Genomic DNA, 110,401 nt, shown 5'->3' on the forward strand with positions numbered 1-110,401 from the left:
ACCGCAAGCCAGAGGGAGCAGAGGGCGGCGCCCAGGCCGACCGTAAAAGCACGGGAAGGTGACCGGCTCTTCATATGAAGTGGCATTGTCCCCCAAATCGGAACAAGTCTCAAGAGACGCACCGGAAAATAAAACGGGCGAGGCTTGCGCCTCGCCCGCATGGTTGTCACGACCCTGCCCGCCGCACTCACTTGATGGCGGCGAACATCTCCTTGATCTCCGGCGTCTTCAGTTTTTTGATCGCCTTGGCCTCGATCTGGCGAATCCGCTCGCGGGTGACCGACAGGCTTTGCCCGACTTGTTCCAGCGTACAGGGCTCGTCCTGCCCGATCCCGAAGCGCAGCCGAATCACCGTCTGCTCGCGGGGCGTGAGCGTGCCCAGGATGCGATCCAATTCCCGCGTGAGCTCGGTGCGGTGGACGTGCGCATCGGGCGCCACCGACTGCCGATCCGCGATCAGCTCTCCCAGCAGCGTTTCCCCGTCCCCGACCGGATTGTCCAGCGAGACCGGCTCCTGGAACACTTGCATCGTTTCCTGGATCTTGTCCGGGCGCTGATGCATGGCTTTCCCGATCTCCTCCAGCCGGGCCTCGCGGCCGAGCTGCTGCACCAACCGGCGCGCGGTCCGCACGATCCGGTGCGAGGCCTCGGTCATGTGCACCGGAATCCTGATGGTTCTGGATTGGTCGGCCAACGCACGGGTGATGCCCTGACGAATCCACCAGGTGGCATAGGTGCTGAACTTGAACCCCTTGCGATATTGATACCGTTCCGCCGCTTTCATCAGGCCCATGTTCCCTTCCTGGACGAGGTCCAGCAGCGTCAGGCCGCGGCCGTTGTAGTGCTTGGCGATGTCCACGACCAGGCGCAGGTTGCAGCGGACCATCTCATCCTTCGCCTTCTCGAGCATGGCGCGGGATTCGCGCAGCTGCTTTCGGATGGCCGACAGGCGCTTCACGCGGAAGGCGGCAGTCTTGCCGGACGTCCGCGACTCGGCCACGAGCGCCTCCAGAGCTTTGTCGGCCTGTTCCAAGACAATGGCCGAAAATCCGCTCAGCCCCCGGACTTCGTTCAGGACCGCAAGCGCCGCCTCGCGCTTGTCGGTCTTGCGCATCCGCGCCGCAAAGACCACCGCTTCGCGCAACGCCGCCCGGATGCCCCTCGTGCCTCGATCGAGACCCTTGGCCAGGGTGATTTCTTCGTCCCGATTCAGCAACTTCCGCTCCCCGAACGAACGGAAGTACAGAGACTCCAGCGCCATGGACTGGTCTTCGATCCGACCGGCGGGCCCCTTCACAACCGGTCCCGGCTCTTCCGTCGGCTCCGCCTCGCCCGGCTCGCGGCCGATGACCCCCAGCATCGTGCTGGCCTCCGGATCATCTGTCTCCACGTCGAGAGCCTCAGCCGGCTCGATGTCTTCTTGCTGCTCTTCTATCAGCTGGTCTTTTCTCATCTCTCCACCCCTGCTCCCGGCCTTGCGGAAGTCTTCGTGATGATCGTCACAAGGATCTACGGCGATTCCTCTTGTATAGATGTGAGAGCCTCCCGCCCCCCAAAGGATTCGCCCGCCATGGCAATCTCAGCGAATGCCCAAACCTTACCGATACTTACACGAATATCCAAGGTTCAGACACCCCTCCATCCGTGAAGGCCTGGAGAGGAATAGTGCAGTAGGTAAGGCGTGCCCTGCGGAAATCAATGGCAATTCGGCAGAAAGAGGAAATTTAGCCGGCGGCCCCTTCGTCTTTTTTGATCAGGCCCTTGAGGAGGGGGGAAATGATGTCGATGGGAACCGGGAAGATCGTGGTCGAGTTCTTCTCCGCCGCGATTTCGACCAGGGTCTGCAGGTACCGCAACTGGAGGGCGATGGGATTCTGGCTCATGACCTGGGCCGCATCGGTCAGACGCTGGGCCGCCTGGAATTCCCCCTCGGCATGGATCACCTTGGAGCGTCGTTCGCGCTCCGCCTCGGCCTGCTTCGCGATGGCCCGCTGCATCTCCTGGGGCAGGTCCACGTTCTTGACCTCCACGGCGGACACTTTCACGCCCCAGGGTTCCGTCTGTTGGTCGATGATCCGCTGCAGCTCTGCGTTGATTTCTTCCCGCTTCGACAGGAGATCGTCCAGCTGGCTCTGGCCCAACACGCTGCGGAGCGTGGTCTGGGCCATCATCGAGGTGGCGTAGAGATAATCTTCCACCTCGACGATCGCCCGTTGCGGGTCCACGACCCGGAAATAGATGACCGCGTTCACCTTGACCGACACGTTGTCCTTGGTGATCACATCTTGGGGCGGCACGTCCATCGTGACCGTCCGCAGGCTCACCCGTACCAGCTTGTCGATCACGGGAATGATGACGACCACCCCGGGGCCGTTCCCGCCGATGAGGCCGCGCGCCAGCCGGCCCCAGCGAAAGATGACCGCTCGCTCATATTCGCGCAGCACGTGGAAACCCATGCCCACCAGCAGGCCGAACAAGACCAGGAACGCGAGAGGGCTCAAGAGTAGGTTCATCTCAGATGGCTCCCTTCTTGACCGCAGGCTTGACGTAAAGCGTCAACCCCACCAGTTTCATGACCTCCGCCTGGTCGCCCGGCTGGAGCGGCTGTTCGCTGATCGCCTCCCACAGTTCTCCGTGCACCAGAATCTTGCCGTGCGGAGCCACCGGCGTCTTCGCCACGCCGACCAGCCCCACCATACCTTCGCGGCCCGTCGTGGGCTGCCGGCGCATGACGCGCACCCCCATCCCGACCATCAGCAGGGTCAGCCCGGCCGCCAGGGCCACGACGGGCAGGATCACCGACCAGGAGATCTGCAGGAACGGGGCGTCGGTCTTCAGCAGCATGAGCGAGCCCAGGATCATCGCGGTCACGCCGCCGAGCGCCAGCAACCCGTAACTGGTGACCGACACTTCCAGGATGAACAGCACGATGCCCAGGAGCATCAGCAGGACGCCCGCATAGTTCACCGGCAGGGATTGAAACGAATAGAAGGCGAGAATCAAGCTGATCGCGCCCACGATGCCGGGCAGGATCGCGCCGGGATTGTACAGCTCCGCCAGGATGCCGATCGTGCCGACCGTCATCAGGACATAGGCAATGTTGGGATCGCTGAGGGCTTTCAACAGCTCCAGCCGCCAACTCATGGGAAAAAAGTCGAACGGCGCGCCCTTGGTATGGAGCACCGCCGGACCGGCGGCGAGCGCGACCGTGCGGCCGTCCAATCGGTCCCGGAGCGTCGGGAGATCCTCGGCGACCACGTCGATGATCTTCAGGCTCAACGCTTCCTTCTCCGTCACCGACACGCTCTTGCGCACCGCATCTTCGGCCCAGGCGACGTTCCGCCCGCGCTGCTCCGCGATGGACTTGATGTAGGCGACCGAATCGTTCTCGACCTTCTCCTTCATCGTCTTGTCCATCTCGCCTCCGCCCATCGCGACCGGATGGGCCGCCCCGATGTTCGTGCCGGGCGCCATGGCGGCGACATGGGCGGCGATCGTCAGGAACACGCCGGCCGAGGCCGCGCGTCCGCCGGAGGGCGCGACGTAGACGATGACCGGGATCTTCGCGGCGATAAAGTCCTTGATGATGATCCGCATCGAGGTATCGAGCCCGCCCGGCGTATCCAGCTGCACGATCAGCGCCCGGGCCCCGGTGGCTTCTGCATGGGCCAAGGCATCGTGGAGATACTCGGCGGTCACGGGATTGATGACCCCTTCATAGGTGGCTACGAGAAGGGGTGTTTCCGCTCGAGCCGTGTCGGCCACGACACAAGAGAACGCGCTTACAACCAGGGCTGACAGGGTCAGAAGAAGAGGAGATGATTTGCGCAACGGCGACTGCATCGAGCTGTCCTTGTTCGACATCGGGCCGAGAGGGAGGCCCCGCATCGATGGCGCACGGCGTGGGACTGACTGATGGGCATCATACGACCCACCCCCAACCCTGTCAAGAAAACCACGGAGCGTGCGAGGTGCCGAAACTACGTTGGTTGAAATGCCATCCCCGTTCTCCTAGAATGAGCCCACTATGCGATTATTGCAAAACGGCGAACGCCTGCACCTGGTGGACAAGAAGGGCCGGCAGTACGCCCTGACGCTCAAGGCCGGCGAGACCTTCCAATACAGCGGCGAGACGATCCTCCACGACGACTTGATCGGCAAGCCGGACGGGTCGTTGGTCACCCTGTCCCGGGGCAAGCGAATGCTGGCGCTCCTGCCCACGCTCGGCGACTACGTGCTCAAGATGCCGCGCGGCGCGCAGGTCATCTACCCCAAAGATCTCGCGATGATCACGGTCTGGGCCGATGTGTACCCGGGCGCCCGCGTCTTCGAAGCGGGGACCGGTTCCGGAGCCCTCACCATGGCGCTGCTGCGCGCGGTGGGAAACCGTGGTGCGGTCGTGAGCTACGAAGCGCGCGAAGATTTCGCCCGGACGGCGATGAAGAACATTGAGCGATACTTGGGACCGGTCCCCAATTTCACGCCGCGCATCCGTAATGTCTACGAAGGAATCGAGGCCGGCGACGGGCCCTTCGACCGGCTGGTGCTGGACCTGCCGGAGCCCTGGCAGGTGGTACCGCACGCGGCCCAGGCGCTCCGGTCCGGCGGGGTGTATTTGAGCTATGTCCCCACGGTGCCGCAAATCATGCAGACGGTGGAGGCGCTGGAGCGGGCCAACGTGTTTACGATGATCGAAACCTTCGAGACTCTGCTGCGGACCTGGAACATCCAGGGGCGAAGCGTGAGGCCGGACCATCGGATGGTGGCCCATTCCGGCTTCATCACGGTGGCGCGGAAAGTCGAGCCGGGACTCCTGGGGCCCGGCCCGGTCAGGGCCGAAACGGAGGACGAAGCCGATGGGCCCCAGTCCGACGAGGAGAACCAGGCATGAGCCGCTTGCAGGGGAAGGTCGCGCTGATCACCGGCTGCAGCGTCGGCATAGGGGAGGCGATCGCCCGGCGGTTCGCCCGCGAGGGGGCCTCGGTCGTCATCACCGGCCGGCGTAAGAATCTGCTCGACACGATCGTCGCCGACCTCGCACACGAGGGAGGCCGGGCGATCGCGGTCGCCGGCTCCGTCACCGACAAGGAGCACGCGCGGACAGCCGTGGACCAGGCGGTGCGGACGTTCGGCAAGCTCAATGTGCTGGTCAACAACGCGGGGATCGGCGCTTTCGGAAAGCAACTGCACGAGACAGACGATGCGACCTGGGACGAGGTCCTGGCCGTGAACCTCACCGGCGCCTTCCGTATGACCAGAGCGTCGGTTCCCGCCATGCTCGCGGCCGGCGGCGGCTCGATCATCAACATCTCCTCGATCGCCTCGCTGGTCGGCATTCCCATGCTGGCTGCCTATTCGGCCAGCAAGGGAGGCATGGATTCGCTCACCCGCTGCACCGCGATCGACTATGCCAAGCAGGGCATCCGCTGCAACGCGGTGAACGCGGGGCTCGTGGATACGCCCATGGCCGCCGGCTTGATCAACGACCCGGAGAAGCTGGCCTGGGTGATGACCATGTATCCGCTCGGCCGGCCGGGCAAGCCGGAGGAAGTGGCGAGCCTGGTGCTCTATCTGGCTTCGGACGAATCGGCCTGGGTAACGGGCGGCCTGTTTCCGATCGACGGCGGCATGACCGCCCAGTAAACGGAGGGCACGATGGATAGGATTAGGCATAGACAGGGACTCTCGCGCCATCCGGTCGGCGCCATGCTGCTCGTCGGCCTCCTGTTGCTCGCGGCCGGAACCGCCTGGGCCCAGGCCGGTGTGGAATTTCCCGGAACCGTCCTGCTGGTTGACCCGGCGGCGGGCAAGCTGGCGGTGAAGAAGGACGGCGGGGGCACGCGCTTCACCTTCGTAGTGAACGAAAAGACCCAGTTCGAAGGGACGATCAAGAGTCTGAAGGACGTGAAGAAAGACGACAAGGTCACCGTCCTCTATGCCGTGACGGGAAGCCAGTATCTGGCTCAGAAAGTGACGAAAGGAAAATGAGGTTGTCCGTCGTCAGTCTTCAGTTCTCAGTTTATGACCGAAAACTGATCACTGCTTACTGATCACTGTTTACCTCCCCATCATGGAGATCAACGCCAGGACCCAGCTCTGCGGACTGCTCGGCAATCCGGTCGAGCATTCCCTCTCACCGGCCATCCACAATGCAGCCTTCCAAAAACTGGGTCTGAACTTCGTCTACCTCGCCTTCAAGGTCGAGGACCTCGACGGCGCCGTCCGCGGCATCCGGGCACTGGGCAACCTGCGTGGATTCAGCGTGACGATTCCCCACAAGGTGGCGGTCATGCCGTTCCTCGACGAGGTGGAGCAGACGGCCAAGCACATCGGCTCGGTCAATACGATCCTGGTGGAGCAGGGAAAACTGACCGGCTACAACACGGACGCCTCGGGCGCGTTGCGGGCCTTGCAGAGCGGGGGCGTTTCGCTCAAGGGCAACCAGGTCCTGCTGGTCGGCACGGGGGGTGCCGCCCGCGCCATCGCCTTCGCACTGGCGGCCACCAAGGAAGTCGGCGGGTTGATCCTGCTGGGCATCGACGAGAAGGAGCGGCTCAAGCTGGCGGAGGATTTGCGGGACCGGACCAAGCTGAATGTCGAATCTGTCCCCCTCACGGACCAGACGCTCCGCAGCGGCATCAAGAACTCGCAGGTCCTCATCCACAGCACGCCGATCGGCATGCATCCGAAGGTGGATGAGACCTGCATTCCCGCCTCCTTGCTCGCTCCGCACCTCACGGTCATGGACATCGTCTACAACCCGTTGGAGACCAGGCTGCTGCGCGAAGCGAAGGCCGCCGGTTGCCGGACGATCAGAGGCCTGGAGATGTTCCTGCACCAGGCGGTGGCCCAGTTCGAACTCTGGACCGGACAGGCGGCCCCCGTAGAGGTCATGCGGTCGGTCCTCGAGTCCCGGTTCTCCTGATGCAACGCGCGCTCCCGATCTTGTCGCTTCAGGCCGCACGCTTCACGTTTCACGCTGTCTTATGAATATCGTTCTGATCGGCTACCGTGGCACCGGCAAAAGCAGCGTGGGGAGGCTCCTGGCGGAACGATTGGGCCGGCGGGTGATCTCCACCGACGCGGAAGTGGTCCGGCGGGCCGGTCTGCCCATCCCTGAAATCGTCAGGCAGTCGGGCTGGGAACATTTCCGGGACCTGGAGTCGGACGTCTGCAGGGACTTGGCCGGCCAGGACGGGTTGATCATCGACACCGGCGGGGGCGCCGTCTTGAGACCGCAGAATGTGGCCCGGCTCAAAACCCATGGGACGCTCGTCTGGCTGACGGCCGAGGTGGCGACGATCGTCGCGCGCATCGGCGGGGATAATCAGCGCCCGTCGCTGACCGGCACCAAGTCCTTCACCGAGGAGGTCGAGGAGGTGCTGCGCGAACGGAAGCCGATCTACGAAGCCGCCGCCGACCATGTCGTCGGCACGGACGGGCGATCGCCCACCGACATTGCGGACGCCATCCTCGCCCGGCTCTGAGCCGCCGAAACCCCGCCCGGAGTTGAACTCGTGTTTTCTCCATGCTATGCTTTTTTTGCAATTCATCGCTGCGGGGCCGAGTGATGGAAAGCCAGGCAGAGTGGCCCTGACCCGACGTTGGCTTGCGAGCGGAAGCCGGCCGGAATGCTGAGTGACCTGATGGTGCAGATCGTCGCGCCCCTTGTCGCCTCTCCCTCTTCCCTCCGAACCCTCTCGACGAGACAATGTCACCAGCCGTGGAGGTAGCCGTGGGTACAAAATTGTATGTCGGCAGTCTTCCTTATTCCACCACCGAACAGGAACTGAGCCAGCTCTTTTCCCAGCACGGGACCGTGCAATCGGCCAAGGTCATCACGGACCGCTATACGGGCCAGTCTCGGGGATTCGGGTTCGTGGAGATGGCCACGGGCGAAGAAGCGCAGAAAGCCATCACCGCATTGAACGGCACCGAGCTCGGCGGGCGGACGCTGGTCGTCAATGAGGCCCGGCCGCAAGAGAAGCGCTCCTTCGGCGGAGGAGGCGGGGGCGGGGGCGGCGAGAGCCGGGATCGCTGGTAAGCCTCACAGGCTGCAGCGACATTGCTGATGGTGGTGATCTTATGGAGGGGCCGCCCGATCCTTCGCGGCCCTTCCTGTTCCATCCGAGAATAAGGTAGTCCCCGAGCACACGAAACCTGCTATCCTGCCCACCTGTGCGCCACTAGCTCAATTGGATAGAGCATCGGACTTCGGATCCGAGGGTTGGGGGTTCAAGTCCCTCGTGGCGCACCAATACGTTCCTGCAGGTCGTTCCGCGCAGGCCCTCGCAGGCCCATCCGATTTTGATGCTTGCCCCGGCTGTCCTTCCATCCTAAATCACTGCTCGCTCTGCCCGTCCCGCTGATGGCCCCCGGTTTGCAGCTGGGCGGACAGGCGACGGGGTTTGGCTTGTTTCGGTCACTATGCTATTCTGCATCTGCGCGCCTGGCGCAGGGAGCGCAGGGATGGTGTGCGTCGCCGGGAGTTATAAATCGGCAGGTTCAAGTCGGTCCGGGCATGCATGGCTGATGGAACGAGAAGGGGCGTCACGTTGATCGGTGGGTTCATTACCAGAGGCGGCGGCGCGTTGCTGGGACTGGCCTTGGCCGTTCTCTGCACAGGCTGCGGTTACCAGTACCGCTGGGCGGCCGTGGACGGAGACACGCCGGCGCTGGTCGCGCAACTGGACGCCGGATTGGACGTCAACACCCGCACCACCCTGTTGGGCACGCGCCTGCTTACCCTCGCCGCCGCTCACGGCCACATGGACACGGTGCAAGCCCTGCTGGAGAGAAAGGCCGACGTGAATGCCGCGGATATCACCGGCTGGGCGCCCATCCACGCCGCCGCCTACGGGGGCAAGCCGGAGATCGTGCAATTGCTCCTGGACCATGGCGCAGCGATCCCGCCGTCCAATTGGTATACGCCGAGCCCCTTGGCGCTGGCGGAAATGCTCGGGCACACGGAAACCATCGACCTGTTGAAGAAGGTCTCTCCGGCCAAGGACAAGCGATAGCCTTGGCAACGGCCGGCGCAGGGCCGTGCGAACGGCGCGGAGAATCCCGAAGGGCTTGGCGAAGGACGTGGCCATGGGGTGTGAACCAGGGAGGCAGCTATGATGAGCGTGGTGGTGCTGGCCGCAACCTTATGGGTCTGCCCCGGGAACGTCTATTCGAACGAGCCGAAGGAAGGCTGCAAGCCCTTCCAGGAATCGAACAAGGAAGGCTTCAGCACGGTGCCGGAGCCTCGCTTCGAGACGGCACCGGCCGACGCGAATCCACCGGCGCCCAACCAGCCCCAGGTCCAACCGGAACCGTCCCGCACGCAGCCGGCCCCGTCCACCAATTCGGAGCTGTGCGCGCTCTACGCCGAATACCTGCAGCTGACCATGAAAGTCTCCGGAGGCCAGCTCGGCAACGAGTCGGAAGACCTGAACCGGTATGAACAGCTGCGCAATATCTTCGGGATGAATACCCGGCCCAACTGTCCGTGAGGGGAATCGCCATGACGACACGTATCGGCCTGGTTGCGTTGCTCTTCGCCTGGTTGGCTCTGGCCGTGCCCGCCCAGGCAGCCCTCGACCGGGAGAAGCTGCTGAGCGACCCCGGCGTCTATGGAACGTTTGCCGTCTTCAAAGTGGACGAAGACTGGTGGAAGTTGGACAAAGCGGCGCGGGCTTCGGCGACGGCGGAGGTGAAGGCCGTGTTTCAGAAGCACGGCGACCATGTCGCAGCCGACACCTATTTGCTCCGGGGGCTGTCGGAACGGGCGGATTTTTTCGTCCGCCTCCATTCCACCGAGCTGCTGCACAACCAGAATTTTCTCGTGGACCTGATGGGGACGGGGCTCGGCAAGTATCTGGCGAACACCGCCACGTTCAACGGCCTGACCAAGAAGGCCAACTATGTGCCGGCGTTGCCCGACGATCTCAAGGCCACGTTGAAAACCCCGCCCGATCCCGGTCCCAAGCCCTATGCGATCGTCGTGCCGATCCGCAAGGACGCAGACTGGTGGCAGGCCTCCCAGGATGAGCGCAACGCGATGATGAAGGAGCACACCGAGGCCTCGATCGCCTACCTGAAAACCGTCAAACGCAAGCTCTATCACGCCAGCGGGCTGGACGACCTCGACTTCATCACCTACTTCGAAACCGCCAGGCTGGACGACTTCAACAACCTGATCATTGCGCTGGAGCGGGTGAAGGAGAACCGCCACAATCGACAATTCGGGCATCCCACGCTGCTCGGTACCGTCCGCCCGCTGGATGAGATCCTGGACATTCTGACCCGGTAGACCGGGCGCTTTCCTCGTTACGCCGGACGGGGATTGTTCTCGGCCCGCCCCTTGCGCTATCCTGCCTCAGATTTTTCGCGCCCCATTCAGCACGCACAGCACGGAGTTGTTCCACGATGCCACAGACCGCGCAACAAGCAGCCGAATCGGTGTTCACCCTGTTTTCCCCCACCCTCTCACCGGCCGCGCTGGAGGAGTACGGAGTCGAAGCGACCGCCGACCAGCGGCCTCAGATCACCCGAGAAATCCTCTCCCTGAACCTCTTCTGGGCCCACCATGCCTTGCTGAGCGTGTTGTCCAAGGTCGAGGGGGAACGGGTCTTCGACGAACTGTGCCGGTACGTCCGCGCCGCCTGGGAAACGATGCTCGGCTTGGAACAGTCGGCATTGGCGGGATACTTCGAGGAAGCGGCGGAGCGCCGTTCCCTGTACGATCAGATCGTCCAGGAGGGCGGCAGTCCGATCGCGGTCTTCACGGAAACGGCGGCGATGGCGGAATCGGACGGCACGATCCAACCGGAAGATCGCCAGAAGTTTCTCGCGTTCCTGATCGATCTGATTCCGGTGGAGGCGATCGGGGAGACGGTGGAGGGGCTCGACCTGACGCACAAATAGCCGGGCACCGCTATAAGTACCGATGCTCGCGGACGGCGCCGGTCGCGTCGAACTCGTAGAGCAGGGGCGCGCCGGTCGGAATATTCAGCTCCAGGACTTGCTCCTTCGTCAGCCGATCCAGGTGCATGACCAGGGCCCGCAAGCTGTTCCCATGGGCGGTGACGATGACGGTGCGCCCGGCGAGAATCTGCGGCCAGATCTGTTTTTCATAGTAGGGAAGGGCCCGCTCCGCCGTGTCCTTCAAGCTTTCTCCGCCCGGCGGACGCACGTCGTAGCTGCGCCGCCAGATCTTCACCTGCTGCTCGCCATATTTCTGCGCCGTCTCGGCCTTGTTCAGCCCCTGCAAATCCCCATACATCCGTTCGTTCAGCGCCTGGGCCTGCTCGGTCGGCACGTTCGTCTGGCCGGTGATCTCCAACACGATGCGCAATGTGTCGATCGCCCGTTTCAGGACCGACGTGTAGGCCCGGTCGAACCGAAAGCCTTTCAGCTTCTCCCCCGCTGCGCGGGCCTCCTGCTCGCCCTTGGGCGAGAGGGGTACATCCACCCAGCCCGTAAAGCGGTTTTCCAGATTCCACTGCGATTCTCCATGCCGCAACAAGACCAATCGGGCCATCTGCATACCTCCACGTTGAGCGAGCTAGAGAATACGAAATCGACGAGCCATGTCAAGCGGCCTGCTTAATATCAGTTCTAGTGAGGAAGCCCAAAACTCCCAAAGACATTATATTTACTCTATCTGCATTCGAAAAAGTGCCAAAACCATTTCATTTATCGACACTTGTGCAACTCAATTATGAATAATGTCAACTGAGTACCTTCCACCAATATTAGAGTTTAATATTCCATTTGACATGTTGATTGAGAAGCCTATACTTAGGCGCAAAAGAGCTTAACTTAAGAGGGTTATTATGTTACGTAAAATGAGAGTTTCGAGTTGTGTTATCGTTCTGTTTTCAATTAGTGCTAGTGGTTGCTGGCCGTGGTTTAGCGGTGGGGAGAACCAACAAGGAATTTGTGGTGACGGTCGACAGCCAGTTGATATTGAACAAGTAGCCCTTAAATACGATCGGATGGGGTTCAGCATTACGGGGAGCTGGCAAGGAATTGCGGTTACTGTTGGGGTCAAGCCTGAACAAGTTCAAAAAATACAAGAAACCACCCAGAACTGGAATGAATATATCAAGGGAGCCGCATTAGCCCATAATGGTTGCTCAGGCGCTAGAGATAGATTTGGAAAACTCTTAGAGCGGTATGACGCCCTGAAGAAATCGAAAGAGCTTCTCGTTGAGCTGATCAAGTCGATTCCCGCCAATGAAAATGCGTCACCTGAATTGCAAACTAGGCTCAAGGAAGGATTTGACAACTATTTCAAGCTGGTAAATCAACCTGTATAAGACAGCCAGACTCTAACGAGGCAGGCTATGAAACAGAGAATCGCACCTTTAGGGCTAATGGGTGTCCTTATATTGTTGTGTATAACCACGGTCGAAGACCAGGCTGAAGCGGCACTCTTTGGATCAAATCAAATTTGCGGCGACAGGCTCGAGATCGATACAAGCTATCTCGTTATTAACTACAGCTCCACGAATGTGGCAGTAGAATTACCGTTTTTCCTTCAGGTAAAAATAGGCCCTCAAAAGCTTCAAATATTGCATGAATCAACTCAGAATTTTAATCAGTACGTGTTAGCCAAGGCGCTTGCTCACAATAGCTGCTCTTCTCTGAAAGATGAGTTTTCCCATGCAATTGACAGGTACAACAATATCAAAACCACCCACGGTATTTTAACTTCGTTAATTGCACAACTCCACAAAGATGGCTTAAGTGGTAGTGAAGAAGTTCAACTTGTCGAGGCTTTTAATAAATACTTCGAGAGCTTAATCCGATTAGTTTATGAAAAAATGCCTGAGCCTGTTCTGTCTAGGTCAGTATTAGAATTCAAAGGCGGGCGCTTGGTAGATGTATTCACACTGACGAACTTAGGCAATGAAGACCTGTCCTGTGCCCCCAGCTTCCCTCGGTCTTTCTTAGTTTATAGCCCCGACGGGCGTAAAGTTTCCGCTGCAATTCCACCGAGAGACGAGCGGAGTCTCGTAGCACAACTAGCAGATCTTACAGAATTGCCAAAGGACTCTGGCCCTATAGTTGTTCAAAAAGCCAACTTCACCTGTAACAGCAAATTAAATCCGCAGATAAGCTTGGACCTTAAGGTGATGAAAGATGACATCAAAAGCTACGTCATAAACGTTGGATTACGTAGCAATTCATCAAATCCATCGGATATCAAGAACTTCATGGTCGAAGGAGTCTTTGACGCTGAGCGTTCCGCTATAGCTTCAAAGGTCTCAGATGCGGGAGCGCAACTTGGGTGGGGCCAACTGCAATTGTCAGTTGGCAATACGCAAGCTGCCCTTGCATCGTTTGATGGGATTAGTTCAGATGCTGGCAAACTCCTGGCAACTACGGTTAATTCTCAGAAAGCCATAGGTAATTGGGGGACCCTGGCACAGGAGAAGGTAGGAATAAGCGAGTCCGCCAAGCCTTTCAAATTTTTAAACCAAATATCTTCTGAGGCTAAAAAATGAACTGCTGACTAACTTCTCCCCCCGCGCCTTGCAATCATCCCCCTCCCTCGCTACCATGCCGCCATGGAATCCCCACAAGCAACGCCGGAGCCGCCCTGGCAGGACATCGAGCGCTGGTGGGTCGGCATGGCGCAGCGCCTGGGTGTCGCCGAGCGGGGGCAGGTCTTTTTCAAGAACGCCCTGGGTCCCGGCAAAGTGCTGGCGCGGGCGGACACAGTCGGCGGCGATGTCCACTACGTTCTCTTTGTGCTGCTGCGCTACTGGATTCCGCCGGTCCTGCCGCCTCCGGGCCGCGAGCGGACGGCCAAACACGATCAGGACTACTGGCTGGAATCGCAGGAGATTCTCAAGACCGCCGTGGTCCGTCTGCGCGAGCTCAAACCGCTGATCGAGCTGTTGACCGCGGGCAATCCGCTGGCAGAAGCAGCCTCACCCGATACGCATGCGACCAAGCCGGTCGTGGAGGTGGAGCTGGCGAGCATGCTGGAAGGGATCGCGGAAGTGGCGGGGAGCTACGGAGGGCCGGACTATACCTCGGTCATCAAGAACTTCGACCCGATCCCGTTGCGGCAGACGCAGCCCTTCAAACACAATAAGAAAAACAGCGCGGAGCTCTGGGTCCTGTTCCTGCTGCGGGAGCATTTCCGGGAACGGGGGCTGGGCAAGGACCGCTACTGGCCGCTGATCGCCGAGGTGGCCGCTGCGGCCGGCATCCACCAGCCATCCGGCATTCCCTACCAGGCGGACGAACTCAAATCCTGGTGGCAGAAAAACTGGCCCCGCACCTACACGATGCTGGAGCAGAAAAGCACCGCGGCCGAACCCTCCGGCACAGCCTACAAGCACGATTTCGAATGGTTTCGGGCTTGGTTTCAGTGGCAGCTATCCCACCCGTCCCAGCTATAGCCGAGCGTCGGCATCGCACATCAGGATTCCAGCGACGCGCGGCTCCGTGGAACCGGCTTCAGCGGCGGGAGCTTGGTTCCCTCCGACGGTCCTTCCTGATAGGCCTTGATCAACAGGGCGAACATGAGGATGTGCAAGGCCACCCCGACCCACACGACGTAGGGCTGGACGCCGCCCAAGTCCTTCAACGACTGCTCCTGCGCCCGGCCGCCCAGGCTGGCCTTCTCCTTGATGATCGCCACATGCTCCCGCACATGCCAGTAATAGATGTAGTTGGCGCTCGCGCCGGCCATGACACGCCAGACGACGCCGACCGTCAGATCGCCGGTGAAGTAGGCCGAGAGGACGGGGCCGATCGCGTAGACCGCCGCATACAGGTACATCTTCCGGTAGAGAAACCAGAGGAACGGATCGAAGAGGAAGGCCGGCCAATGCCAGGTCAGGGTGAACCGCGGTTCGCCGCTGCCGGTGAACTTGCGGAACTGCTCCAGGTACCGGTCGGCGTTCTGTCCGATGAAGGAGCGCCAGAGTTGCTGCTCGTCCAGGATCGGCGGAGCAGGTTTCTCCGCCGGCTGGTCCGTCGATGGCGCCGGTTCTTCCGCGAACAACGCACCGCATTGCGAGCAAAAGCGCGCGTCATCGGGGTTCTGTTGCTCGCATTGTGCGCAGGGTTTCATCCCCTGAGCTTATAACACTCTTGCTCAAAGCTCACAAGGGTGTCGCCGGCTCGTCTCGGTGAAATTCCTCAATAGGGAGAAGGAGATACGGCATTCCGGCAGGGAGTTTCATATTGCGTTCGGCGCCATCGATATGCTACGTTCTTTGAATTCTCTCGAGCTTGGAACGACATGCCGACCGACCTACTGCAAGAGGATGAAGCCCGCTACCTGATGCACACCTATGCCCGCTGGCCGGTCTCCATCGTCCGCGGCCGCGGGTGCAAGGTGTACGACCTGGAAGGACGCGAATATCTCGACTTCGTCGGCGGCATCGCCGTCAATCTGCTGGGGTATTCGCACCCGGATCTGGTCGCGGCCATCCAGAAGCAGGCGCAGCAACTCCTGCATGCCTCCAACCTCTATTACACCGAGCCGCAAGTAAAGCTGGCCAAGACGCTGGTGGACCATTCCTTCGCCGACAAGGTGTTTTTCGGCAACAGCGGCGCCGAGGCGAACGAGGCGGCGATCAAGCTGGCGCGCCGCTATGCCCATCTGAAGTATGGCCCCGACCGGTTCGAGATCGTGACGATGCAGCAGTCTTTTCACGGCCGCACCATGGCGACGCTGACCGCCACCGGCCAGGAGAAAGTGCAAAAGGGGTTCGAGCCGCTGCTGCCCGGCTTCACCTACGTACCCTTCAACGATCTGGCGGCGGTCGAACGGGCGCTGAGCCCTGCCACGGCGGCGGTGCTGCTGGAGCCGGTGCAAGGGGAGGGCGGGGTCCGCGTGGCCGACCGGGCCTACTTGCAGAGACTGCGCGAGTTGTGTCGCCAGCGGGACATCCTGCTGATCTTCGACGAGATCCAGACCGGCATGGGCCGCACCGGAACCCTGTTCGCCTACGAACAATTGGGCGTCGCGCCGGACATCATGACCCTCGCCAAGGGGCTGGGCGGCGGCGTGCCGATCGGCGCCTGCCTGGCGACGGACCCGGTGGCCGCAGCCTTCACGCCCGGGACCCATGCTTCCACCTTCGGCGGGAACCCCCTGGCCTGCGCCGCCGCCCTGGCGGTCTTCGAGGTTTTGCTGGAAGGCAAGGTGTTGGAGCAGGGGCGACGCATGGGGGAGTATTTGGCCAAGGGGCTGAAGGACATCGAAGAGCGGCTCCCCGTCGTGAAGGAGGCGCGCGGGCTCGGACTGCTGCAGGGCCTGGAACTCACGATCGACGGCAAGCCCGTCGCCGCGGACTGTCTGGCGCGCGGCCTCCTGATCAACTGCACGGCGGAACGGGTGCTGCGGTTCATTCCGCCCCTCATCATCGCCCAACGCGAGATCGACCGGTTGCTGGAGACCCTGTCCACGGTCCTCAGCAAGCGGGTCTAGCCGGCGGCACGATACTCACTTTCGCGCAAGACCGTTACAATCGATAACCATGGAGAGCGGGTCGGTGTTTTCACGAAGAGCACAGACAGGAAAGCGGAGGGGGCCCCGTGGGCTTCGATCGGCTCTGTCGAACGGAAGCGGGCCGTCGGAAGGCAAGGACCTGTTGACGGTGGCGGCGATCCCGGCCGCAGGCGTCACCCGCCTGCTCGCGCTGGCCGCCAGGCTCAAAACCCTGCGGCGGCGACGCGCTTTGCATCAGCCCCTGCGCGGGATGACGCTGGGCCTCCTGTTCGAGAAACCCTCCACGCGCACGCGGGTCTCCTTCGAAGCCGGGATGAGCCAGCTCGGCGGGCAATCGCTGTTTCTCTCCGCGGCGGACATCCAGCTGTGCCGCGGCGAAAGCATCGCGGATACGGCCCGCGTGCTCTCCCGCTATCTGGACGGGCTCGTGATCCGGACCTATGACCATGCGATCGTCGAGGAGTGGGCGCGCGAAGCCACCATCCCCGTCATCAACGGGCTGACGGACCTCTGCCACCCCTGCCAGGCGCTGGCGGACCTGCTGACGATCAAGGAACGGAAGGGCCGGTTGCGCGGCATCAAGCTCGCCTACGTCGGGGACGGGAATAACGTGGCCAATTCGCTGATCGAAGCCGCGGCCCAAACCGGGATGGCGATCAGCCTGGCCTGTCCGAGCGGCTACGAGCCGGATCCGCGGATCGTCAAGGAGGCGCGCGCCGCGGCCGCCGGCACCGGCGCCTCGATCGAGCTCGTCCGAGACCCCCTGCTGGCGGTCAAGGAGGCCGACGTGCTGTACACCGACGTGTGGATCAGCATGGGACAGGAACGGGAACAAAACCGGCGCGTGAAGGAGCTGGCCCCGTACCAACTCAACGAACGCCTGGCCAAAGAGGCCAAGCCGGACGCCATCGTCATGCACTGCCTGCCGGCGCACCGCGGGCAGGAGATCACGGCCGGCCTGCTCGACGGCCCCCAATCCGTCGTGCTGGACCAGGCGGAAAACCGGCTGCACATGCAGAAAGCCATTTTGGTCGAATTGCTTTCCGGGCGCGGAGCCATGGACTCGGGACACTAGGCATTGCCGTTTCGCGCCTCGCGCCCCACGGAGAAAGAAAAAGACATGAAGCATCGCAAGATCAACAAAGTCGTTTTGGCCTATTCTGGCGGTTTGGACACGTCCGTGATCCTCCGATGGCTGCTGGAAACCTACGACTGTACGGTCGTGGCCTTCTGCGCCGATCTGGGGCAGGGGGAAGACCTCAAAGCCGTGAAGGCCAAGGCCCTCGCAGTCGGCGCCTCGAAAGTCTACGTCGAAGACCTGCGCGAGACCTTCGTCAAAGACCATGTCTTCCCGATGCTGCGGGGCAACGCGGTCTACGAAGGCACCTATCTGTTGGGGACGTCGATCGCCAGGCCTTTGATCGCCAAGCGGCAGATCGAGCTGGCGCACAAGGAAGGGGCCGATGCGGTGTCGCACGGCGCGACCGGCAAGGGCAACGACCAGGTCCGGTTCGAGCTCACCTACATGGCCCTGGACCCGCGGGTGCGGATCATCGCCCCCTGGCGCGAATGGACGATGAAGTCGCGGCGCGAGTTGATTGAGTACGCGGAAAAATACGGGATTCCGGTCACCGCCACCAAAGCCAAGCCGTACAGTACGGACCCGAACCTGTTTCACATCAGCTACGAAGGCGGCATTCTGGAGGACCCCTGGGCGGCGCCGCCAGATGAAATCTTCCAGTTGACGGTCTCGCCGGAGAAGGCGCCGAACAAGCCCCGCTTCGTCGAGATCGAGTACAAGCAGGGGGACCCGGTGGCGGTGGACGGGAAGCGCATGAGCCCGGCCACGCTCCTGGCCCATTTGAATCGCCTGGGCGGCGAGCACGGGGTCGGACGGGTGGACTTGGTGGAGAATCGCTACGTGGGCATGAAGTCCCGCGGCGTGTACGAAACGCCGGGCGGCACGATCCTGCATGCGGCGCACCGGGGCTTGGAATCCTTGACGCTGGACCGGGAAGTCTTGCACCTGCGGGACAGCTTGATCCCCCGTTACGCCGAGCTGATCTACTACGGCTACTGGTATGCCCCGGAGCGGACGATGTTGCAGACCGCCTTCGACGAGGCGCAGAAAGACGTGAGCGGCACGGTTCGCGTGAAGCTCTACAAAGGCTCCTGCACGGTGGTGGGTCGGAAGTCGGACCGGTCGCTCTACCGGCTGGACCTGGCCACGTTCGAAGAAGACGAGGCCTATCGCCAGAAGGACGCGGAAGGATTCATCCGCCTCAGCGCCCTGCGTCTGGCGATCCGGGCCCAGCGGCGAACGAAGCAACGATAAGCAAGGCTAAGCGTGAGAAAGAAGAAACTCGCGGCTAAAGCAGGAAAGCTCTGGGCCGGCCGTTTCACGGAGCGGACCCACAAGTTGGTGGAGACCTTTACCTCCTCGCTGGCCTTCGATCGCCGCCTCTTTGCCCACGACATCGAGGGCAGCATCGCTCATGCGAAGACGCTGGGGAAAGCCGGGGTCCTGACGGGCCGGGAAGTCTCGGCCATCCTGCGCGGCCTGGCAGCCGTGCGGACGGAATTGGAGAAAAGCCGTTTTCCTTTCGTCCCCCAGGACGAGGACATTCACATGGCCATCGAACGCCGGCTCACGGAACTGATCGGGCCGGTAGGCGGCAAGCTGCATACGGGCCGGAGCCGGAACGACCAGGTGGCTTTGGATCTGCGGCTCTACCTGCGGCAGGAACTCGGCCGGCTGCTCGAAGGCGTGACGCAACTCCAACGGTCGCTCGTCGGGCAGGCGCGCGCCCACCAGGACGTGGTCATGCCCGGCTACACGCACTTGCAACGCGCCCAACCGGTGCTGCTCGCCCATCACCTGCTGGCCTACGTGGAGATGCTGGAGCGGGACAAGGGACGCCTGCGCGATGCGCTGGCGCGAGCCAACGTCATGCCGCTGGGATCCGGCGCGCTGGCCGGCAGCAATTATCCGGTGGACCGGGCCTACACGGCCAAGCTCCTGGGGTTCCCCCGTGTCACGGAAAACAGCCTGGATGCGGTCTCCGACCGGGATTTTGCGATCGAAGCCCTGGCGGCCCTGGCGCTGGTCATGATGCACCTGTCGCGGCTGAGCGAAGAATTGGTCCTCTGGTCCTCGCAGGAATTCCGGTTCGTGGACCTGCCGGACGCCTTCTGCACCGGCAGCAGCATGATGCCGCAGAAGAAGAACCCGGATGTGCCTGAATTGGTCCGCGGCAAGACCGGCCGCGTGTACGGACACTTGCTGGCGTTGCTGACGACGATGAAAGGGCTGCCGCTCAGCTACAACCGCGACCTGCAGGAAGACAAGGAAGCCCTGTTCGACGCCCTGGATACGGTCGCCGCCTCGGTCGAGGTCCTGGCCGCCCTGCTCAAGGGACTCACCGTGAACCGCAAGATCCTGGCCGGGTCGGTCAACTCCGGCTACTTGCTGGCGACCGAGTTGGCCGATTATCTGGTGACGAAAGGCCTGCCGTTTCGCCAGGCCCATGCCGTGACCGGCCGCGTCGTCCGGGCTTGCCTCGATCGCAACCGGGACTTGCGCGACCTGACGCTGGCCGACTTGCGGTCCTTCTCGGACCGGTTCGGGAAGGACGCGCTCGCCGTGCTGACGGTCACAGGCGCCATCGAACGGAAAGCCCAGGTCGGCGGCACCGCGCACAAGCGGGTCGCGGCCCGGATCAAGCAGTGGGAGCAGTCCTTGCGATGAGGCGCGCGTTCCTGATCGGCGCCCTGTGGCTCGCAATCCTGTCGGGCTGCGGGACGGTCGGACCGCCGATTCCCCCGGAGGACATCGGCGTGGCCGCCAAGCTGGAGAAGGAAAAGGCCAGGGCCAAGCTGCAACCGCCGCCGGAGAAGGACAAAGACGAGGATCGCCCGGAGGATGAAGAGCAGCAGTTGTCGCTCCCGAGGTGAGACGGTGCGTCGGGAGCCAGGATCGGGGAATGAGGATCGAGCATGACCGACTTTCACTACAAGAACGGGGAACTCCACTGCGAGGACGTGGCGCTCAGCCGGATCGCCAAGGAGCTGGGCACGCCTTGCTATATCTACAGCCACGCCGCGCTGATCCGGCACTTTCGGGCCTTCGACAACGCGTTCCAGAGCGTGCCGCACATCGTGGCCTTTGCCATGAAATCCAATTCCAACATCGGTCTCCTGCGGCTCATGGCCAAAGAGGGGAGCGGCGCGGACATCGTGTCGGGCGGGGAACTGTACCGGGCGCTGAAGGCCGGGGTGTCGCCGGCCAAGATTGTCTTTGCCGGCGTGGGAAAGAACCGGGAGGAGATCCGCTATGCCCTCTCGACGGACATCCTGATGTTCAACGTCGAGTCGTCGGCCGAACTGCGCGCCATCGACGAGGTGGCGGCCGAGATGGGGTGCAAGGCCCGCGTGGCGTTGCGGATCAACCCGGACATCGATCCCAAGACCCATCCCTATATTTCCACCGGCCTCAAGAAGAGCAAGTTCGGCATCAGCGCGGACCGGGCGCTGGAAGAGTTCAAGTTGGCCTCCTCGCTCAAGCACATCGAGGTCGTCGGGGTCCACAAGCACATCGGCTCGCAGTTGACGGACATCACGCCCTTCGTGGACGCGCTGAAGAAAGTGCTGGGGCTGGTGGAAGCGCTGAAGGCGCAGGGCTCGAACATCCGCTATATCAACATCGGCGGCGGCCTGGGCATTACCTATTCGGACGAGGTGCCGCCCCAGCCCCACCATCTGGCTGAAGCCATTGCGCCGCTGGTGCGGGATCTCAAGTGCATGCTCATCATGGAGCCGGGCCGCGTTATCGTCGGCAACGCCGGGATTCTGATGACGCGCGTCCTGTACAACAAAGAAGGCGAGGCCAAGCATTTCGTGATCGTGGACGCGGCCATGAACGACCTGATCCGCCCCAGCCTGTACGGGGCCTACCACGAGATCAAGCCGGTGCGCGAAGCGACGGGCGCCAAAAAGCATCAGGTCGACGTGGTGGGGCCGGTCTGCGAATCGGGAGACTTCCTGGCCAAGGACCGGGCCATGCCGGACGTCAAGCCGGGCGACCTGCTGGCGGTGATGAGCGCCGGCGCCTATGGATTCGTGATGTCGTCGAATTACAATTCCCGGCCCCGCGTCCCGGAGGTGATGGTCAAGGGCGGGGAGATCCACGTGATCCGGTCGCGGGAAACTTACGAGGACCTGATCCGCGGCGAAGCCATTCCGGAGTTTTTGCGATGAGCAGCTGGCGAAGGAGGGCGGCGGGGGTGAGCGCATCCAGAAAGACCGAACAACCGATTCCGTTCATGAAATTGTCCGGCAGCGGCAACGACTTCATTCTGGTGGACAACCGGAAGAAGGTGGTGCATCCGCGCCGCGCCAGTGCGCTCGCCGCCAAGGTCTGCGCCCACCGCATGTCCGTGGGCGGCGACGGATTGATCCTGATCGAGCCGTCCAAGCGGGCGGATTTCCGTTGGCGTCTGTTCAATGCGGACGGGAGCGAGGCGGAATTCAGCGGCAACGGCGCGCGCTGCGCCGCCCGGTTCGCGTTCCTCAAGCGGATCGCCCCCAAGAAGATGCGGTTCGAGACCCTGGCCGGGATGATCGAAGCAGAGATGGTCGCGGCCGCCCCCGGGCGCAAACCCGAGGCCGTCAAGGTTCGCTTCCCGGACCCGCAGGGGCTTCGGCTCAACCTCCGGGTGCCGATCGAAGGGACCGAGCGCGAGGCGCACTTTCTCGATTCGGGCGTCCCCCATTGCGTATACCTCGTGGACGATCCGGACCAGGTCAATGTGGTAGGCATCGGCCGGCCCACCCGCTACCATGCGCTGTTTCAGCCGGCCGGCGCCAACGTGAACTTCGTCAAGGTCCTGGACCCGCACCGCATCCGCATCCGGACGTACGAGCGGGGCGTGGAGGACGAGACCCTGGCCTGCGGGACCGGCTCCATCGCCTCGGCCCTGATCGCCAGCCTGGTGGCGAAGGTGGAGTCGCCGGTGACGTTGATCCCCCAGAGCGGGTTGGAGCTGACGGTGTATTTCTCGCGGCGCAACGGGTCGTTTACGGATGTCTACTTGCAAGGAGACGCCAGGGCGGTGTATGAAGGGCGCATTCTTCCGGACGCTTGGCAGTGACACGCCATCAGATATCAGCCCTCAGCTGTCAGCACAGGATCAAGCGCTGATCGCTGAAAGCTGACAGCTTCTTTTGCGAGGTTGTTATGTTTACCGGCTCACATGTAGCCATCGTCACCCCGTTCCGCAAGGGGCGGGTGGATGAGAAAGCCCTGGGCGACCTGATCGAGTTTCAGATCGCCAATGGGACGAACGGGATCGTGCCCTGCGGCACCACCGGCGAATCGGCCACCCTGTCCCACGAAGAGCATGACCGGGTTGTGGCGTTGACGGTCGAGGTGGTCCGCCGGCGCGTCCCGGTGATCGCCGGCACCGGTTCCAACAGCACCGACGAAGCCATCATGCTGACCAAGCACGCCAAGGCGGCCGGAGCCGACGGGGCCCTGCTGATCACGCCCTACTACAACAAGCCGACGCAAGAGGGACTGTTCCTCCATTACAAAGCCGTGGCCGAGGCGGTGGACATTCCCATCATCCTCTACAACATCCCGGGAAGGACCGGCGTGAACATGGCGCCGGCCACCGTGGCGCGGCTCGCCAAGATCCGCAACATCGTCGCGACCAAGGAAGGGGCCGGGTCGCTCCCGCAGGTCTCCGAGATCATCCAGGCGTGCGGGGGCCGGATGACGGTGCTGTCGGGCGACGACGCGCTCACGCTCCCCATGATGGCGGTAGGCGCCAAGGGCGTCATCACGGTGACCGCCAACATCGCCCCGGCCGACATGTCGGCGATGGTGGCCGCCTTCCTGGCCGGCAGGCAGGAAGAAGCCAGGTCGTTGCACTACAAGCTGTATCCCCTGTTTACGGCGCTGTTCTTCGAGACCAATCCGATTCCCGTGAAAACCGCGCTGGCCATGATGGGGAAGATCGACGGCGAACTCCGCCTGCCCTTGTGTCCGATGTCGGCGGAACCGCGCGAGAAGCTGGCCCAGGCCATGAAAGATTACGGGCTGATCTGACGATCGACGAAACGAGGCGAGAGATGATCAAAGTCATTGTGGCGGGAGCGGCGGGCCGGATGGGCGGGCGGCTGGTCTGCCTGCTGAAGGAATCCGCGGCGCTCACGCTGGCCGGCGCCATCGAGAGCAAGGGCCATGTGTCCATCGGGGAGGATGCCGGCGAGGTGGCCGGCTGCGGCCACAGCGGCGTGACGATCCGCGACGACTTCGCGGCCGTCATGGAACGGGGCGAGGTCGTGATCGACTTTTCGGCCCCCGCCGCCACGCTGGAACACTTGCGGGCGGCGGCCCAGTCCCGCCGGGCCATGGTGATCGGAACCACGGGGTTTTCCTCCCAGGAACTCGCCGAGCTCCGCAACCTGGCCAAATCCATCCCCTGCGTCTTCTCGCCGAACATGAGCGTGGGCGTGAACATCATTTTCAAAGCCATCGCGGAGATGGCCAAGACCTTTGGCGAGGATTACGACATTGAGGTCATCGAGGCCCATCATCGCTTGAAGAAAGACGCCCCCAGCGGGACCGCCCTCAAGATGGCCGAGGTCCTGGCCAAGGCCGTGAACCGGGACCTGGAGCAGGTCGGCGTCTATGCCCGCAAGGGGCTGATCGGCGAGCGTAAAAAAGGGGAGATCGGCATCCAGACGATCCGGGCCGGAGACATCGTGGGGGACCACACGGTCTTGTTCGGCGGCATGGGCGAGCGGGTGGAAGTGACCCATCGGGTGCAGAGCCGCGACACGTTTGCGCGGGGCGCGCTCCGCGCGGCCCGCTGGGTGGTCAAGCAGCCGCCCGGGCTCTATGACATGATGGATGTGTTGGGGCTGCGGTAAGGTTCTTGCTCGCCATGAAAAAGAAACGGGAGGAGCTGCACGCAGCCCCTCCCGTAGATCCCATCTCGAATTGACCCCATTCAACCCTTCGGAAGCAGCATATACATCCCGAACACAATGATCGGGGCTGCCACGTACATGGTTTTCTTGCCGAAGACGTCGTAGACCCCGTACATCAGGATCACCGTGATGAATGTGAAATAAATTTGGGCGATCCCTTTATAGCTGCCTCCGGCCCCTTCCGCCAACGCCAACGTGGGCGTCCCCACCAGCGCCATGCCCGCCACCCATCCGAGTAGTCGCCTCATGTCCCTGCCTCCTTTGTGAGAAGGTTGCGCCGCAGAAACAACAACGCCTTCACAGGTCGCAGAAACCCGCGAAGGCGCACCAACATGGCCGCGATTTGTCTATGAGTGCGGAATGAGAACGGCTGTCGGCCTACCCCGGTTCCATACGGGCCCTCCGACTGTGTGAGTGCCACACAGCTTGCGCTTGACTGGAATAAATGTCAACCGGATCATCGAGGCAAGGAGTGGCATCGATGATGCGGGCCGGAAACCCCTCCTTTGCTTGACACCTCTTCAGGCCTGACCTAGGCTAACCTGCGACTGCATCGTCAATGGGCGCCCGCGTTCCCGTCGTATCAACGAGAAGGAGGACTCCATGACCCGGGCTCGACGGATACTCGTTCTTCCCTTCGCCCTTCTCGCCTCATTGGCGATGGCTCAACCCTCCGAAGCTCAGGAGGCCAACCCCGCTCATGATCTGGACGCCATGCAGAAACGGCTCGGCGAGGTGCAAGGTAAAAACACCATGCCGGCCAAGGAGGGGCTCAAGCGGCGGGACCTCAAAGGACAGGCCCTGTCCCAGCAAGCCGAGCCGGAGGGGCTGACGCCCGAGCAGAAGAAAATGTACGAAGACCTCCAGCAGCAACTGCAGCAGATCAAAGAAAACCGCGCGAAAAGCGATGCGGCGCTGGAGGAGCTGATGAAAGGGGAGGCGGGACGATGACCGGGGGGCGCAGGGCGTTCACAGCCGGAGTCCTGCTGATCCTGGCGGGGTTCATGACGTTGACGGACGTCCGGGGAGCCTCGCTGGCCGGGCTGGCCAAGGAACAGGGAAACGGGTCCCGCTTCACGATGCACTCGCAGGGGAGCACCTTCGACCTGAACGTCGGGCTGGTGAAGGTGGACCCCGCCGCCTCGCGCGCGGTGATCGAGGTCTATGCCGCAGCCCAGTTGTCCGATCCGCTTTGGCAACAATTCACGCTCGATGTCAAAGGCGATCGTCCGGCCGTCGAGTCCGGGTACATCCAAGTCGGCGACAAGGCCCCCATGACCCTTCCCAAGCAGTACCTCTCCGGCGTCGGTAGCCTGGATGTCAGCCTCTTTCTCCTTTCGGAATCGGACCTCCGAACCGGAACGACCCGCGACCTGAAGAACATTGGGCAGGAGACCATCACCACCCCGGCGGGCGCGGTGCAATGCAGCCACTACCGGGTGGAGAAGGCCGGTCAAAAACTGGATGTCTGGGTCAGCGACGAGGCCAGGCCGGTCGGATTGGTTCGGATGCAGTCCACGGGCAAGCAGAAAGAGGAGAACTATGATCTCGAGCTGCAGGAGCTGCTGTCCGGAGTGGCGCCCAAGATTGATCCGGCCAAGGCGAGGCCCCTCAGCGAGGAGATGAAGAAGCTCCTCGCCAAGCGTTGAATCGGTGAATCAGGCGGCAATCAGCCCGGCGTGACGGATTGGTCCAGCGATGGGGGCAGGGTCTGCCCCGACACCGTAGTGCCGCAGGCATGACACTGGACCAGGGACCGGAGTGGGTCATAGCTGATGAGCTGATAGCACTCGGGGCAGCAGACAAGCCGGGTCCGCGGCACGGTCGCGACTTTTGTAATGACGGGTTTCATCGAGTTCTCATCCTACCGCTTCTATCGTAACCCTGCCTGATTTTCAGACAATTTCCGGACGCCCTGCTTGAAGACAGAGCCATCCCCCGGCAGACAGAGATACCTCTGCCCTACGAGGGAGGGAACGAGTAAGTCTGGCCTGGGTCAGTGCCGAGCCGTTAAGGGCCGGGGTTCGTTATCCACGGCTTTCCGACGCCCACAGTTCAGGCAGGCAAAAACCGTGATGGCGAGGCCGGCATCCATGTCCACCGCTCGTTCCAGCAGCATGGCGCCATTGCATTTATCGCAGGTTCTCATGTCCACAAGGTAACATTGGTCAAGCAGGCTGTCTATCGGTCGGAAGCCCCCACAAGAAAGGGCAAAGGGCCTCCTGTCCCAAGCCGGCCATGGGTCCTTCGGGCCCTGGGCGCATAGGCTAAAATCGGGCTGGCTTCAAGCCCCTGTCGTTTCGGCTGTCTTGACAGGCTGCAGGGGGTTCCATAGGATGGACGCGCTGCAGACGTTCAGGCCCTTGGTCGGCGCCATTTGCCGGCCCGTGAGAATCGAGGCAAGAAGGCTGTATGTACCGACTGTTGCTCGTTGTAGGACTGCTGGTGGTCTTGTACTTCCTCTTGCGCAGCGCGATCCGGGAGCTGAAGGGAAAGAACGGACAGGAGCCGGCGCTACCGGGCAACAACGAGATGCTCCAGGATCCCGTGTGCCGGACCTATGTGCCCCGCGGCAACGCCGTTTCCGCCAGCATCGGGGGCCAGACCTATTACTTTTGCAGCCAGGACTGCGCGCAGACCTTTCGGAAACAACTGGCCGGGTAAATCCGGACCCTGTCCTGCTAACAACCAGAATAGCTGTACGAACTCAGCTTCTCGTCTTTTCCGAACTTCAGGGTAATCTGACACTGGTTGGGGGAAACGCTGAAGAGGCCGCTCTGGCTGCCCGCGATGCGAAAATAGGTCCAGGTTTCTCCGCCAAAAAACCGCGGCGCCTTCCCGCTGGGGTCGCCCCAATTCTTCTCGAACCAAGCCTTGTCCTTGCCTTCGAACTCGGCCGGCTTCAGAGTGGCATCCAGGTACGGATTCCCTCCGCCGCACCCGATCAACAACGCGAATGCCAGCAGCAACCCGATCGTTCCCCGCATGGTGCCCCGTCCTCCTTAACCCCGTGAATCACGCCGAGGTGATTGTACCGGCCGGCCGGGACCCTGTCAAAAGACCCGACGAACCCGCCCTCGTTGCTTTCGGCTTCAGTTGTTCATAGAATAGCCGATACAGGGAAGTGGATGGGAGCGGCTTGCCCCGCGCACGAAAGGATGTCGTTATGAAAATCTATCTCGATACCGCCAGCGTCAAGGAAATCCACGAAGCGGCCAGCTTCGGACTCATCGACGGAGTGACGACGAATCCCTCGTTGGTGGCCAAAGAAGGCCGCAGCTTTAAAGACGTGATCCACGAAATTTGCAGCCTCGTGGACGGCCCCATCAGCGCCGAAGTCGTGAGCGTCGAGGCCGACGCCATGATCAAAGAAGGGCGCGAGCTGGCCAAGATTCACAAAAACATCGTGGTCAAGATTCCGCTCATTCCCGAAGGGCTCAAGGCGACGAAGAAGCTGGCCTCGGAAGGCATCCGGGTGAATGTTACGCTCTGCTTCTCGCCCACCCAGGCCCTGCTGGCCGCCAAGGCCGGCGCCTGGTGCGTTTCTCCGTTCATCGGCCGGCTGGACGACATCAGCTCGGACGGCATGGCGCTCATTCGGCAGATTCTCGCAATCTATCGCAACTACGATTTCAAAACCCAGGTACTCGTCGCCAGCGTGCGGCATCCGCAGCACGTCGTCGAGGCGGCCCTGGCCGGCGGGCATATCGCCACGATGCCCTACAGCGTATTCCAGGCGCTCTACAAGCACCCGCTCACCGACAGCGGGCTGAAGAAGTTCTTGGCGGATTGGAACGCCAGCCCGGCGGGCAAATAACGAGTCCCTCAGTGGCCGGGCAGGCAGGCGCGGGCCTGCTTGAACACCGAGTGGAACATCGGTCTCGTCAGCTTGCCGGTGAAGGTATTCTGCTGGCTCGGATGATAGGATCCGATGAGGGTCACACCCCAAGGCAGGGGGTAGCGGACCCCGTGGCCGAAGCGAAGCGCGGGGGACGGGATCTGATCCCCGAGCTCGCGGCAGGCCTTCAGATACTGGTCGAACGCGATTTTTCCCAACGCCACGACCACGCGTAGCTGCGTCAGCAGGCGCAACTCCTCCAACAGATAGGGCCGGCAAGCCTCAAACTCGTCGGGAGTCGGCTTGTTGCCGGGCGGGGCGCAGCGCACCGCCGCCGCGATGTAGCAATCCGCCAGCGCCAGCCCGTCCCCCTTGTGCGTCGACTCAGGCTGATTGGCGAACCCGAACCGGTGCAACGCCTCATAGAGCCAGTCGCCGCTGCGATCGCCGGTGAAGACCCGACCGGTGCGGTTGCCCCCGTGGGCGGCGGGGGCCAGACCGACCACGAAGAGGCGTGCCTTGGGATCGCCGAATCCAGGGATCGGGCGGCCCCAATAGGTCCAGTCCCGGAACTGTCGGCGTTTCTCGCGAGCCATGGCTTCCCGATGCGCCACCAGTCGCGGACAGCGTCGACAGCCCACAATCTGCTCGTTGAGAAGCGTCAGGTTGCGCATGGGCGGGCAGTCTAGCATAGGCACGGGAATAGCGCTTGCCGCTCCTAGGGCTTCCTGTTAGCATGAGCCGCCTGCAGGGGGAACCTTGAACGAGGAGGAGGGCTGGATGGGACTTCGACTGATGGCGCTGTTCCTGGCCTGCCTCTCCCTCACCCTTGCGCTGGGCCGGCAACCGGCACAAGCGCAGCAGACAAGCGCGCCGTCTGACCCGGCTCCCCGCGACACCGTGTCTCCTGCCCCCTCGACGAACAAACCACCAGCGGCCGAACCGGACAATGTTCCGGCCGAGACCCTGTATCCCAGCCCCGACGCGGAAGACCGGCTCGTGATCCTGCCGGAAATCAAGCGCGAGGGAGAACGGCGCTTCTTGAGCTCGTTCAAACTCCCGGACAAACTGGTGTTTGCCGGTGAAACCGTGCCGCTGGACAACTGGCAGGTGCGCGAACGGCTCGAATACGAGTTCTACCAGTTCCTGGAAGACGAGGGCGACAGTATCATCCTGGCCAAACGCACCGGCCGTTGCTTTCCCCCCGTGGAGAAACAGCTCGCCGAGTCCGGCCTCCCCGACGACCTGAAGTTCATGCTGCTCGTGGAGAGCAAATGCGTCGCCGCGGCCTATTCCAAGGCCAAGGCGTCGGGTCCCTGGCAGTTCATCGGGTCCACCGGCAAACGCTACAAACTGAACAGCAATCAGTGGCGGGACGATCGGCGGAACCTGGAAATGTCCACCGAGGCGGCGATCAAGTACTTGCGCTTCCTCAAACAGGATCTGGGCGACTGGTTCCTCGCCATGGCCGCCTACAACGCGGGCGAGGACCGAATCAGGAAGCTGCTCAAGGAACAGCGCGTGGACGACTATTGGAAACTCCACTACGTGCGGGAGACGATGCGCTACGTGCCCCGGATCATCGTCGCCAAGGAGATTTACAGCCAGCCGGAGAAATATCTCGGCCTGACCAAGAAGGACCTCTATGCGCCGCTGGAACTGGAAACGGTCACCGTCACGATCAAGGAGCCGCAGCGGCATCTGGCCCTGATTGCGAAGGAATTCGGCTCGTACTTCCTGGAGGTCAAGATGCTCAACCCGGAGATCCGCAAAGAATACCTGCCCAAAGGCACCCATCAGCTCAAAGTCCCCAAGCAAGACTGCCCCAACCGCTGCTTCAAGCAAGACAAAACTCCCTAAACGCATGCGCTCGGCCACCAGGCAGTCGCCTCTCCCGTGGACGGTGAACCGTCTGTTGGACCGTCTGATCCGCGCCGCCCTGGCCGCAGCGGACCCGAAACTCGCCGTGCGCCGGACCGTGAAGCGGAGCGGCCCTGTAGTGCACGTCGATGGACGGTCGTACGACCTGCGCGCCTATGATCGTGTCGTGGCGGTGGGCGCCGGCAAGGCCTCGGCTCAGATGGCGGTGGCATTGGAACGCTGTTTGGGCGGTCGCTTGGAAGGCGGCCTGGTCGTCGTCAAAAACGGGTACGCCGCGGGCACTAAAACCATCCGGGTGCTGGAAGCGGGCCATCCGGTCCCGAATCGGGCCGGGCAGCAAAGCGCGGCCCGCTTGATGGCACTCGTTCACAACTGTTCCGATCGGGACCTGGTCTTTGTGTTGCTGTCGGGCGGAGCCTCCAGCTTGTTGCCCGCTCCGGCCGCCGGCCTGACTCTTGCGGACCTTCAACGGACAACCTCGCTGTTGCTCGCCTGCGGGGCCTCGATCCAGGATATCAATACGGTCCGTAAGCACCTCTCGGCGCTCCAAGGAGGCAGATTGGCGGCGGCGACCAAGGCACGTGTCGTGAGCCTGATCCTGTCCGACGTGCCGGGGGACGACCTGGGCGCCATCGGCTCGGGACCGACCGCCCCGGATGCGACAACCTACGAGGACGCGAGCGAGATCTTGCGGCGGCACGAGATTTGGCGGTCCATCCCTGCCAAGGTTCGGACCCATTTGCTGGCCGGATGCAGAGGAGACCGGAACGAAACGCCGAAGCCCGGCGCGCCGCTGTTCCGCCGCGTGCAGAATCGGATCATCGGGAACAATGCTGGAGCCGTGCACGCAGCGGCGCAGGCAGCCAGGCAGGCAGGGCTCAATCCGTTGATCCTCACCACCAGACTGGTCGGAGAGGCGAAGGAGGCGGCCAAGCTGTTCGGCGCCATCGCGAAAGAGATCGCGGCCACCGGCAGGCCGATCCGGCGTCCGGCCTGTGTCATCGCCGGGGGCGAGTTGACCGTGACACGCAAAGGAACCGGCCGAGGCGGCCGCGCCCAGGAGTTTTCGCTGGCGGCGGCGATGGAGATCGCCGGGTTGCCCAACGTCTGGATAGCCGCCTTCGGAACCGACGGTACGGATGGGCCCACCGATGCGGCTGGAGCCTGCGCGAATGGTTTCACGGCTGCCCGAGCCACGCGACTCGGCGTCGATCCGGCAACCATGCTTGCCCGCAACGATTCTTACGGCTTCTTCAAGAAAATCGGCGGGCACCTGCGAACCGGCCCCACCGGCACGAATGTGAACGACCTCTATCTGTTGCTCGCCCTCTAGCCATGGCTGCGCGCCTCGTTCTCCCACTAGAAGCCTGTGACGATCCAACTCTCGTTGGGGGCAAAGGAGCCGGCCTTTGCCGCCTAATCCGACGCGGGTTCCAGGTCCCGCCCGGCCTCTGCGTCACGATCCAAGCCTATCGCGAGAGCCTGCGGTCGGGAGTCTTCGACGATGCCGCCCGCTGGGCGCTTTTGCGCCAAGCATCGGATGAGCACAGGCAGGCGATGCTGGAAGAAGATCGCCGTCTCGTCACGTCTTTGTCTTTATCCCAGTCCCTCCTTGACCTCATCGATGAAGAATTGCATCGCCTGGGGCTTGGGCGCGAGGCGACATTCGCTGTCCGCTCCTCCGCCTCCGATGAAGATGGAGCCAAGGCCACGTTTGCCGGCCTGTACCGCACCCAGTTGGGAGTGTCCCGCGAGGGACTCGCCCAGGCCATCCTCGCCTGCTGGGCCTCCCTCCGGACCGACGCAGCTTTGGCCTATCGCCTCCGGGTCGGCGGAAGAAGCGCCATGCCGGCCATGGCGGTCATTATCCAAGCCATGTTGGCGCCGCGTACAGCCGGTGTCGCCTATTCCCGCCACCCGATCACGGGCGAACCACAACAGGTGTTGATCAATGCGGTCTTCGGCCTGGCTGAACCGCTCGTGTCCGGCACCGTGACGCCGGATCAGTACGTCGTGGACGTCGGGGACGGGACCGGCTCAAGAACTGTCATCGAACGGCGACTCGCCGAACCGGATCAAGCGGCGCCGGCCCTGGACGAACGAGAGATCCTGGCCCTGGCCGGCTTGGTCAAAGACGTCGAAAGGCGGATGGGCTTTCCCGCAGACATCGAATGGGCCACGGACGACCAAGGCACCTGGTTGCTCCAGGCCCGGCCGATCCCCGAGCCCCGCCTGCCGGTGGCCGAACGCCGCATCGTCTGGTCCCGCGCCAACTTCAAGGAGACGATGCCCGATGTGCCCAGCCCCCTCGGTATCTCATTCCTGGAAGCGTTCATGGCAACCAACATCGTCAACCATTACCGAGAGCTAGGCTGCCATATTCCGCCCGGTTGGCCAACGGTTCGGATCATGCGGGGACGTCCCTACATCAACGTGTCCCTCTTCCAATCCTTCACCGTTCAATTAGGTGGCGACCCCAGGCTGGTCGTCGAACAAATGGGCGGCGAGGACCGGCCGCCGATCGAAGGCCCCCCGCGCCTGCCTTGGTGGAACATCCTCCGAGCCGGACTCTTGATGGAAAGAAAAATCCGCCGCGCGGCCAAGCAGGCGCCGGCTTGGTTCGCGGAAATGCAACGGATGGCGACGGACCCGTCCGACGAGCAGATGATTCGAGACAAGCCGGTCGATCTGTTGGCCCGGCTGGATCGGCTGAACAAGCGGCTGCGAGACGCAGATCTGACGTTTGCGATTGTGGCCGGAGTCTCCCAAGGATTGTATGCGCTCGGATTGCTACTGCCGCGACGGATCGGTCCGAACTGGCGGCCGCTGCTGAACGAAGCGCTCCAAGGGGTGGGGACGATCATCAGCGCCAAGCAAATCCTCTGGCTGACCGAACTGGCGGACCGGGCCCGGCAAGAACCGGTTGCACGGGAGTTCCTGCTGGCCGAGCCCTGGGCGCCGTTTTCATTCCGGAGCAAGCTGGCCGGGACCAACTTCTTGCACGGCTTCGAGGCGTATCTTGCTGAGTACGGGCACCGGGCCGTGGGCGAATCCGACCCCATGGCCACCCGTTTCGCGGAGATGCCGGACTATCTACTCGGCGTCATCAGGGGCCACCTGCAAGCGCCCAGCGCCAGGCCAAGCAGATCTGCCGACGCCGTTCGCCGAGAGCAAGAAGCAGCCCGTATCAAAGCTTTGGAGCGCATTCGCAAGGCCTTCGGTCGGCGGTGGCTTGCATGGGGCTTGTTCCGTTACATCTACAACCGACTCTGTCGCTTCCTCGCCCTGCGTGAGGCCAACCGCCATCACCTGATGCACTTCACGGCCGCCGCGCGCCAAGGCGAGTTGCAACTAGGGGACACGTTCGTCGCGCTGGACTTGTTACAGTCGAAGGAAGATATTTTCTTCCTGACGCCGGACGAAATTCGAGCCGCCGTAATCGATCCGACCAAGGATTGGAGAGCCTTGGTGGCCGCCCGCCAAACGGAACGGGCGCAGCATAGGCGGCTCGACGCGCCGGACACGGTGATCGAAGGGGCGGACGAAATGCCTCGGGAAGCCGTTGCCCATGGCGAAACGCTCACCGGCATTCCTATCAGCTCCGGCTATGCGGCAGGGCCGGCCCGCATCGTCTGCTCGCCGGAAGACCTGAAGAGAGTTCGGCGGGGGGATATTCTGGTGGTCCCGGTGATCGATCCGGGGATGGCGCCGGTGCTGGGGCTGGCGGCAGGTCTGGTGGTGGAGATGGGCGGGACGCTCTCACACGGCGCGATCATCGCCCGCGAATACGGGCTCCCCGCAGTGGCCAACGTGCAGGGGGCCTGTCGATGCTTGCAGGATGGAGACTGGGTGGCGGTGGACGCGTCGCGCGGAGAGGTCAACATCCTGGGACGATCGAAAGACCAGACCGGATAAGTGGCCCGGCGTTACTGCACCCGGACGTGCGCCCGACGGTTCTTTTGCCAGCAGGCTTTGCTGTGGTCGGTACAGACCGGCCGTTCTTTGCCGAAGCTGGTGGTCTGGATCTGGGCCGCCAAGACGCCCTGACTTTCCAGATATTGCTTCGCCGCCTTGGCCCGTCTCTCGCCGAGCGCCAGATTGTAGGCGCTGGTGCCTCGTTCATCGCAATGGCCCTCGATGGCCACCGCCTGTTCGGCGTTCTTCTTGAGCCGTTCCGAAATCTCGCTCAGTGCGACTTTATCCGCGTCGCTCAGCTTGAGCGCGTCGCGGTCATAGTCAAAGTAGAGGTCCAACGGCTCCGGCAGCTGCACGACAGGTGGAGACGGGGGAGGGGGCGGAGGCGGCGGCGGGGGTGCCTCAGGTTCAGCCACACGCGTTTCCTCAACCGGCGCCGGCGGCGCCTGGGCTTCCATCTGCTTCTCCTGCACCTTGGGCGCTTCGACGGGTGGTGCGGCGACGGACACATCGGCTTGGTTTTCGCTTGTGGCGCAGCCGGCGATCAGAAACGAGAGCAGGCAGACGGGCAGGCTCAGACGCATGAAACCGACCAGGGGGATTCTCGCTTTCGGCATCGTACACCTCAACATCAAGCCGGCCGTGGAGGACAAGCGTTGCTGCGAGCCGCGATATGGGAACCATATCTACCACAGGCATCCGTTGCCTGCTAGTGGAAAGTCCCCCTGCCCGTCGGGCCGGTTGACGGGAGTCGGTTCCTTGACGCGCCTGGGCGATTCCCGTACCCTTGCCTCCAGCTTCGGTGAGTGCCCGGGGAGCAGGGGATGACGGACTTTTCGATGATCGCGACAGCCGCAGCAGGACTCGTGACCGGCCTGATTCTGGGCGGGCTGCTGGCCTGGCTCTGGAGCAGCGCGCGCCTCCGGGCCGAATCTCACGCGACACTGATCGAAGCAGCCGAGCGGACACAACGGGCCGAAGCCTCCGCCGAGGAACTCCGAAAGCAGACGGAAGAGGAGCGGGCGGAACTGACCCGGCTGCGTGACCAGCTTGCCAGCGCCCAGCAGGCGCGCACGGCGGCGGACACCCGCAGCGAAGAGGCGCTCAAGAGCTTGCAGGAGCAGAAGGCGCTGCTCTCCCAGGCCCGCGGCGAAATGGCCGAAGCCTTCAAGGCCCTGTCGGGCGAGGCCCTGAAGACCAACAACGAAGCCTTCCTCTCCCTCGCCCGGACGTCGTTCGAACGGCTCCATGCCGAAGCGAAGGGCGACCTGTCGCAGCGCCAGCAAGCCATCGATGAGATGGTGAAACCGCTGCAAGAAGCCCTGTTGCGTTACGAGTCCCAGATTCATCTCCTGGAACAATCACGTCAGTCGGCCTACGGCGGACTGGACCAGCACCTCAAAAGCCTGGCGGACTCCCATCAGAAGCTCCAGCAGGAAACCGGCAACCTGGTCAAGGCCCTGCGCGCCCCGACGGTCAGGGGCCGCTGGGGCGAGATCACACTCAAGCGCGTGGCTGAGCTCGCCGGGATGGTCGAACATTGCGACTTCACCGAGCAAGTGAGCGTCGAGGGAGACGACGGGCGTCTCCGCCCGGACATGGTGGTGCACCTTCCGGGCGATCGCCAGATCATCGTGGACGCCAAGGCGGTCTTGTCCGCGTATTTGGAAGCCCACGCCGCGCAAGACGAGACGCAACGGCTGGCTTTTCTGCGGCAGCACGCGGCGCAAGTGCGGTCGCGCATGGAAGACTTGAGCGCCAAAGCGTACTGGTCGCAATTTCCCCAGACCCCGAAATATGTCGTCCTCTTCCTGCCGGGCGAACAGTACCTGGGGGCGGCGCTCGAACAGGATCCCAAGCTGATCGAGGACGGGCTGTCCCGCAGCGTCCTGATCGCCACCCCCACCACGCTGATCGCGCTGCTGCACGCCGGCGCCTACGGCTGGCGGCAGGAACAACTGAGCGAGCACGCGCAGCAGGCGGGCCGATTGGGCAAAGACTTGTACGACCGGATGGCGGTCCTGACCGAACATTTGGACGATATCGGGCAATCGCTCGCCAAGAGCGTGCAGGCGTACAACAAGGCTGTGGGCTCGATCGAGACCCGCGTCCTGCCGGCGGCCCGCAAGTTCAAGGAGCTGGGAATCGCCTCCGACAAAGACCTGCCCCGGCTCGAGCCGATCGATTCAGTCCCGAGATCCGCACCACCTTCAGAATGACAGGCACCTTATGAATGGAAAGGATCGCGCATGACCGAGGCGCAACGAATGGTCGAGGAGTTTCATCGCCGGTTCGAGATCATGATCGGAGCAGCCCCGGCCTTGCCCGACGAGGGCACGCGCTCGCTCCGACTCCGGTTGATCCAGGAAGAGTTCGACGAGCTGCGCGAAGCGCTGAGCCGGCCGGATGTCCCCGCCGTGGCCAAGGAGCTGGCGGACCTGCTGTACGTGGTATACGGCACGGCGGTGTCCTGCGGCATCGACATGGAGCCGGTCTTCCGGGAAGTCCATCGGTCGAACATGAGCAAAGTCGGGGGCCACAAGCGGGCGGACGGCAAGTGGGTCAAGCCTCCCGGCTATTCGCCCGCCGACTTGCAGCCCATCCTGGCCGCGCAAGAGCCGGCCGTCCGACCCATGCAGCAGGCTAGACGGACAGAGGCCTGATGGAGCCGCGGTGCCCCAACTGCAAGCAACGCTATACGCAGCGAATCCATCGGCAGGGGTGGTTCGAGCATGTCTTGAGCGTTATCTGCGTCTATCCCTTCCGCTGCCAGCTCTGCACCTGCCGCTTTCGTGCTCTGGCCTGGGGACACCGTTACACAAAAGAACACGTTGACCAGCGCCAGCTCGAGCGGTTCCCGGTCAACTGCCCGGCTCGGTTTTCCGTCAGTCAGACTCGGGGACCGGACCTGGAAGGAGACGCCACCGTGACGGATCTGTCGATGGGAGGCTGTGGGCTTGAAACCCGGTCCATGCTTGAGCCCGGCATGCTGCTGCGGTTGCAGATTCAGACCTGGGAGGATCAGCAGGCGGTCCACGTGACGCCCGCCGTGGTCCGAGCCGTCCGTCCACGGGTCATCGGAGTAGAGTTTCTGGAATTCCAGCCGCCAGAGAAGCAGCGCCTCGGCCAGTTCGTGCAAAGTCTCTTCCTCATCAACCGAGGCCGACGCTAACGAGCAGCCCCGTCCATCCGATGAAGCACGGGGGCTCTGGATTGACCCCGATCCGAGTACAGGGGCACGTACACCTCGATTACCCGCTGCGTATCGCCTGGTTCCTCATTTTCTTGGCCCTCCAACGCCAGTTCGTTCGTCCAAAGACCTGCCGGCTCAAGGACCTCGGGATCGCGACCGATACACAAAGAGGCAACCCCGACCCGTCCGACAGGGCTACGTGCCGGCCGGACAAATCCAATCGGTCTCCGGCACCGTATTTGGAGAAGGAGCGCCGTTACTCAACCCTGGCGTACGGGAGGCCTCGAGAAGGGTAGTGGGAATGACTATGGGCTTACACTGTCCAGAGTGCGACGCAACGGCCGTGCGGCGCACGCCGCGCAGGGGGTTGCTCGAGAATCTGTTGAGCACCGCCTATATCTACCCCTACCGGTGCGAGGTCTGCAGTTCCCGCTTCCGCAGCCTGGAATGGGGACGTCGCTATCGGAAGGAGACTCCGTCCGGCGACCGCCGGCAGCATGAACGATTTGAGATCCGCTGCCCGGCCTGGTTCTCGACGGACGAGGGGGGGCCGCCCAGTCAACAGGGCGAAGCCGTCCTCACGGACCTGTCGTTGGGCGGATGCGGACTGGAAACCGACGTGCCGCTGGAGGCGGGGACGGTCCTGCGGCTACAGATGCAGACCTGGGAAGATCAATTGCCGATCCGGGTGGATCGCGCCGTGGTGCGTTCGATCCGTCCGCGCATCGTGGGGTTGGAATTTCTGCAGTTTCAGCCGAGAGAAAAACACCGCCTTGGGCTGTTCGTGAAAGGCCTCCTCGCCGTGGGCCGCTGCTGAGCTCCGCACTCACCCCGCCTATCGGCGGTTACAATGTCACCAACAGATTGTCGATCAACCGGACGCGGCCGAGGCGGATGGCGCCGAGGAGCACGGCCGTCTTGGTGATGCGCGGGAGCGGTTCCAGGGTCCGCGGGTCGCAGCAGGCCAGATAGTCCACCCGGACGCCCGGTTCCTGCTCCACGACGTGCTGCATCGCGCGCGCGACCTGCGCGCCGAACCTGATGCCCCGCAGGATGGCCGTCCGCCCTGCCTGGAGCGCGTCGTGGAGCACCGGCGCGACTTGTCGCTGCGCCCGGGTGAGGTACTGGTTCCGCGAGCTCATCGCCAGCCCGTCGGCTTCGCGCACCGTCGGGCAGACGAGGATCTTCACCCCGAGGTTCAGGTCTTCCGCCAACCGCTGCACGATCACCGATTGCTGAAAATCCTTCTGTCCGAAAAAAGCCCGGTCCGGCCGGACGATCGAGAAGAGCTTCGTGACGATCGTCGCCACGCCGTCAAAATGGCCGGGCCGGACGACCCCCTCCCATCGTCGCCCCGCAGCACCGGCGACCACCTCGGTTTCAAAACCGGTCGGATACATGGCGGCGGCGGAAGGCGCGAACAGCACGTCTACCCCTTCGCGGCGACAGAGCGCCGCATCGTCCTTGAACATCCGCGGATATCTGGCGTAATCCTCGCCGGGGCCGAACTGGCTCGGGTTTACGAAGAGACTGACGACGAGAGCTTCGCAGGACAAGCGCGCCTTGCGAATCAGCGACCGGTGCCCCTCATGCAACGCCCCCATGGTGGGGACCATCCCGACGCCGACCCCTTCACGCCGGAGGCCGAGACTCCACATGGTCATGGCCGGGACCGATCGGATGATGCGCATCAGGCGGAATCCTTCGCCGCGGCTGCGGAGCTGCAGGAAGGACGGCTCCCATAGCGCAAACTGGGTTGCGGGTCGAGTCTGCGCACGACCGAGCGATCGTCGAGCGAAGCCAGTAACTCCGCCACGGTCTCGTTCAGCACGGGGTGCCGCAAGTCCGGCGTCAATTCCACCAGTGGCTCCAGAACAAACCGCCGGAGGTGCAACCGGGGATGAGGCACGATCAAGCCAGGCTCGTTGATGACGCGGGCGCCATAGAGCAGGATGTCCAGGTCCAATGTGCGGGGTCCGCTTCGATCGTCCTGGTCCCGCCCCAATGACTTCTCCACTTCACGGCAGACCTCCAGCAAGCTCCGCGGCGCGAGGTCTGTTTCGAGGCGGACGATGCCGTTCAGAAACCACTGGGGACCCGGGTTATTCTCCGGCAGGGGCTCCGTTTCGTAGAGCGACGAGACTCCCGTCACAAGGGAGTGCGGCAGGAGGTTCAGAAGCGTGACCGCGCGATCACAAAAATCCAGCCTGTTCCCCAGGTTCGATCCGAAACCGATGTAGACGATCTCGCGTGACATCGTTTGTCAGAGCCTATGACTGATGGCTAAGGCTGATAGCTAAAATCCGGCTTTCTTAATCCGTTCCACCGCCTCCGCCAGCCGTTCCTTCGTCGTGCAGACGGTCATACGGATGTAACCCTCGCCCGGCGCGCCGAACCCGTTGCCCGGTGTCGTCACGATCCCGGCCTTTTCCAGCAAGTGCGCGGTGAACGAGGCGGAGGTATAGCCCTTGGGCACCGTCACCCAGACGTAGAAGGCGGCTGGAGGCGGGTCCACGTCCAAGCCGAGCTTCTTGAGCCCCGGCACCAGCACGTCCCGGCGCTCCTGATACACCTTGCGCAGCCCGTCGGTCACGTTGTCATCCAACTGCAGCGCCGCGATGCCCGCTTCCTGCACGGCCTGGAACACGCCCGAATCCAGGTTGCTCTTCACCTTCCCCAGCCCGGTCAGGACCTGTTTGTGGCCCACCGCGAAGCCGAGGCGCCAACCGGTCATGTTGTAGGTCTTGGAGAGGGAGTGGAACTCGATGCCGACGTCCTTGGCTCCGTCAACCTCCAGGAAGCTGGCCGGCCGCTTGCCGTCGTAGAAAATCTCCGAATAGGCCGCATCGTGACAGACGATCACCTGATGTTCCTGCGCGAAGGCCACCACCTTTTTGAAATAGTCCTTGCTCATGACTACGGAGGTCGGATTGTTCGGAGAGTTCAGGAACATGAGCTTGGCTTTTTTGGCCACGTCCTTGGGAACTGCGTTCAGATCGGGGAGAAACCCGTTTTTCTTTTCCAGGGGCATGAGGTGCGAGATCCCGCCGGCAAAGCCGGTCCCCACCGGATAGACCGGGTAGCCGGGGCTCGGCACTAGGACAATGTCGCCCGGATCCACGAAAGCCAGGGGAATATGGCCGATGCCTTCCTTGGACCCGATCAACGTGAGGACCTCGGAGGCCGGGTCCAGCGCGACATTGAACCGCCGCTTGTACCAGTCCGCCACTTCCTTGCGGAACGCGAGCATTCCCTCATAGGACGGATATTGATGGTTCTTGGGATCGGCGGCGGCGCGGCTGAGCGCATCAATAATCGGCTTCGGTGTCGGCAGGTCCGGGTCGCCGATGCCCAGGTTGATGATATCCACGCCCCGCGCGATCGCCTTCTGCTTCATTTCGTCGATGGCGGCAAACAAGTAGGGCGGCAGGGTCTTGATCCGGCCCGCGAACTCAATCGGAAATCCGGCCATTCTTGCTCCTTTTGTTAGCTTGCTATCTGCCATCAGCCATCAGCTCTTGGCTGCTGGAGCGTCTAGGTTACTTCAGGAGGAGGGCCGCAATCAATGGACGGGCGCTGTGAGGTGGGCGATAAGCCGCTCGGCGATCGAATGCAAGCGGGGCAGATGCGGCTCGGCGCGGCTGAGCAGGGAGGAAGGGTCCTGGCCGGCCTTGGTCACGTCCTCCGGACATTCCTGGCACAGGGCTTCGATGCCGTCCCGCTGCATTTCCAGGTGGAACAGGACTCCGTAGGCTTGCAGCCCGAACCGGAAGGCCTGCAAGGGGAACAAGTAGGAGGAGGCCAGGGGCACCGCCCCGTCGGGCAGGTCGAAGGCCTCGCCATGCCATTGGAACACCTCGAACGGATCGGGCAACGTCCCGAAGACCGGATCCTCACGGCCCTGGTCGGTCACGTGTATCGGCGTCATGCCGATCTCTACCCCGGGCCCCGGTGCGACTTGTGCGCCAAGCGCCTTGGCCAGCAACTGCGCCCCCAGACAGACCCCAAGCACCGGCGTTCCGCTCTCCACCGCTTCCCGGATGAAGGCCGTCTCCGTCTCAATCCACGGTTCCGGATCGTTGACCGACATGGGGCCGCCCATCACGAGCAGCACATCCCCCGCATCGGGCGGCAAGCCGACCTTGGGGACCAGGTGGTTGGAAATGATGAAGTCCTTGCCGACCAGGAGATCGGCAAAGGCCCCGGGCCCTTCGAAGGCGACATGTTGAAGGCAGATCGCGCGCTTCATGGTTCCCTCAAAAATGAATGAGGGATTACAAGAACACAGGGGATGATGGGCCGTCAATAGCACACGACGTTGTATGAGGTGGACATCTTGACCTATTCCACCAGGCAACTAATTGACAGTTCGGTGTAACGGAGCTACCTTCGGTCCAAGTTTTCTAGAAACGCCCCCCTTATCAACTCATCTATCTCAGGTTCATGTGTATTAGAAATGAGTGACAAAATCGCCGACTACAAGGCCTTGCTTGATTTATACATGCGAGCCGTCCAGACGATGGCTGGGAAGCAGCCCTCCGTCGAAGAAACCTGGATGGTCGAAGCAGAGCACCTCGCCCAGAAGCTGTTCATGCATCTTGCATCCCTCCTCTATCTTCGTTCTGGAACCCGAATAGATGAATTTACTGGTCAAAGAATCCATTTCTTCGACTTCGCTTCATCCGCCGTACTCGCACGGACTGCTTACGAGACCTATTTAACGTTCTATTTCATCTTCGCTGTTCCCAAAGCTGCGCAGGAACGCTGCTTTCGATGTCAAGTATGGAAGCTTGGTGGACTTTTGGATAGGCAACGCTTTCCTCCGATTTCTCAAGAAGGAAAGCAACGTCTCGAACAAGAAACGATCCAAATCCAAGAACTTCGCAGCCGAATCGAACAGAGTCCAGCCTTCATTGGACTGCCAGTGAAGCGGCAGAAAGATGTACTTAAAGGTAGATGGAAGCTCGGGAAAACCTGGAAAGAGATCGCCATGGTCACAGGTTCAAGTAAACGCTATTTTGTCGGGCTCTACGCCTATCTGTCATCGTATACACACTCAGGTTATCTTAGCGCACTTCAAGTTGGGCAGGCCGAAGGCAAAGATGTACAGTACAAACTAGGCGAGTTACATGTTGGGGTCGGCCTCTCTCTCATGAGTCATTTTCTCGACGCCTACAGCTCGCTGTTCCCACCGGTTAAGCACCTCATTGATGCTGATTCTGCGAGTAAGAAGTTACTCGAGAAGTGGCTCATTACCGGGCAAGATATGGATCGCTTATACGACTCTCCTAGTACAATTCGTTGACAGAGTCTGGGCTAGAGGACTACCCTGGTTCTCAAATAATATATCCTGGGCTGGCAAGCATCCCTTATATAAGAATACCCATTTCAAGTTCGTCACTTTTTTATGCCTCTTGATCCATTACGCCTTTATCGCCTTGTGCTGGATGTGGCTCTTCGCGAGAACATTGCTCTTCTCAACGTAGGCGAAGGTATTTTTTTCTTGCCAGAGCGCGCATTTGTCTACAATGTAGGTAAAGCGATTGCTGTAAATGCAACGTCTCTATTTGGCTCAGACAGGGTCAGGTGGCTGCCTGAAACGAAAGTTGGATCGGGAGGTCCATCGGATTTGGTTTATGAGGTCGAAGGACAAAAGGGCTTGGTCATTGAATTTAAACGGAGGGGAAATATTGACAGGAATCTACAAGACCTCACTAAATTAGCTGATCTCGACGGTAATAAATATCACCGCTTTTTCTGTGTTCTCGTTGATGCTTGGCCAGAAAAATTGCACGAAGATCCGCGTATTACCAATATCGAATCTTGCCTTTCACCGCCTAAAAAAGTTGCTCGCGTCAAAAGTCAATTCGACTTTTTTTCAACGCTAGATCGTGATTTTGTCAACCAAGTGTGCTGTGTTGTGTGCTTATGGGAGATCACATAGCACGCTTGCGGCATGTCTTTTAATCACTGCTTCTGTCGAAATGCTCCGCAAGCTGCACGCTGGTTAACCTAGGATTTAGGCACACCCGCGGAGACACCGTGAAGTGCAAGCATCGCTTCAAGATCTACGGTCGAGTTCGGCCTCAGGCGCTACTTCCAATTCAATCCCGTTTCTATCTATGGGAATTTGAGGCCCATGATGGACTGCTAACGCACCTTACGGCGACTGTCAACATTCCCAACCGAGACGACTGGCCAATGACAACCATGAGCCCCAAGCCAGGTGTTGCAGCACTTGTTAACCTGAAAGCACCTCACTTACCGTTCATTCAGTTCGAGCTCTATACGATTCAGGGGCTCTTGTCTCTATTCGGTGTGCGCTCGATCGATGTCCAGAAACCCGAACTTGAATGGATAGCCGAGAACGAAGAAGAGCGAGCAGCTCTCCATATTCATTCCTTCAAAAGTGGATATACTGAACCCGATCCACGTTCCATGCCCCTATTACCATTCGATCTACTTGCACGCTCCGTCCTCGCAGCCGAAAAAGCTCATGAAATTGAGATCCCCCTCAACTTCTTCCGCCGTTCTCTGGTCGACATTTTCGAGAAGCAGTATATCGAGGCTATTTATGACCTTTACTTTGTGCTCGAGACGGCATTCGGAAATGGCCAAACAAAGAAGGGTGCAATTCTCAATGAATTCAAAACTTCTCCTGGCTTGCGCGAAGCAGTGGATAGGGCACTCCGAGACCCTGGTCCCGCCGTCGTCCATGAGCAGCGGGTACGACACGATTACGAGTTGAAGTACCGCTGCAAATCCCCCGATGATTACCTACGGCACATTGTGGAACTCCGCGGATTTCTCCATCACCACACCCAGCGTCGCAAGGGCATCTGGCACCCTGAGCGCCAAGAGAAATATGAGACGGAAGCACTTGTGCTTCAAGCCGTCGCATTCAACGTAATCTTTCCACTTGCATTGAAATACCTTGATGATCAGGAGGTGGTTGCCCTCTATCACCAGAATATCGACCGATTCCAATCTGGCCCGAGTTAGATCCACATCTAACAAGACGCCAGCCCCACTCGAGTCCGAGCAGGGGTTTCGTCATACCTATCAGGCTGCTACGGAATCAACACGATCTTGCCGTATGCTCCCGCCTCCATCACCGCCTTGTGGGCCTGCGGAGCCTCGGCCAGCGGCAACTCCCGTCCCGTGACCGGCCGCAAGGTGTCGTTCTCCAGCCCGGCCACCAGAGCCGCATGGATGCTCGCGGTTTCCGAAGGCGTCGCATTGAAGAGGACCATGCCGAGGACGGTGGCATCACGCACCATGAGTTCCCGCGGGCTGACCTCGACCGAGCCCCGGCTCCCGATCACGACCACACGGCCGCCCGGCGCCATGATGGTCAGGTCCTTCCCCAGATTGACGTTGGCCAACATCTCCAGGACGACGTCCACCCCACGCCCATCCGAGAGTCCGATCACCTGGGCCAGGTAGTCCGGCTTCCGATGGTCCAACACATGGTGGGCGCCCTGCTCCTTAACGAGCGCCAGCCCCCGGTCGGACCCGGCGGTGCCGATCACGATCAGGCCCGCGGCCCGCGCAATCTGCACGGCGGCCACTCCGACCCCGCCGCTCGCGCCGTGGACGAGGACGACCTCTCCGCCTTTGGCCCGCGCTTTCTGAAACAACGAGCGGTAGGCCGTCGCATAGGGCACATTCATCCCGGCCCCTTGCGCGAAGGTCACCTTGTCCGGGAGCCGATGTACCTGCTCGACCTTGCAGAGGGTTTTATCCGCATAGGCGCCGGTGAGGGTGCCCGACGTATAGACACGATCGCCCGCCTTGAAGACCTTTACGCCCACGCCGACCGATTCCACCGTCCCCGCCGCGTCCAGGCCCGGCGTATAGGGCATCGGCAGCTTCCCGTAGGAGCCGGCCCGGATGTAGGTGTCTACGGGATTCACGCCGGCGGCCTTGACCCGTACGAGCACTTCGCCGGGACCCGGCGATGGATCCGGCACGGTTTCCAGCTTCATGACGTCCGGTTCGCCGAATTGATGGACTCTGATCGCCTTCATGCGTTCCTCCTCGGGCTTCGGTCGGGGGCGTTTCCGATGATTATTCCCTGGCCCAGTCGGCCGAAGCAATCACTTCCGTGAATTTCGTCAGCGGGATGCCGTACCTCCGCTCAAGTTCCTCGATGTCCCCCTGATAGCCTTGTTCGTTGAACCACCGGAACATCGCGGCCAAATCGTCCCCGAAGGCGGCCGGAGCCTGGTCGTCCGGGACTTGTTGGAACCGGATGGGGCGCCCCATGGTGCGCGACAGGTACGTCACCACCTCGATCATGGTCAGTTCGTCTCCCGCCAGTTCGATCGCCTGGCCGAGAAAGTCATCGGGCCGCATGAAGGCGGCCGCCCCGAACTCGCCGATGTCCTGGAGCGCAATCATCTGCAGCTTCCGGTCGGGTCTCATCGGGAGCGCCAGCGTGCCTTGCAGGATGAAGGGGCGGCAAAAGGTGCCGAAGTTTTCCATGAACCAGACGGGCCGGAGAATCGTGGCGGGGAGATCGATCCTTTGGATGTGCTGCTCCACCTGCCACTTGGTGTCGAAATGAGGAATGCCGGTGTTGCGCTCGGCCCCGCCGACCGAGGTATAGACATAGTGTCGCACCCCGGCCTGCTTGGCCAGATCGGCCAGCATCGTGCCTTGCGCAACCTCTTCGTCCATCCCGGCTTCGAAGGGCGTGGACATGGCGAACACGCCCTGCACCCCCTGCAGCGCCGCCCGGAGCGAAGCCGAATCGGTGAGATCGCCCTGCGCCACCTCGGCGCCTTCCTGCACCAGCCAGGCCGCTTTGGCCGGATTGCGGGTGAGGGCGCGGATCTTCTGGCCTCGGCGCAACAGGCTCCTGGCCACCGCCCCTCCCTGTTGTCCCGTGGCACCCGTGACCAAAATGATCTGCGTTTCGCTCATGGGCTTCCTCCTGTATGCATTCGCGACGGCCTGGTCATCAGCCGCGTATCGCCACCGTGGGGGCGGTCGTCGCCGCCGGCCTGGCTTCGACCGGATAGTTGCGCTCGCGCCACGCGTCGATGCCGCCTTCCAGGGGCCGGACCCGCGTGATGCCTTTCCGTTTCAACATGAGCGCCGTCCTGGCGCTGGTCACTTCGTTGGGGCAGGCGCAATAGAGCACGATGTCCCGATCGCGGGGAATCTCATGGTGGCGCTGCTCGAGTTCCTCCATCGGCATGTGCCGGGCGCCGGGGATCATGTGCGGATCGACCTCCAGGTCCATGGGGTGCCGCAAATCCACAATGGTCACCTCGTCGCCTGCCTCCAGCCGTTCCCGGAGTTCGTCCACCGTAATCCGCGCCATCCGCAGTTCCCGCAAGAACAGCTGCCGCTGAAACACCTTGTAGCCCAGGTACGCGACAAAGGCGCCGACGAGCACTTGCAGGAAGGCGGCCCCCGCCTGGGCCAGGAGCAGGGCGAGCCGCTCCAACTGGCTGCTGAACAGATACCCGAGGCCCACGCAGACACCCGCCCAGAGGAACGCGCCCAGGCCGTCGTAGAGGAGGAAGCGCCGCAGACTCATGTGGAACATGCCGGCCAGCGGCGGTGTGACCGTGCTCAAACCCGGCACGAACTTGGCCATGATGAGAGTGCGGACACCGTGCAGAAAGAACATCTGCTCCGTCCGGCGCACGCAGGAATCCGGCTCCAGCGAGATGCGGCAGAGGAAGCTCAGGACCCGACCGCCTCGGTGGCGGCCCAGGTAATACCAAAACAGATCGGGCCCGAGCGACGCGAGGATCGGGAGACCGACGGCGGCCCAGGCGCTCATGGTGCCGGCGCCGGCCAACGCGCCGGCCGCGATAAGCAGGGGAATAGCGGGGATCGGCAGCCCGATCTGCTCGGCAAAGACCACCCAGAAGAGGACGGACTCGCCATGGTGGAGCAGGAATTCACTGGCTTCATTCATGGAACATTCCCCAGAGCAAGAGGATCGGCCGCATCATCCCATAGGCGCGGGCCGAGGGCAAACCGACGAACAACCCCACGTCTTTCTTAAAGTCGGAGCGGTTTGATCGGCGACAACACGGCTCCCGGATTATTCCTCCACACCGATGCGTCGGCGTCCACATAAAGCTCCACCTCGTTGCCGTCCGGATCGTGGAGATAGAGACTCTGGCTGACCGTGTGGTCGCTCATGCCGCCGATCGTGATGCCGGCCGCTTCCAGCTCGCGCTTGGCCGCGCGTAATTCGTCCAAGCTGTCGCCGACCTTGATGCCGATATGATAGAGCCCCCGACGCCTTCCGGCCGGAGGACCCGGTGCGTCTCCGACCTGGATCAGGAGCAGCTCGTGGTGCGTGCGTCCCGACGTCAATGCCGCCGCCGCGCCGTTGAAGATCCGTCCCACTTCTTGGAATCCCAACACATCGCGATAGAACGACAGCGACCGTTCGAGATCCCTGACATAGAACACCACATGACCGAGATAATGGACCTTCATGTTCGACCTCCCGCTAATTCTCTGCCTGAATATCGGCGGCGACGGATATCGCGAATCCTGTAGAATGTGCGCATGACAGACTGGCTGCTACGATCCACATCGATTCGGGACGGGGTGGCAGTATCCCCGTTGCCGCCGACCGGCTTGGCGACGCTTCCAACCAGGAAACGGATGCTCCGCGCCTTTCTTACCGGTGATCCGGCTGCGGAAGGCCTGTTCTTTGCGGCGGTGACCACCACCGGCATCTTCTGTCGTCCGACCTGCACTGCGCGAAAACCCGATCCCCGCAACGTCGAGTTCTTCGCCACCGTAAGTGACGCGCTCCACAGCGGCTACCGACCGTGCAAACGATGCCGCCCCATGGACGTTGCGCGACGCCCTCCCGCCCTTGTCGAACGCTTGCGCGACGCCATTGAGCGGAACCCGACCGGACGGTTGACCGACAAGGACCTGGCCGCGATGGGCATCGAGCCATCGACGGCCCGTCGGCAATTTAAAACATACACTGGGGCAACGTTTCATGCCTACCATCGCGCCCGTCGAATGGGTCTTGCTTTGCACGACATACGCAACGGGCGCGGTCTCCTCGACATCCAGCTGGACCGGGGATTCGAGTCGGCCAGCGCATTCCGCGGCGCATTCACCAAAATGTTCGGCGTGCCCCCCAGCAAGGCCAAGGACAGGGACTGTCTCCTCGTTCGCCGGTTCGAGACTCCGCTCGGCACGATGCTGGCCCTCGCAAACGATCAGGGCCTGCACCTGCTCGATTTTGTCGAGCGGCGAGGCCTCGAGCGCAAACTGCTGACGCTCCGCGAGCGCCTGCACGCGGCGATTGTGCCGGGCAACCACGAGCATCTCGACGCCATAGCGATTCAGCTTCGTCGATATTTCGCGGGTGAGCAGCTCACCTTTGATGTGCCGCTCGTCCTCACCGGGTCGCCTTGGGAGCAACGTGTGTGGCGCCGCTTGCTCACCATCCCGCCCGGACGGACGAAATCGTACTCCCAGATGGCCAAAGAATTGAGGCGCCCCGAAGCCCGTCGCGCCGTCGGCCGCGCGAACGGCATGAACTACCTGGCGCTTGTCATCCCCTGCCACCGCGTCATCCGCGCCGACGGCTCGCTCTGCGGCTACGGCGGCGGCCTCTGGCGCAAGCACTGGCTGCTCGAGCATGAGCGTCGCAGCCTCGCGCCATCTTCCCGGTGATGCGGCGGAAGCCTTACGAGACGAACGTGATCCCGGCCTTCTGGACCTCCTGATAGGGGAGCAGCCACACCAACGATTCGTCGCTGAGATCGCCCACCTGAATCCGGTTGCCCCAGGGATCACGGAAGTCGCAGCGGAAATCCGGGTGCAGTTTCAGTTTATATTTCTTGGTGAGCTTGCGCCGCACTTCCCGGATCTGTTGTTCATCCCGCACCATCAGTCCGAAGTGCTTGACGCGATCCGGTTGGAGCTGCTCCACCTCGAAGATCGCCATGAACTGATGCTCGCCCAGCTTGCACCAGGCCGCGCCTTCGCCGCCCCGGAGCATCTTCAACCCGAAGACGTCCGCATAGAACTTCACGGCTTTTTGGGCGTCGGTGACTTCGATCACGATATGGTTGCACCCGTAGACGTGAACCGCCATCAGCGCACCTCCTTCACCGCTTCCGTCAAATTGCCAGATGTCCCATCTTGCCCGCCTGATAGTCCCGCACCGCCTGCACCAGTTCCTCTTTCGTGTTCATCACAAACGGGCCATACCGGGCGATCGGCTCGTGGATCGGCTCCCCCGCCATCACCAGTATCGTCGCATCCTGTTGCGCCTCCACGAGGATCGGCGCGCCGGAGCTTCCGATCACCGCCAACTGCGCCTCGGTCGCCGGCTCCGATCCGTTCACCGTCACCTGTCCATCGAGCAGGAATAGGGCCACATTCCACCCGGTCGCAAATCTGAGCGTCGTTCCATGCCGAGCCTTCACGCGCAGGTCATAGAGCTGTACCGGCGTGAACGTCGTGGCCGGCCCCTTCGTTCCGTTGAACTCGCCCGCGATCACTCGAACCGACCCCGCATCTCCGTTCAGTGAAACGACGGGAATCCGCTCCTTCACCAGCGTCTGGTATCGCGGGGCCGTCATCTTGAACGCGGCGGGCAAGTTGACCCAGAGTTGGATCGCCTGCAACGTGCCTCCTCGTTTCGCCCACTCCCGCTCGTGCAGTTCCTCGTGGACGACCCCGGAAGCCGCCGTCATCCACTGCACGTCGCCGGGACCGATGACGCCAGCATTCCCCGCCGAATCTCGATGCGCCACCATCCCTTGATAGACAATGGTCACCGTCTCGAATCCGCGGTGGGGATGTTCTCCCACGCCGCGCGGCTGACCGGTCGGGGGATAGTGCGTCGGACCCGCATAATCCAACATCAAGAAGGGGCTCACGTCTCGGTCGAGGTCGTGGCTCGGGAACAGATTGCGGACGTGGAAGCCGTCTCCGACGACATGGGTCGAGCCCGGCGAATAGATCCGGGGCCGACCGCCGATCGTTGGTTCTTTCGCTGCCGCCTGCCTGGTTGGTTGAGTCATGACCCACCTGCCTTCCTTTTCGCACCGCCTACGGCCGACGATCACGAGAACTTATGATAGTCCTAGCTAGAACTAAAGTCAAGGGCCTGGCCCGCCCGGGCCGAACCGGTACGTTTTCATTGCTTTGTGGCTCTTGGGGCCGCGATTCCGCTAGAATGCATCCATGAAGTACCGGATCAAGACCGGCGAGGAGCTGGCCTGGCTGCTGGACCATACCCACGCCTTTCAGGGCGGCCAGGTGACCGATTTGCACGTCCGCAAGCAGCGGCTCTATGACGAGTCCACGGGACTGCACATCACGGCGGGCACCACCATCACCGCCATCATCCGCTACGACCTGGCGGTCCGGGGCGATGCCGGACTCTATCCCCTCACCCGCGTGGCCAAGCTGACGATGGCCGGGGCCACGGACTTCTCGATTTTCGAGCAGGAAGGGGCGGACTGTTCCGAGATCGGAACCATCCATGCCGAAACGTCCGGGGGCCGGCTCCGGTTTTGGTTCGATCCGCACGGAGAGCTCTACGTCATTTGCGATGAGGCGATGCTGGAAGAAGTCTCCGTGCCGGGAGCCGGCCGTCCCAGCCGCACCGGGATGACCGAATGGACCTTTCAGGCCCCAACCGGCAACCTGCCGACCGTGAAATGGCTGTTGGACCAGTTGGACCGTGCCGGGGTCCCCTGCACCTGGCAGGCGGGAAAACGCTCGTCCGGGGCACACCAGACGTTGCGGTGGGAAGGCCGCCTGGTGCCGGCGCCGTACCGGCCCCGCGGAAGCCAGGGCCAGCCTCGGAGCGGCGGCGTGCTCGTTCAGGCTTACGGGCCTCTCGACGGCTGCGCCTTTGTGATCGCGCTCCGCGCCGCCTCTCCCCAGGACGGTGCGACCGGCCGGCTGTTCATCGCCCTGGCCGACCTCATCGCCCGCAGCTTTCCGGGCATGTGCCTCACCGGCGATCAGGTGATGGGCGGGGAGGAATGGCTGGGGCACGGGTTGGAGGGACAACCGGCTCCGCGGGGCGCGCCGGATCAGGCCGGAGAAGTCATTCGTCGGATGCAACCGGCAGAGTAACGCGCCGCGCTAGTGTTGCGTCCCGGAAATACATTCGTGGTGAGCCCTTCGAGAAACCAACCGTTCGGCCTGAGGCTCTCGAAGGAGACGGTTGGTTTCCTCAGGGCGGGCCTGTCGAACCATGAACGGATTGCGTGAGAGCTCGCGCCCTTCGACAAGCTCAGGGCAAACGGATTATCATTGGAACTTATGGGACGCAACACTAGTGGGAAGCGTGGCCGTTTCCGTTTCCAGATCCGTTGCCCTTCCCATGGCCGTTCCCGGATCCGTTCCCGTTCTTCCGATTCACGCACTCCACAAGATGCCAGAACCGCAGCGGGTTGACCTTCTCCTTCCGCGCCACCAGCAACGACGTGCCCTCCAGCACATGATTCAGCGAGAGGTCGGTCCGGAACCCGATGTGCTTGCAGAGCGGGGAGATCACTTTTTCCACCGCGGCGATCAGCTTGTTCCCGTTGCTGAAGTGGTTCAGCATGATGATCCGTCCCCCCGGCCGGCAGACCCGGATCATCTCGGTCACCACCTTGCGATAGTCGGGAACCGCCGTCACCACGTAGGCGGCCATGACGGTGTCGAAGCTGTCGTCCGGAAATTCCATCTGCCCCGCGTCCATGCGGGACAGCTCGACGTGCTCCAGCCCATACATCCGCACCCGTTCCCTCGCCTTCTCCAGCATGCCGGTGGAGAGATCAATGCCCACCAGGCGGCAATGTCTGGGGTAGAGCGGCAGCGACAGGCCGGTGCCGACCCCGACTTCGAGGATTCGCTCCCCCTGTGCGACGGGCAGCCGGCGGACCGTGGATTCGCGCGACTCGTGGAAAATCCTGCCGAAAATCTGGTCGTAGACCCCTGCGTAGTTCGAGTAGACCCGTTCAACTTTTTCCAGATCCATGCATCCTCCGTCCCCGTTTAATCTTGTCCCAGGACTCGACTCCCGGACGAAGCTCGCCGGGACAGGCCCCGGGGCCTTGAGCTGAGACAGCGCGGGGGTGTAACCGAGGCGGGAAACCGAGTTCGTAACACTGAACGATAAGGCCCGCCTGAACAAGAAAACGGGGCTACTCTATCCAAGTTGAGGAGAAGAGTCAACCGCGCCACAGGCGCAGCCTGCGGCACATCGCTGCGGTCGGCCTACGGTCGGATAGGCGAAAATCTTGCCCCGCCCTTGCGCTCGCCCCCCACGCCTTCCGATCTCCTGATCGGTGTGATATCGTGCGCGACTTGGCGGCTAAATGGATGAGGTGAGTCCATGGTCCTGGCGGGATTCTTCGGCGCACTGCTGTTCCTGGCCCTGGTGATCGGGGACTGGTTCTACTTCTCCGGCAAATCGGCGGAGGCCGGCACCTACGGATGCCGGATTGCGGGAGCGCCGGACCAGGCTCCCTGGCCGTCCATGGCGGATATCGGCTCGCGCTTCGACGCCAATGGCCGGCTCAGGCTGCCGAACGGCTTCGCCCATTGCTTCCCGACCGAACGACGGATCGTCCTGCGCTCGCAGCAGGGCTTCCTCCCCAGCCGGTTCCGGACCGCCTGGCCCCTGAAGGCCTCGTTGGAATTCGCGCCCGAGGGACGGACCACCAGGGTCACCTGCATCAAGCGGATTCCCTGGTGCTCCGCGATCCTGACCTCCTTGTGGTTCCTTACCGTGGGAGCCGGCACGCTGACCTTCGTCGTTCTGTACCTGGCCGACGGAGGCCTGGCGTCGCTCCAAGGTATTTTGATGGGGCTCGGCATCCTGGGCATCGGCCTGTTGGTGCTGGCCTTCGGCCTCGTCACGATCGCCTTTGCCTATCGGCTGGAGAATCACCGGCTGACCCTGGTTTATCAGGACTTGCGGGCCGCCCTCGAGAAGCCGTCAGACCATCAGGACAAATAGGCGTCCAGGAAGACCTGGTGTTCGGCGGGGAGACCGGTCTTGCCGGAACGGGCAAGGCCGGCGATGATGCCTCGATGTTTCTGGCTCAAGCCGGATTCGACGAAGGCCGTCTTGTACTGAGCCCATTTCAAGGCCGGCTCCGAGGCCACGCGCGCCCGCTCCTCCGGAGCCATCGCCTTGAGCGAAGCGGTCAGGTGCGCGATGGCTTTTTCCACGCTGTGGTAGGGCGGCGCCAGCTTCAGTTGCGCATAGAACTGCTCCAGGTGCCCCCGGAACTCGTCGCGGATCGCTTGGGTCTGCCGGTCGTCGGCCATCGTCGTGTGCCTCGCTCGCTACCCAGCAAGATAGCGGATCGCCGGCGGCTGAGCAAGACGGCGAATATGGTATGATCCGCGCATGTCGACTCCTGTCCTCCCTTCACCGTCTCTGCGTGCGCAACTCAAGGCCACGGCCCTGGAAGCGGCCCGGGTGGCCGGTTCCATCCTGACCGACGCGGCCAGCAACGGATTCCAAGTCGAATATAAAGACACGGTCAATCTGGTCACGGACGCGGACCGGCGCTCGGAGCAGGCCGTGATCGAGGTGATCCGCAAGAGCTTCCCCGCGCACCGGATTCTGGCGGAGGAGGGAGGCGCGCAAGCGGGCAGCGACCTGGAATACCAGTGGGTGATCGATCCGCTGGACGGCACGACCAACTTCGCCCATGGCTATCCGGCCTACTGCATCTCCATCGGTGTAGAGTATCGGGGCGACTGCATCTTCGGCGTCGTATTGGACCCGACACGGCAAGAACTCTTCACGGCGGAGGCGGGGAGCGGGGCCTTCCTGAACGGGGTCCCTCTGCACGTCTCCCGCACCCCGAGGCTGGATGGGGCGTTGCTGGTCACCGGGTTCGCCTACGACATCCGCGTCAGCGCCCAGAACAACCTGGACAACTTTTCACGCTTTGCCCTCACGGCGCAAGGTGTTCGCCGCACCGGCACGGCGGCCCTGGACATGTGCTACGTGGCCGCCGGACGCTTCGACGGCTTCTGGGAACTCAAGCTGCATCCCTGGGACACGGCGGCCGGCCTGGTCATTCTGCGCGAGGCGGGCGGACGCGTCACCGATTTCAAAGGGACGCCCTACTCGATCTACGAACCGTCCATCGTGGCCAGCAACGGCCTGATCCACGAGGAAATGTTGAAGGTTCTCGGCCTCACGTGACCAGCTATCGGGTGGGAATCCTGCTGTTCCCCGACGTCGAGGTCCTGGATTTCTGCGGACCGTACGAAGTCTTCTCCGTCACACGCCTCCATGAAGAGCGCCGCCGTGAGGAACCGTCACCGTTCGAGGTGGTCTTGGTCGCCGAAGAGCCGGGACCTGTGACGGCGACCGGCGGCTTGCGGGTGCTGCCCGACCATCGGCTGGTGAGCTGTCCGCCGCTCGACATTCTGGTCGTGCCAGGGGGCTGGGGAACGAGGAAAGAGATCGCCAACGAACGACTCCTCGCCTGGATCGCCGAGCGGGGCGCACAAGTGGAAACGCTGGCCTCGGTTTGTACCGGCGCGCTGTTGCTGGGGCAAGCCGGGCTGCTCGACGGCCGCCGGGCTACCACGCATTGGCAGTCCCTGGAGTGGATGCGCCGGTCTTTTCCGGCGGTCACGGTGGAGGAGGCGCTACAGGTGGTTGAAGACGGGCACATACTCACGTCCGCCGGCATCTCCGCCGGAATCGATCTGGCCCTCAGGGTGGTGATGCGCTACTGCGGCGAGGAGGTTGCGCGGGCCACCGCCCGTCACATGGAGTATCCGTTCCCTGAACACAATCGTCGGCGCATCTAGGTGTGCGATGCGCCTGCGGATATTGTATGATGGCCCGCCGATTCACCGTTGAAAGAGGAATCACATGGCGACACAAACTCCCCCTTCAGGACGGCCGCCGGCCGGCAAACCGGGACAGCCGGGACTTACGGACCAACCGCCAGGACGCGACGCCGAGCTGCTCAAGGTCGTGGTGTCCCGCGCCGGACAACAGGTGAATGCCCAGTGGGCCATTCATCCTCAGATCAAGCACGATCTCAAGCCGGAGGAATGGAAAGAAATCTCGGACCTAATGGGCAAGGTGACCGGCATCGTCGGGAACCGTTTCTCGAAAGTCCTGGCCGAGGCGGAGCCGGATCAACCGGGAACGGCGTGAACAGCAGAAACAGGTTGAGGTTTAGGCTGAGGCTGAGTGAAGCAGGCTCAGACGAATCTTAACCTTGATCTCCCTCAACCTTAACCTTCTTAAAAGGTGACTCAATGGACACCTACTATCATCCCAAGGACCTGGGCAAGTTCGCCGACATGGGCAAGGGAAACAAGGACCTTTGGGACAAGTTCATGAGCTACTACTCCGCCGTGTTCGCGGAGGGAGCGCTGACCGAGCGGGAGAAGGCCTTGATCGCGCTCGGCGTCGCCCACGGGGTCCAGTGTCCCTACTGCATCGACGCCTACACGCAGGCCTGCCTGGAAAAAGGCTCGAACGTCGAGGAGATGACGGAAGCGGTCCACGTGGCCTGCGCGATCCGGGGCGGGGCCTCGCTCGTCCACGGGGTGCAGATGCGCAACGTGGCCGAGAAACTGTCGATGTAGCAGGGCGCCTTAAGGTCATTTTGGTGGGGATAGACTGACCAGCCTACTTAATAGTTAGAACTCAGAATCATGGCACTCACTCTCATTGCCTTCGATGATCCACCGAGTCGATTTGCAGCGACGAAGGTTGGAGCTACCGTGCCAGACGGTCGGTTCTTTCTAGACTTCACGCGAAAACTTGAAGTCATCAGATGGTTCGGCGTCAGAAATCGGCACATCGGTCCAGCGGTCGGTTTGCTCGTCCCTGTAGTCCACGAAGCAGAGAGGTCGGGGGGCTACGTGATCGGCGTCAGCATAGGTGATCCGTACTTTCGAGATCTCCGCAAACTGTGGAAGACACACTTTCCATCAAATCTTGCAGCGGTTCCTCAAGAAGCAGACGGCCTCAAAATCATTGCCGATTTCGCAACGCAGTTCCCAGATGACTGCCAACCACCAAAGGCGTAATGGCTCCTAAAGTCCTAACCCGCCACTCTAGAGGGACCTACGCCAGCAAGCCGGCTCCGAGGAGAAAGAAAGGGGTCATTGTTCGACATGAGCGCAACTGTTAGCCACATCGTGTTGCATCGGTTTTTATGTCCTTCCTGTTCGGCATCATAGCCCTTCTCGTTGTCGCTACTGTTGTGTGGCTCGTGGTGTCGCGCCGCCAGTCCCTGCCATGCCCGGTCTGGTTACGTTGGTGTGTTGAACTCGACAACCCCTTCGCGAAAAACAACCGAGCGGCGGTTATCCTCGACCATCTGGACCTTCAACCCGGCATGACCGTGCTGGATCTTGGTTGTGGACCCGGGCGGCTCACGGTGCCGGCTGCGCAACGAGTGGGGTCTGGCGGTCGCGTGGTGGCGATGGACCTTCAAGCGGGCATGCTGGCCCGAGCGAAGGAAAAGGCTCACGCCGCAAATCTGTCAAACATTGAATTTATCCAGGCTGGAGCCGGTGAAGAGAAGTTGGGTCGTGGCCGGTTCGACCGGGCGCTCCTCGTCACGGTCTTGGGGGAGATTCCGGATCGCACGAGGACGCTGAAAGAGATTTTTGACGCTCTGAAACCAAGCGGCATCCTATCCGTGACCGAAACTCTGTTTGATCCTCACTACCAGAGCCGTCAGACGGTCGCGAGGCTCGCCGGCGAAGTTGGATTCAGAGAGCGTGGCTGCTTCGGCAATCGCCTGGCCTATACCGTGCACCTGGAGAAACCAACCAACGACGCACACGCCGATTGATCGGCTCGCCTCGCTCGCGTTGACGCGTCGCTCTCCGCGCTGTTTCTTGGTACGTTCGATGCGCAGTGAATCTCAAGAGAGGGGGCTTTGTACGCGCAACTCAGGGATTCCGATGAGAGTTTTGTTTGCGATCAATGATGAGCAGGGCTTCGTGTTCTTGAGGAAGATTCCTCAAAGAAGCCCACCAAGGCGGGGGCTCGCTAGGATGAGGTGGCCTCCAATCTCTCGTGTCCTCGCTTCTCACCGGTGTAAACCTTGTCTTTACCAAGAGGCGAGAGGGATTGAAGTCCGCGCCTCGTAAGTCGGGGCAGTGCGGACGAATTTGTTCGATAATTGAGATGATTGCCTGCGGCGGATGACATTCGCCCAAGTAGGGTACTCCTCCGACGGCTCGGATAATCACCAGTGCCGCGATCGGGTTCGGAGTTGCACAGCCAATCCACGGGTCATCAGAGACGACCGCGAGAAACTGCGTGACAAGCCTGGTAGCAATGCCTCTCCGGCGATGGTCCGGCAGCACCGCAAGAGAATCGATCCATCCGACCGTCCCATTCTGTGCTCTGATCTCCCTGGCATAAAGATATCCCGTAAAATTGTTCTTGGTGTCCTGAGCAACGAACACATGACTTGTGCTCAGTAGGCGCTCTTTGGTCGTTCTTGGCCCGAGCCTATACGGTTCATTATTGCGAGGGTTTGTCCCGAAGCTGTGGCTGAACACGTAGGAGATACCTTCCACGACTCCTTCAACATTTGCAGCTTCTGGTCCAGGGAAATAATGGAAGCGGTAGGCGTCAGGTTGGCTCATGGGTGCCGACTTCTACTTTGAAGAAACCGCGAGCGAGAACGCGAAGGTTACGTGAGCTTAGGACTCAATAAGAAGGAGGGCTTCAAACTCATTGGGAAGGTGCTGTATCCAGGCCCACCAATGAGGCGGCGCTTGCGGTGTTCGTGGACTCCAATCGCGTTCATCAGATCGAGACAGAGGACTAAACCCCGTTTTTATCGTCAGCGTCCGTTCATCAATCGAACAACCGCGCAGATCAAAGCAATTCTGCTTGATTTCCTTGAGAAGTCTGCGCAAGTGATGGGGAGGATCGCTTTGCCCAACATACAATTTGCCTGGTACCACTCGACTGACTATCAACGCTGCAATTGGGTTTGGAGTCGCGCAGCCAAAGCGTGGCGCATTCTTAGTGGCTTGCCAGAAACGCTTCACCATCGCGGTGGCAATACCACGCCGCCGGTAAAGCGGAAGAACCGCCATGGACTCAATCCATGCGATTCTTCCCTGAGAAGACGTGATCTCCTTCCCAAAAAGATAGCCGACGCCGGATTGTTCGTCACCTGCCACAAAGAGATGGTCTGTTTCCTGCAATCTCTCTGATACGGATTTAGGACCGAGACGATACGGCCTTCCGTCTGGGCGATACCCGAAGCTCTCATTAAAAATGTGGGAGACTAATTTGACGAGCTGAGGATTAGTAGCCGCAATAGGAGCTGCGTACGCCTGTATGCCGGCTGCTGAGGCCTCAGCAGCGTCCGTCAGAACAGCGCCTAGCTCGGATTGAAGGAGAATATCTTCGGGCGTCCCAGTCGGCAGCGAATCTTGAGACTGAATAGCCCCGACACCTGCAAAATGGCTTTGAGAGAATAGGTCCATCTGTGTCCTTCAGGTGGACGCGTGCGGGAGGGATGCGCCAGCTTATAAGACACTGGAGGCGCCAAGTCAATCGAAAAGGCTTCGAGAGTCTTCTTGCAGAGTTAGCCTTGCTCAGCTCAGGCCATCTTGAAGGACTCGAACTCCCGGTCGGCCTTGGCCGCCATGTAGAAATCGCTCTCGGTCAGCCCGTTGATCTTGTGGGTCCAGAGCTCGACCTTGCATTTGCCCCAGGCCAACAACAAGTCCGGATGATGGCCCTCTTCCTCGGCCACCGCGCCCACCTTGTTCACGAAGGCCAGTGCTTCGGCAAAATCCTTGAACGTATAGAGGCGCTCGAGGTGCCCGGCCTGATTGAGCGACCAGCCCCGCCCCAGTTGCGTCAACAGTTCCTGCGTTCTTGCCGGCGGCAAGGGCGGCACGCCGCCTTTACACGGTACGCATTTATTGTCAGCTAATCCCATATTTCTCTCCTTTCACTTTTTACCTTTCACGTTTCACTCATTCTTTGATCCGGCACAAGGTCAACGGCTGCGCAAGCCCGCGCAGCGTCGAGGTCCATTCGGCGACGATGGACGCCTGGCTCTCCGCCAAGGCGGCGCCGGCCCGCGCATCGTCCAAATATTCCTTCACCAACACCAAGTCGCCGCCCAGGCTTTCGCGGAGCACGCGCGCGGCGACGTTCACCGTCCGTCCGAAGTAATCCAGCAACCCGTTGGCGTTGATGGCGATGGCCGGCCCGTGATGCAGGCCGAGCTTGACGACCAGGGGAGGGCGGTCCGGCAGGGAGGCATTGAAGGCCGCAAGTTCCCGTTGGATGGCCAGGCAACAGCGCAGCCCGTCCGCCGGTTGATGGAACACCGCCATCACGGCATCGCCGATCGTCTTGACCACCGCGCCCTGATGCCGGGCGATCCGTTCCTTCAAGAAATCGAAGTGTCGCCGGACGTGCCCATAGGCCGGGGCATCGCCCGACTCTTCGTAGAGACGCGTGGACTCTTTCAGATCGCTGAACAGGATCGTGACCGAATCCACACCGATCTCCAGGCCGGGGGCCAGCACTTCCGAACCGAAGAGGTCGCGGAATTCCTGCAGGGCGGCCACCTTGGCCGCGCTCACCGCCCGGTCGTCCCACCGGAGGCGCTCCAGCACGACCCCGATAGTCTGTTGCGTGTCGTTCTTCCAGGCCAGCGAGAACGGACCAGGATGAAACGACCGCTCGGCCTCCTCCCAGCCCTGCTCGCGATAGATCACCGGCCGAGAGTCGCCTCCGCCCGTGTGGCCCGGTACCAGCAGCAGGGAGTCGTTGCTCCGGAGCGTCCTGATCCGATAGGCCTCGTCGTCGAGCGTCGCGGTACACTCGCGCGTATCGCCGGGCCGCAGCAAGTGCTGGACGAGGATGTGGGGGGCGCTGTAAGGCCCGCCGAAACAGTAGACCATCTCCTCCGCCGGGCGGATCGTCGGATGGACCCGGAAGCGCAGCTCCACATACCGATCCAGGTTCGCATCGTAAGTGATCCCGCAGGTATCGCAATGGAACTGCTTGTCCACGCCGGACAGCGTCTCCGCTTCACCTTTCGGGACCCGGCAATTGGGGCACATGAGCTGCCACTGGAGGCTGAGCAGGCCCAGGCGCGTGGCATGCAGGAAGACGCGCAACGTTTCGTGGGGATCGGTCCGCCAGCGGGCGGCCAGGGCGTAGGGCTGCATGCGGATGACTTCATCTTCGCCTGCCTCGTCCAGGTGGCGCAGCAGACAACCGACGATCCCCCGATCCAACGACGTGACATGCCCCAGCCGGCGGGCACATTGCCGGAGTGCCGTCCCGTCGGCCTGGTTCGCGCGGCCGGCTGTCAGCGCCCCCGGAGCGGCGGGAGGGTCGGCTTGTGAGGCCCGGAGCCGGGCGATGGCCTTGGCGCAATAGGCCTTGGCCTTCTTCATGGTGTCGCGGCCGACCAGGGGGGCGGCCAGTTTGCCGAGCAGGGTACGCGGCGTGAGCTCCGCGAACATCCGCACCCGGCAGCCGGTCCCGGCCGGCTCGATTTCCACGCCCCCGCGGAAGCGGACCAGCGGGCCCTTCGTGTAGTCCCGCTGGACGGAATAATTCGCGCCCCTGATCCACTCGAAGGGGTACTCGACCCAGCTCAAGGGGAACAGCCCGTACAGGCGGGCCTGCACCGGCCGGCCGATGTCTTCATCTTCAAAGGAACTGACCTGCACGGAGGGAAGCCCCGCATCGCGGTTGAGCCGGTCCGTGTGGCCGAGGACTTCCCAGACCAGCGACGCAGGCGCGTCCACGGTCCATTCCTGCTCGACGCGCTGGGGCGGAAAGGGCATGAGCTACTCGTCGTCGGGGGCGCCGCCCGATCGAGCCAAGTCGTCCATCTTGATTTTCTCGGGATTGAACTTGGTGGCCGCCTTGGCCATTCGGTCCAGCGCGTCATCGAACGACAGGGGCTCCGCCTCTTTCGGCCGGAAACGCACCGGGTTGATTCGCGCCACCACGAAGCTTTTCAGATAGGGACTCGTCAAGCCCTTGGCCTTCAAGGCCTCGACTTGCTGAATCACGACGTCGTCCAAGGCCAGCAAGCCCGTGGCCCGCGCCTGCCGGACTGTAAGCGCCGCGTGCAGCGGCTTGTTCAAGAAAGTCTCCACGCGTTTCAGCACCGGCTGGTAGGCACCGCCGCTGAAGCGGGGGCGCTCTTCGTAACAGAGCCCCAGCGTGATGAAGGACGGCTCTTCGAACTCCAGCGCGTAGGTCTCTTCCGTCGCGTCATCCAGCCGGGCCAGCTCTTTGTACATGCGAATCACTTCCAGGGCCTTCTCGCGGAGGTTGTGGGCCTTCTCGGTGTTCAACGCCAGGATCTGGTAGGCCGCCGCAGCCTCCGGCACGACGATGGCGGTGATGCTCTTGGCCCCCAAGGTCTTCATGGCCGAGAGTCGGTGGTGGCCGTTGGGCGTCCAGTACCCCACGCCTCCCTCCGTCCCTGCCTTGGCCCGCACCGCGATGATCGGGTCCAGGAACCGGCCGAGCTTGCCGATCACCCCTTCCAGTTTACGCACGTGGGTATCGGACAGATTTCTCTGGTAGGGGGTCGGGGCCACTTTTTCGATCGGCAGGGCCGCCAGGACCACCCAGCGACCGCCGTAGGGTTCGCGATACACGGCCAGGACCCGGCCCCCGTCATCGTCGATCGTCCGGTGCAACGCCGCTACCTCGCCGGGCGGGGCTGCGGCCTGCAGCTCCGTCGCGGCGAGTCCGGTGGAGACCCCGGCCGGTTTCCGGCGGCGGCGGGGCGCCCCGGCGGTCGCCGCCTTCCTGGGTTTCCTGGACTTATTCTCCGCCATGACGTGGTATGGTAGGGGAGTCCGTCGACAAAAGAAAGCCCCGCGTCACCCCCAACGAAAGGCACCAGGCTGATGCTCCGAATCGGACATAGAGGCGCAGCCGGCTATGCGCCGGAAAATACGCTGTCCTCCATCAAGAAGGCCGTGACGCTCAAGGTGGATTTCGTCGAGCTGGATATCCAGGCGACGAAAGACCGTCAGTTGGTGATCTTCCACGATCGCCGCGTGGATCGCCTCACGATCGGCAAGGGCGCCGTGGCGGACTTGAGCCTGGCCGATCTGCGGCGGCTGACGCTCCCCGGCGGTCATGCGATCCCGACGCTCGAGGAAGGGCTGAAAGCGGCGGAGGGCAAGGTCGGAGTGATGCTGGAGTTGAAGGTCCCCGGTCTGGTGGAGCCGGTCTTGGAAGCCCTCAAGCGAAGCGGATTTTCAGGCTCCGTGATCGTCGCGTCGTTCTTTCACGACGAGTTGCTGCACCTGCGCCGGCTGCAGCCGGCGGCGCAGACGCTCGCGCTGCTCGTCGGGCAGCCGATCACGCCCGCCGGGTTTGCGCTCGAGGCCAAGGCCACCCACGTCGGCATCGCGTTTGACACGCTCGGCAAAGCCTACGTGGAAGGCCTCCACTCGGCGGGGCTCCAGGTCTTCGCCTTCACCGTCAACGACCCCGCCGACATCCAGCGGGTCGCGGCCCTCGGAGTGGACGGGATCATTTCGGATTTCCCGGACCGGATCCAGAAGTAGCCGGTCCTCCGTTCCTGGTCTGCGGCTGAGGCGACGAGGCGGCCGATGAGGCCGGCTTGGCTTCGCCCTTGGGCTCGTCCGGAGGCGGCGCTGGCGGCTTGATCCGGATGTGGGTGATGAGGCGCTCGACCTCGGTGATGCCGCGGACCTTGTCGTAGACCGCGTCATACTCCTCCTCGGTCTGCGCAATACCGAAGAGATAGACGGTCCCGTTGGTCGCCCGCCAACGGTAGTTGGGGTAGCGGAAGCCGGCGCCGGACATGACGGCGAACTTCACCTTGAGTTCGATGCCCGAGTCCCGCACCGACTCGCGCATGCCGAAATCTTCCGTGATGTGCATCTCGTTATAGACCTGGCTGACCCCCTCGACCTTTTTCACCAACGCTTCGGCTTTCTGATCGTCCCCCGCCGTCTTCACCGCCCCCGTCATCAGGACGTCCCCCTGGTACACATCCACGCTCACCGCCAGGAACAGGTCTTTTCCCTCGCCGGCCAGAGCCTGCAGGATGCTGGTCTTCACCTTGAGGTCATCCCCCATCTCATCCAATGTCCGTTCGTCCACGGCCATTTCCGTCGCGGTCATGGCGACGGACACGGGCGTGGTGTAGGGATTGGGCATCATGACATCGCAGCCGGTCAGGAGGGTGACGATCAGAAGCAAGGCCGGACGAAGTACGGCGGTCATGGAGGAAGCATAAGAGGAGGAGGAGAAAAAAGAAAGCCCCCGCGCCTTTGGAAGCCGGGGGCCTGGAGGGGTTGCTCCGGCGGCATCAATTGCGATGCATCGCAAAAGAGCCGCCGGTTCAACCGAAGGTTGGTATGGCGGCCGGCACACGCCGAGCTTGATATGAACGTCGCGTCCCTCGCGACACCTTTCCATGGGCCGGGAAAATCATGGCCCGTTGGTAGGGTTAGCGCGCCACTGCCCGCTGGCCAAGCGACAGGGTATTTTCTATCGCGCTAAAGAGGTTTGGTGGAGGTGGCGGGAATTGAACCCGCGTCCGAAGACCTTCAGCGCAACGGATCTACGTGTGTAGCCGATCGTTTAAGTTTCGCAACCGCCCACGCCCACCGGCAGGCTTAGAACGGCCGCTAGCCCAGTATTGTCTCGTCCTCAGCCGCTGAGCACCAGCTTTGGACCAGCCCGCTGCATCGCGCCCCTTCCACCCCCGCGGGCCTCAGGCGGAGGGACGTCGCGGTCAGTTAAGCCGCGAGTGCCAGTTCTTGGTTGGCAGTTGCTAGTTTCCCGGAGGTTTAACGAGACCCCGAGAGCTCGACACGCACCGCTGGCCTCTGAATCCCCGTCGAAGCCAATCACCCCCCTTTCATAGGCTGGCTTCACTATACCCGACGAATGCCCCGCCGACAACTAGAGAGCCTGCTTCAGCCTCCAGGCTGTGGGCAGCGGCGCCCGCCTGTGCTATCCTTGCAACTTGGTATGCCGACCGTCCCTCACGATATCGCCGCAGGCTTTTTCCTCCTCCCGTTGGCGGTGCTCACTGTCCTGGCGGTCCTTCTGATGAGATGCTCCCGCAATCTCCGGTGGGCGGTCACGATCATGGTCGCCTGGGCGGCCCTCACCGCCGCCCTGGCCGCTTCGGGAACCCTGGCCGACTTCGGGACCGGGCATCCACGCATTCCCATCCTGGTGCTGACCCAATTGGTGTTCGTGGTCTGGCTGGCCTGGTTCTCCCGTTGGAGCGGAGACTTGGCGCAGATGCCGCAGCTGTATCTGGTCGGCCTCCAATGCTTTCGGATTCCCGTCGAGCTGATGATGGCGGAACTGGCGGCGCAGAATCTGTTGGCGGTCGAGATGACCTTTTACGGGAGGAACTTCGACGTGCTCACGGGAGTCACGGCCGTCATCCTGGCGATCTGGGTGCACCGGGACGGCGAGGAGCCCATGAGGCATATTCTCATCGGATGGAACCTGATGGGTCTGTCCTTCTTAACCGCCGCGCTGGCTCACGGTCTGCTCTCGGTGCCTTATCCGTTCCAGCTCTTGCACCTGTCGGTCCCTACGTTCGTGATCGCCTCATTCCCCCTGGTCTGGCTCCCGACGGTGCTCGTCCCGATCGCCTATCTCCTGCATTTTGTCTCACTGAAACGCTGCCTCGCGGAGCGGCCCGGCGCCTCCGAGAGCGTCTCGGGCTAACAACCCCGTCTCGACTGGGGATCGGTAGGCGGGTGGAAACGATTATGAACGTTGGCAACCGGTGGCCCTGAACGTCCCAGATGGCCGGAGAATTCCTGCAGGATGTTCAAAATGGCCGTTCAGCGGGGCCGCATGGAATGAGGCCCCCGAGGCATACTGAAGAACTACGTTGAGGGGGTCGAAAGACCGAGAACAAAGCTGACGGCCGTTTTCAACATCCTGCTAGAGGGTGCCGCAAGGCTGTCGCGTCCAATAGTTCAGAATCTGCTTGCTGTCGAACCTGAGAATATAGTCCATACAGGGCGCGCCGCCCCTCATATCGCCCCGCAGGCCCGGGAACGAGTTGACCTCATACCGATAGGTCCAAACTTGGGTCTGGTCTGGAAGCGTTTTGGTCTGGTGGGGTTCCCCAAGCCGATCCTTAACCTCTTCCTGGGTCGCGTGGCCGTTGGCCCGCCCCAGATACTCCCACTGCGACGGCATGCAAGCGGCCAGCGAGAGCGTCAGGCTTGCGATCACCGCGAACGCCCACCCCTCTGCCGGCAACCGGCCCGATTCGACCGGCCTTCTGGTCTCAGTCCCCATCATTTTCTCCCTTGATCGCCACGGCGTTCGCTCTTCATTGCCCGCTCCACCTCGCGGCCCGCTTCGCGGCCCTTGATCGCCTCACGACGGTCGTGCTGCTTCTTGCCTTTGGCCAGGGCAAGTTCGAGCTTTGCCTGGCCGCGGGGGTTGAAGTACAAACGCAGCGGCACGAGCGTGAGGCCTTTCTGCTGGGTCTGGCCCAGCAGGCGGCTGATCTCCTTCCGGTGCAGCAACAGCTTGCGCGGCCGGAGGGGATCGTGGTTCATGATGTTCCCGTGGCTGTAGGGGCTGATGTGGCAGTTGTGGAGAATCACCTCGCCGCGCTGGTCCACGCTGGCATAGCTCTCCTTCAGGTTGACCAGGCCGGCGCGCAGAGACTTGACCTCCGTGCCCTTCAGCACGATCCCGGCTTCCAGTTTCTCTTCGATATGATAGTCGTAGAAGGCCTTCCGGTTCGAGGCCACGACTTTCTCGCCGCTGTCTTTTTCCTTCGCCATCGCCAGCCACTATAACATGGCCCTTCCCGCAGGGCACCTCCAAGGCCTCCCGCTTCCAGCCCATTTACGGTAATATACAGCCCTATCGGGCTCCGCCCCTACGGCTTTTCGCCACCCAAGAAGAGGACCGTGGAATACACCATTACGACGTGCCTGCGCGACAATGTCCTGGAGATTGCGATCTCGGGATCGGGCGGCCGGGAGAACGCCGACGCCATCGCCCAAGACGTGATCGCGGCGATCCGCACCGAGCAGGCGGGCAAGATACTCATCGATGTGCGCCCGTTTCAGGGCCGCATGGGCGTGGCGGATACCTTCTTCCATGTGAGGCGCTACCCGCTTGACCTGAGACACGTGAGGACCGCGGTCATCGATTTGAAAGAACACAGCGCCTTTACTTCGTTTTTCGAGACGACCGCCTCGACCCTCGGGTTTTCCATCCGCTACTTCAACGAGATTCCCGACGCCCTCGCCTGGCTCCAATCCGAATCGTCGGCGTAGACTCCGACCCGTCCAGCACGGCGGCCCGAACTTGGCATCAGCCTGGTTGCCGTAATTCGTCCTCCATACTTGCTGTCCAGGGTCGATGTGATTACAATGTAGCAACCGTTCTGGAGGTTCGCCATGAAAGCACAGATCGTTCGGATCGGCAATTCACGAGGCATCCGTCTGCCCAAGGTCCTGATTGAGGAAGCGCAACTCGAAAACGAAGTCGAACTCCAGGCCGAGCCCGGCCGCATCGTGATTTGCAGGACGACCCAGCCGCGCGCCGGCTGGGCCGCGGCCGCCCGGCGCATGCGTGAGAAGGATGAAGACCGTCTTCTCGACAAGCCTACGGCGACGCGATTCGACCAGAAAGAGTGGACGTGGAGGTAGCGCAGATGGCTCTGGCACGGGGCGACGTGTACTTGATGGATCTGGACCCGACGCGCGGAAGTGAGATCCGCAAGACCAGGCCCTGCCTGGTCGTTTCCCCGGATGAGTTGAACCACCATCTGCGAACCGTGATCGTGGCCCCGATGACGACCGGAGGGCAGGCCTATCCCTGGCGCGTCCGGTGCCGCTTTCGCGGTCGAGCCGGATTCGTGGCTATGGACCAGCTTCGCACCGTCGATACGGAACGACTGGTGAAACGGCTTGGACGGCTGGCCCCCGGCCCGTTCGCGTCCGTGCTCGCGGTGTTGCAAGAGATGTTCGCCCCGTAAGTTGAGCCATGGAGATGGGCTACGGCGGTTGGCCGCCACCTTGATCGGGACGTGTTCCCCCACGCCGTCTGAGCCAAGCTCATGATGGATGATCACAAGACCTGATCCCCATAACCTTCATTTTCTACTCTGAATCGTGATCACACCAAAACTGCCCGACATCTGCAGTTGTGACGTTGAGGATAAGGAGCAATTGGCGCTGTATCGTCGATGTCGCGAGCGCTGGCTTTCTTGGATACTTGGAGACGATGAGCACGCCATCGGTAAACAGATAACACAAATTATTTGGGATGACGCGATCTTCAGAACTCTGAACGAGGCTCGTCGTATAGCTGCCGAGTCCCCGGGAAGGCACTTCAATTCGGACTTGCTAAGCCTCCTTGATCGCGGGTTTGTCACAGCACAAGTAATGGCCTTACGTCGTCTGACTGACCCAGGATTTCATGACCCCAAAAAAGAAGTGGTTTCCCTTGTACGCCTCTTGAAGGATATCGACTCTAACCGAGACCTCCTGACGCGTGAGCATTACATCTGCTATGACGGCACTCCTTTCTGCCCTTCGGAGGGCGAGCTAGACATGCGTTCTGACCGGGAGCGTATGAACAAAAGGTTCGATCAACTGTCAGGAACCTCCAGGGAATGCAGGTCCCGGAAAGATTGCGTGAAGGAGAACATCATCAACAAAGTTATTCAATCACTGAAGGTCTGTGACGACTTTCGCGATTATGCAAACAAGTTCGTTGCACATGCTGCAGCGCCTTCACCTTCACGAGAACGAATTCGCGAGGAGAGCCGAATTACGCTGGATAAGTTTAACCAAGCTCACCGCGCGGTTATACGTGCAGCCTCGTTCGTCGGAGCGGACATACTCTTCGAGAGCACACTAGGCCGAGTTCCCGCCCCTCTATACAATCATCTTGAGCACCTTGATAAACCGCTGGTCCTGTCCTCAGATTCTAAGCGGCTGAAAGAGTTTTGGCATGCTCGCGTGAAAGAAGTTGATGGATGGTCAGAGGATCGCTTATCAGAGTATATAGATGAACCTGGGTCTAGTTTGAAAGAGATTGACCGGGGTGGCCTTGGTTCTCTTCCCCCTCTTTCTACTCTCTGAGCAGGGAGTTCCTGTTTTTAAGGCGGCTCGTTGATATATCCTTCGCTGGGTACGCTCGTCTCCGGGATTCTTATCTGCGCGGGAACGGGTCCAGCGGCGACGCGTTCCCGCCACCCCCTTCTCCCTTTAGGGCAACCGTAAAGAGGTAGCAGGGGCATGAGCGAAATTCGCCGGAGGAACGGGGCACCCATCGAGACTTTGCCAGGAAGGAAAGCGGAAACTGACTGAGTCCGCGAGGGAATTTCCGAAGGTTTCCACCTGGCAAAGTCCGAAAGGGCCGCTCCGGGAGGCGTTGAAGCGAAGGGCCCTGCTACCCCGCCTCTATTCCTTAACCGCTCTCTTCGCTCTTGACCGCTCCTTCCTTCCCGCCTACTATCCGTCCATGCGCAAGCCCTCGCCCTTTTCCTCCGTGTCCGCGGTCCTGGCCACGGTTGCCAAACGCCTCGGGTTGGAAACCAAGCTCCTGGAGTTCCAGCTCCGCCGGGACTGGCCGCGCATCGTGGGGCAGCCGATCGCCGCCCACACGCGGCCCGATCAAATCCGGTTCAAAAAACTCTACCTGCTCGTGGAAAATTCGGTCTGGATGCAGCAGTTGACGTTCTTGAAACCGACGCTGCTGGCGAAGATCAATGAAGCGGCCGGCACCGAACTGGTCACGGAGATCGTCTTGCGAATCGCGGACCTCGGCATGGCGTCCATCCGGCAGAAAGAGACCCAGGGCGACGAGGGCCCGCCACCGGAACCCACGGCGGAGGCCCTGGCGGCGGCAGCGGCCCATGCAGATTCGATCCGGGACCCGGAGCTGCGGACACACCTGACCAAGGTAATGGCTGTGGCAATTGCGCGCGAAGGTAAAACAGAGGCGGGGACGCAGACTCCCGCTACTAAGGAGCTTCCGGACCGGCAGACTCTTTCGTGATGGACCCCTTGAACAGGACCCGCGAATAGGCGGCCGTCGCGGCCGTGTCCGCTCCTTTCAGAATCGGCCCGATCCGCCCTTCCTCTTCGTTCTCCTCCAGCCGGTAGAAGCCGCGCACCGCATTTTCGAAGGCGTCGTGAAGCGCCTTGTCCTCGCCGGCCACATATTTATGCAGAATTTCCGGCTCGGCCCAGGAATCGTGGGTGAAGATGTAGATCGTGAGGCGGCGGTACCGGCCGGCCGGATCGTCCGGCGTGGTCGGCCGGACTTTCATCTTCCCGAAGTCGTGCGTCTCGCGCCCGACTTTCCGGAACCGCTCGATGAGGGTTTCGATCTCCGGATCGCTGGTCCAGCTTGGGACGTGGACCGCCACCGCCTGCTCCTCCTGCGAACCGATGCTGTAGGGAGGGATGGACCGGTCGGGGCGGCTCAGGAACATGCCGCCCCAGATCAGCGCGAACGAGGTACAGAAGACGCCAAGCGCCAGCTTGACGAGCACGTCGAGTTTTTTCTTCGGCTGTGGCTGTGGCATGTCGGAAGTACTGTGCCGCGCGGTATCTGGCAGGTCACTGCCCGATGGCTGGGAAGCTCTCAGCCTTCAGCCGTCAGCGCCTCTTGATTCGACGCGGAGAAGGGGCGATGGGGGACGCGGCGATCCCTGCTTCGCCCCGTCTCTCTGTCTCCGCGTCCCCGCGTCGCTTGCAGGAGAAAAGCTGCTACCCCCCGTCGTTGTCCGCCGCATCGCCGTTTCCGGCGTCGGCGGAGCCTTCGGCCAGCCGCGCCACGCCCACGACCCGGTCATCCGGCGCGTCCAGATCGAGGATGCGGACCCCCTGGGTGTTCCGCCCGATCTCGCGGATGTCGTCCACCTTGCAGCGGAGGATCTTTCCCTGCGAGGCGATGAGCATGATCTCGTCGTCGTCGCGCACCTGGAGAAAGCCGACGGCGAGCCCGTTCTTTTCCGTCGTCTTGATGCTGATGATGCCTTTGCCGGCCCGCCCTTGGATGCGATATTCGCTCACCGGCGTCCGCTTGCCGTACCCGCCTTCGGTGACGGTCAGGATGGCGGCGGTGGAGTCCGGGGTGATCGTCTCCATCCCGATCACTTCGTTGCCCTCTTCCAGCGTGATGCCGCGCACGCCGTGGGCGGTGCGGCCCATGGGCCGGGCTTCCTCTTCCTTGAAGCGGATGACGATGCCCTGCTTCGTGCCGAGCAGGATTTCCCGCTGGCCGTCGGTGATCTCCACGGCGATCAGTTTGTCCCCTTCGTCCAACGTGAGCGCGATGATCCCGCCGGCGCGCGGGTTGCCGTAGGCCGAGAGCTCCGTCTTCTTGATGACGCCCTGCTTCGTGGCCATGACCACGAAGCGGTCGTCGCGGAACTCCTTCACCGGCAGCGTGGCCGTGACTTTCTCCTCGCCGGCCAAAGCCAGCAGGTTCACCATGGCCTTGCCCTTGGCGGCGCGGCCGGCCTCCGGAATCTCGTGCACCTTGAGCCAGTAGACCTTGCCCGCGTCGGTGAAGAACAGCAGGTAGTCGTGCGTGGAGGCGGTGAAGAGGGTCGCCACGAAGTCCTCGTCGCGGATGCCCATGCCGATCTTGCCCTTCCCGCCGCGCCGCTGCGCCCGATACAGGGACACGGGGTTGCGCTTGATGTAGCCGGAATGGGAGATCGTGACGACCACCTCTTCCTGGGCGATCAGGTCCTCGATGTTGATCTCGGCTTCTTCCTTGACGATCTGGGTGCGCCGCTCGTCCTTGTAGGCCTCCTTGATCGCCAGCAGCTCGTCCTTGATGATCTTGCGGACCAGCGCTTCGCTGGCGAGCACGGACTTGAGGTACTCCATCCGCTTGAGCACCTCCTGATATTCCTCGATCAGCTTGTTGCGCTCGAGCTGGGTCAGGCGCTGCAGCTTCATGTCCAGGATCGCGTTCGCCTGAAGCTCCGTCAGCCGGAACTGCCGCATCAAGCCGGTCCGCGCCACCTCGGGAGACTGGGATTTCCGGATCAGCTGGATCACCGCGTCCAGGTGATCGATGGCGATCTTGAGCCCTTCCAGGATATGAGCCCGCTCCTCGGCCTTGCGCAGTTCGTAGGCTGTACGGCGGATGACCACCTCGCGCCGGTGCTCGATGAAGGCTTCCAGGATCTGCTTGAGGGTCAGCACCTCCGGCCGGTTGTGGACCAGGGCCAGCATGATCACGCCGAAGGTGGTCTGGAGCTGCGTGTGCTTGTAAAGATTGTTGAGGACAACCAGCGGGATGTCGCCCTTCTTGATCTCGATGACGACGCGTACCCCGTCCCGGTCGGACTCGTCGCGCAGGTCGGAGATGCCCTCGATCTTCTTGTCCTGGATCAGTTCCGCGATCTTCTCGATCAGCCGCGCCTTGTTTACCTGGTAGGGGATCTCGGTGACGATGAGCCGGTCCCGGTCGGTCCGCTCGTCCGTCTCGATGTTCACCTTGGCGCGCAGTGTGAGCAGGCCGCGGCCGGTCGTGTACGCGTCCTTGATGCCCTGGGTGCCGTAGATGAAGCCGGCGGTGGGGAAGTCCGGCCCGGGAATGGCCTTCATGAGTTGCGGGATCGTGATCTCGGGATTGTCCAGCAGCAGGACCAGGCCGGCCACCACTTCGCCGATGTTGTGGGTGGGAATGTTGGTCGCATAGCCCACCGCGATGCCGCCCGCCCCGTTGACGAGCAGGTTCGGCACCTTGGCGGGGAGCACCCGCGGCTCGGTGCGCGACTCGTCGTAGTTCGGGACGAAATCGACCGTTTCCTTGTCGATGTCGGCCAGCATCTCCTCGGCCAGCTTGGTCAGCCGCGCCTCGGTGTACCGCATGGCGGCCGGCGGATCGCCGTCCACCGACCCGTAGTTGCCCTGACCGTCCACCAGCGGATAGCGCATGTTGAAGTCCTGCGCCATCCGGACCAGCGTGTCGTAAATCGCCGAGTCGCCATGGGGATGGTAGTTGCCCATGATCTCGCCGACGATCTTGGCCGACTTGCGGTAGGCCCGGTTGTGGACCAGGCCCATCTCGTTCATGCCGTAGAGAATCCGCCGGTGCACCGGCTTCATGCCGTCCCGCACGTCCGGCAGGGCGCGGCCCACGATCACGCTCATCGCGTAATCCAGGTAGGACGAGCGCATCTCGTCTTCGATGGCGATCTGGGTCAAGCGTTCGTCAACGGGCATGTCTTCTCCCTATCAACAAATGATGAACGCGGAAGGCTGAATGATGAATGGAAGATGGCTTCCCCTGCTCATCATTCCACATTCATCGTTCAGCGTTCTGTTTCAGACGTCCAAATTTCGCACTTCCAGCGCGTGCTGCTGGATGAAGTCGCGGCGCGGCGCCACCTCGTCGCCCATGAGGATCGAGAAGATGTCGTCCACCCCGGCGATGTCTTCCAGTTTGACTTGCATGAGACTCCGGGTCTCCGGGTTCATGGTCGTTTCCCAGAGCTGGGTCGGGTTCATTTCGCCCAAGCCCTTGTACCGCTGCAGCCCCAATCCGTGCTTGCCGATCTCCAGAATCTCGCGGACCAGTTCGGCCGGGCCCGGCAGCTCTTTCTGGATGTCTTTCGCCTTGAGCTTGTACGGCGCCCGGCCCAGGCCGATCGCCGAAGGCGCCAGTTTTTGCAGTTCGCGGAAGTCGGCGGAGCCGACCAGTTCGTGGGTGATCTCCAGTTGATGGGCCATCCCGTTCGTCTGGATCTTGCAGACCACCTTGTTGGATTGGTGTTCTTCGTCCTCCACGATGTCGAACGCCATCGTGGCCTTGGGATAGGCGGTGGTCAGGGTCTTCTTGGCGTTGGCCACGAGCTTCTTGAGCGCGGTCGCGTTCTTGAGCAGGTCCCGGTCCAGGCCCGGCTCGTCCACGAAGGCCCGCAGAATGCCGCCCTCGCGCTGCTTCTTGCTGAAGCGGGTGATGAGCGATTCGAACGCGATGAGCTTTTTCAAGATCGGCAGCAGGCGCCGGCCGGTCACGAAGGCCTGACCGCTCTCCACGTAGACTTCCACGTCCTCCACCGCCAGGTCGGACAGGTACTCGTTGAGCGCGTTCTCGTCCTTGAGATACCGCTCGGTCTTGCCCTTCTTCACTTTGAAGAGCGGCGGCTGGGCGATGTAGATGTAGCCGCGTTCGATCAGCGCCTGCATCTGGCGGAAGAAGAAGGTCAGGAGCAGGGTGCGGATGTGGCTGCCGTCCACGTCCGCGTCGGTCATCAGGATGATCTTGTGGTACCGGGCGCGAGTGATGTCGAAGGCTTCCTTGTCGTCCTTGCTCTTTTCGCCCTCCGTCTCTTCCCGCTTGCGGCCGATGCCGGTGCCCAGCGCCATGATCAGGGTCCGGATCTCGTCGCTGGAGAGCATCTTGTCGAACCGGGCCTTTTCCACGTTCAGGATCTTGCCCTTGAGCGGGAGGATGGCCTGGAACTTCCGGTCGCGGCCCTGCTTGGCCGAGCCGCCGGCCGAATCGCCCTCCACGATGAACAGCTCGCTGTGGGCCGGGTCTTTTTCGGAACAGTCGGCCAGTTTGCCGGGGAGCGAGCCGCCGTCCAATGCGCTCTTGCGCCGGATCAACTCCTTGGCCTTGCGCGCCGCTTCGCGGGCCCGGGCCGCGTCCACGGCCTTGCCGATGATTTTGCGGGCGATCGGGGGGTTCTGTTCGAAGTAGTCGCCGAGCGCCTCGTTAACCGCCGCTTCCACGATGCCCTTGACCTCGCTGTTGCCCAGCTTGGCCTTGGTCTGCCCTTCGAACTGCGGGTTCCGCAACTTGACGCTGACGACGGCGGTGAGGCCTTCGCGCACATCGTCGCCCGTGAGCGACTCCGTTTCCTTCTTCAGCAGATCGTTGGCGTTGGCGTAGTTGTTGATGGTCCTGGTGAGCGCGGCCTTGAAGCCGACCAGATGGGTGCCGCCCTCCTTCGTGTTGATATTGTTGGCGAAGGAGAAGAGGTTCTCGGCGTAGCTGTCGTTGTACTGGAGGGCAACCTCCAGAATCATGTCGCTTTTTTCGATCTCGACGAAGATGGTCTTGTGCAGCGGCGTCTTGGCTTCGTTGAGGTGCTCGACGAAGGAAACGATCCCGCCCTTGTAGCGGAAGGTCTGCTCCTTTTCTTTGTGCTCGTCTTTGAGCGTGATGGCCAGGCCCTTGTTCAGGAAGGCCAGCTCGCGGAGGCGCTGGGCCAGCACGTCGAAGCTGAATTCCAGAATTTCGAAAATCTGGTTGTCCGGCTTGAACGTGACCATCGTGCCGCGCTTTTTCGTTTTCCCGGTGACCTTCAGCGGCGCGGTCGGCTTGCCCCGCTCATAGCGCTGCTCGAATGTCTGACCGTCCTGCCAGATTTCCAGCTCCAGCCATTCGGAGAGTGCGTTGACGACCGAAATGCCCACGCCGTGGAGCCCGCCGGAGACCGTGTAGGCCCCTTGCTCGAACTTGCCGCCCGCGTGCAGGACGGTCAGCGCGACTTCCGCGGCGGATTTCTTCTGGGTCGAGTGCATGCCCGTCGGGATGCCGCGGCCGTTGTCCACCACCGTCACGCTCCCGTCGATGTGGATCGTGACCTCGATCGACTCCCCGAAGCCCGCCATGTGCTCGTCGACGCTGTTGTCCACCACTTCGTAGACGAGGTGGTGCAGCCCGTCCACGCCGGTGCTGCCGATGTACATGGCCGGCCGTTTGCGGACCGCATCCAGGCCTTCCAACACCTTGATCTGATCGGCGCTGTAGCTGTCGGACTTTCCCTGGCCTGCTGCGTCGGTTTTTGCGTCTTTAGTCGCCATCCGCCTCCTTCTCAGAAAGGTGATGGGTGATCAGTAACTGGTGATGGAGAGGGCCGCCCTCTACTCACCGATCACTATTCACCATTCACCGTCAAACCTTGATCGGCATCACCACGCAGGTGAAGCCCGCGTTGCCCGGTTCGCGGATCAGGCAGGGACTCAGCGGGTTGTCCATCTGCATGGAGATCGCGTCTCCGTCCATCACCGCCAGCACGTCCAGCAGGTACCGGGCGTTGAAGCCGGTCGTGAGGGTCTCGCCCTTGTACTGCGCGGCCAACTCCTCGGTCGCTTCGCCAAAATCCGGGTTGCTGGTGTAGAGCGTCATCTTGCCCACCGAAAGGGTCACCTTCACCGCGTTGGTCTTGTCGCGGGAGAGGACCGCGACCCGGCGCAAGGCCCCTTCCAGCTCGGTCCGGGCCACGCTGACTTTCTTGTCCTGGTCTTTTTCCTTGGGAATCACCTGCTGGTAGTTCGGGTAATTGCCCTCCATCAGGCGGGAGGTCAGCAGGAGCCCGCTCTTGCGGAAGACCATGAGGTTTTTGGTGAAGCCGATGAGCGGCTCGCCGTCCCCCTCTTCCAGCAGTCGCTTCATTTCATGGGCCGCCTTCTTGGGGATGATGGCTTTGATTTCCTTCGGGCCGTCTTTGGCCGCGTCCTTGCCGCCGGCCGCCGCCGTCTCCTGCTCGGCCATCGCCAAGCGGTGGCCGTCCGTGCCGACCAGGCGAAGCGTCGTCGTCTTCTCCGAGGTGATGAGCGTGACCAGGAGCCCGTTTAAAATGTAGCGGGCGTCGTTGTCGCCCACCGCGAAGAGAGTCTTGCGGATCAGCTCGAGGAGCCCCGCGCCCGTCACCGGCGTGAGCCCCTCGCGTTCGATCGAGGGGAGGGCCGGGTATTCGCTGCTGGGCAGCCCGACGACCTTGAACTGGCTCTTGCCGGAGCGGATGGTCGCCCAGTTGTTCTCCGTGACGCTCAGTTCGATTTCGCCGTCGGGCAGCTCCTTGAGAATCTCGAAGAGCTTGCGGGCCGACAGGGTGATCGCGCCCGGCTCCTGCACCGTGGCCTTGTAGAGGGCCCGCATGCCGATTTCCAAATCGGTGGCGATGACGTCCACCCCCTCCGGCTTGGCCTCCAGCAGGATGTTGGAGAGTTGCGGCATGGTGTTGCGCTTCTCCACCACGCCCTGGACCCGCTGCAGGGCCATCAACATTTCGTCGCGCGCGATTCGTAGCTTCATCGGGTGTCTCCCGGGTTCGGTCCCGCTCGTCGCTGCTAGCCCTTGGTGATCTGCTCCTTCAAGCTTTCCAGCGTGGCCCGTAACGTGCCGTCCGCTTCCTTGGCCTTGGCGATCTGCTTGCAGGCGTGGATGATCGTCGTGTGGTCCTTGCCCCCGAAGTGCCGGCCGATCTCCGGGAACGAGGAGTCCGTCATTTCGCGGCAGAGGTACATGGCGATCTGCCGCGGGTAGACCAGCGTCTTGCTCCGCCGTCGGCTCTTCAGCTCGGCGATCTTCACATGGAAGCGGTTCGCCACGGCCTCCTCGATGTCGTCCATCGCGATGATCTTCTTCTTCTCGCCGATGATGTCGCGCAAGACCGTCTTGGCCATGTCCATCGTAATGGCCTGGCCGGTCAACGAACAGTAGGCCCCCAGGCGGACAAGGGAGCCTTCCAGTTCCCGGATGTTGCTTTTCATGTTCGCGGCCAGGAACTGCACCACGTCCTCGGGAAGCCCGATGCCTTCGTCGTCCGACTTCTTGCGCAGGATCGCGATGCGCGTTTCCACATCCGGCGGCTGGAGGTCCGCGATCAGGCCCCACTCGAAGCGGGAGCGCAGCCGCTCCTCCATGTCCGGCATTTCCTTCGGGAACCGGTCGCTGGACAGGACGATCTGCTTGTGGGCCTCGTAGAGCGTGTTGAAGGTGTGAAAGAACTCCTCCTGGGTCCGCTCTTTTCCGGCCAGGAACTGCACGTCGTCCACCAGCAGCATGTCGATGTTCCGGTACTTCTTGCGAAGGTCCATCATCTTGTCGTAACGGATCGAGTTGATGACCTCGTTCGTGAACTGTTCCGTCGTCACATATGCGATCCTCACATCGGCCTTTTCGGCGACGTGGTTCCCGATCGCGTTCAAGAGGTGCGTCTTTCCGAGCCCGACCCCGCCGTAAATAAACAGGGGGTTATAGGCTTCCGCCGGGCGGTCCGCCACAGCCATGCTGGCGGCGTGGGCAAACTGGTTGCTGGCTCCGACGACGAAGGTTTTAAAGGTGTACTTGGGATTGAGAGGATTCGCGCGCCTGGTTCGTCCGGCAGGTGAGGTCTTCGTCCCCGCCGACGGACCGGTTCCCCCCGGGGATCTCGCCTGCTTCTCCGTCGGTACAAACACCACATCGGCTTTCGCTCCCCCTCGGGCCTCCGCGAGCGCCTCAGCCAGGAGTCCCGGGTGCGATTTTTCGACCCGTTCACCAAAGAACTTGTTCGGGACCTCAATCCTCGCCCCCACATCATCAATGCTCAACAGGCGCATTGGTGTGAACCAAGTGTCGAAGTCCATCTTCGAGACTCTGGACTCGATATAAGCCAGAGCTGATTCCCATACCGTACTACCGGACATAAATTCCTAAAATCTCCAATTATTCACAGCTTTATTAACAGCTGTGGATACTATTTCGCTGTCATTTCATGCTCTTGCGATGATCTTGTCCGTTCTTCATCTTGTTGCCTAATACGCAAACCTATAAATTTACCGGGCCTCATCTGTCTTGCGTATCCCTATTCCCTGCACAGGTTATATTCATGAAGTTCACGACCTATAAGACGGTTGCCACCTGTTCTTCGAGTAAGCGTATCACCGAGTATCCATTCAAGATCAACGTCTTTCCGTCTATCCCCCCTATCCACTCCCTCTACTCCGACTCCGGCTCCGACGGATCTTCTTTCTTCACACGGTAAACGAGGAATAAGAGCCCTTGTGAATTAGAGAGCCACGATGTTGTCCGCCTCGAAAATCAGACGCAAGAAGTCGCCGTAGGAGATCACCGGAAACGAGGGTGATGCCTTGCGGGACGTAACATCGTCGGCCAAGGCATACACGCGTGCTGCCGGGACTTGGGAGAGTCCTACCGCGTCATGAATAAGCACAACCGATGTCTGATTCCCTGTTGATGGGGAAGACGGAAGCAGGGAGCCGGATGCGCGGGTGTCACCGAGGATGTACAGAACGTTGCGCAATCAGGCCTCCGCTTAAAATACCAACGTTCGATCGGCTGCCGCCACCAGGTCCGCGATTTCTTCTGGTGGGGCCTCCCGAGCCGTAAATTCGTCGTCCAGAGAGTATGTGGATCGGGTGCCGAGTGGAACGATAAAAGGAATCTTCAGGTGCTTAAAGGAAGGGAGATATTTTTCAAGAATTTCTATGTCTTGGATGTCATCGATGTCTTCCGAGAGAAGCAGCGGAGCCCGACCGAGGAGAATGACCGTCAACGGATTCTCCCCGGTGCTGAGACCGAGCGCGATACGGAGAGCTTCCACGGCACGAGGTGTGTCACGAGGATCTTCCCGAATCACCGTGACGATACTGGGGGCCATAGACCTCCCCGAAGGGCGATTCAATTAAAGGCGACGAACCGGTCACACCCGTTGATCATATTGGAGAGGACTACGAGACCACAGAGCGTGACGTCGTTCCCCAAGTTGTCCGTCGAAACCTTGTGCTGTTGGCACCCATACGCACAGACGAAGAATTTAACCCCTGCTGCAGAAAGGCCCAACAGCCGAGGGTCACGAAGATTCAACACACCCTCATCAATCAAGTACAAATAAACGTCAATGTTTGATCGTAACGCCTCTTCGCAGAGACGTGAAACGGTCGTGACATTGGGATGAGTCGGACCTGTGGACAGCAATACAGCAAGCCTCTTTTTATCCATCGTAATCCACAGGGCTCAATATAAATAAAAAACAAACAATTTCAATACCTTACAGATATTAAAACGATCATGAAAATGTACCCGTTTTAAGACCTAAAAGTCAAATGAAAAATAAGGCAAATTCGGAGAGGGGATTACTGTGGTTTCAGGAAGAGGGACGCGATTGTAGGGGCAGCCTTTCCGAGCGGGATCAACTGTTGTTCCTTGGTCTGCATATCGCGAAGGATCAGAGATCCCTTGCCCACTTCATCATCGCCGAGAATCGCACAATAAGAAGCCTGGAGGCGGTCGGCTTGCCGCAAGAGCGCTTTTAGCGAAGAGGCTCGAAAATCCGTATCGGCTGGGACACCCAGGAAGCGCAGCTCGTCCAGGAGCCTGACACCGGCCTCCAGTCCTTGAGATCCGAACCCGGCGACAAAGACCGTCTTGGCCGCCGCGGGGAGTGACCCCTCCGGAAGCATCAGCGAGACCCGCTCGAGGCCGACCGCGAACCCGACCGCAGGGGTTTTGGGACCCCCCAACACCTCCACAAGGCCGTCATACCGCCCTCCGGCCCCGACCGCGTTCTGCGCGCCCAGGTGCGTGGTGGTCACCTCGAACGTCGTGAGGGTGTAATAGTCGAGCCCGCGCACGAGCCGAGGGTTCAGCAGATAGGGAATGCGCAAGCCATCGAGGGTGGCCCGCACTGTCTCGAAGTGTTGCCGTGCGAAGGGTGAGAGATGGTCCGTCAGCTTCGGGGCCGAATCGGTGGCCGTCCTGCAGGCGGGCACCTTACAGTCGAGCACCCGCAGCGGGTTGGTCTCGATCCGGCGCCGGCAATTCTGGCAGAGCTTGTCCTCCAGCGGCTTCAGAAACGCAACGAGCGCCGCTTTGTATGCGGGCCGGTCGCCGGCCTCGCCGAGGCTGTTGAGTTCGAGCGTGAGGCCGGGCAGGCCCAAGCTGGAGAGGAACCGCCAGAGGAGCGAAATGACCTCGACGTCCGCCTGGGGCGCGGCACTGCCGAAGGACTCGACCCCGTATTGATGGAATTGGCGCAAGCGTCCGGCCTGCGGCCGCTCATGGCGGAACATCGGGCCGAGGTAATAGAACTTCTGTGCGGTGGGGGCGGCGGTCAGATTGTGTTCGATGTAGGCGCGCACCACGCCGGCCGTGGCTTCCGGCCGCAAGGTGAGCGAGGAGCCGTCCCGGTCCTGGAACGTGTACATCTCTTTTTCGACGATATCCGTGCTGGCTCCGATGCTCCGGGCGAACAGCTCGGTCACCTCGAAGACCGGCACGCGGATTTCACGGAAGCCGTACAGGTGGGAAAACCGGCGGGCCGCTCCCTCGATCACCTGCCAGCGGGGCATCTCGTCCGGCAGGGTGTCCTTGACGCCTTTGATCCCGCGAATCATGAGGTTCCCGTTAGGAGTGAGGCGTCAGACGTGAGGAGAGCAGAGCCGTACGCCTCACAGGTTGAGCGGCACTATACTGGCGCCCCTGCGGCAAGTCAACGAACGTTGCGCGAACGATGAACGCGCATGCCGGGCCATGATCGCGGAGCACGAAGCGATATTCTTGCGAAGGCCGGCAGCTAGGGGTATAGTGCGGCGCGGTCGAAAGCTGATAGCCGACAGCTCTCAGCCGTCAGCTAAATCAAAGAAGAGTAAAACATGACGACCGACGGCCCCACCAGACGCGTCATCGCCCTTGCCCCGATGCCTCCGGAGAAGTCCGCCTACGCGCTGGCCCGCTACAGCCGCTCCGCCGATGCGATTGAAGAAAGTCTCCGCTGGGTGCACGGCCATTCCTCGGAGAAGTTCTGGGAGCAGTTTTACTTCGCCTACGGCCATGCGTCCATCGCCGACTTGGGCCACGTCATCATCTGCTTCGAACATATCTCCGAGCTGGCCGCCATTCGCCTGGAAGACGAACCGCTCTGGGACGGGCAGGCCAAGTCCAGCCGGTACCAGAATTTCGGTCCCAGCGGCTGCTACGTGCCGGATTCCATCCACGGGACCGAGACGGAAGGGACCTACCGCGGCATCATCGGCAGCCTCTTCAACTGCTATACGCTGCTTCATGATCCGCTGAAGCGGTTCCTCGCGAACCGGACTCCGCGGCCGGACGATATGAAGCCTGCGGATTACGACCGCACGATCGCCGCCCGGGCTTTCGACGTCACCCGGTACCTGCTGCCGCTCGCCGTGCGCACGAACGTCGGGCAGGTGGTGAGCATCCGGACCCTGGAGAAGCAGATTTCGCGGCTTTTGTCCGCTCAGCTTCCGGAGCTCAAGGCCGTCGGGGAAGATTTAAAAGAAGCCTGTCAACGCCCGCCGGTCAACGTGTGGGGCGAGCTGTCGGGCCAGTCGGCCGGCACCGCCGAACCGCTGGCTCCCACGCTGGCCCGCTATGCCCAATCCAGCGCCTATCAGGCCGAGGTGTACCAAGATCTGGGCCGTCACGCGCGGGAGGTGCTCAAAGCGGCCGGGCTCGATCAGTCTGCGTCCTGGACCCGCACAGAGCCGGTCGATCTGATCGAACCGCACCATCCGCTGGACGAACTGGCCGCGACCCTGCTGTATCGGGGCGGGCAGGCGCCCTATCGGCAGATCCTGGCGTTGGTCCAGGGCTGGACCGAGAAACAAAAGCAGGAAACGATCGAGCTCGCGCTCAAGAAGCGGGGCCCGCACGACGAGCTGATCAAGGAATTCCGCAGCGGGTATGCGTTCCTGTTCGACGTATTGATGGATATCGGCGGCTGGCGCGACATGCACCGGCACCGGCGCTGCCAGCAGATCCAGCAGAACTTCACCACCGTGCACGGCTACGACGTGCCGCCGGCCCTCGTCGAGGCGGGCCTGGAGGCCGATTACCGGGCGGCGATGGAGGCGGTGAAGACGGACATCGAACAGCTGCGCAAATCCAGCCAGGAAGCGGCGCTCTATGCGATTCCGTTCGGCTTCAAAGTCCGCTGCCTCTTCAAGATGGATTACGCCGAGGTGGAGTACATCTCCCGCCTGCGCTCCGGCGTGAAGGGCCACTGGTCCTATCGCACGATCGCCTGGCTCATGAAGCAGAAGCTGGCCGAGCGGCACCCCTTTCTGGCCGACCAGATCCAGGCAACGCCGCCGGACGTCGAAGACAGTCTCGCGCGTTAATCGACCGCTGAAAATCGCCCCCAACTTTGTTCTCAGTCGCTCGAACCCTTCAGCGTACGAAAAGCAAAAGGCTAAAAACCTATCCGCTCGCAGGTGATCGAAGCGAGCGGTTCAAGCAAAGCTTGGTATGTACCTCCTCAGAGGCCTCGCTCCTTGCGGCCTTGCTCGTGGACAGGGCGCGTCTCGGCGCGCCGGGGCGGGCGGGTGTGAACTTGACGATTTTGAGCAGTCGGTAAAGGTAAGGGCAAAGAGACGAGAGGCGTGAAAGGACGTCACCGTCTCTTTCTTGAATTTCTCCGCCGATGGGACTAGCATTTGGCGTGAGGATCGTCTGATGTTCCCGCGGCCAGGGAACCACAGGAGAGCGCCATGAAAAGTCGGCTCGAAGTCGCCGGGCATCCGGTCCATGCGATGCTGGTGGGGCTCCCCATCGGGCTCTACAGCGCCGCCTTGGTCTGTGACGGGCTGTATCTCCTCCTGCACGAACCCTTCTGGTTCCGGATGGCCTATTGGGTCCTCGTCTTCGGCCTTGTCGGACACCTGGGCGCGGCGATGACGGGGATGCCGGATTTCCTGGCCGTCATGCGCGAAAAAACCGAGGCGCGTCGACCGGCCACCTCGCATCTGATCTTCGGGCTCGGCCTGCTGATCGTCCAGGTGCTGAACCTGGCGGTGCGGAACGGAGGGGACGTGCCCGCGGGGGTCTCGGTGGGCATCCCCGTGATCATGAACGTGATCGGAGCCACGCTGACCGGCATCCAGGGCTGGTATGGGGGCGAATTGGTCTTCCGCCATCATATCGGGGTGGACGTGCCTGGGCCGTCGTCCGAACCGGCGCACGGGAAGCACAAAGACCACAAAGCCAACAAGCCGTTCCACTATTGAGTCACAATGTGAGCGAGTACATCAACCGGATTACCGACGCCGTCCTGACGGGGAGCTGGGACACAGTCCGGGTTGAGGCGACGGCGTGGACGCGGGAGCTGGAGGCGCAGACGCAGCGGGACCCGCGGCCCTATTTTGCCCTGAACGTCGTCCACCTGCTCTACGGCGAGTTCAAGGAAGCGTGGAAGGCCCATGCCAAATCGCTGGAGGCGGCGGAGGACATCGAGCAAGTCCGGGCCTGGGTCGAGGCGTTGCAGAAAGATCATCCCGAGCAGGCGCAAGCCCAGTTAGTGGGGGGTCTCTTCCTGGCGCAGTCGGGCCGGTCCGAAGAGTCGGTCGCCCGGTACAAGGAGTCCGCCCGGCTCGACCCCCGATCGGCCTACCCCCATTATTTCCTCGCGCAGATCCACGAGCGGGCGGGCCGCCCGGAGATGGCGATCAAGGCCTATCGCGAGGCGATCAAGCTGAATCCGGCCTTCGCGGCGGCCAGGATCAACTTGGGGGCCGCGTATCAGGATCAGGGCCAGATGGAGATGGCCATCCCTCAGTATCGCGAGGTCCTCAAGCTGAACCCCAATGATGCGGTCGCGCACGCCAACCTGGCCTGCGCCCTGGCGGAACAAGGCAAAATCGAGGCGGCCATCGTGGAGTATAAAGAAGCCATCCGCCTCAACTCCCGCGACGCAGAGGTTCATTTTTCACTCGGCGGGCTCTACGAGACCAAAGGCCGCATGGACCTGGCGTTGCAAGAATATGAGGAGGCCCTCAGGGCGGACCCGACCTTCGGTCCGGCCGAGACCGCGATGGGCTGGATCCGGTTGAACAAGGGTTGGCGGGAGGAGGCGATGGAGTCCTTCGGCCGGGCGCTGAAATCGAATCCGGAAGATGCGCGAGCCTACCTGGGGATCGCCCGTGTCTACTTGCTGAAGGGTAAGCAGCAGACGGCGATGGAGAATTACGCCCTGGCCCTGAAGCACGAGCAGGACCCGGAAAAAAAGAGCAAGATCATGAACGACCTGTTCCGCGAGGGCAATACGTGGGATGTGTAGTGGTGGCCAAAGACTAACTTCTCTCTTATCGGAGGAAGATTGGCGGGGACGGGTCGTTGAAGGATCTGCCCCCGTTTTTCTTGGAGTTGATGGAGCGACCATGAGACCACCGAATCGGCTCGTGACCGGAATGCTGCTGGGCTTGGCGCTGGTCGCGAGCGGCTGCATGACCCCGTTGCAGGATGCAGTGGAGCGGGGAGACCTTCAGGCTGTCCGCTCTTTGGTAGAACAGGGGGCGCCGATCAACGAGCGATCAATCCTCCTCGGGCCGCCTTTGCTACGGGCCGCCACCCAGGGCCGTGCGGATATTGTGAAGGTTCTTCTGGACCACGGGGCTGATATCAATGCGGGGCAAGGTAATTTTATCCCCTTGTCTGCGGCTGCATCAAAGGGCCACCTGGAAGTCGTCAAGCTTCTGCTTGACCGCGGGGCCGACATCGACGCGAAGAGTCCCAACTTCGGATATACCGCATTATGGTGGGCTGCCTGGACCGGCAAGACGAACATCGCACAACTGCTATTGGAACGAGGCGCCAATTGCTGCGTAGCGAGCCGAGACCTTGGGGCCAACACTCCGCTCGAAGCGGCTCAAGCGAGGGGACATGACGTGATCGGTACGCTGATTCAACAAGCCGCAGCCGGGCAGCTTGGGACCGCATCGCCGGTTGCCGCATCTCCCGCACCGACCTCGCCCGTTCCGGCGAGCGACGTGGACGTGCCGTCCGTTGCGAGAGCCGCCAAACCCAATCGCTACGCCATCGTCATCGGCATTGAGCAATACCGCAACAAGTTGCCGAAGGCGGACTTCGCGGCCCGCGACGCGCAGACGATGAAGGATTACCTGACAAAGACGATGGGCTTTTCCGACGAGAACGTCGCCCTGTTGGTGAACGAGAACGCCACGGGGAGGGATTTGGAAAAGTATATCGAGCACTGGCTGCCCAATCGGGTGGAGAAGGACGGCACGGTCTTCGTCTATTACTCCGGCCACGGGGCGCCCAATCCCAAGACCGGCGACGCGTTCCTCGTGCCCTACGACGGCGACCCGGCCTTTGTGGATGCGACCGGCTATCCGCTGAAGCGACTCTATGAAAACCTGGGCAAGCTGCCGGCCAAGGAAGTCGTGGTCCTGCTGGATTCCTGTTTCTCCGGCGCGGGCGGCCGGTCGGTGATCGGGAAGGGCATGAGGCCGATGGTGCTGTCGGTGGAAAATCCGGTCCTGGCCGGCGGCAAGACGGTGGTGCTGGCGGCGAGCAAGGGCGATCAAGTCTCCAGCACCTATGACCAGAAAGGTCACGGCCTGCTGACCTATTTCTTCCTGAAGGGGCTCCGCGGCGAAGCGGATGCCAACAAGGATGGGTCCGTGGACTTGGCGGAAGTCTATGACTACCTCAAGCCGCAAGTCGAGCGGACGGCCAGGCGGGAATACAACAACGACCAGCAGCCGCAACTGCTCGGCAATCCCACGATCCCTGCGAAAAGCGTCCGCCTGGTGGAGTGGGCCGACATCCAGAAGCCTTGATTTCCAACAGGATGTTCAAAAAGTCCGTGAGGCTTTGAGCGAAGCGAGAACAAAGCCGGGGGGCTTTTTCAACATCCTGCTACAGGTCGCGGATGATGCCCTGCAGGACCGTGACCTGCGTGATCGGGTCGCCGGTGCTCTTGAGTTCGGCGCGGAGCTGCTCTTTGAGATAGGAGGAATAGCCGACCTTCTCGACCAGCAGCTCGAGGAACCGTTCGGCCGGCAGCAGGCTGTGGGACTTGAGATCGGCCAGCGTGTCGTCGGCGACCGGAACGTAGGTGCTGCCGATGTGCAGCACCACCTTATAGTATTGGCCGTGAGCCAGCCGCTCGAACCTCAGTCCCTTCACTCGTTCCTCGCCTGTTCCGGTTCAGCCTGAAAGCGGCCCCATTGTAGTCAAAGAGGGTCAGGAAGACAAGAGAGACGGGTTTTGTCGCCATCCCTCCGCATCCCGTCCGGCGCAGGATTGCTGCGGGTGGCTGAGCCCATGCTCGGGGATACTTTCACTTTTTCCTTCCCAAACAGGCCTGGTTTAGGGTATATAAACAGGCTTCACGTATAAGTTAACGGGACTACGGAAGAATTTGTCCTGCGGAGAGCGGGCGAATATCGAATAGATTGTTGTGACAAGGAGGCGATAGACATGAAGACCCTGCTCCTGAACCCGCCCTCGTTCGAGGGCTTCGACGGGGGAGCCAGTGCCCGATACCAGGCCACGCGCGAAGTGCGCTCGTTCTGGTACCCGGTGTGGCTGGCCTACCCGGCCGGGCTCATCAAAGACAGCCGGCTCCTGGATGGACCGGCTCAGGGCGTCTCTCCGGAGGAAACGATCAAGATTTCCGGGGACTACGAGTTCGTGGTGATCTTCACCAGCACAGCCGGGTTCAAGAACGACGCAAAGCTGGCCGAGGGCATGAAGGCCAACAAGCCGACGATCAAGATCGCCATGGTCGGGCCGCATGTCACGGTGCAGACGGAGGAGAGCCTCAAGGCCTGTCGCGCGCTGGACTTCGTCTGTCGCCGGGAGTTCGATTATTCGGTGGCCGAGTTCGCCTGGGGCCACAAGCTGGAGACCATCGCCGGGATCAGCTATTGGAAGGACGGCAAGATCGTCCACAATCCGGACCGGCCGGCGATCGAGGACCTGGACGCGCTGCCCTTCGCCACGGACATCTACGCGCGGGACCTGGATTACAAGAAATACAACATCCCCTACCTGCTTCATCCTTACGTGTCCTTCTACGCCTCGCGCGGCTGCCCGGCTCTCTGTACCTTCTGCCTCTGGCCCCAGACCATGAGCGGCCATCCTTGGCGGACGCGCAGTGCGGCCAACCTGGTCGCGGAGGTCAAGGGGGTGCGCGAGAAGTTCCCCGAAGCGAAGGAAATTTTCTTCGACGACGACACCTTTCCCTGGGCCAAGGCCCACGTGCTGGAGGTCTGCGAAGCCCTCAAGCCGTTGAAGATCACCTGGTCCTGCAACGCCCGGGTGCACACGGACCTGGAAACGCTCCAGGCCATGAAGGACGCGGGCTGCCGCCTGATGGTCGTGGGCTTCGAGTCGGGCGACGACACGATTCTGAAGAACATCAAGAAGGGCGCGACGACCGAACAGGCCATCGCCTTCATGAAGGACGTCAAGAAAGTCGGGATCGTCGTACACGGAGACTTCCAGATCGGCCTGCCGGGCGAGACGCCGGAAACGATCGAGAAGACCATCGAGTTCGCCAAGTTGCTGGACCCGCAGACCATCCAGGTGTCCATGTCCCATCCCTATCCCGGGACCGAATTCGACAGCTATGTGCGCAAGCACGGGTATCTGAATGACGACGAGATGACGGATGAACTCGGGCATCAGCTGCCGAGCATCCAGTATCCGGGCTTGGACCGGCGCTACATGGTGGAGATGGTCGAGCGGTTCTACGACCGCTTCTACTTCCGCCCCAAGGTGATTTTGCGGTTCCTGCGCGTCATGGCCACTGATTCCCACGAGCGCGCCCGGCTGCTCGAAGAGGCGAGGGACTATTTTGCGACGCGCGCCAAGCGCCATCGCTTCGCCCGGGCCGAAGAAGTCAGCGCGTAACGATCAGCCGGTTTTTTCCTCCGACCGGGGGTCCAAATCCCCCGGAGGAGGATCCGGTTGCAATGGCCCGGTCGGCACGACCCCCGATATTGCTCACACCTCAACCCGATAGACGTTCTTGGTGGCATCAGGCCGACGCTCCTGCGAAAAGCAGTTCGCACCATCGTATGAATCAGACCCGACGACAGACCAGACCCCTGGCCCTCTGGACCTTCGCCTCGACCCTCTGTTTGGCCGTGGCCATCGGCTGGACCTGGGTTGCCCGGGCCGACCAGGCTGCGCACGAGGGGCACGAGTCTGCTCCCCAGCACGAAGGTCATGCCGGCACGCCGGCCCAGCCGGAGCCGGCCGTGATGGATCACAGCGCACATCAGGCGGCTTCATCCGAGCACAGCCACGCCGACAGCCATGAGGGCCACGGAGCGCATGCGACCGGCCCGGTGGACGAGACCACGACCATCGTCCGGGGCGGCGTCACGCGTGAGGAGGAGAGGACCTACTCGTTGTTCATGCACCGGTCCTGCGGGACCATCGTCGCGCTCCTGGGCCTGTTGGTCCTGGCGGATCGGCTGACCCAGCGGCGCCATGGAGCCTTGCGCAAGGGCATGGGGGCGATCTGGTTGCTCATGGGCATCCATATTTTTCTGAACGCGGACCCGACCGACTGGCCGCTGGCCGCCACGTTCATGGAGAGCTACAACCGCCCCGGTTCCAGCGAATGGCTCCAGCACAAGGTCCTCTGTCTGATTCCCGTGGCCATCGGCCTCTACACGATGTTCGTGGCGCGGCGCGAGCGGTCGAATCCCTTGTCGGGGTATGCGCTGGCCGCAGTGCTGGCCTTCGGCGGGGTCGCGCTTCTCTATCACGAGCACGAGCACAGTCCGGGGATGGACATGGGGCTGATCGTCCGGCAACATAACCTCATGGCCTTCACCTCGATCTTCATCGCGGCCGGCTGGCTGGCGGACACCTTGGACCGGCTGGCCTGGAAGCCCAAGTTCGTCATGGTTCCGCTCGGGCTGATCTTGCTGGGGCTGGAACTGGCCGTGTACACCGAATAGCCGACGCGATTGACTATGATCGAATGGCTTCAATGGTTCTGCCTGATTCCGGTCGTCGGAGGCTCGTTGTTCGGGCTGCTCTGCCTGCCCGCGGCCCTCTGGTTCTGCCGCGACCGGGCTGCCTCGGCAGCCTCGGGATTTTCGGAGGGACAATGGCCGCCGGTCACGGTCCTGAAGCCGGTCTATGGATTGGAGAAGGACCTCAAGGCCAACCTGCGGACCATGTGTTTGCAGGACTATCCGGACTACCAGGTCGTCTTCTCCGCGCAGCGATCGGATGACCCGGCGATCCCGATTCTCCACGAGCTGCAACGGGAGTTCGGCGCGGGCCGCGTGACGGTGGTGGTGAAGAACCTCCAGGCGGGCATGAACGGGAAAGTGAACAACCTGATCGGCGGGCTCACCGAGGCCAAGCATGAGATCCTGGTCATCAGCGACAGTGACATCCGCGTCCGGCCCGATTATCTCAAGGCGGTCGTGGCGCCGCTCGCCGATCCGGCGGTCGGCTGCGTCTGCACCCCGTTCAAAGCGGTCAACGCCGGATGCTGGTACGAGAAGCTGGAGCTCTTGAGCATGAACGCGGACTTCATTCCCAGCGTTATGTTCGCCCTGACCACCGGCGCCTCGAACTACAGCAACGGCCAGTCCATCACGCTCCGGCGCGAGGCGCTGGCGAAAATCGGCGGGCTGGAAAGCCTGGCCGAATACCTGGTGGAGGATTACGAGATCGGCCGGCGCATCTGGGAATCGGGGAAGCGCATGGCCGTGCCGCCCTATTTCATCGAAGCCACGGTGGATCTGAAATCCGTCGCGCAATGGTGGAGCCATCAGGTCTATTGGGACCAGAACACGCGGTTCGCGCAGCCGGGCGGCTTTGCCGCTACCGTGCTGACCCGCTCGGTGCCCTTTGCGCTGCTCTATGCGTGCCTGCGGCTCATGGATCCGGTCGGGCTGACGGTGCTGGGCGGCGCCGTCTCGATCCGTCTCGTCACGACGGCCCTCATCCTCGGCCGGATCGGGGATCGGGAAGGGCTCCGCAGTCTGTGGCTCCTGCCCTTGCGCGATGTGACCGGCCTGGCCTCCTGGGCGCTCGCCTTCACACAGCGGACCGTGGTCTGGCGGGGCGTGGAATTCGTCCTGACCCGCAACGGGCGGCTGGTCCCGCGGGAGGCCCGGTCATGACCGCCGCGTCCCGGCCGGCCGGCACATCCAAACATTCTTGCGAATCCACGTTGACGAGGAGACTCACCATGTTACGAGTGATTATTGCCATGATCGTGGCCTCCGCCGCCACGGCCGGCGGGCAAATCCTGATCAAGAAGGGGATGCAGACCGTCGGCTCCCTGGAGACCTATCAGCCGATGGCGCTCCTGTCCTATTTCGGCCAGGCCCTCTCCAATCCGTACGTGATCCTGGGCACGATTCTGAACGGCGTCTTTTATTTTCTGCTGATCGCCTCCCTCTCCTGGGCGGACGTCACGGTGGCCGTGCCCTTCACGGCCATCGAGTACGTCTTCGCGGCGGTTCTCGCCGTGACCATTCTGCAGGAGGTGGTATCGCCGGTGCGGTGGGCCGGGATCGTGCTCGTCATTGTCGGCGTGGTCCTGGTCTCGGTGAGCGGAGAAGCGACGTCTCATCCCTAACGAGGATCGCGGCAGAAATAAAGGAGACCCAGTATGCGGCAGGTGAAGCCGTTTTATTTCGACATCACGGACGACGAGATCGCCTATTACCAGCAGGAGTCGGCCAAGATCCTGAAATCGGCGACACTGATTTTGGGGGAGTATACGACCCGCTTCGAGAAGGCCTTCGCCGAGTACATCGGCGTGAAGCATGCGATCTCCTGCAACAGCGGCTCGACGGCGCTGGAGTTCCTGTTGCGGATCAAGAAGGTCGAAGGCAAGGCCGTGCTGGTCCCGACGAACACGAATTTCGCGACCGTCGCGGCGATCATCCGCGCGGGCGGCGAAGCCGTCTATCTCGACATGGACAAGCAGACCTTCGCGCCGAGTCTCGCAATGGTCCAGGCGGCCCTCAAGAAGCACCGGGCCAAGGGTAAGACGCCGGTGGCCGGCGTCATGTGGGTCCACATCGGCGGCGTCGTTTCGCCGGAGTTTCCGCAGGTGGTGGCCGACTGCCGCCAGCAGGGCCTCTTCGTGATGGAAGATGCGGCCCATGCGCACGGAAGCCAGCTCAAGGGCGTCAAGTCCGGGAACCTGGCCGATGCTGCGGCCTTCTCCTTCTTTCCGACGAAGGTCATGACCACTTGCGAAGGGGGCATCATCACGACCAACAACGACGAGGAAGATTACCTGGCCCGGTCTTTTCGCAACCAGGGCAAGCGGGGCATGAACTTCGGCGGTCTGCACCACGATTTCGGCAACAGCGCGCGGATCACGGAGCCGGGCGCCCTGTTGGGCCTGATCCAGTTGAAAAAACTCCCGCAGATGCTGGCGAAGCGGCAGAAGGGCTACGAGATCATCGCCAAGGCGCTGGACAAGGCCGGGCTCAGCTACGTGTCCACCAAGCACATGGATGCAGCCAGCCAGTACAAACTGATCGTCCACGTGCCGGAAGGCCGGACGACGGAGGATCTGAAAAAGCGCCTGAACGAGGTGGGTGTCATCTGCGGCGGCGGGGTGTATGATCTGCCCTGCCACAAGCAGCCGGTGTTCGAAGGGGTCTGTCCGGGCGAAACCTATCCGGGGGCGGACCGGTGGTGCCCGAACCATGTGTGCCCGCCGCTGACTTCCGGCATGACGGACGACGACGCGGCCTATGTCGCCGAGATGCTCGTGAAGCATCTCGCATAATCGAAAGCACGATGGCGAACGGGAGACCGGGCAAAGACTTTGCAGTGGTCGGCGGCGGCATCGCCGGGCTGGCGATCGCGGAGATGCTCCAGCGGTCCGGCGCCTCGGTCGTCCTGCTCGAGAAAAACGCGCTCCTCTGCGCCGAGGCCTCGGCCGAGCAGCAGGGCTGGTTCCACACCGGCGCCCTCTACACGGCGTTGCCGAACAACTTCTTCTGCCGCACGATGGTCGGGAACCTGGACGACCTGGTGGATTACTACGGCGGGTTCCCCCAGATGAACCTGCGCGTGGACAAGCACATCTCCACGACAAATGCCGACGGCTGGTTCTCCAACCGGACCAACTTCTACGTCTATACGAGCACGGAGGGCGTGAGCTGGCCCTGGAAACTGCCCTGGGCCGTGGCGCTGCGCCGGGCCAAGCAGCGCATGTCCTGGTTCGAGACCCTGGACGCCTCGCGCAGTCTCAGCCACCAGTTGGGGTTCGGGGCCAAGCCCCTCAAATACGTGATGCACAGCTCCGCCCTGGGGCTCAACCTGGATCACGTGGCCTTCGCGCTCAAGTCCCGCGACCGGGCGATGAACACGCGGCTCATCGCCACGGACCTGCTCCGGTCGTTCCTCGCCTCGGGCGGGGAGGTGAAGACCCAGGCCCGGGTGCAGAGCCTGGACAAGGGCTCGGTGACGGTCAAGCTGGACGGCAGCGAGACACCGACCCGGATCGCCGCGCGCCATACGATCCTGGCGACCGGCAAGGACACGACGGCCTTCGAAGCCAATACCAAGGTTTTCATCAGCCCGCTCCTCGTCGTCTATCCCGCGCTGACCGACCTCAACTTCGTGCGGATGTCGCCGCACATGGACCAGACGATCAACCACATCTGCCACCGCAACAACGGGCTGGAATATTCCCTGATCGGGAACGCGGTCTATCACGACGCCCGGCACACCAGCCAGGACGTGCAGGACAAGGTCCGGGCCAACATGCTGGCGATGGCCAAAAAAGTGTTCGGCGAGTTCGACGCCAAGAGCACCGATTTGTTCTTCGGCTACAAGACCGAAGTCTCCTCCTCCTCCTTCATCCGGAACTACCTCTACCACATCATCGACCGGGGCCATTATACGCTGACCCTGCCGGGCAAGTTTTCCCTCTGCTTCAGTCTCGCCGCGAACGTCTGCCGGCACTTCGGCATCGAGCCGGTGAAGGCCGTGCGCCTCACGGACGACGCCTCCGTCGAAGCCCTGCTGCAGGAGCCCATGCACTCCCGCATGGCCAAGCGCCTCGCCGAAAAATTCCAGCCCCGCTCCTAAGCCGCTCGCCGGCCGCTCCTAGAATTTGTATTCCAGGCCCAGCCACGCGTTGTTATCCGGCACGGATCGCGCCGGGATGTTGGACACCCGCTCGGAACGCTGGAAGCCGGCGGTGAGGACCGCGGTTGCGCTCAGGGTCCGCCAGTATTCGAGCTCCCACTGATAGATGTCCTCCTTCTGGCCTTGGCGCTCGTCGCCCACGATCGTGCTCGTAAAGATATTGTGTTCGTAGTCCCCGCCGAGAAAGATCGCGTGGTTCTCGATCGGTTTGAACATCAGCCCGAGGGCCAGGTAGTGGTTGATGTAGGAGACGTCGTCCTTGGACTGGGGCTGATTGCGCCCGTCGGCCAGACCCCGCTCGTAATGATAACCGGCGGTCACGTCCAGCCACCGGGCGGCGGCCCATTCGACGTGCGGCCCGATGGTCCAGAGCGTGGTGTCGCGGTTCGAAAACGCCGCGTTGTAGTCGCGGCTCCCATAGCGGGTCAACAACCGCAGAGTCAGGTCCTCGGTCGGGCGGCCCTCCAGGTGGGCGCTGTAGATGTGCGCGGTGACCCGTTCATCCGCCTTGATACCGGTCGACCGCTGGGTATTGCGAGCCAGGAAGAGATCGGGGGCGTAATAGTAATTGAGGCGCAGCATCAGGGAACGGGTCAGGTCCTGTTCGATCTCGAAGCGGAAGGTCCCGTGGTCGTACAGGGGACTGGTGGCGAAGATGAAGCCCTGGGCCTTCACCGACAACTCCGTGCGCCCGAGCCCAGTGGAAAAGGTACGCGTGAGTTCCGCCTGGGGCTCGACGACCATGTCCGATCCCTGACCGGTCACGTCCACGACCGGCTGGGTCGGGTCTTCCATCAGGGCCAGCCGGCGGGAGGCGGAGAAGAGCGACACGTCGTCCGTATAGAAGAGGTTGGCCTCCGTGTCGAGGGACCATTGCGCGCCGACCGGATCGGCCAGCGCGAAGAAGGCGGCACAGAAACAGAGCAGGGTGTGACGGGAAACCGTCACCGCAAGAACCGGGTCCCGCGCGGGTCGGTGAGGCGCCGTCGGAGGAGCATCGGAATCAGGCCGGGCCGGCCATCACCACGTTCCCAGCCAGCCCCGGCAGCCGGCATGGTAGGAGAGGCCGGCGACACACGGAATGATCACCGCATGGATGAGGTGTTCGACCATGGCCCCCGAATCAGAAGATCCAGTGCCAAATGGTCGAGAGCCAATGCTTGATCGTGGCGATCAGGCCCAGGTCTTCTTGGGTGGGCACCGGCTCCCCCGCCTTCCCCTGCGTGGACGACGGGCCTCCCTGCGCGTCCTGCGCTTTGGCGCCGGCCACCTGGCCCGGAGGGGCGGACGTGGCGCCGCCGGGGGCGGCTTGCGAACCGGGAGCGGTCCCCGCCGGCTTGACTTGCGATCCTCCCTGGGGTCCCGATGCGGGGCCGTTGGGGCGGGAGCTTGAGCCGGGGCCGCCCATCGCGGCCGCGGCTCGCTGCTGCTCCTTCAGATTGGATTGCGACTTGGCGACCATGGCCTCGAGCGACGCGTTGCGCTTCTTGAGATCGTGCGTCTGGCTCTGCAACGTCTTGTTCTGCGCCGCCAGCTCCTTCAGTTTGTGATCGAGTTCCTTGACGCGTCCGTCGACGCCGGACAATTCCTTGTCGCCGCTGTCCCGCAACCGCTGCACTTCGGCCGCGGCCAGCTTGGCTTCGTCACGCAGCTGGTTGGTGTGCTCGTCCATGCTCTTGATCTGCTGCTCCAGGGCCTTCATTTGGGCCTGTTCACGGTCCAGGTCCACCCGGACTTGCTCGGTTTCCTGCACCGCGAGATCGTATGTTTCCTTGGTGACGCACCCGGCGGTGGCCACGGCGAGCGTCAGGGCTACCGACAGTGCCTGCCCATGTCTCATCATCTTCCTCCTTGCCGCATGAATGACGCGATTCCTCTGTGCCCGGCCGGCCAGCCGGCAGCCCTCGGCCGGTGGGCTAGAAGCAGCCTGCCATCGGCCCCAGCATGTCGCAGGGGTTGCCCTTTTTCGGGTCATGCTCGGCCGGCTTCCTGACCCGCAGACTGAGCAACGACGGCCAGCCTACCCCCGTGAGCACATCGTCCGTAAAAATGTACGGCGTAAAGTTGTCGTCCGGCGGGAGTCCCCTGGCGTCGGGCGCCTCGTCGGCATGGCGCGCCGACCGGAAGAAGTGCACGACGACCACGTGGTCCCCCGTGGAACCGATCTCGCCCTCCAAGGCCACCGGGGCCTTGATCTCGTTGCTTTCCAGCTCGAACTGCGTCGGCTCCAGCAGCGCCAGGACTTTGTCCCGCGAATCGCCGAGTTTGACCTTGGCGGACTCGGCCTTGTACCGGGCGATGGCTTCGTCGATCCGGCTGACCGCATAGTCCTTCGAGGCTTCCTGCAGCGCGCACCCGGCGAGCAGGCTGGCCGCCAGCCAGCAGGCGAGCGGAGCCCGCATCCGTCTTCGCTTCATCGGTGCCTCACGATCCTGAAGCCCTCATGGTGGATCTGGTACCTTGCGTAGAATTCAGGCTGAAGGCTAGGCTTTCCGCGCTTGCCTGTCAAGCCTTTGCCCTGATTCACGACGGCATTGACTGCAACCGACGAGGCGTCGCTGCGACAAGTCTTCTGATGAGGGGCGGCAAACAACCTCTCCCCCCGTTTGATCGAAGGGGGCGGTTCAAAGAAGACCGGAAGAGAGACTACTTGAGGCGCTTCTCCGGCGGCATCAATTACGATACTTCGCAAAAGAGCCGCCGGTTCAACCGAAGGTCGGTATGATGATAGGATGGCTCAGGTGTGGAGCGGGACGGCCGGGGCCACCGGGGAAGGACGACGGAACCATGACGCAAGAAGCCAACCGGGTCAAATCCTCCTTGCTGGTCGGCATTCAGTTCGGGTGCCTGGGTCTCCTGTTCTTCACAGGCCCCCTGCTGCCGGCCGGCCTCGCGGCACAGGCGTTGATGGTGCTGGGTTTGAGTATGGGGGCCTGGGCCCTGGCGACCATGCCGCTTGGCACCCTCAACGCCTTGCCCGACGTTCGGGCCGAGGCGACGCTGGTGACCCGGGGCCCCTACCGGTATGTCCGGCATCCCATGTATACGGCGGTCTTGCTGCTCACGCTGGGCTTGGTGCTGGAGCACCCGTCTCTGGTTCGCATCACGATCTGGCTGGTCCTTGTGATAGACCTCTGGATGAAGCTGACCTACGAGGAAGAGCTCCTCGCCCGGCGCTTCGCCGACTATTCCGGATACAGGGCCGGCACCAAGCGGCTGATCCCCTTCCTGCTGTGATCGGCATCGGAGTATCATGAAACGCAGGATACAGGGCTTCCATCAGGACGAGCAGGGGGATTGGGTGGCCGATCTGGACTGCGGCCACGGGCAGCACGTGCGGCACAATCCGCCGTGGATCAAACGGCCCTGGGTGAGCACCCAGGAGGGCCGGACCGGTCGCCTCGGGACCGAGTTGGACTGCAAGCGTTGCGACGAGCCGGCCTGACGCAAGAAGCTGGCGAAACCCGATGCGCTTCGGTAGACTAGCGGGGCTCGGATGGCGACAGGGTTGCCTCAGTGAGAGGAGACGACAGATGAACGGCCACCGGTTGAGTCTCGGTTTGTGCTGGCTGCTGCTGGGCGGCTGTGTCTCGTTCGGGAATGCCGGTCTGGCCGACCGCGAGGCGATGACCCAGATCAAGGCGGGGGAGACGACCAGGGAACAAGTGGCGGCCCTGTTGGGCGAGCCGGACAGCAAACGAGTGATCGACCTGTCCGGCGCGACCTTCGAGCGCTGGTCGTACCGCCGTTCCTCCTCGATCATCAATATCTGGGAGTACATTCCGGTCCCCTTCTACGGACTCTTCTTCCACGGCCTCGGCACGCCCGACGTCCAGCACGATCTGGATGTCTTCTATGGCTCCACCGGCCTGGTCACGACCAGGTTTTACACGGAGACCGCATACGAAACCGGGGGCCTCTTCACCCCCATGACCCTCGTCACCAACACCAGCGTGGACAGCCTGCCGGGACAGGGCGGGAAGCCGGTGCATTGGGAAGACAAGGTGGTGGGGACCAAGCCGGCCTACTGATCTAATGCGACGTGCCTTCGTCGCATGCGACAAATCGAACTACGCAATCAGAAATCCGAAAAGCAGCGGCCGAGGAACGGCAGAGAGTGACGGCCGGGTCGATCCCCTGTACTCGCAGAAGGGGAGGGGTTGGAAGAACACCCCTGTTTGGTCCTGTGCTCCCGGAGCGCGCGCCCTCAGAAGGGCCTCGCTCGACGGCCGCAGTTGGACCAAACAGGGGCATCCTTCCAAAGGAATGAAGGATGCAAAGAACTGCGCGCAGTGAGGGATCAACCAAGCCGCCCTAGAGGAAGGCCGTCGGCTATGAGAAGACAAGGGGGGGCGGGAACGCGTCGCTCGTGGACCCGTTCCCGCTCGGAAATATCCGCCGTGCCTCAGCCTCCATGCCCATCTGTTCCTTCCGCGGCTTGAAGAAAAGAAGAGAATGGCGAGGACAGGCAACCGATAGACCTGTCCCCGCTAGAACCGGCATGGCCAGAAAACTTCGCGCGAATTCTTCTATACTTGCCGGCGATATCTCACAACGGCCACGGCGGACCGACTCAAGGGCCTGCCTGGAAACGGATGACATGACAAGGACATGCTTGTGGTTGATAGTTGTGTCGGTCGTCAGCGGTAGCCTCTCCGGCTGCGCGGGGTCCGGAGAGCAACCGTCACCCCCTTCCCTCAATCGACCGACAAGCCAGGTACAGCAGGACCGCCGGCCGCCGAGAAACGTTGAGGAGCAGGTGAAGGAACTGGAGAAGGAAGTGGACGACGCGCTCAAGGAGGAAGCGCGAACCATCTGCGCACAGCGGGCGCCCTACTTTGCCAACGTGCAAGCGGCCTGTGAACGACATGAGTACCAACAGCTCAAGCAACTATCCAAAGAGCGGACACCGTAGAACGGTTGTCTCCGTTCCCCATGGAACGGGTATGTCCTCTGACAGTGAACCGGAATCGACAGAGCAACTGATTCGTAATCAGCAGGTCGGTGGTTCAATTCCACTCGCCGGCGCCAGGAAATCAACGATGCCCGCTTCCTCCACAGGTACCTTCCTGACATTGGTTGCGTGGGGGTTGCGGATTCCGATATAAATCAATCCCAAGAGAAGCCTCACGCAGGCACAGGCTTTCACCATGGCAAGGAATATTCCTGGAGTCCGGTGCCCGAAATGTGGCAAACGAGCCCACCGTGTGGCTCGTGAGAGCTGGCGAGACTTCCTCTATCTCGTCCGTCGGCTGTATCCCTATCGATGCCCTGATTGCCGTACCCGCTTTTATGACTCCAGCCGTCACAGTGGCACCTACTAGTTTCTTGAGAAAGTTCCCTTCAGTCACGAGATGGTGCGTGGGGGAGGCCACTTTTAAGGCCCACCCCACCCGCCAGCGACTTGGTTCAGAACTATTGGCCGTGTTTTAGAGCAGCAATTTCCTTTTGCAGTTCCCGGATCTCTGCCTGTTGCTCTTTGATCGCCTCGACGAGAACTCCTGCCAGTCTCCCATAGTCAATGGCTCGATAGCCTTGTTCGCCCCACGTTGTGACCAGTTCCGGGAAGACCACTTCCACTTCTTGAGCGATGAGTCCGACCTCACGATGTCCGGTTGCTCGTCCCATGGCCTGATAGGTGCTGTTCCAATCAAATGCGACCCCCTTGATCTTCTCTAGCTTCGGCAACACGCTCGTTAATTGAACGACATTTTTCTTGAGTCGGATATCGGACGAGGTTGGGAAACTAGATGCATGGGCAGAACCAGCCACATCGAGCAAGTAAGCAGGACTGGTTGTCCCGATACCGATACTACCTCCGCTCGGTTGGAAGATAAGATTTCCTGGCCCTTGGGCATACCTGTTTGCTTCGATCGTCATGTCCCCGTTATTAACTGCGCTTCGGCTGATCCGCAGTTCCGTATCTGCGGTTGTTGTTTCCCGCCCAATAAGCACATCAAAACCAGTACCGGAGCCAACGACTTGGAGTGGAGCATTAGGGCTTGTCGTTCCAATGCCGACATTGCCACTCGATGCGATTCGGACCGCTTCCGTAATCGATCCTCCCCGTCGTGTGTTAAGAGTCAAATATCCATCAGTAGTTGCTGACCCATTCCAAGCTGCGTAAATAGAAGCAATGTTGGGGCCAGCACCAGAACCTGCACCGCCTACAAAAGTTAGTTCTGGACCTTCTCCTGCTGCACCACCGGAAGTATTTCTGTTTGCAAGCTGCAGAGCTGTCTGAATGCCTGTACCGTCAACACGGAACTGACCAGCGGGCGTGTTTGCAGATTGTCGAGCATCGAGCTGAAAATCGGGTGCTGTAGTTCCAATACCCACTCTGCCCGTTGAGAAAACTGCCGCATAGTTATTGGTTGCGCCGGTCGGGGCATCAACGTAGAGGGCATAGGCATTGGTGGTGTTGGCCACGGTTCCTCCAGCAATGCGGAGGGCTGAGCCTGTGGTGATGGTGGCCGGCCCGGAACCGCTCGCTGTCGGAGGGCCAGCAATATGCAGGGTCGTCCCGTTCGTGACGGTCTGGGCCGATGCCGCGCTGAGTGTGTATTGGTTGAAGAGATTGAACCGGGCATTGGTCAGGCCGCTGGAGATCGTTTGCGTGAATCCATTGGCTCGGATATCAAATAGTTCCGTGTTGGAGGTGGTATTGGGTCGGGCCACGTCCAGGAGTGCTCCGGCGGATGCGGTACCGATCCCCACATTTCCACCATCGGAGACATCGAAGAAATTGCCCGCCCAACTTGCCGGAGCGATGGCAAGCAACAAAAGGACTCCAATCGTTACACTAGCCATGATGTATCTCACCTCATTCCTCCTTGGTTGAAATGTGGGAGTGCGCAAGTACCACTATATTCCTGACATGACGAGAATCTCTCGGGTCTCTTCCCTTTATGTTTTGATGATGAAGTTGGTCACGATGAAGGGATTCATGATGTTGTGTGCCGTGCCACCGCCAGTACTGCTCGTATTAATAGTATATGTGGTGCCGCTGGTATTATCTGCTGCCAAGACGGATACTCCCGTAGATCCAGTAAAGGCAGATGTTCGAATATCGCGGTTGATCGGGTCATGACTGTGTGAGGCAAGCTCTGACACTGTCAAAGTATGGGATTGTTCTCCACCCCAGTCCCCCTGACTTCTGGCCGTTAGCGACGATCCACCCGACGGCGCACCCGATCCGCTGACTCCTCCACCCGTTCCCGTGCCTGATCCCAACGGATATCGTCCACGCAGGTCTGGTAAATTAAATGTTGTACTCCCATCACCAGCCCCGTAAGTGGTCCCGATCGTCGAAAAGAGCGTTGCATAGGTCGATCGGGAGACGGCCGACCCGTCACACAACAAATACCCTGATGGAGCCGATGAACCACCGTAGGCGAGCAGGCCCCCCGTTGGAATAATCCCGATGGATGGGGAGAGTGTGCCGCCATCATCGGAGTCCACATGCCCATGTTGCAATTTATTGCCCGCGCTAGTCGTCATCACCAACGCCAGTACGAACGTTCCTGTTAACAAAGCCATCAGCCGTGCCTTCATCGAGTGCCTCCCTGGTTAGAGCTTGGCGCAGTGCATGGTCATACGTATCTTGACCCAATCCTCCTGTCAAGGCGAATTAAACAAGTATCATTACTCAACATGACCAGTATTGGTACGGCGGCGGATGCTGTCAGTATCTAGACTGGAAGTGAACCGCAGGCAATCCAGGAGACGGAGGAAACGTGATGGATTATGAGGTTAAGAGCAGTGAGATGATAACCGTTATGTAAGCTCGCCCGCTCTAGTCAATGAGCAGGGTAGGTCCTAGCCTCCGTTTGCCGTTGTCGCTCCATTGGTTTAACCCCCATCAGTCGAGCAGACCCCGCATCCCGCCCATCCCGCAACTTTTCCCGGCTCCGATGGATCTACGGTCAAGCCCGAGTGGTCGTACCCGGTTCTTCCCCAAAATCGGCGCCGGCAGATCGGCAAGTCGATGCTTTCCATCAATTAATATTATGTGATGGGGCGCTCGGTCCGCTCCGATCCGTGAGCCGAACGCTGGACGGTTAAGTCCGCAGCCGTCCTGACCGATGAGAGTATGACGATATAATTTATAAGGACTGCGGGGCCTCCCCCGTGGCCGTGACGATCCCGCCCGAATTCATGGAGAACTCATCATGCTGAACGTGACGATGGAGGAGCCAACCGAAGAGTCGTTGAAAGGAATCATCCTGCCCCCGATGCCCGCGACCCTGACGGGCATCAACAGCGAACGCGCCAAGGCCGAGCCGAGTCTTGGCGAGATCGCCCGTCTAATCGAGCGGGACATCAGTGTCGCGGGAGCCGTGATCAAGGCCGTCAACTCGCCCCTCTTCGGCCTCCGGCGAAAGCTGGAGTCCATCTCGCAGGCGGTGTTTTTGCTGGGGCTCGATAATGTGGTGAATCTCGTGACGGCGTTGTCGCTCCGGTCGGCGATGCAGGCGGCAAAATTCCCCGACCTGGATCGGTTTTTTGACTCAGCCCAAAATGTGGCCATCATAATGTCTTCACTCGCCGGGGAACTATGTGCGATGCCGCACGGACAGGCCTATCTGCTGGGCTTGTTCCATGATTGCGGCATTCCGTTGCTGTTTCAGAAGCATCCGGAATATCTGGAGGTCATGCGGACGGCCAAGACGACCATCAATCGTTCGATCACGGCCGTGGAAGATGAGCGTATCGGCACGGACCATGCGCTTGTGGGGTATTTCGTCGCCAGGAGTTGGAAGCTGCCCAATGCCATCTGCCTCAGCATCCGCTATCATCATAGCGCCTACGATCTGCTTGCGGCGAGCAAGCGGACGGACCAGCGGGACGAGGACATCGAGGCCCTCACGAACGCGGCCGCGCTCCTGGCGATGGCGGAAATCATCAATTATCGCCTCGGCCACCGGGAGGAATTCCATGACTGGGACCTTGCCGGGCCGTCGGTCCTCGCCCACTTTGATTTAACGCCACAGGCATTCGAACTCCTGGAGAAGGACACCTGCGAGAAACTCGCCGACGCATGAGCGTGCGGGCACGCGGCTTCAACCGCGCACGAATCCCACCTCACGGCACGGCTTGTCGGCTTCTGTGGGCAGGAGCCCCGCAGAGCTCTTGCGCGTCGGTTACGTCGAGGTTGCAGATCGCGGCCATATCCTCCGGTCCTCCGGCTAAGCCCCCTTAAAGGCGCTCCCTCTCGCAAAGGCCATCCTGCGTTTCAGGGGGGTCTTATTGAGCCCCGACTCTTTCCTTGCAGCGGCCCGCCTCAACTCGCGACCGGCTCTGTACCAGCTCGGAGCAGTTCAGGTACACTGGGCCGTCACGCCTCCGAACCATGTGTGGGAGAATAAACAGATGAGCGGGAAAGACGGTGCCCAGCAGCGCGATCAACGATTGATGAACTTGATGTATCGAGCCCACCCCTGGCACGGGGTCTCCATCGGAGACGAGGCGCCGGAGGTGGTGACGGCCTACATCGAAATCGTGCCGACCGACACGGTCAAATACGAAGTGGACAAGGTGAGCGGCTTCCTCAAGGTCGATCGTCCGCAGCGCTTCTCCAACCTCTGTCCCGCCTATTATGGGCTGGTGCCGCAAACCTTCTGCGGCGAGCGGGTCGCCGCCATGTTCGCCGCGCGGGCGAGTAAGCAGGGCGTGGTCGGCGACGGAGATCCCCTCGACATCTGCGTCCTCACGGAGAAGACCATTCCCCACAGCGACATTCTTCTCACGGCCCTGCCCATCGGCGGCCTCAGCATGTTGGACGGAGGTGAAGCGGACGACAAGATCATCGCCGTCATGAAAGACGACGCGGTCTACGGCGGCTATACCGATATCGCCAATTGCCCGCCGACCTTGATCGACCGCCTCCAGCACTACTTCCTCACCTACAAGCACGCGCCGGGGACCACGCAACACAAGGTCCAGATTACGAGCGTCTATGGCAGGGGGGAAGCGTTGAAAGTGATCCGCGCCAGCCATGCCGATTACCGGGCGCATTTTCCGGAACTGGAATCGCGCTGGCCGAAGAATCTGGCTTGAAGAAAAGCCGCGACTGAAGAACAGAGGCGGGGGTAGCAGGGCGCCCCGCTTCTCCGGCGAATTTCGCTCAGGGCCCTGCTACCCCTTCATGACTGCGCTAAAGGGAGAGAGGGTGGCGGGGACAAGCCGCTCGTAGACTTGTCCCCGCTCGGAGGTATCAGCCACCCGGTCGGATTGACAGGACTCCCCATACCACGTAGCCTATCTCATCTCCAGCCGGCAGGTTCCTGAATCCAGGACGGGCCGCTCCATGTCCAGACGCATCACCATCGTCCAGGGCCATCCCGATGCCCAGGCACGCCATTTCGGCCATGCGCTGGCGGACGAGTATACGAAGGGCGGCGAAGACGGGGGCCACGAAGTCAAACGCCTCGAGGTCGCCAAGATGGAGTTTCCCCTCCTGCGGACCAAGGAGGAGTTTGAGCAAGGCCGGCCGCCGGACTCAATCCGGCTGGCCCAGGAGGCGATCGCCTGGGCGGACCATCTCGTCATCCTTTATCCGCTCTGGCTGGGCGACATGCCCGCCCTCCTCAAAGCGTTCTTTGAACAAGTCTTTCGCCCCGGCTTCGCGTTCACCCCGGGGGAGCGGAGGCGCTTCCCGAAGAAGCGCCTCACCGGCAAGTCGGCCCGCATTGTCGTCACCATGGGCATGCCGGCCTTCGTCTACCGATGGTTATTGCTCACCCGTAGCCTCAAGAGCCTGGATCACATTCTCCGATTCTCCGGCATCGGTCCCATCAACAGCACCGTGATCGGGACGATAGAAGGGATGACCGACAAGCAGCGCGCGGGATGGCTCGACCGCCTGCGGGCGTTGGGGGAGCAAGGGAAATAGGCTGTCACAGAGGAGGGGCCCATGTCGCGAATCAAGGCACTCAGAGCGTCGCTCGACAAGAAGTTGGATGCGTTGGAGCACCAGGCGCTGGCGCTGGAAGCCCAGCTGACGCAGACGAAGGAACAGGGGTTGCAGCGGCTGGAGGAGCGCAAGCAGCAGCTGCGGGACGTCTTGAAGCAGGTCCAGGCCGAGGTGCAGAAGTCGAAAGGGGTGGCGGAGCAGGCGAAGGGCGAGGTGCAGGCCAAGCTCGAACACCTGCAAGTGCAGTTGGCGCTCGGCAAGGCGGACGCCCGTGACACGTTCGAGGAGCAGCGGACGAAGATTCTGAAAGCCCTGCGCGAGTTCGAAGCCGCGGCGGACCAGAAACTGATCGGGGCCGCGTTCGAAGTGGGCTGGCTGTGGGAGGATCTGGTGGGCCGGGCCAGTACCCTGGAGGCGGAGCTGGACGCGCTGAAGGGCCGGTTTGAGGTCGAGAAGGCCAAGCAGCAGGCCACGCTGGAATCCAAGAAGCAGGAGCTGCTCGCCAAGCTACAAACGTTCAAGACCCAGCTCAAGGAGAAGCGTAAGGTGGCGCAGGCGAAAGCCGACACCTTTGAGATCGACATGCGCGAGGGGCTGGACCAAATCAAGGCAGGCTTTAAGAGACTCTTCGAATAATAGCTGGACGCCTCGTGCGTCTTGTTGGCACTTTAAGAATCGCGGATGACGAACGGCAGGAATGGCGGCCTGGTTACTCCCCTTGCTCGCGCAACGCGCGGCCTCAGAAGGCCCTCGTTGGACGCGCGCAGTGAGGGATCAACCAGACCGCCTTAGAGAAAGGACTTCAGCCTTTGGAGGGAAAGAGGGGTGGCGGGAACGCGTCGCTGATGGACCCGTTCCCGCTCGGAACATTAAGGAGACCCTGTGTACTCATTTACCATATAGGGTTATAATTCCTGTCCAGCGGAGGCTATGTGGGCGACAAATCAGCTATAGAGTGGACCGACGCTACCTGGAACCCTGTGACTGGTTGCTCAAAGGTCAGTCCGGGCTGCAAGAATTGCTATGCCGAGAGGCTGGCTGCTCGTCTCAAAGCGATGGGCAATCCACGCTACGCCAATGGCTTTGATGTCACCCTCCACGGGGATCAATTAACGCTCCCTCTGCGATGGAAGCAACCCAAGAAGATATTCGTCAATAGTATGAGCGATCTCTTCCATGAAGAGGTTCCGGACGACTTCATAGTAAAAGCATTTGAGATCATGGAGCAAGCTCATTGGCATCGCTTTCAAATTCTCACTAAGCGGGCAGAGCGATTGGCGGAGCTTGCGCCGAAACTTCCTTGGCCAAAGAACGTATGGCAGGGAGTGTCAGTGGAGAATGACGATTACACGTGGAGGATCAAATATCTATTGCAGGCTCCAGCTGTTGTACGCTTCCTCTCAATTGAACCCTTGCTAGGTCCAATTTCTAACCTGCCGTTGAAGGGAATATCCTGGGTGATTGTCGGAGGTGAAAGCGGGCCAAATTATCGCCATGTTGAAGCCGACTGGGTTCGCGAGATACGGGACCAGTGTGTCCATGCCCAGGTGCCATTCTTTTTTAAGCAGTGGGGTGGAATTACCTCAAAGGCAGGAGGCCGACGGCTAGATCGCAGAGTTTGGAGTGAAATGCCAGAGACAGAGATTAGTTTGCAACAAACAAGTCTGGTTTAATCTCACCGAATGCCACCTCGCACTACTCGCTGGCCCATTGAGCCACACACTCAGGCAAAACATCTTATTCTTGAGAGGTATCTGAAGGCATGGTTGCCAATAATGGCAAGCTTCAATGGACGTATTGTGTACATTGATGCCTTTGCAGGTCCTGGAAGGTATAGCAAAGGAGAAGAAGGGTCACCGATTATTGCATTGAAGACCCTTCTCGGTAATCCCCTTTTTCAGTCGCCAAAAAGACGATGCGATGTAGGCTTCTTCTTCATCGAAGAGGATCAAGAGAGAGCGGCGGCCTTAACAGAAGAACTGAACCAATTAGAAGCACAATTTCCGATCCCCAAGTGGGTTAGTTACGAAGTCATAAACGGAGAGTTTGCTTCCGAGATGACAAAGCTTCTTGATGCAATTGAGCGCAGAGGAAAACTGCTTGCCCCAACCTTTGCTTTTATCGATCCGTTTGGGTATAGCGGCGTACCCCTCGACGTCATAGCACGTATGGCTCGTAATCCGAGTTGCGAGTGTCTCATAACGTTTGTATACGAATCGATTGTTAGACACGGGGGCAAACCAGAAGACTGGATCCAAGCGCACATCGATAAACTCTTTGATACAAACGAGTGGAAATCTCTGCTTGCTGGGCCTGATCCCAAAGAACGCATGGTCAAGATGATTGAACTTTATCGTAAGCAGCTTACGGACAAAGCAAAATTTAGATTTGTTCGAACTTTTTCCATGTTTGATCGAAGCAATCAAGCCGAGTACGTTCTGTTTTTTGGAACAAATAACCGAAAAGGGCTAAGCGTGATGAAGCAAGCAATGTGGAAGGCTGATCCGCTAAGTGGGCAGATATTCTCTGATAAAACGGATGCCGGGCAGATGGTACTATTGCAATCCGGTGAGGATCTTGGACTTCGTTATCAATTGCAAGAAAAGTTTAGAGGACAAGGTTTTGTAGCCATTGGAGAAATCGAGAGATTTGTACTGGAAGAAACCGCTTATTCAGAAGCGATGCATCTTAAACAAAAAACTCTCGCTCCAATGGAGAGAGAATCCATACCGCTTATCAAAGTACAAAGGCCACTTGGCAAACAGAACCGAAAAGGGACTTACCCAGAAGGCACAACAGTCATGTTTCTATGAGACGGAGATAAAGTATCAGGAGCCATTTCCTGAAACCACTGTCTGTTCATCCTGCCAGGAATCTGATCGTCACTTCTCCTCCCACTAAACGTCGATCACCCTCGATGCGGCGTAGTTAGCGACACATGGAACGGGGCGAAGCGTTAAAGGCGATGGGTTTGCAAGCGGCCCATCGCCTTTCTGTTTTTTTCTTCTCGGCGGCGTCTCTACACTTTTAGGCGAGGTCGTTGGGGGCGGCCTCAACTGCGCGCATCCTAATCAGCCTCTTTCACCTAAAAGGATGCCCTGTTGGTCCAACTGCGGCCGTCGAGCGAGGCCCTTCTGAGGGCGCGCGCTCCGGGAGCACAGGACCAATAGGGCGTCCTCCTCCCACCTTCTGCGAGCACAGAGATCGCCCCCAAATGGCCTCGCCCCCCTTCCTCCTTCGTCAGCCGACGCTCTTAGAAACTTTGGAAACGAGAGGCCGCATGCCTCCGTCCATTTCTTCGTCAGCCGCAGTTCTGATAAGACTGAAGGTAAGAGGTCGCAGACCCCGGCTCTCCAATGCCATCGCTTCAGCCGTCACTTCGCGGGCGGATTCCTGTCCTGGATGATCTTCAGGTAGTCCTGCGATGCCTGCCAGCGTCGGTGTAATTTCTTTTCGAATTCGTCGAGCTTCTGCTGCTGCTCCGGTTGAAGCCCCGGCTTGACGGCGGCGAGGGTCCGGTTCCAGATGGCCTCGACTTGGGGTTGCTGCTGCGCCCGCAGCGCCAGCAAATCGTCCTGCGCCTGGCTCACGATCGGTCCCAGGCTGGTTTGCTGGTCGGCGGTCAGGTCCAAGTGGCGCGTCAGCCGCTGCATCATCCATGGCTTCTTGGCCTTGGGTCCTGCTTCCCACCGGCTCTCGAGCTGGGACTGCAGGTAGCAGTGGGTGGCGACCCCGCCGATCAGCGTGCCGGACAGGAAGAGGAGGGTGAGGCCTCCCCAGACTTTCCAAGGATTCAGGCGATTCATGGCGTCTCCTTTTTCTCCTGTTGGCTCACAGATCGGACAGCGAAGCCACGAGCGTCTCGGCCGGATCGTCGAACAAGAGCGAGGCGACGAGGTCCGCGCTTGCCGGCTGGGCGAGCAGATAGCCGACCAGCAGGGCGGCGACGAGGCTTGCGGCCATGGCGGTCCGCCACACGAGACGATCCAGGGGGAACGAGCCGGGCGCCGGCCGTCCGGGCGACCGGCTCAGGGAGACGGCCCGCATGACCCCGGCCCGCCAGTCGGCTCCCGCGGCCGGCTCCGGCCCGGAGCGGTGGGCCGCCTGCAGGTGTTCGAACAGTTTCCGGATCTTGTCTTCGCGCGCCGGGTTCGAAGGTTTCATGGATTTCCTCGCTCCTCCACCAGCCCGAGCAGCAGGGTGCGCAGGCGCAGGCGCGCGCGATGCGCGCGCACTTTCACGTTGACCTGGCTCCAGCCCAACAGGGCTGCGGCCTCACGGACGGACAAGCCGTCGAGGTACACCAGCGTGAGCACCGTCCGATTTTCGGGGGACAACTGATCCAGCGCCCAGTGCAGCACCGCCTTGGCCTCCTGCGCGGCGGTCTGTTGATGGAACGACCGGCCGGCCTGTTCCGTCAACACGTGCTCCACCCACATCTGGCCCTCTTCGGAGAGGGCACTCATCGACGTTTCGCGCGACCGGTAGGCCTCGCGCCAGTAGCCGTAACAGGTCCGCACGGCGAGCGACGCCAGCCAGTGGTGAAACGGCGCCTGCTCCGCAAACGTCGCCAGCGAGGTGAAGGCGCGCACGAACACCTCCTGCGCGACCTCGTCGACCTGCGCGCGCGGCACGTGCCGGCCCACGATCTTGAACACCTGGGCTTGATGGCGCGCGATCAGGGTCTCGAAGGCGTCGGTCTTTCCCCCCACGACGAGCCGGATGATCTCGGCATCCGTGAGCGCCTGTTCCGCCTGTGCCATGGAGCCAGTCACGTCCTCTCGGCTGCTCGACCGCTCGGATGGGGAAACCGGCAAACCGGCCGCCCCGGCTTCCACCCGGAAAGAAACGGAGGCGGGGGTGCGGCTAGCATAGCCGAAGCCCCGCCTCTCCGCCACCGCCAGGCTATCCTTCCTGATGATGGCGCATCCGCTTCTCGCGCTCCGCCTTGACCTTCTCACGCTGTTCCGGCGTCAGCAGGGACCAGGCTTCCCGCTTGGCCTTGATGGCCGCCACGCGGAGCCCGATCTCGAACGTCTCGCTCTCCTTGACCTTGGCCTCGATGGCGGCCATGTCGGCGTTCTCCTCGTGCACCAGGGAAGTGAGCTCCCGCTCGGCCACGAGAATGTTGGCTTCGGTTCGGATCTTGGTCCGGTCGAAGTCCAGGCTCAGTTGCTTCACTTTGGACGCTTGCTCGTCCGTCAACCCGAGTTCCTTCTGATGCTTGATGAGGTGGTGGAGAAAGTGCCCGGCTCGGCCGTGCCGGCCGCCCATATCGTGCCCATGTCCGCCGCGATCGTGCCCGCCACATTCCATCTTATGTTCCATCTTATGGTGCCCGGACTCGGACCGGCCTGACGGCTCATCCGCCCGGGCGACTCCGGAGAACGTCAGGGCCAACACCATCGCGTACAACAGAGGTTTCATCGTCCGCATCATCCTGTCCTCCTCCGGCCATCGCGAGGCCGATGGCGCTGCTCTTGTTTGTGTGTGGACCGGTCGCCTTGCCGCGCAGTCTTCTTATGGAGCCAAGTCGTCATCGGGGCGGGGAAGGTTACACGGGCCGGGGCTCCACACATGGAGACGAGGGGGGCGCGTCTTTGTCGGGGGCGCGCAACTCAGTGGATTCGCTCAGCCGGTTCGGTTAGAATCCGCCGCAATGCCCGATCCGACCGGCTCTCAAGCAGCATCGGTTCCCGCCCAGGATGAAAACCATACGGTGGTCCGAGCCGCCGGGATGATCGGCGTCGCCACCCTGTCCAGCCGCATCCTCGGCTTCATCCGCGACATGGTTCTGGCCCGCCTGTTCGGCGCGACGCCGGCGGCCGACGCCTTTTTCGTCGCTTACCGGATTCCGAACCTGCTGCGCGAACTCTTTGCCGAAGGCTCCATGTCCTCCGCCTTCATCCCGGTCTTCACCGAATACCACGCCAAACGGGAGCAGCGCGACGCCTGGGAGCTGGCCAGCGCGGTCTTCACGACGCTGCTGACGATCCTGACCGGCATCACGCTGCTCGGCATCCTGGCCTCGCCCGCGATCGTGTGGCTGCTGGCGCCGGGGTTCCACCAGGACCCGGCCCGTCTGGCCATGACCACGCTGCTCACCCAAATCATGTTTCCCTACCTCCTGTTCATCAGCCTGGCGGCCCTGGCCATGGGCGTGCTGAACTCGCTGCGCGCCTTTGCGGCGCCGGCCTTTTCCCCGGTGCTGTTCAACGTCTGCACGATCGCCGCGGCCCTGTTCCTCTCGCCGCTGCTGAGTGAGCCGATTTTGGGCGTGGCCGTCGGGGTGGTGGTCGGGGGCGCCGCGCAGTTCGTGATGCAGCTTCCGGGGCTCAAGCGGCGCGGGTTTCTGTTCGGCTGGCGGTTCGAACCGGGCCATCCCGGCGTCAAACGGATCGGCGCGCTGCTGGTGCCGTCGCTCCTGGGCATGTCGGTGACGCAAATCAACATCACGGTCAGCACGGTCTTGGCCTCGTTCTTCGCCGGGGCGCCGACCTATTTGTTTTACGGGATGCGGCTGATCCAGTTTCCGC

General features: G+C 61.7%; 121 protein-coding genes, 1 tRNA gene and 1 other RNA gene (2 of these 123 only partly in view). 73 read left to right on the top strand and 50 right to left on the bottom strand.

The features are described 5' to 3' along the window. The 4 genes from EPO61_01645 to EPO61_01660 form a co-directional block, all read right to left on the bottom strand. Window positions 1–161 carry the 5' end (the start) of a trypsin-like serine protease gene (locus tag EPO61_01645; protein TAJ10539.1) on the bottom strand. The gene continues 991 nt to the left of window position 1, outside the view, so 161 of the gene's 1,152 nt are visible here — the first part of the coding sequence; its start codon is at window positions 159–161; its stop codon lies beyond the left edge, outside the window. A gap of 26 nt (window positions 162–187) precedes the next feature. After that, complete coding sequence (locus EPO61_01650) at window positions 188–1,453, bottom strand: sigma-70 family RNA polymerase sigma factor (protein TAJ10540.1); 1,266 nt, start codon at window positions 1,451–1,453, stop codon at window positions 188–190. 271 nt (window positions 1,454–1,724) lie between these two features. Next, window positions 1,725–2,513 (bottom strand): slipin family protein, encoded by a 789-nt coding sequence (locus tag EPO61_01655; protein TAJ10541.1) that lies wholly within the window; start codon window positions 2,511–2,513, stop codon window positions 1,725–1,727. Between the two features lies 1 nt (window position 2,514). Further along, window positions 2,515–3,843, bottom strand: coding sequence for a nodulation protein NfeD (locus tag EPO61_01660; protein ID TAJ10542.1), 1,329 nt, complete (start codon window positions 3,841–3,843; stop codon window positions 2,515–2,517). Window positions 3,844–4,027: 184 nt separating this feature from the next. On the opposite strand from EPO61_01660, the gene EPO61_01665 reads away from it, so the two are divergent. From EPO61_01665 to EPO61_01715, 11 genes are all read left to right on the top strand, one after another. Next, window positions 4,028–4,891: a tRNA (adenine-N1)-methyltransferase gene (locus EPO61_01665; GenBank protein ID TAJ10543.1), complete on the top strand. Its 864-nt coding sequence runs from the start codon at window positions 4,028–4,030 to the stop codon at window positions 4,889–4,891. After that, the gene (locus EPO61_01670) at window positions 4,888–5,643 is read left to right on the top strand and encodes a glucose 1-dehydrogenase (GenBank protein ID TAJ10544.1); all 756 of its coding nucleotides are present in this window, start codon (window positions 4,888–4,890) and stop codon (window positions 5,641–5,643) included. The genes EPO61_01665 and EPO61_01670 overlap by 4 nt, the downstream gene beginning before the upstream one ends. Window positions 5,644–5,655: 12 nt before the next feature. Then, a complete protein-coding gene (locus tag EPO61_01675) occupies window positions 5,656–5,988 on the top strand; it encodes a hypothetical protein (protein ID TAJ10545.1) in 333 nt (110 codons plus the stop codon). An 82-nt stretch (window positions 5,989–6,070) separates the two neighbouring features. After that, entirely contained in the window at window positions 6,071–6,925 is an 855-nt protein-coding gene (locus tag EPO61_01680; GenBank protein ID TAJ10546.1) for a shikimate dehydrogenase, read from the top strand. 61 nt (window positions 6,926–6,986) lie between these two features. Beyond that, the gene (locus EPO61_01685) at window positions 6,987–7,487 is read left to right on the top strand and encodes a shikimate kinase (protein TAJ10547.1); all 501 of its coding nucleotides are present in this window, start codon (window positions 6,987–6,989) and stop codon (window positions 7,485–7,487) included. A 248-nt stretch (window positions 7,488–7,735) separates the two neighbouring features. After that, window positions 7,736–8,044 (top strand): RNA-binding protein, encoded by a 309-nt coding sequence (locus EPO61_01690; protein ID TAJ10548.1) that lies wholly within the window; start codon window positions 7,736–7,738, stop codon window positions 8,042–8,044. A gap of 136 nt (window positions 8,045–8,180) precedes the next feature. Then, window positions 8,181–8,257: transfer RNA gene (locus EPO61_01695), tRNA-Arg, on the top strand. 268 nt (window positions 8,258–8,525) lie between these two features. Then, window positions 8,526–9,020: an ankyrin repeat domain-containing protein gene (locus tag EPO61_01700; protein ID TAJ10549.1), complete on the top strand. Its 495-nt coding sequence runs from the start codon at window positions 8,526–8,528 to the stop codon at window positions 9,018–9,020. Between the two features lie 99 nt (window positions 9,021–9,119). Beyond that, a complete protein-coding gene (locus tag EPO61_01705; GenBank protein ID TAJ10550.1) occupies window positions 9,120–9,497 on the top strand; it encodes a hypothetical protein in 378 nt (125 codons plus the stop codon). 11 nt (window positions 9,498–9,508) lie between these two features. Next, window positions 9,509–10,297: a chlorite dismutase gene (locus EPO61_01710; protein ID TAJ10551.1), complete on the top strand. Its 789-nt coding sequence runs from the start codon at window positions 9,509–9,511 to the stop codon at window positions 10,295–10,297. A gap of 116 nt (window positions 10,298–10,413) precedes the next feature. Then, on the top strand, window positions 10,414–10,911 hold the full coding sequence (locus EPO61_01715) for a hypothetical protein (GenBank protein TAJ10552.1): 498 nt from the start codon (window positions 10,414–10,416) through the stop codon (window positions 10,909–10,911). Window positions 10,912–10,921: 10 nt separating this feature from the next. On the opposite strand, the gene EPO61_01720 is transcribed toward EPO61_01715, so the two are convergent. Beyond that, window positions 10,922–11,527: a 2,3-bisphosphoglycerate-dependent phosphoglycerate mutase gene (locus tag EPO61_01720; protein ID TAJ10553.1), complete on the bottom strand. Its 606-nt coding sequence runs from the start codon at window positions 11,525–11,527 to the stop codon at window positions 10,922–10,924. Window positions 11,528–11,822: 295 nt separating this feature from the next. Between EPO61_01720 and EPO61_01725 the strand changes: the two genes are divergently transcribed. The 3 genes from EPO61_01725 (at window position 11,823) to EPO61_01735 (ending at window position 14,405) form a co-directional block, all read left to right on the top strand. Then, entirely contained in the window at window positions 11,823–12,308 is a 486-nt protein-coding gene (locus EPO61_01725) for a hypothetical protein (protein ID TAJ10554.1), read from the top strand. A 27-nt stretch (window positions 12,309–12,335) separates the two neighbouring features. Then, the gene (locus EPO61_01730; protein ID TAJ10555.1) at window positions 12,336–13,499 is read left to right on the top strand and encodes a hypothetical protein; all 1,164 of its coding nucleotides are present in this window, start codon (window positions 12,336–12,338) and stop codon (window positions 13,497–13,499) included. Window positions 13,500–13,562: 63 nt separating this feature from the next. Further along, window positions 13,563–14,405 (top strand): hypothetical protein, encoded by an 843-nt coding sequence (locus tag EPO61_01735; protein ID TAJ10556.1) that lies wholly within the window; start codon window positions 13,563–13,565, stop codon window positions 14,403–14,405. Window positions 14,406–14,425: 20 nt separating this feature from the next. Here EPO61_01735 and EPO61_01740 read toward each other — a convergent pair whose 3' ends face one another. After that, window positions 14,426–15,082, bottom strand: coding sequence for a DUF2628 domain-containing protein (locus EPO61_01740; protein ID TAJ10557.1), 657 nt, complete (start codon window positions 15,080–15,082; stop codon window positions 14,426–14,428). Window positions 15,083–15,253: 171 nt separating this feature from the next. Here EPO61_01740 and EPO61_01745 point away from each other — a divergent pair, with 171 nt between their 5' ends. From EPO61_01745 to EPO61_01785, 9 genes are all read left to right on the top strand, one after another. Next, window positions 15,254–16,447, top strand: a complete 1,194-nt coding sequence (locus EPO61_01745; protein TAJ10558.1) for an acetylornithine transaminase — start codon at window positions 15,254–15,256, stop codon at window positions 16,445–16,447. A gap of 49 nt (window positions 16,448–16,496) precedes the next feature. Further along, a complete protein-coding gene (gene argF, locus EPO61_01750) occupies window positions 16,497–17,543 on the top strand; it encodes an ornithine carbamoyltransferase (protein ID TAJ10559.1) in 1,047 nt (348 codons plus the stop codon). A gap of 45 nt (window positions 17,544–17,588) precedes the next feature. Further along, a complete protein-coding gene (locus EPO61_01755) occupies window positions 17,589–18,803 on the top strand; it encodes an argininosuccinate synthase (protein ID TAJ10560.1) in 1,215 nt (404 codons plus the stop codon). Between the two features lie 12 nt (window positions 18,804–18,815). Beyond that, entirely contained in the window at window positions 18,816–20,216 is a 1,401-nt protein-coding gene (gene argH, locus EPO61_01760; GenBank protein TAJ10561.1) for an argininosuccinate lyase, read from the top strand. Then, the gene (locus tag EPO61_01765) at window positions 20,213–20,422 is read left to right on the top strand and encodes a hypothetical protein (protein TAJ10562.1); all 210 of its coding nucleotides are present in this window, start codon (window positions 20,213–20,215) and stop codon (window positions 20,420–20,422) included. The genes argH and EPO61_01765 overlap by 4 nt, the downstream gene beginning before the upstream one ends. A 42-nt stretch (window positions 20,423–20,464) precedes the next feature. Continuing rightward, window positions 20,465–21,724 (top strand): diaminopimelate decarboxylase, encoded by a 1,260-nt coding sequence (gene lysA / locus EPO61_01770; protein ID TAJ10563.1) that lies wholly within the window; start codon window positions 20,465–20,467, stop codon window positions 21,722–21,724. Next, the gene (locus EPO61_01775; protein TAJ10564.1) at window positions 21,721–22,617 is read left to right on the top strand and encodes a diaminopimelate epimerase; all 897 of its coding nucleotides are present in this window, start codon (window positions 21,721–21,723) and stop codon (window positions 22,615–22,617) included. Before lysA ends, EPO61_01775 begins: the two co-directional genes overlap by 4 nt. 86 nt (window positions 22,618–22,703) lie before the next feature. Next, a complete protein-coding gene (locus tag EPO61_01780) occupies window positions 22,704–23,576 on the top strand; it encodes a 4-hydroxy-tetrahydrodipicolinate synthase (protein ID TAJ10565.1) in 873 nt (290 codons plus the stop codon). A 23-nt stretch (window positions 23,577–23,599) separates the two neighbouring features. Next, the gene (locus EPO61_01785; protein ID TAJ10566.1) at window positions 23,600–24,403 is read left to right on the top strand and encodes a 4-hydroxy-tetrahydrodipicolinate reductase; all 804 of its coding nucleotides are present in this window, start codon (window positions 23,600–23,602) and stop codon (window positions 24,401–24,403) included. Between the two features lie 80 nt (window positions 24,404–24,483). On the opposite strand, the gene EPO61_01790 is transcribed toward EPO61_01785, so the two are convergent. After that, the gene (locus EPO61_01790) at window positions 24,484–24,711 is read right to left on the bottom strand and encodes a hypothetical protein (GenBank protein ID TAJ10567.1); all 228 of its coding nucleotides are present in this window, start codon (window positions 24,709–24,711) and stop codon (window positions 24,484–24,486) included. Window positions 24,712–25,066: 355 nt separating this feature from the next. Between EPO61_01790 and EPO61_01795 the strand changes: the two genes are divergently transcribed. Both EPO61_01795 and EPO61_01800 read left to right on the top strand, forming a co-directional pair. Further along, a complete protein-coding gene (locus EPO61_01795) occupies window positions 25,067–25,414 on the top strand; it encodes a hypothetical protein (GenBank protein TAJ10568.1) in 348 nt (115 codons plus the stop codon). After that, window positions 25,411–26,112, top strand: a complete 702-nt coding sequence (locus EPO61_01800) for a hypothetical protein (GenBank protein TAJ10569.1) — start codon at window positions 25,411–25,413, stop codon at window positions 26,110–26,112. Before EPO61_01795 ends, EPO61_01800 begins: the two co-directional genes overlap by 4 nt. Before the next feature lie 20 nt (window positions 26,113–26,132). Here the strand turns inward: EPO61_01800 and EPO61_01805 are convergent, their stop codons facing one another. Next, window positions 26,133–26,315, bottom strand: a complete 183-nt coding sequence (locus tag EPO61_01805; GenBank protein TAJ10570.1) for a hypothetical protein — start codon at window positions 26,313–26,315, stop codon at window positions 26,133–26,135. A 560-nt stretch (window positions 26,316–26,875) separates the two neighbouring features. Here EPO61_01805 and EPO61_01810 point away from each other — a divergent pair. Further along, window positions 26,876–27,127, top strand: a complete 252-nt coding sequence (locus EPO61_01810) for a YHS domain-containing protein (GenBank protein TAJ10571.1) — start codon at window positions 26,876–26,878, stop codon at window positions 27,125–27,127. Window positions 27,128–27,144: 17 nt separating this feature from the next. On the opposite strand, the gene EPO61_01815 is transcribed toward EPO61_01810, so the two are convergent. Next, complete coding sequence (locus tag EPO61_01815) at window positions 27,145–27,450, bottom strand: hypothetical protein (GenBank protein ID TAJ10572.1); 306 nt, start codon at window positions 27,448–27,450, stop codon at window positions 27,145–27,147. A 179-nt stretch (window positions 27,451–27,629) separates the two neighbouring features. Here EPO61_01815 and fsa point away from each other — a divergent pair, with 179 nt between their 5' ends. Beyond that, window positions 27,630–28,280 (top strand): fructose-6-phosphate aldolase, encoded by a 651-nt coding sequence (gene fsa, locus EPO61_01820; GenBank protein ID TAJ10573.1) that lies wholly within the window; start codon window positions 27,630–27,632, stop codon window positions 28,278–28,280. Between the two features lie 8 nt (window positions 28,281–28,288). Here fsa and EPO61_01825 read toward each other — a convergent pair whose 3' ends face one another. Beyond that, a complete protein-coding gene (locus tag EPO61_01825) occupies window positions 28,289–28,975 on the bottom strand; it encodes a uracil-DNA glycosylase (protein TAJ10574.1) in 687 nt (228 codons plus the stop codon). A gap of 106 nt (window positions 28,976–29,081) precedes the next feature. On the opposite strand from EPO61_01825, the gene EPO61_01830 reads away from it, so the two are divergent. Genes EPO61_01830 through EPO61_01840 form a run of 3 tightly spaced genes read left to right on the top strand, consistent with a single transcriptional unit; the run spans window position 29,082 to window position 34,097 of the window. Then, window positions 29,082–30,161: a lytic transglycosylase gene (locus EPO61_01830; protein ID TAJ10575.1), complete on the top strand. Its 1,080-nt coding sequence runs from the start codon at window positions 29,082–29,084 to the stop codon at window positions 30,159–30,161. Between the two features lie 4 nt (window positions 30,162–30,165). Continuing rightward, a complete protein-coding gene (locus EPO61_01835) occupies window positions 30,166–31,515 on the top strand; it encodes a glycerate kinase (protein ID TAJ10576.1) in 1,350 nt (449 codons plus the stop codon). Window positions 31,516–31,517: 2 nt separating this feature from the next. After that, complete coding sequence (locus tag EPO61_01840; GenBank protein ID TAJ10577.1) at window positions 31,518–34,097, top strand: hypothetical protein; 2,580 nt, start codon at window positions 31,518–31,520, stop codon at window positions 34,095–34,097. A gap of 11 nt (window positions 34,098–34,108) precedes the next feature. On the opposite strand, the gene EPO61_01845 is transcribed toward EPO61_01840, so the two are convergent. Further along, complete coding sequence (locus EPO61_01845; protein TAJ10684.1) at window positions 34,109–34,555, bottom strand: peptidoglycan-associated lipoprotein; 447 nt, start codon at window positions 34,553–34,555, stop codon at window positions 34,109–34,111. A 381-nt stretch (window positions 34,556–34,936) separates the two neighbouring features. Here EPO61_01845 and EPO61_01850 point away from each other — a divergent pair, with 381 nt between their 5' ends. The 4 genes from EPO61_01850 (at window position 34,937) to EPO61_01865 (ending at window position 38,107) form a co-directional block, all read left to right on the top strand. Beyond that, a complete protein-coding gene (locus tag EPO61_01850) occupies window positions 34,937–36,316 on the top strand; it encodes a DNA recombination protein RmuC (protein TAJ10685.1) in 1,380 nt (459 codons plus the stop codon). Window positions 36,317–36,346: 30 nt separating this feature from the next. After that, window positions 36,347–36,760 (top strand): hypothetical protein, encoded by a 414-nt coding sequence (locus EPO61_01855; GenBank protein ID TAJ10578.1) that lies wholly within the window; start codon window positions 36,347–36,349, stop codon window positions 36,758–36,760. Continuing rightward, on the top strand, window positions 36,760–37,269 hold the full coding sequence (locus EPO61_01860) for a PilZ domain-containing protein (protein TAJ10579.1): 510 nt from the start codon (window positions 36,760–36,762) through the stop codon (window positions 37,267–37,269). Before EPO61_01855 ends, EPO61_01860 begins: the two co-directional genes overlap by 1 nt. A 322-nt stretch (window positions 37,270–37,591) precedes the next feature. Next, window positions 37,592–38,107, top strand: coding sequence for a PilZ domain-containing protein (locus tag EPO61_01865; GenBank protein ID TAJ10580.1), 516 nt, complete (start codon window positions 37,592–37,594; stop codon window positions 38,105–38,107). A gap of 28 nt (window positions 38,108–38,135) precedes the next feature. Here EPO61_01865 and EPO61_01870 read toward each other — a convergent pair whose 3' ends face one another. The 4 genes from EPO61_01870 to EPO61_01885 all read right to left on the bottom strand — a co-directional run bounded on the left by EPO61_01870 (window position 38,136) and on the right by EPO61_01885 (window position 41,539). Beyond that, window positions 38,136–38,981 carry a pantoate--beta-alanine ligase gene (locus EPO61_01870; GenBank protein TAJ10581.1) on the bottom strand — a complete coding sequence of 282 codons (846 nt, stop codon included), beginning with the start codon at window positions 38,979–38,981 and terminating at the stop codon, window positions 38,136–38,138. After that, entirely contained in the window at window positions 38,981–39,547 is a 567-nt protein-coding gene (gene folK / locus EPO61_01875; protein ID TAJ10582.1) for a 2-amino-4-hydroxy-6-hydroxymethyldihydropteridine diphosphokinase, read from the bottom strand. Before folK ends, EPO61_01870 begins: the two co-directional genes overlap by 1 nt. Window positions 39,548–39,586: 39 nt before the next feature. After that, window positions 39,587–40,762, bottom strand: a complete 1,176-nt coding sequence (locus EPO61_01880; GenBank protein TAJ10583.1) for an LL-diaminopimelate aminotransferase — start codon at window positions 40,760–40,762, stop codon at window positions 39,587–39,589. Between the two features lie 90 nt (window positions 40,763–40,852). Further along, a complete protein-coding gene (locus EPO61_01885; GenBank protein TAJ10584.1) occupies window positions 40,853–41,539 on the bottom strand; it encodes a type 1 glutamine amidotransferase in 687 nt (228 codons plus the stop codon). A 207-nt stretch (window positions 41,540–41,746) separates the two neighbouring features. Here EPO61_01885 and EPO61_01890 point away from each other — a divergent pair, with 207 nt between their 5' ends. The 3 genes from EPO61_01890 to EPO61_01900 all read left to right on the top strand — a co-directional run bounded on the left by EPO61_01890 (window position 41,747) and on the right by EPO61_01900 (window position 44,292). Further along, window positions 41,747–42,595 carry a hypothetical protein gene (locus EPO61_01890; protein ID TAJ10585.1) on the top strand — a complete coding sequence of 283 codons (849 nt, stop codon included), beginning with the start codon at window positions 41,747–41,749 and terminating at the stop codon, window positions 42,593–42,595. Between the two features lie 102 nt (window positions 42,596–42,697). After that, complete coding sequence (locus tag EPO61_01895; protein ID TAJ10586.1) at window positions 42,698–43,234, top strand: hypothetical protein; 537 nt, start codon at window positions 42,698–42,700, stop codon at window positions 43,232–43,234. Window positions 43,235–43,332: 98 nt separating this feature from the next. Next, window positions 43,333–44,292, top strand: coding sequence for a hypothetical protein (locus tag EPO61_01900; GenBank protein TAJ10587.1), 960 nt, complete (start codon window positions 43,333–43,335; stop codon window positions 44,290–44,292). Between the two features lie 68 nt (window positions 44,293–44,360). Here EPO61_01900 and EPO61_01905 read toward each other — a convergent pair whose 3' ends face one another. The 4 genes from EPO61_01905 to EPO61_01920 all read right to left on the bottom strand — a co-directional run bounded on the left by EPO61_01905 (window position 44,361) and on the right by EPO61_01920 (window position 47,760). After that, the gene (locus tag EPO61_01905; GenBank protein TAJ10588.1) at window positions 44,361–45,320 is read right to left on the bottom strand and encodes an NADPH:quinone reductase; all 960 of its coding nucleotides are present in this window, start codon (window positions 45,318–45,320) and stop codon (window positions 44,361–44,363) included. Between the two features lie 40 nt (window positions 45,321–45,360). Beyond that, complete coding sequence (locus EPO61_01910) at window positions 45,361–46,218, bottom strand: NmrA/HSCARG family protein (GenBank protein ID TAJ10589.1); 858 nt, start codon at window positions 46,216–46,218, stop codon at window positions 45,361–45,363. A gap of 37 nt (window positions 46,219–46,255) precedes the next feature. After that, on the bottom strand, window positions 46,256–47,227 hold the full coding sequence (locus tag EPO61_01915; protein ID TAJ10590.1) for a sulfurtransferase: 972 nt from the start codon (window positions 47,225–47,227) through the stop codon (window positions 46,256–46,258). 86 nt (window positions 47,228–47,313) lie between these two features. Next, on the bottom strand, window positions 47,314–47,760 hold the full coding sequence (locus EPO61_01920) for a VOC family protein (protein TAJ10591.1): 447 nt from the start codon (window positions 47,758–47,760) through the stop codon (window positions 47,314–47,316). A gap of 171 nt (window positions 47,761–47,931) precedes the next feature. Here EPO61_01920 and EPO61_01925 point away from each other — a divergent pair, with 171 nt between their 5' ends. Beyond that, window positions 47,932–48,966: a bifunctional transcriptional activator/DNA repair protein Ada gene (locus tag EPO61_01925; protein ID TAJ10592.1), complete on the top strand. Its 1,035-nt coding sequence runs from the start codon at window positions 47,932–47,934 to the stop codon at window positions 48,964–48,966. A 13-nt stretch (window positions 48,967–48,979) separates the two neighbouring features. On the opposite strand, the gene EPO61_01930 is transcribed toward EPO61_01925, so the two are convergent. After that, on the bottom strand, window positions 48,980–49,390 hold the full coding sequence (locus EPO61_01930; GenBank protein ID TAJ10593.1) for a VOC family protein: 411 nt from the start codon (window positions 49,388–49,390) through the stop codon (window positions 48,980–48,982). Between the two features lie 25 nt (window positions 49,391–49,415). Continuing rightward, on the bottom strand, window positions 49,416–50,324 hold the full coding sequence (locus EPO61_01935; GenBank protein ID TAJ10594.1) for a pirin family protein: 909 nt from the start codon (window positions 50,322–50,324) through the stop codon (window positions 49,416–49,418). A gap of 163 nt (window positions 50,325–50,487) precedes the next feature. Between EPO61_01935 and EPO61_01940 the strand changes: the two genes are divergently transcribed. Further along, complete coding sequence (locus EPO61_01940; GenBank protein ID TAJ10595.1) at window positions 50,488–51,390, top strand: hypothetical protein; 903 nt, start codon at window positions 50,488–50,490, stop codon at window positions 51,388–51,390. A gap of 202 nt (window positions 51,391–51,592) precedes the next feature. Here EPO61_01940 and EPO61_01945 read toward each other — a convergent pair whose 3' ends face one another. Further along, window positions 51,593–52,282, bottom strand: a complete 690-nt coding sequence (locus EPO61_01945) for a methyltransferase domain-containing protein (protein TAJ10596.1) — start codon at window positions 52,280–52,282, stop codon at window positions 51,593–51,595. Window positions 52,283–52,639: 357 nt separating this feature from the next. On the opposite strand from EPO61_01945, the gene EPO61_01950 reads away from it, so the two are divergent. Beyond that, window positions 52,640–53,266, top strand: a complete 627-nt coding sequence (locus EPO61_01950) for a hypothetical protein (GenBank protein ID TAJ10597.1) — start codon at window positions 52,640–52,642, stop codon at window positions 53,264–53,266. On the opposite strand, the gene EPO61_01955 is transcribed toward EPO61_01950, so the two are convergent. Continuing rightward, the gene (locus EPO61_01955) at window positions 53,254–53,580 is read right to left on the bottom strand and encodes a hypothetical protein (protein TAJ10598.1); all 327 of its coding nucleotides are present in this window, start codon (window positions 53,578–53,580) and stop codon (window positions 53,254–53,256) included. The two genes, EPO61_01950 and EPO61_01955, sit on opposite strands and share 13 nt — an antisense overlap. 82 nt (window positions 53,581–53,662) lie before the next feature. Here EPO61_01955 and EPO61_01960 point away from each other — a divergent pair, with 82 nt between their 5' ends. From EPO61_01960 to EPO61_01985, 6 genes are all read left to right on the top strand, one after another. Beyond that, complete coding sequence (locus EPO61_01960) at window positions 53,663–54,472, top strand: inositol monophosphatase (protein TAJ10599.1); 810 nt, start codon at window positions 53,663–53,665, stop codon at window positions 54,470–54,472. Then, on the top strand, window positions 54,469–55,089 hold the full coding sequence (locus EPO61_01965) for a DJ-1/PfpI family protein (protein ID TAJ10600.1): 621 nt from the start codon (window positions 54,469–54,471) through the stop codon (window positions 55,087–55,089). Before EPO61_01960 ends, EPO61_01965 begins: the two co-directional genes overlap by 4 nt. Window positions 55,090–55,153: 64 nt before the next feature. Beyond that, window positions 55,154–55,444: a hypothetical protein gene (locus EPO61_01970; protein ID TAJ10601.1), complete on the top strand. Its 291-nt coding sequence runs from the start codon at window positions 55,154–55,156 to the stop codon at window positions 55,442–55,444. A gap of 104 nt (window positions 55,445–55,548) precedes the next feature. Next, entirely contained in the window at window positions 55,549–55,881 is a 333-nt protein-coding gene (locus tag EPO61_01975) for a 4-carboxymuconolactone decarboxylase (protein ID TAJ10602.1), read from the top strand. 69 nt (window positions 55,882–55,950) lie between these two features. Next, window positions 55,951–56,328: a hypothetical protein gene (locus tag EPO61_01980; protein TAJ10603.1), complete on the top strand. Its 378-nt coding sequence runs from the start codon at window positions 55,951–55,953 to the stop codon at window positions 56,326–56,328. 128 nt (window positions 56,329–56,456) lie between these two features. Beyond that, window positions 56,457–57,101, top strand: a complete 645-nt coding sequence (locus tag EPO61_01985) for a methyltransferase domain-containing protein (protein ID TAJ10604.1) — start codon at window positions 56,457–56,459, stop codon at window positions 57,099–57,101. 100 nt (window positions 57,102–57,201) lie between these two features. Here the strand turns inward: EPO61_01985 and EPO61_01990 are convergent, their stop codons facing one another. The 5 genes from EPO61_01990 to EPO61_02010 all read right to left on the bottom strand — a co-directional run bounded on the left by EPO61_01990 (window position 57,202) and on the right by EPO61_02010 (window position 62,106). Further along, window positions 57,202–57,906: a GNAT family N-acetyltransferase gene (locus EPO61_01990; GenBank protein TAJ10605.1), complete on the bottom strand. Its 705-nt coding sequence runs from the start codon at window positions 57,904–57,906 to the stop codon at window positions 57,202–57,204. Window positions 57,907–57,963: 57 nt separating this feature from the next. Beyond that, entirely contained in the window at window positions 57,964–58,761 is a 798-nt protein-coding gene (locus EPO61_01995) for an N-acetyltransferase (GenBank protein ID TAJ10606.1), read from the bottom strand. A 116-nt stretch (window positions 58,762–58,877) separates the two neighbouring features. After that, the gene (locus EPO61_02000; GenBank protein ID TAJ10607.1) at window positions 58,878–59,222 is read right to left on the bottom strand and encodes a 4a-hydroxytetrahydrobiopterin dehydratase; all 345 of its coding nucleotides are present in this window, start codon (window positions 59,220–59,222) and stop codon (window positions 58,878–58,880) included. A 37-nt stretch (window positions 59,223–59,259) separates the two neighbouring features. Further along, on the bottom strand, window positions 59,260–61,095 hold the full coding sequence (locus tag EPO61_02005; protein TAJ10608.1) for an adenylate/guanylate cyclase domain-containing protein: 1,836 nt from the start codon (window positions 61,093–61,095) through the stop codon (window positions 59,260–59,262). Window positions 61,096–61,098: 3 nt separating this feature from the next. Beyond that, entirely contained in the window at window positions 61,099–62,106 is a 1,008-nt protein-coding gene (locus tag EPO61_02010) for a chromosome partitioning protein ParB (protein ID TAJ10609.1), read from the bottom strand. A 72-nt stretch (window positions 62,107–62,178) separates the two neighbouring features. Here EPO61_02010 and EPO61_02015 point away from each other — a divergent pair, with 72 nt between their 5' ends. Then, window positions 62,179–62,847, top strand: a complete 669-nt coding sequence (locus EPO61_02015) for a hypothetical protein (protein TAJ10610.1) — start codon at window positions 62,179–62,181, stop codon at window positions 62,845–62,847. Here EPO61_02015 and EPO61_02020 read toward each other — a convergent pair. Then, window positions 62,813–63,727 carry a BON domain-containing protein gene (locus tag EPO61_02020; GenBank protein TAJ10611.1) on the bottom strand — a complete coding sequence of 305 codons (915 nt, stop codon included), beginning with the start codon at window positions 63,725–63,727 and terminating at the stop codon, window positions 62,813–62,815. The genes EPO61_02015 and EPO61_02020 overlap by 35 nt on opposite strands. 91 nt (window positions 63,728–63,818) lie before the next feature. Continuing rightward, window positions 63,819–64,169, bottom strand: a transfer-messenger RNA (tmRNA) gene (gene ssrA, locus EPO61_02025). Window positions 64,170–64,285: 116 nt separating this feature from the next. Here ssrA and EPO61_02030 point away from each other — a divergent pair. Beyond that, window positions 64,286–65,002 carry a hypothetical protein gene (locus tag EPO61_02030; GenBank protein TAJ10612.1) on the top strand — a complete coding sequence of 239 codons (717 nt, stop codon included), beginning with the start codon at window positions 64,286–64,288 and terminating at the stop codon, window positions 65,000–65,002. Between the two features lie 222 nt (window positions 65,003–65,224). On the opposite strand, the gene EPO61_02035 is transcribed toward EPO61_02030, so the two are convergent. Then, entirely contained in the window at window positions 65,225–65,590 is a 366-nt protein-coding gene (locus EPO61_02035) for a hypothetical protein (protein ID TAJ10613.1), read from the bottom strand. Next, complete coding sequence (smpB, locus tag EPO61_02040) at window positions 65,587–66,084, bottom strand: SsrA-binding protein SmpB (GenBank protein ID TAJ10614.1); 498 nt, start codon at window positions 66,082–66,084, stop codon at window positions 65,587–65,589. Before smpB ends, EPO61_02035 begins: the two co-directional genes overlap by 4 nt. Window positions 66,085–66,213: 129 nt before the next feature. On the opposite strand from smpB, the gene EPO61_02045 reads away from it, so the two are divergent. From EPO61_02045 to EPO61_02065, 5 genes are all read left to right on the top strand, one after another. Continuing rightward, window positions 66,214–66,585: an STAS/SEC14 domain-containing protein gene (locus EPO61_02045; GenBank protein ID TAJ10615.1), complete on the top strand. Its 372-nt coding sequence runs from the start codon at window positions 66,214–66,216 to the stop codon at window positions 66,583–66,585. Window positions 66,586–66,708: 123 nt separating this feature from the next. Next, on the top strand, window positions 66,709–66,960 hold the full coding sequence (locus EPO61_02050) for an AbrB/MazE/SpoVT family DNA-binding domain-containing protein (GenBank protein TAJ10616.1): 252 nt from the start codon (window positions 66,709–66,711) through the stop codon (window positions 66,958–66,960). Between the two features lie 5 nt (window positions 66,961–66,965). After that, complete coding sequence (locus EPO61_02055) at window positions 66,966–67,289, top strand: type II toxin-antitoxin system PemK/MazF family toxin (protein TAJ10617.1); 324 nt, start codon at window positions 66,966–66,968, stop codon at window positions 67,287–67,289. A gap of 136 nt (window positions 67,290–67,425) precedes the next feature. After that, entirely contained in the window at window positions 67,426–68,400 is a 975-nt protein-coding gene (locus EPO61_02060) for a hypothetical protein (protein TAJ10618.1), read from the top strand. A 382-nt stretch (window positions 68,401–68,782) separates the two neighbouring features. Continuing rightward, window positions 68,783–69,319, top strand: coding sequence for a DUF721 domain-containing protein (locus EPO61_02065; protein ID TAJ10619.1), 537 nt, complete (start codon window positions 68,783–68,785; stop codon window positions 69,317–69,319). On the opposite strand, the gene EPO61_02070 is transcribed toward EPO61_02065, so the two are convergent. From EPO61_02070 to EPO61_02105, 8 genes are all read right to left on the bottom strand, one after another. After that, on the bottom strand, window positions 69,285–69,851 hold the full coding sequence (locus tag EPO61_02070) for a hypothetical protein (protein TAJ10620.1): 567 nt from the start codon (window positions 69,849–69,851) through the stop codon (window positions 69,285–69,287). The genes EPO61_02065 and EPO61_02070 overlap by 35 nt on opposite strands. Before the next feature lie 184 nt (window positions 69,852–70,035). Further along, a complete protein-coding gene (gene gyrA / locus EPO61_02075; protein TAJ10621.1) occupies window positions 70,036–72,513 on the bottom strand; it encodes a DNA gyrase subunit A in 2,478 nt (825 codons plus the stop codon). 102 nt (window positions 72,514–72,615) lie between these two features. Beyond that, entirely contained in the window at window positions 72,616–75,105 is a 2,490-nt protein-coding gene (gene gyrB, locus EPO61_02080) for a DNA topoisomerase (ATP-hydrolyzing) subunit B (GenBank protein TAJ10622.1), read from the bottom strand. Window positions 75,106–75,196: 91 nt separating this feature from the next. After that, window positions 75,197–76,339, bottom strand: coding sequence for a DNA polymerase III subunit beta (dnaN, locus tag EPO61_02085; protein TAJ10623.1), 1,143 nt, complete (start codon window positions 76,337–76,339; stop codon window positions 75,197–75,199). 35 nt (window positions 76,340–76,374) lie between these two features. Then, window positions 76,375–77,715: a chromosomal replication initiator protein DnaA gene (gene dnaA, locus EPO61_02090; GenBank protein ID TAJ10624.1), complete on the bottom strand. Its 1,341-nt coding sequence runs from the start codon at window positions 77,713–77,715 to the stop codon at window positions 76,375–76,377. Window positions 77,716–78,344: 629 nt separating this feature from the next. Beyond that, the gene (locus EPO61_02095; protein TAJ10625.1) at window positions 78,345–78,689 is read right to left on the bottom strand and encodes a hypothetical protein; all 345 of its coding nucleotides are present in this window, start codon (window positions 78,687–78,689) and stop codon (window positions 78,345–78,347) included. A gap of 20 nt (window positions 78,690–78,709) precedes the next feature. Further along, window positions 78,710–79,030 (bottom strand): hypothetical protein, encoded by a 321-nt coding sequence (locus EPO61_02100; protein ID TAJ10626.1) that lies wholly within the window; start codon window positions 79,028–79,030, stop codon window positions 78,710–78,712. 134 nt (window positions 79,031–79,164) lie between these two features. Then, window positions 79,165–80,424: a histidine--tRNA ligase gene (locus EPO61_02105; GenBank protein ID TAJ10627.1), complete on the bottom strand. Its 1,260-nt coding sequence runs from the start codon at window positions 80,422–80,424 to the stop codon at window positions 79,165–79,167. A gap of 258 nt (window positions 80,425–80,682) precedes the next feature. Here EPO61_02105 and EPO61_02110 point away from each other — a divergent pair, with 258 nt between their 5' ends. From EPO61_02110 to EPO61_02125, 4 genes are all read left to right on the top strand, one after another. Beyond that, window positions 80,683–82,170, top strand: a complete 1,488-nt coding sequence (locus tag EPO61_02110; protein TAJ10628.1) for an alternative thymidylate synthase-like protein — start codon at window positions 80,683–80,685, stop codon at window positions 82,168–82,170. A gap of 369 nt (window positions 82,171–82,539) precedes the next feature. Further along, a complete protein-coding gene (locus tag EPO61_02115) occupies window positions 82,540–83,055 on the top strand; it encodes a DUF2231 domain-containing protein (GenBank protein ID TAJ10629.1) in 516 nt (171 codons plus the stop codon). Between the two features lie 8 nt (window positions 83,056–83,063). Then, the gene (locus EPO61_02120; protein TAJ10630.1) at window positions 83,064–84,104 is read left to right on the top strand and encodes a tetratricopeptide repeat protein; all 1,041 of its coding nucleotides are present in this window, start codon (window positions 83,064–83,066) and stop codon (window positions 84,102–84,104) included. Next, window positions 84,097–85,626 carry a peptidase C14 gene (locus EPO61_02125; protein TAJ10631.1) on the top strand — a complete coding sequence of 510 codons (1,530 nt, stop codon included), beginning with the start codon at window positions 84,097–84,099 and terminating at the stop codon, window positions 85,624–85,626. Before EPO61_02120 ends, EPO61_02125 begins: the two co-directional genes overlap by 8 nt. Before the next feature lie 79 nt (window positions 85,627–85,705). Here the strand turns inward: EPO61_02125 and EPO61_02130 are convergent, their stop codons facing one another. Further along, window positions 85,706–85,975, bottom strand: coding sequence for a hypothetical protein (locus tag EPO61_02130; GenBank protein ID TAJ10632.1), 270 nt, complete (start codon window positions 85,973–85,975; stop codon window positions 85,706–85,708). 294 nt (window positions 85,976–86,269) lie between these two features. Here EPO61_02130 and hpnJ point away from each other — a divergent pair, with 294 nt between their 5' ends. From hpnJ to EPO61_02160, 6 genes are all read left to right on the top strand, one after another. After that, complete coding sequence (gene hpnJ, locus EPO61_02135) at window positions 86,270–87,706, top strand: hopanoid biosynthesis associated radical SAM protein HpnJ (protein TAJ10633.1); 1,437 nt, start codon at window positions 86,270–86,272, stop codon at window positions 87,704–87,706. 167 nt (window positions 87,707–87,873) lie between these two features. Continuing rightward, a complete protein-coding gene (locus tag EPO61_02140; GenBank protein TAJ10634.1) occupies window positions 87,874–88,767 on the top strand; it encodes a hypothetical protein in 894 nt (297 codons plus the stop codon). Between the two features lie 15 nt (window positions 88,768–88,782). Further along, the gene (locus EPO61_02145; protein TAJ10635.1) at window positions 88,783–89,949 is read left to right on the top strand and encodes a glycosyltransferase; all 1,167 of its coding nucleotides are present in this window, start codon (window positions 88,783–88,785) and stop codon (window positions 89,947–89,949) included. Continuing rightward, complete coding sequence (locus EPO61_02150; protein TAJ10636.1) at window positions 89,946–90,410, top strand: hypothetical protein; 465 nt, start codon at window positions 89,946–89,948, stop codon at window positions 90,408–90,410. The genes EPO61_02145 and EPO61_02150 overlap by 4 nt, the downstream gene beginning before the upstream one ends. 33 nt (window positions 90,411–90,443) lie before the next feature. Next, complete coding sequence (locus EPO61_02155) at window positions 90,444–91,580, top strand: DegT/DnrJ/EryC1/StrS aminotransferase family protein (protein ID TAJ10637.1); 1,137 nt, start codon at window positions 90,444–90,446, stop codon at window positions 91,578–91,580. Between the two features lie 11 nt (window positions 91,581–91,591). After that, window positions 91,592–92,890 carry an FAD-binding oxidoreductase gene (locus EPO61_02160; GenBank protein TAJ10638.1) on the top strand — a complete coding sequence of 433 codons (1,299 nt, stop codon included), beginning with the start codon at window positions 91,592–91,594 and terminating at the stop codon, window positions 92,888–92,890. Window positions 92,891–92,908: 18 nt separating this feature from the next. Here EPO61_02160 and EPO61_02165 read toward each other — a convergent pair whose 3' ends face one another. From EPO61_02165 to EPO61_02175, 3 genes are all read right to left on the bottom strand, one after another. Next, a complete protein-coding gene (locus tag EPO61_02165) occupies window positions 92,909–93,898 on the bottom strand; it encodes a hypothetical protein (GenBank protein TAJ10639.1) in 990 nt (329 codons plus the stop codon). Window positions 93,899–94,073: 175 nt separating this feature from the next. Further along, on the bottom strand, window positions 94,074–94,793 hold the full coding sequence (locus EPO61_02170) for a hypothetical protein (GenBank protein ID TAJ10640.1): 720 nt from the start codon (window positions 94,791–94,793) through the stop codon (window positions 94,074–94,076). A gap of 73 nt (window positions 94,794–94,866) precedes the next feature. Next, on the bottom strand, window positions 94,867–95,367 hold the full coding sequence (locus tag EPO61_02175) for a hypothetical protein (GenBank protein TAJ10641.1): 501 nt from the start codon (window positions 95,365–95,367) through the stop codon (window positions 94,867–94,869). A 370-nt stretch (window positions 95,368–95,737) separates the two neighbouring features. Between EPO61_02175 and EPO61_02180 the strand changes: the two genes are divergently transcribed. From EPO61_02180 to EPO61_02190, 3 genes are all read left to right on the top strand, one after another. After that, entirely contained in the window at window positions 95,738–96,187 is a 450-nt protein-coding gene (locus EPO61_02180) for an isoprenylcysteine carboxylmethyltransferase family protein (protein TAJ10642.1), read from the top strand. A 16-nt stretch (window positions 96,188–96,203) separates the two neighbouring features. Then, window positions 96,204–96,395: a DUF3565 domain-containing protein gene (locus EPO61_02185; GenBank protein TAJ10643.1), complete on the top strand. Its 192-nt coding sequence runs from the start codon at window positions 96,204–96,206 to the stop codon at window positions 96,393–96,395. 88 nt (window positions 96,396–96,483) lie between these two features. Next, complete coding sequence (locus EPO61_02190; protein ID TAJ10644.1) at window positions 96,484–96,981, top strand: hypothetical protein; 498 nt, start codon at window positions 96,484–96,486, stop codon at window positions 96,979–96,981. A gap of 1,384 nt (window positions 96,982–98,365) precedes the next feature. On the opposite strand, the gene EPO61_02195 is transcribed toward EPO61_02190, so the two are convergent. Further along, a complete protein-coding gene (locus tag EPO61_02195; protein TAJ10645.1) occupies window positions 98,366–99,760 on the bottom strand; it encodes a tail fiber domain-containing protein in 1,395 nt (464 codons plus the stop codon). A gap of 96 nt (window positions 99,761–99,856) precedes the next feature. Further along, window positions 99,857–100,504, bottom strand: coding sequence for a hypothetical protein (locus EPO61_02200; GenBank protein ID TAJ10646.1), 648 nt, complete (start codon window positions 100,502–100,504; stop codon window positions 99,857–99,859). Window positions 100,505–101,121: 617 nt separating this feature from the next. On the opposite strand from EPO61_02200, the gene EPO61_02205 reads away from it, so the two are divergent. The 6 genes from EPO61_02205 to tcmP all read left to right on the top strand — a co-directional run bounded on the left by EPO61_02205 (window position 101,122) and on the right by tcmP (window position 106,678). Further along, the gene (locus tag EPO61_02205) at window positions 101,122–101,994 is read left to right on the top strand and encodes an HDOD domain-containing protein (GenBank protein ID TAJ10647.1); all 873 of its coding nucleotides are present in this window, start codon (window positions 101,122–101,124) and stop codon (window positions 101,992–101,994) included. Window positions 101,995–102,364: 370 nt separating this feature from the next. Then, complete coding sequence (locus tag EPO61_02210) at window positions 102,365–103,009, top strand: inorganic pyrophosphatase (GenBank protein TAJ10686.1); 645 nt, start codon at window positions 102,365–102,367, stop codon at window positions 103,007–103,009. A gap of 250 nt (window positions 103,010–103,259) precedes the next feature. Beyond that, the gene (locus EPO61_02215; protein TAJ10648.1) at window positions 103,260–103,844 is read left to right on the top strand and encodes a flavodoxin family protein; all 585 of its coding nucleotides are present in this window, start codon (window positions 103,260–103,262) and stop codon (window positions 103,842–103,844) included. 21 nt (window positions 103,845–103,865) lie between these two features. Continuing rightward, complete coding sequence (locus tag EPO61_02220) at window positions 103,866–104,501, top strand: hypothetical protein (GenBank protein TAJ10649.1); 636 nt, start codon at window positions 103,866–103,868, stop codon at window positions 104,499–104,501. Window positions 104,502–104,797: 296 nt separating this feature from the next. Then, window positions 104,798–105,538: a phage Gp37/Gp68 family protein gene (locus tag EPO61_02225; protein TAJ10650.1), complete on the top strand. Its 741-nt coding sequence runs from the start codon at window positions 104,798–104,800 to the stop codon at window positions 105,536–105,538. 9 nt (window positions 105,539–105,547) lie between these two features. Continuing rightward, on the top strand, window positions 105,548–106,678 hold the full coding sequence (tcmP, locus tag EPO61_02230) for a three-Cys-motif partner protein TcmP (GenBank protein TAJ10651.1): 1,131 nt from the start codon (window positions 105,548–105,550) through the stop codon (window positions 106,676–106,678). 561 nt (window positions 106,679–107,239) lie between these two features. On the opposite strand, the gene EPO61_02235 is transcribed toward tcmP, so the two are convergent. From EPO61_02235 to EPO61_02250, 4 genes are read right to left on the bottom strand one after another with little or no spacing between them, the layout of a single operon-like run. Further along, window positions 107,240–107,671 (bottom strand): hypothetical protein, encoded by a 432-nt coding sequence (locus EPO61_02235; protein ID TAJ10652.1) that lies wholly within the window; start codon window positions 107,669–107,671, stop codon window positions 107,240–107,242. A 25-nt stretch (window positions 107,672–107,696) separates the two neighbouring features. Beyond that, window positions 107,697–108,029 carry a hypothetical protein gene (locus EPO61_02240; GenBank protein TAJ10653.1) on the bottom strand — a complete coding sequence of 111 codons (333 nt, stop codon included), beginning with the start codon at window positions 108,027–108,029 and terminating at the stop codon, window positions 107,697–107,699. Further along, on the bottom strand, window positions 108,026–108,763 hold the full coding sequence (locus EPO61_02245) for a sigma-70 family RNA polymerase sigma factor (protein TAJ10654.1): 738 nt from the start codon (window positions 108,761–108,763) through the stop codon (window positions 108,026–108,028). The genes EPO61_02240 and EPO61_02245 overlap by 4 nt, the downstream gene beginning before the upstream one ends. A gap of 7 nt (window positions 108,764–108,770) precedes the next feature. Beyond that, a complete protein-coding gene (locus EPO61_02250) occupies window positions 108,771–109,304 on the bottom strand; it encodes a periplasmic heavy metal sensor (GenBank protein TAJ10655.1) in 534 nt (177 codons plus the stop codon). On the opposite strand from EPO61_02250, the gene murJ reads away from it, so the two are divergent. Beyond that, window positions 109,093–110,401 carry the 5' portion of a murein biosynthesis integral membrane protein MurJ gene (murJ, locus tag EPO61_02255; protein ID TAJ10656.1) on the top strand. The gene runs 734 nt beyond the window's last position, so only the first 1,309 of its 2,043 coding nucleotides appear in the window; its start codon is at window positions 109,093–109,095; its stop codon lies off the right edge, out of view. The two genes, EPO61_02250 and murJ, sit on opposite strands and share 212 nt — an antisense overlap.

This window comes from Nitrospirota bacterium, from assembly GCA_004296885.1.
Classification (GTDB): domain Bacteria; phylum Nitrospirota; class Nitrospiria; order Nitrospirales; family Nitrospiraceae; genus SYGV01.

Bases quoted from the DNA above. Each gene is read 5' to 3' on its own strand.
- EPO61_01705 (TAJ10550.1), top strand. From the start codon at position 9,120: ATGATGAGCGTGGTGGTGCTGGCCGCAACCTTATGGGTCTGCCCCGGG.
- fsa (TAJ10573.1), top strand. From the start codon at position 27,630: ATGAAAATCTATCTCGATACCGCCAGCGTCAAGGAAATCCACGAAGCG.
- EPO61_02175 (TAJ10641.1), bottom strand. From the start codon at position 95,367: ATGAAGCGAAGACGGATGCGGGCTCCGCTCGCCTGCTGGCTGGCGGCC.
- EPO61_02115 (TAJ10629.1), top strand. From the start codon at position 82,540: ATGAAAAGTCGGCTCGAAGTCGCCGGGCATCCGGTCCATGCGATGCTG.
- EPO61_02030 (TAJ10612.1), top strand. From the start codon at position 64,286: ATGCCGACCGTCCCTCACGATATCGCCGCAGGCTTTTTCCTCCTCCCG.
- EPO61_01995 (TAJ10606.1), bottom strand. From the start codon at position 58,761: ATGGACCTATTCTCTCAAAGCCATTTTGCAGGTGTCGGGGCTATTCAG.
- EPO61_01980 (TAJ10603.1), top strand. From the start codon at position 55,951: ATGGCACTCACTCTCATTGCCTTCGATGATCCACCGAGTCGATTTGCA.
- EPO61_02195 (TAJ10645.1), bottom strand. From the start codon at position 99,760: ATGGCTAGTGTAACGATTGGAGTCCTTTTGTTGCTTGCCATCGCTCCG.
- EPO61_01870 (TAJ10581.1), bottom strand. From the start codon at position 38,981: ATGCGCATCATCCGATCGGTCCCGGCCATGACCATGTGGAGTCTCGGC.
- EPO61_02235 (TAJ10652.1), bottom strand. From the start codon at position 107,671: ATGAATCGCCTGAATCCTTGGAAAGTCTGGGGAGGCCTCACCCTCCTC.
- EPO61_02250 (TAJ10655.1), bottom strand. From the start codon at position 109,304: ATGATGCGGACGATGAAACCTCTGTTGTACGCGATGGTGTTGGCCCTG.
- argF (TAJ10559.1), top strand. From the start codon at position 16,497: ATGGAGAGCGGGTCGGTGTTTTCACGAAGAGCACAGACAGGAAAGCGG.
- EPO61_01715 (TAJ10552.1), top strand. From the start codon at position 10,414: ATGCCACAGACCGCGCAACAAGCAGCCGAATCGGTGTTCACCCTGTTT.
- EPO61_02215 (TAJ10648.1), top strand. From the start codon at position 103,260: ATGTCCAGACGCATCACCATCGTCCAGGGCCATCCCGATGCCCAGGCA.
- EPO61_02000 (TAJ10607.1), bottom strand. From the start codon at position 59,222: ATGGGATTAGCTGACAATAAATGCGTACCGTGTAAAGGCGGCGTGCCG.
- EPO61_02035 (TAJ10613.1), bottom strand. From the start codon at position 65,590: ATGATGGGGACTGAGACCAGAAGGCCGGTCGAATCGGGCCGGTTGCCG.
- EPO61_02050 (TAJ10616.1), top strand. From the start codon at position 66,709: ATGAAAGCACAGATCGTTCGGATCGGCAATTCACGAGGCATCCGTCTG.
- EPO61_02065 (TAJ10619.1), top strand. From the start codon at position 68,783: ATGCGCAAGCCCTCGCCCTTTTCCTCCGTGTCCGCGGTCCTGGCCACG.
- EPO61_02170 (TAJ10640.1), bottom strand. From the start codon at position 94,793: ATGATGAGACATGGGCAGGCACTGTCGGTAGCCCTGACGCTCGCCGTG.
- EPO61_01800 (TAJ10569.1), top strand. From the start codon at position 25,411: ATGACCGGGGGGCGCAGGGCGTTCACAGCCGGAGTCCTGCTGATCCTG.
- EPO61_01785 (TAJ10566.1), top strand. From the start codon at position 23,600: ATGATCAAAGTCATTGTGGCGGGAGCGGCGGGCCGGATGGGCGGGCGG.
- EPO61_02015 (TAJ10610.1), top strand. From the start codon at position 62,179: ATGCTCCGAATCGGACATAGAGGCGCAGCCGGCTATGCGCCGGAAAAT.
- smpB (TAJ10614.1), bottom strand. From the start codon at position 66,084: ATGGCGAAGGAAAAAGACAGCGGCGAGAAAGTCGTGGCCTCGAACCGG.
- EPO61_01985 (TAJ10604.1), top strand. From the start codon at position 56,457: ATGTCCTTCCTGTTCGGCATCATAGCCCTTCTCGTTGTCGCTACTGTT.
- EPO61_02005 (TAJ10608.1), bottom strand. From the start codon at position 61,095: ATGCCCTTTCCGCCCCAGCGCGTCGAGCAGGAATGGACCGTGGACGCG.
- EPO61_01665 (TAJ10543.1), top strand. From the start codon at position 4,028: ATGCGATTATTGCAAAACGGCGAACGCCTGCACCTGGTGGACAAGAAG.
- EPO61_02010 (TAJ10609.1), bottom strand. From the start codon at position 62,106: ATGGCGGAGAATAAGTCCAGGAAACCCAGGAAGGCGGCGACCGCCGGG.
- EPO61_01765 (TAJ10562.1), top strand. From the start codon at position 20,213: ATGAGGCGCGCGTTCCTGATCGGCGCCCTGTGGCTCGCAATCCTGTCG.
- EPO61_02095 (TAJ10625.1), bottom strand. From the start codon at position 78,689: ATGGCCCCCAGTATCGTCACGGTGATTCGGGAAGATCCTCGTGACACA.
- folK (TAJ10582.1), bottom strand. From the start codon at position 39,547: ATGTCACGCGAGATCGTCTACATCGGTTTCGGATCGAACCTGGGGAAC.
- EPO61_01795 (TAJ10568.1), top strand. From the start codon at position 25,067: ATGACCCGGGCTCGACGGATACTCGTTCTTCCCTTCGCCCTTCTCGCC.
- EPO61_02160 (TAJ10638.1), top strand. From the start codon at position 91,592: ATGGCGAACGGGAGACCGGGCAAAGACTTTGCAGTGGTCGGCGGCGGC.
- EPO61_01735 (TAJ10556.1), top strand. From the start codon at position 13,563: ATGGAATCCCCACAAGCAACGCCGGAGCCGCCCTGGCAGGACATCGAG.
- EPO61_02055 (TAJ10617.1), top strand. From the start codon at position 66,966: ATGGCTCTGGCACGGGGCGACGTGTACTTGATGGATCTGGACCCGACG.
- EPO61_01930 (TAJ10593.1), bottom strand. From the start codon at position 49,390: ATGGCGGTTCACGTCTACGGGTGCAACCATATCGTGATCGAAGTCACC.
- EPO61_01815 (TAJ10572.1), bottom strand. From the start codon at position 27,450: ATGCGGGGAACGATCGGGTTGCTGCTGGCATTCGCGTTGTTGATCGGG.
- EPO61_01685 (TAJ10547.1), top strand. From the start codon at position 6,987: ATGAATATCGTTCTGATCGGCTACCGTGGCACCGGCAAAAGCAGCGTG.
- gyrA (TAJ10621.1), bottom strand. From the start codon at position 72,513: ATGCCCGTTGACGAACGCTTGACCCAGATCGCCATCGAAGACGAGATG.
- EPO61_01850 (TAJ10685.1), top strand. From the start codon at position 34,937: ATGATCGCGACAGCCGCAGCAGGACTCGTGACCGGCCTGATTCTGGGC.
- EPO61_01905 (TAJ10588.1), bottom strand. From the start codon at position 45,320: ATGAAGGCGATCAGAGTCCATCAATTCGGCGAACCGGACGTCATGAAG.
- EPO61_02190 (TAJ10644.1), top strand. From the start codon at position 96,484: ATGAACGGCCACCGGTTGAGTCTCGGTTTGTGCTGGCTGCTGCTGGGC.
- gyrB (TAJ10622.1), bottom strand. From the start codon at position 75,105: ATGGCGACTAAAGACGCAAAAACCGACGCAGCAGGCCAGGGAAAGTCC.
- EPO61_01865 (TAJ10580.1), top strand. From the start codon at position 37,592: ATGACTATGGGCTTACACTGTCCAGAGTGCGACGCAACGGCCGTGCGG.
- EPO61_01670 (TAJ10544.1), top strand. From the start codon at position 4,888: ATGAGCCGCTTGCAGGGGAAGGTCGCGCTGATCACCGGCTGCAGCGTC.
- EPO61_01935 (TAJ10594.1), bottom strand. From the start codon at position 50,324: ATGACTCAACCAACCAGGCAGGCGGCAGCGAAAGAACCAACGATCGGC.
- EPO61_01895 (TAJ10586.1), top strand. From the start codon at position 42,698: ATGCCTCTTGATCCATTACGCCTTTATCGCCTTGTGCTGGATGTGGCT.
- EPO61_01680 (TAJ10546.1), top strand. From the start codon at position 6,071: ATGGAGATCAACGCCAGGACCCAGCTCTGCGGACTGCTCGGCAATCCG.
- EPO61_01780 (TAJ10565.1), top strand. From the start codon at position 22,704: ATGTTTACCGGCTCACATGTAGCCATCGTCACCCCGTTCCGCAAGGGG.
- EPO61_01730 (TAJ10555.1), top strand. From the start codon at position 12,336: ATGAAACAGAGAATCGCACCTTTAGGGCTAATGGGTGTCCTTATATTG.
- EPO61_01720 (TAJ10553.1), bottom strand. From the start codon at position 11,527: ATGGCCCGATTGGTCTTGTTGCGGCATGGAGAATCGCAGTGGAATCTG.
- EPO61_01970 (TAJ10601.1), top strand. From the start codon at position 55,154: ATGGCGACACAAACTCCCCCTTCAGGACGGCCGCCGGCCGGCAAACCG.
- EPO61_01915 (TAJ10590.1), bottom strand. From the start codon at position 47,227: ATGAATGAAGCCAGTGAATTCCTGCTCCACCATGGCGAGTCCGTCCTC.
- EPO61_02020 (TAJ10611.1), bottom strand. From the start codon at position 63,727: ATGGAAAGGTGTCGCGAGGGACGCGACGTTCATATCAAGCTCGGCGTG.
- EPO61_01975 (TAJ10602.1), top strand. From the start codon at position 55,549: ATGGACACCTACTATCATCCCAAGGACCTGGGCAAGTTCGCCGACATG.
- EPO61_01940 (TAJ10595.1), top strand. From the start codon at position 50,488: ATGAAGTACCGGATCAAGACCGGCGAGGAGCTGGCCTGGCTGCTGGAC.
- EPO61_02220 (TAJ10649.1), top strand. From the start codon at position 103,866: ATGTCGCGAATCAAGGCACTCAGAGCGTCGCTCGACAAGAAGTTGGAT.
- EPO61_01990 (TAJ10605.1), bottom strand. From the start codon at position 57,906: ATGAGCCAACCTGACGCCTACCGCTTCCATTATTTCCCTGGACCAGAA.
- EPO61_02185 (TAJ10643.1), top strand. From the start codon at position 96,204: ATGAAACGCAGGATACAGGGCTTCCATCAGGACGAGCAGGGGGATTGG.
- EPO61_01950 (TAJ10597.1), top strand. From the start codon at position 52,640: ATGGTCCTGGCGGGATTCTTCGGCGCACTGCTGTTCCTGGCCCTGGTG.
- EPO61_02105 (TAJ10627.1), bottom strand. From the start codon at position 80,424: ATGATTCGCGGGATCAAAGGCGTCAAGGACACCCTGCCGGACGAGATG.
- EPO61_01660 (TAJ10542.1), bottom strand. From the start codon at position 3,843: ATGCAGTCGCCGTTGCGCAAATCATCTCCTCTTCTTCTGACCCTGTCA.
- EPO61_02205 (TAJ10647.1), top strand. From the start codon at position 101,122: ATGCTGAACGTGACGATGGAGGAGCCAACCGAAGAGTCGTTGAAAGGA.
- EPO61_01845 (TAJ10684.1), bottom strand. From the start codon at position 34,555: ATGGAAGCCCAGGCGCCGCCGGCGCCGGTTGAGGAAACGCGTGTGGCT.
- EPO61_01650 (TAJ10540.1), bottom strand. From the start codon at position 1,453: ATGAGAAAAGACCAGCTGATAGAAGAGCAGCAAGAAGACATCGAGCCG.
- EPO61_02140 (TAJ10634.1), top strand. From the start codon at position 87,874: ATGAATCAGACCCGACGACAGACCAGACCCCTGGCCCTCTGGACCTTC.
- EPO61_01880 (TAJ10583.1), bottom strand. From the start codon at position 40,762: ATGGCCGGATTTCCGATTGAGTTCGCGGGCCGGATCAAGACCCTGCCG.
- EPO61_01890 (TAJ10585.1), top strand. From the start codon at position 41,747: ATGAGTGACAAAATCGCCGACTACAAGGCCTTGCTTGATTTATACATG.
- EPO61_01775 (TAJ10564.1), top strand. From the start codon at position 21,721: ATGAGCAGCTGGCGAAGGAGGGCGGCGGGGGTGAGCGCATCCAGAAAG.
- EPO61_01710 (TAJ10551.1), top strand. From the start codon at position 9,509: ATGACGACACGTATCGGCCTGGTTGCGTTGCTCTTCGCCTGGTTGGCT.
- EPO61_01910 (TAJ10589.1), bottom strand. From the start codon at position 46,218: ATGAGCGAAACGCAGATCATTTTGGTCACGGGTGCCACGGGACAACAG.
- EPO61_01655 (TAJ10541.1), bottom strand. From the start codon at position 2,513: ATGAACCTACTCTTGAGCCCTCTCGCGTTCCTGGTCTTGTTCGGCCTG.
- EPO61_02145 (TAJ10635.1), top strand. From the start codon at position 88,783: ATGATCGAATGGCTTCAATGGTTCTGCCTGATTCCGGTCGTCGGAGGC.
- EPO61_01830 (TAJ10575.1), top strand. From the start codon at position 29,082: ATGGGACTTCGACTGATGGCGCTGTTCCTGGCCTGCCTCTCCCTCACC.
- EPO61_01955 (TAJ10598.1), bottom strand. From the start codon at position 53,580: ATGGCCGACGACCGGCAGACCCAAGCGATCCGCGACGAGTTCCGGGGG.
- EPO61_02125 (TAJ10631.1), top strand. From the start codon at position 84,097: ATGTGTAGTGGTGGCCAAAGACTAACTTCTCTCTTATCGGAGGAAGAT.
- EPO61_01920 (TAJ10591.1), bottom strand. From the start codon at position 47,760: ATGAAGGTCCATTATCTCGGTCATGTGGTGTTCTATGTCAGGGATCTC.
- EPO61_02200 (TAJ10646.1), bottom strand. From the start codon at position 100,504: ATGAAGGCACGGCTGATGGCTTTGTTAACAGGAACGTTCGTACTGGCG.
- EPO61_01855 (TAJ10578.1), top strand. From the start codon at position 36,347: ATGACCGAGGCGCAACGAATGGTCGAGGAGTTTCATCGCCGGTTCGAG.
- EPO61_02155 (TAJ10637.1), top strand. From the start codon at position 90,444: ATGCGGCAGGTGAAGCCGTTTTATTTCGACATCACGGACGACGAGATC.
- EPO61_01700 (TAJ10549.1), top strand. From the start codon at position 8,526: ATGGCTGATGGAACGAGAAGGGGCGTCACGTTGATCGGTGGGTTCATT.
- EPO61_02180 (TAJ10642.1), top strand. From the start codon at position 95,738: ATGACGCAAGAAGCCAACCGGGTCAAATCCTCCTTGCTGGTCGGCATT.
- EPO61_02070 (TAJ10620.1), bottom strand. From the start codon at position 69,851: ATGCCACAGCCACAGCCGAAGAAAAAACTCGACGTGCTCGTCAAGCTG.
- EPO61_01835 (TAJ10576.1), top strand. From the start codon at position 30,166: ATGCGCTCGGCCACCAGGCAGTCGCCTCTCCCGTGGACGGTGAACCGT.
- EPO61_01885 (TAJ10584.1), bottom strand. From the start codon at position 41,539: ATGAAGCGCGCGATCTGCCTTCAACATGTCGCCTTCGAAGGGCCCGGG.
- EPO61_01755 (TAJ10560.1), top strand. From the start codon at position 17,589: ATGAAGCATCGCAAGATCAACAAAGTCGTTTTGGCCTATTCTGGCGGT.
- hpnJ (TAJ10633.1), top strand. From the start codon at position 86,270: ATGAAGACCCTGCTCCTGAACCCGCCCTCGTTCGAGGGCTTCGACGGG.
- EPO61_02150 (TAJ10636.1), top strand. From the start codon at position 89,946: ATGACCGCCGCGTCCCGGCCGGCCGGCACATCCAAACATTCTTGCGAA.
- EPO61_02210 (TAJ10686.1), top strand. From the start codon at position 102,365: ATGAACTTGATGTATCGAGCCCACCCCTGGCACGGGGTCTCCATCGGA.
- EPO61_01675 (TAJ10545.1), top strand. From the start codon at position 5,656: ATGGATAGGATTAGGCATAGACAGGGACTCTCGCGCCATCCGGTCGGC.
- EPO61_01925 (TAJ10592.1), top strand. From the start codon at position 47,932: ATGCTCCGCGCCTTTCTTACCGGTGATCCGGCTGCGGAAGGCCTGTTC.
- EPO61_01740 (TAJ10557.1), bottom strand. From the start codon at position 15,082: ATGAAACCCTGCGCACAATGCGAGCAACAGAACCCCGATGACGCGCGC.
- EPO61_02100 (TAJ10626.1), bottom strand. From the start codon at position 79,030: ATGGATAAAAAGAGGCTTGCTGTATTGCTGTCCACAGGTCCGACTCAT.
- EPO61_02110 (TAJ10628.1), top strand. From the start codon at position 80,683: ATGACGACCGACGGCCCCACCAGACGCGTCATCGCCCTTGCCCCGATG.
- EPO61_01790 (TAJ10567.1), bottom strand. From the start codon at position 24,711: ATGAGGCGACTACTCGGATGGGTGGCGGGCATGGCGCTGGTGGGGACG.
- EPO61_01745 (TAJ10558.1), top strand. From the start codon at position 15,254: ATGCCGACCGACCTACTGCAAGAGGATGAAGCCCGCTACCTGATGCAC.
- tcmP (TAJ10651.1), top strand. From the start codon at position 105,548: ATGCCACCTCGCACTACTCGCTGGCCCATTGAGCCACACACTCAGGCA.
- EPO61_01725 (TAJ10554.1), top strand. From the start codon at position 11,823: ATGTTACGTAAAATGAGAGTTTCGAGTTGTGTTATCGTTCTGTTTTCA.
- dnaA (TAJ10624.1), bottom strand. From the start codon at position 77,715: ATGTCCGGTAGTACGGTATGGGAATCAGCTCTGGCTTATATCGAGTCC.
- EPO61_01960 (TAJ10599.1), top strand. From the start codon at position 53,663: ATGTCGACTCCTGTCCTCCCTTCACCGTCTCTGCGTGCGCAACTCAAG.
- EPO61_01840 (TAJ10577.1), top strand. From the start codon at position 31,518: ATGGCTGCGCGCCTCGTTCTCCCACTAGAAGCCTGTGACGATCCAACT.
- EPO61_02240 (TAJ10653.1), bottom strand. From the start codon at position 108,029: ATGAAACCTTCGAACCCGGCGCGCGAAGACAAGATCCGGAAACTGTTC.
- lysA (TAJ10563.1), top strand. From the start codon at position 20,465: ATGACCGACTTTCACTACAAGAACGGGGAACTCCACTGCGAGGACGTG.
- EPO61_01945 (TAJ10596.1), bottom strand. From the start codon at position 52,282: ATGGATCTGGAAAAAGTTGAACGGGTCTACTCGAACTACGCAGGGGTC.
- EPO61_01860 (TAJ10579.1), top strand. From the start codon at position 36,760: ATGGAGCCGCGGTGCCCCAACTGCAAGCAACGCTATACGCAGCGAATC.
- EPO61_01805 (TAJ10570.1), bottom strand. From the start codon at position 26,315: ATGAAACCCGTCATTACAAAAGTCGCGACCGTGCCGCGGACCCGGCTT.
- dnaN (TAJ10623.1), bottom strand. From the start codon at position 76,339: ATGAAGCTACGAATCGCGCGCGACGAAATGTTGATGGCCCTGCAGCGG.
- EPO61_01825 (TAJ10574.1), bottom strand. From the start codon at position 28,975: ATGCGCAACCTGACGCTTCTCAACGAGCAGATTGTGGGCTGTCGACGC.
- EPO61_01810 (TAJ10571.1), top strand. From the start codon at position 26,876: ATGTACCGACTGTTGCTCGTTGTAGGACTGCTGGTGGTCTTGTACTTC.